Origin of the sequence: Herbaspirillum chlorophenolicum (genome assembly GCF_001189955.1) — a bacterium.
GTDB lineage: Bacteria > Pseudomonadota > Gammaproteobacteria > Burkholderiales > Burkholderiaceae_D > Herbaspirillum > Herbaspirillum chlorophenolicum.
The window spans coordinates 1-80,972 of record NZ_LFLT01000024.1 but is presented as its reverse complement, the minus strand read 5'-3'; the positions used below and the strand labels follow the sequence as shown (position 1 = coordinate 80,972).

The following is an 80,972-nucleotide window of genomic DNA, read 5'->3' as shown; positions in this document are numbered from 1 at the left end:
ACCTTTACATCCGTACCCGGCCATCAGCGCCAGGATAAAACCCTTGTGGCGCAGGATCATCTTGACCTTGAGTTGTTCCTGATTTGTCGCCAAGCAATGCCGTATTTTTGAGATTTTTCTCATATAAATTCGAGATATGAATTGGCAAACTGGCGTCACTGCATCAAGCAAATAAAGCCCGCCAATAGTGCGATGCACATGAATGCAGCCAAACAGGGAAACCATCATGCACAACGTCATCGTCCGCTCCGCCCTCATCGCAATCGCCACTCTGGTATCGGCTAGCGCCTTCGCCGGCCCTACGGCTGAACTGAAGGTGACGGGGGTGATCAAGCCGCCGGCCTGCCAGCCTGGCTTCAGCGGCGCTGGTGTGGTGGACTATGGCGTTATTCCCGCTGCATCGCTCAAGGCTGGCGAAAACAAGCGCCTGGATGTGCGTCAGGTGACGCTGAGCGTGACCTGCGACAGCGCCGCCAAGGTGGCCATGAAGTTTTCCGATAATCGGGCCGCTTCGCGGGTCGCTGGCGTCACCGGGCTGACGGTCCTGAATGCGCCGGAAGATTTCAACTATGGCCTGGGTACTGTGGCAGGCAAGAATGTCGGCGGCTATTACCTGACTCTGGACACCGGCACTACTGCCGATGGCGTTGCCGTGAGCAACATGTGGTCTAGCAATGGTACCAACTGGCACAACAATGCCGGTTTCCTGCAGCACGAAGGGCACCTGTATGCATTCGGTGACAGCAACAGGCAGCCGGTGGCGTTTCGCCAGCTGACGGTCAAGATCAATGTACATGCCTCGCTCAACAAGCCGGAAAACCTGCCCTTGACGCAGGAAGTGCCGCTTGATGGCCGGGCCACGGTCGAGTTGGTGTATCTCTGAGAAGAAGCACGGACGAAAAAAAGCCCGCCAAAGGCGGGCAAGTACCATGGGAAATTCTTCAGTTCATCACGGCCCGCATCGCAAGATGCGGGCCGTTTCCTTTGCGCCGCTTACAAGCCGAGATAATCCATCTTGCCCAGCTTGACGCCTTTGTGGCGCAGGATGCCGTAGGCGGTCACCACATGGAACATGAAGTTGGGCAGGCCGAACTGGGTGAGGTAGGTCTGTCTGCTCATGCCGTGTTCTTCGCCGCGCAGGATCATCTTGACCTTGCGTTCTTCCTGGCCGTTGATGGCGTCGGCAGGGATGCCTTCGAGGAAAACGATGGTCTTGTTGATACGTGCCTGGAGCTCGTCGAAACTGGGCTCTCTATTCGAGGAAATGTATGGTGCCGCGCCTGAGAGATATCTCGAGCCGGCGAGATACGTGTGGGGGGATTTATCTTAAGAAAAGACGGAGCGCCATATCGAGACTTTTCTCATATAAATGTTCTCCAGGGCTGGGTACCATTTCATAGAAATGTGCCTATGAGATTGAATGCTATGAATCGCTATTATCAAGTTCTGCCCAGAAAAATAGTTGCATCGATTTTTCTATTGTTTGGTTTCTCTTATGCAGGTGTGGCCGTTGCGCAAGACTGTAGTTATGCCGCTGGCGTCATGCGTCCGGTCAAATATCCTATTCCGCACATAGGGCATCCACCTAACACCCTGCCTTATAACCAAACGCAATTTACTGTTACCGGGAACGAGCAAGTTGGTAAGGTGTTGTGGATCAGTCAGCTGACAACGGGGGATGGTTCAAGCTCTGTTTCTTGTGGCGGCCATCTCATTCCGCCCAAGGCGATGGGGTTGAGCGTCAATACGGTCGCTATCGCTGGATATAACGTCATTCGAAGCAATATTCCAGGAATCGGAATTGTACTCGTCAGCTACAACGGCGTCCCCAGCGAAGGATATGCATCATATCCATCGTCCTCCAAGCCAGATTGGTACACTCATTCCACGAATTTTATGCTGTATGGAATAAAGCTCATCCGTATTCCCGGACAGCTTTCTCCGGGCACTATCACGATGTCGCCATCATCCTCTCTCTTGGCCACCTTTTTGGTCGGCGACAATCGGCTTCCATTTGCGGAGTTCTACTATGGACTTTCATCGTCCATGGAAGGTGGAGGCGGTGGCACTTGCCGTTTCTCGGTGTCTCCCAATCCCGTGGACATGGGGAGCGTGCCCTTGAACAGCCTTAGCGTCGGCGGCAGTTCTCCGGAGAAAATTATCAACATTACTGCCACAAACTGCTCAAAAACCAATGCCCGAATGAGCGTCAGGCCAATGGTTGCGACCATTGGCACCAATTGCTCCGGCCAGATGGAGAACACGGGCTCGGCCAGGGGAGTCGGGATCGCACTGTCCTATGATGGACCCGACACATACGTTCCCGTCTGCTGGAATCGGGACTTTACCCCTTGGGAGGATATTCGCTCTCCAACTATGCGTCGCTATAGGTTTTCCGTCGCCATGCGGCGTTTCCAGCAAAATGCAACCGGCGGCACGGTCCAGGGACGCATCATCGTTACGGTGAACTATCCGTAAGATTACGGTGGAAGAATGCAGTCAAGGACTCCATCTGCAATCGCTCGGCGGATGAGAAGACAACTTGACGACATACTAGTGGCGCCAACCAAGCTGGCGGTAAGTACTACGGGAAATTCTTCCGTTCATCACGGCCCGCATCGCAAGATGCGGGCCGTTTCCTTTGCGCCGCTTACAGGCCGAGATAATCCATCTTGCCCAGCTTGACGCCCTTGTGGCGCAGGATGCCGTAGGCGGTCACCACATGGAACATGAAGTTGGGCAGGCCGAACTGGGTGAGATAGGTCAGGCCGCTCATGCTGTGTTCTTCGCCGCGCAGAATCATCTTGACTTTGCGTTCTTCCTGGCCGTCGATGGCGTCGGCCGGGATGCCTTCGAGGAAGACGATGGTCTTGTTGATGCGCGCCTGCAGTTCGTCGAAGCTGGTTTCGTCATCGGGGAAGTTGGGGGCGGCCAGGCCGGAAAGGCGGCTGGCGGTAGCCTTGGCGGTGTCGCTGGCGCGCTGGATCTGGGCCGACAGCGGATACATGTCGTCGAACAGGCGAGCGCCGATCAGCTCGCTGGCTTCCAGCTTGTGTTCGTCGGTGTGCTGCTCGGCTTTGTCGAGCAGGGTGGAGAGGGTTTGCAGGCCACGGATCAGGAACGGGATGCTGGCTTGATGGAGGGTGATGGGCATGGCGTTTTCTCGTAAGTTGGTCTGATGTTCGGTGTTGCGTTGTCCTGAGCTGTCGTCCTGACGAAAGCCGGGGCCCGGCGTTGTGCAGCAAACGCCACCGGGTCCCAGCTTTGGCTGGGACGGCGGCGCTGTTGAATCACTGGGCCGATGACAATTTGGTTGCCACCGGTGTCCCCCAGCCGCCGCCCAGGGCGCGGATCAGGTTCACGGTCGAACGTGCGCGTTCGCCATCCAGCTGCACCGAGACGCGTTGCTGCTGCAGCACGGTGCGGTCGGCGTCGATCACGTCGAAGTAACTGACCGCGCCTTCCCTGTACTGCGTGTGCGACAGCTTGGCGGCACGCGCCGAGGCGGCTACGGCTTCGTCCTGCGCCTGGTTCTGGTCGCCCAGGATGCGCAGGTTGGCCAGGTTGTCTTCCACTTCGCGGAAGGCGTTCAGGACCGTGCCGCGGTAAGTGGCGACTTGTTCCTCGTAACTGGCGCGTGCACGGTCAACCCCGGCCTGGCGGCGGCCGCCGTCGAACAGCGGCATGCTCAGGGCGGTACCCACCAGCGGGCCCAGCAGGAAGGTGCGGCTGGACCAGTTGAACAGGTCGCCCAACTGCGCCGACTCGTAGCCGAGTCCGCCGGTCAGGTTCAGGCTGGGGAAGAAGGCCGACTTGGCCACGCCGACGCGGGCGTTGGCGGCAGCCATTGCACGTTCGGCGGCGGCGATATCCGGGCGGCGCTCAAGCAGCGTCGACGGCAGGCCGGATGGGATGCCGATCGAGATGCGCGTGAGCGGACGGGCCGGCAGCGAGAACTCGGCCGGTGTGCTGCCCAAGAGGATCGCCAGCGCGTGTTCTGCGGTGGCGCGCTGGCGTGCGATGCCGAATGCTTCCGATTGCGCCGAGGCCAGTTCGGACTTGGCACGCGCCACGTCGACCTCGCTGATGTCGCCTTCATCGAAGCGGCGTTGCACCAGTTTCAGCGACTGGCCGCGCAATTCCACGGTGCCGCGGTACAGCTCCAGCGCGGCATCCAGTTCGCGCACCAGGAAGTATTGCTGGGCGACGTCGGCCTGCAGCGCCAGCAGCACCGAATGGAACAGCGCTTCGCTGCGCTGGGCGTCGGCGGTGGCGGCATCGACGTTGGACGATACGCGGCCGAACAGGTCGACCTCATACGACACGCCGACCTGGGCGCGGTACAGCGTGAACGGTTGCGTGTTGGCGTCGGCCGGCAGGCTTTGCGAGGCGGGCGACTGACGCTGGCGGGTGGCGCCGATGCCGGCGTCCACCTGCGGGAAGTAGGCCGAGCGTGCATCCTTGGTCAGCGCACGCGCCTGGCCCAACCGGGCGGCGGCGGCCTTGAGGTCCTGGTTGGCTTGCTGGGCGCGGTCTTCCAGGGCGTTCAGGCTGTCGTCGCTGAAGATCTTCCACCATTCGCCGCGGGCGATGTCTTCGGACGGCTGGGCTGCCTTCCATTGGCTGCCGTTTTCACCGGCTACCGTGGTTTGTGGTGCGGCCTCCTTGAAGGCGGCCGGGGTATCGACCGAGGGCCGTTCGTAGATCGGCGCCACCGAGCAGCCGGCCAGCACCAGCAGTGCGGCCAGCAGCGCGGAACCGATACGCACGGGGCGCAGCAGGCGGCCGGCCAGGCCGTGGCCTGAAGTGAGGGAGTTCATGTTGATTGCATTCATTTTTCTACTCCAGAGAAATCAGCGGTCTTCCTGCGAACCGGGGGCAGCATGCGCGACTTGTTGCACATGCGAGCCGGCGGTCATTGGCGCCTCATGGTGCGAGGCCGAGTGCAGCTTGCGGCGATCGACGGTGCGCAGCAGGACATAGAACACCGGGGTCAGGAACAGGCCGAACAGCGTCACGCCCAGCATGCCGAAGAACACCGCGATACCCATTGCATAGCGCATTTCCGAACCGGCGCCGGTCGAGGTCACCAGCGGCACCACGCCCATGATGAAAGCGATCGAGGTCATCAGGATCGGACGCAGACGCAGGCGGCTGGCTTCGATCGCGGCTTGCACCGCGGTGCGGCCCTGCATTTCCAGTTCGCGGGCGAACTCGACGATCAGGATCGCGTTCTTGGCCGACAGCCCCACCAGCACCATCAAACCGATCTGGGTAAAGATGTTGTTGTCGCCCTTGGTCAGCCAGACGCCGGTCAAGGCGGCCAGGATGCTCATCGGCACAATCATGATCACCGCCAGCGGCAGGGTCAGGCTTTCGTACAGTGCAGCCAGCACCAGGAACACCAGCAGCACGCTGATCGGGAACACCCACACGCCGGCATTGCCTGCGAGGATCTTCTGGTAAGTCAGGTCGGTCCATTCGAACTTGATGCCGCGCGGCAGGGTCGCTGCTGCGACACGTTCGGCCGCGGCCTGGGCCTGGTCGGACGAGTAGCCCGGCGCCGGGCCGCCGTTGATGTCGGCAGCGGTGTAGCCGTTGTAGCGCACCACCATTTCAGGGCCGAAGGTCTGCTTGACCTTGACCACCGACGACAGTGGCACCATCTCGCCGGCTTCGTTGCGGGTCTTCAGCTGCAGGATGTCATCGGCCTTGGCGCGGAACGGTGCATCAGCCTGGGCCCGCACCTGGTACACGCGGCCGAAGCGATTGAAGTCGTTCACGTACAGCGAGCCGAGATAGATCTGCATGGTGTTGAACACATCGGTCACCGGGATGCCGAGCTGCTTGGCCTTGACGCGGTCGAGGTCGACGTCCAGTTGCGGCACGTTGATCTGATAGCTGGAGAACATCGGGCCCAGCGCCGGTTCCTTGGCGGCGGCCTTCATGAACTCTTGCGCGGCACGGTCCAGTTCGGCATAGCCCAGCGCGCCGTGGTCTTCGATCTGCATCTTGAAGCCGCCCAGCGTGCCCAGGCCCATCACAGGCGGCGGCGGGAACACGGCGGTGAAGGCTTCCTTGATGCCGCCGAATTTCTTGTTGAGCGATGCGGCGATGGCATTGCCCGACAGTTCCTTGGCCTTGCGTTCCTCGAAGGGTTTCAGGCCCACGAACACGATGCCGGCCGAAGAGCTGTTGGTGAAGCCGTTGATCGACAGGCCGGGGAAGGCGATGGCGCTGTCAACACCAGGTTCCTTGAGCATGATCTCGCTCATCTTGCGCATCACGTCTTCGCTGCGGTCGATCGAGGCGCCGTTGGGCAACTGGGCGAAGGCCACCAGGTATTGCTTGTCCTGTCCCGGTACGAAACCGCCCGGCACGATGTTGGCAATGCCCACGGTAGCTGCCAGCAGCACCGCGTACACGACCATGGTGGCGCCTTTGCGCTTGATCACGCCGGTCACGCCGCGGCCGTAGTTGTCGGAAGCGCGGTTGAAGAAGCGGTTGAAGCGGACGAAGAAGCCGCCCAGGAAACGGTCCATCACACGGGTCAGCCGGTCCGGCTTCTCACCGTGGCCCTTGAGCAGCATGGCGGCCAGCGCCGGCGACAGGGTCAGCGAGTTGAAGGCCGAGATCACCGTCGAGATGGCGATTGTCATGGCGAACTGCTTGTAGAACTGGCCGGTCAGGCCGGTCATGAAGGCCAGCGGCACGAACACCGCCACCAGGGTCAGGGCGATGGCGATGATCGGGCCCGAGACTTCCTGCATGGCGCGGTAGGTCGCTTCGCGCGGCGTCAGGCCGGCGGAGATGTTGCGCTCGACGTTTTCCACCACCACGATGGCGTCATCGACCACGATGCCGATGGCCAGCACCATGCCGAACAGCGACAGCGCGTTGATGGTGTAGCCGAAGCCCAGCATCAGCGAGAAGGTGCCGATGATGGAGACCGGAACCGCCAGCAGCGGAATGATCGAGGCGCGCCAGGTCTGCAGGAAGATGATCACCACGATCACCACCAGCAGGATGGCTTCCAGGAGCGTATGCACCACCGCTTCGATGGAAGCGCGCACGAACTGGGTCGGGTCGTACACGATGCGGTATTGGACCGAGCTGGGAAAGTCGGCCGAGAGTTCCTTCATCGCCGCGCGCACCTGCTTGGAGACATCCAGCGCATTGGCGCCGGGGGCCTGGAAGATGGGGATGGCGACGGCCGGCTTGTTGTCCAGCAGCGAGCGCAGGCCATATTCGGAGGCGGCCAGTTCCACCCGGGCGACGTCGCCCAGCTTGGTCACGGCGCCATCGGGCGAGCCTTTGAGGATGATGTCGCGGAACTCGGCTTCGGTCTTCAGGCGGCCTTGCGCGTTCACCGAAAGCTGCACCGGCACGTCGGGGGAACTCGGGGATGCGCCGATCACGCCGGCGGCGACTTGCACGTTCTGCTCGCGGATCGACTTGATGACATCGGACGCGGTCAGGCCGCGCTGCGCCACCTTGTTCGGGTCCAGCCACACGCGCATGGCGTAGTTGCCGGAGCCGAACAGGCCCACTTCACCCACGCCCTGGATACGCGCCAGGCGGTCCTTGACGTTCAGGACCGCGTAGTTGCGCAGGTAGGTGGTGTCGTAGCGGTTATCGGGCGAGATCAGGTGCACCACCATGGTCAGGGTCGGCGACGACTTGATGGTCGTCACGCCCAGGCGCTGCACATCTTCCGGCAGGCGCGGCAGCGCTTGCGCGACGCGGTTCTGCACCAGCTGCTGGGCCTTGTCGGGGTCGACGCCCAGGCGGAAGTTGACGGTGATGGTCAGGTTGCCGTCGCTATTGGCCTGCGACTGCATGTACAGCATGTTTTCCACGCCGTTGATCTGCTCTTCCAGCGGCGAGGCCACAGTCTCGGCGATCACCTTGGGGTTGGCGCCCGGATACTGCGCCTTCACCACCACCGATGGCGGCACCACTTCGGGATATTCCGAAATGGGCAGCTGGAACATGGCCAGCACGCCGCCCAGCAGGAGCAGTACCGACAGCACGCCCGCGAAGATCGGGCGGTCGATAAAGAATTTTGAGATATTCATGTTCAGGTTCCTTCAGCTTTTCTCGATGTCAAAGCTGCTGTTTTTCTTGAATGCGATTGGCCGGCTTGGGCTCAAGCCTTGCCGTCGGCCGGCTGGGCTTGCGCTTCGGCGGTCTTGGCTTGCGGCTGCATCGGCACCACGGTCGGCGCGATGGCGTCGCCCGGGCGGATGCGTTGCAGGCCGTTGACCACGATGTGCTCACCGGTCTTGAGGCCGCTCTCGACTACCACCAGGCCGTCCTGGTTGGCGCCGATGCGCACCTGGCGATAGGTCGCGTGGTTGTCCTTGCCGGCCACCATGACGAAGCGCTTGTCCTGGTCGGTGCCGAGCGCCTTTTCATCGATCAGCACGGCCTCGTGCGGTGCGCCGCCGCCCAACCGTACGCGGGCGTACAGGCCGGGGATCAGCTGGCCGTCGCCGTTATCGAACACGGCGCGCACGCGGATGGTGCCCGAGGCGGGGTCGAGGCGGTTGTCCACCGAGCCGACCTTGCCCTGGCGCGAGTAGCCGTCCTCATTGGCCAGGCCGAGGTAGACCGGCACCGTGGCGCCGGCGGCGCGCGCCGGGTTCACGTACTTGAGGAAGCTTTGCTCATCGACGTCGAACGAGGCATAGACCTTGGACACCGAGACCAGCGTGGTCAGCGGTGCGTTGGCCGAACCGGGGTTCACCACGTTGCCTACCGTGACCTCGGCGCGCGAGATGCGGCCGGAGACCGGCGCGGTGATTTGCGTGTATTCCAGGTTCAGGCGAGCGGCGCGCACGGCGGCCTTGGCGGCTTGCACGTTGGCGGCGGCTTCGCGTGCGGCATTCTGCTTTTCTTCAAAATCGCGCTTGGCGATGGCGTTGTCGCCCAGCAGGCGCTGGCCGCGCGCCACGTCCGACGAGGTATAGCCGGCGCGCGCTTCGGCGCCGGCCAGCTGCGCTTCGGTGCGGGCTACTTCAGCGGCGTAGGGGCGCGGGTCGATGGTGAACAGCACATCGCCCTTCTTGACCAGTGCGCCATCCTTGAAGTGCACCTGGGTCAGCGTGCCGCCGACCAGCGGGCGCACCTCGACGCGGTCGACCGCTTCGATGCGGCCGGAGTAAGCCTGCCAGTCGATGATCTGCTTGCTGACCACTTCGGCGACGTCAACCGGGGCAGCCGGTGGCGCTGCCGGGGCAGTGCTGGCGTTGGCCGAGAGGCCGACGGCGGAAATGGCGCCGCCGACCGTCAGGGCGATGACGGCCAGTACGGTGGCGGTGAGGGCGAAGCGGCGGCGCAGGGTAGTGGGAGTGTTCATGTTCTTGTCCTCAGAGAGTGGGAGATGGTTGAAGGTTGAACGGCGTGTAGTCGGTGTTGTTGTCATCGTCGCGGTGTGTGCGGGCAAAGCGGCAGCGCAGGAAATTCACGATTTCTTTCAGCAGTGGGATGTGGGTACGCAGCGCGCCATGCGTGATGCCGTTGAAGCGCGACACTTGCGTATGCACGCCGGCGCGGATCAGGCCGGAGGCGTATTTCTCCGCCTCGGGGCACAGCACGTCGCGTTCGGCAGTAGCGATGAAGGCCGCCGGCAGGCCTGCCAGCCGGCTCACTTCCAGCGGCGCCGCATACGGGTGCAGGCGCTGCATGGTCTGCGGCAGGTACTGGCGGTAGCGCGCGGCGCAGCTTTCGGCGGTCAGGTCCGACTGCAGCCGAGCGGCGTCTCCCACCAGGCGCATGCTGGGGTCGAGCATCGGGCTGATCAGTACCTGGGCCGCCAGCGGTTTGGCGCAGCGGTCGCGCACCATCAGCGTCAGGCTGACGGCCAGGCTGCCGCCGGCGTCGTCACCGGCGACGACCATGCGGTCGATGTCGGCGTTGAGCTCGGCAGCATGCTTGCAGGCCCATACTGCCGCCGCGTATGCGTCTTCCGGCGCGGCCGGGAAGGGCTTGGCCGGCGCCAGCGAATAGCCTACCGACAGCACCACGCTGTTGCTGTAGCGGGCGATGAAGCTGGCCGGCGCATCGGCGTCGTCCAGCGAACCGCCGACGAAGCCGCCGCCGTGGAAGTACATCACCAGCGGCAAGGGTTTTTGCTTGCCGGCGGCCGCATCCTTCACCGGCTGGTACAAGCGCACCGGAATGCGCCCGAGCGGGCCGGGAACGAAAAAATTACGGATGTTGAGGGAATGCGAGCCGTCCATGATGTGCGCCTGGGCCTGAGCCCTTTGTCCTAGAGTGAGGCGGATTGTGCGCCACAGCACGGTCTCAAATAAACTCATATAATCCAACAACACTGTTCGCCAAGTTCGAACAATCGAGGCATCGACATTCGTTATCATTCGGCCCAGGATGGCGCTGGCGACGAAGTCGAGCATGCCCGCCAGGGCGCAGGAAAGCCGCATCCGGACTGGGATGCGGGTTGCCGCCTTATCATTTTTTTGGTGAATTTTCTGGTTTGTTAATCGGTTTTCGCGGCGATCCGGCTGCAAGGCCGAAAGGAGAGAGCGATGGACCGTTTTCAGGCCATGCAGGTGTTTACCGCCGTGGTGGATGCCAACAGCTTCACGCGAGCGGCCGATAACCTGAACTTGCCGCGCACCACCGTCACCACCATCATCCAGGGGCTGGAAAGCCTGCTGCAGGTACGCCTGTTGAACCGCACCACGCGCCGCATCAGCCTGACGCCCGACGGCGCCGCCTACTACGAGCGCTGCGTGCGCATCCTGGCCGATGTCGACGAGACCGAACAATCCTTCCGCAATGTCACGCGCGGGCCGCAGGGCCGGCTGCGCATCGACGTGCCGGCCTCGGTCGGCCGCCTGCTGTTGTTGCCCAACCTGTGCGACTTCTATACCAAGTACCCGGACATCGAACTGGTCATGGGCATGGGCGACCGTCCGGTGGACATGGTGCAGGAGGCGGTCGACTGCGTGATCCGCATCGGCGAGCTGCAGGATTCGTCCATGGTGGCGCGCCGCATCGGCACCTTCCAGACCGTGACCTGCGCCGCGCCGGACTACCTTGAGCGCCACGGCGTGCCGCACACGATCGAAGACCTGCAGCACCACAACTCGGTACACTACTTTTCCAGCCGCACCGGCCGCACCATCGACTGGGACTTCGTGGTCGATGGCGTCACGCGCGAGGTCAAGATGGAGGGCAAGCTTTCCGTCAACGACGGCGACGCCTACGTCGCCTGCGCGCTGCAAGGTTTCGGCATGGTGCAGGCGCCGCTGTACATGGTGATGCCGCACATTGAGGAGGGCCGTCTGGTCGAGGTGCTGTCGCAATGGAAGCCCGCGCCGCTGCCGATCTCGGTGGTCTACCTGCACAACCGCCATCTGTCGCCCAAGGTGCGCGCCTTCGTCGACTGGGTCGCCGAACTGTTCTCCACCTGTCCGCTGCACAAGGCTTGCACCATGGGCATGGAGATGGTCGAGGGCGAATGCCGGTTCGTCAGCAAGGACGAAGCGACCACCGTGCGCAACGTGGTCGAGCAGCACAACATCGCTGAAAGCGTGTTCTGACGCGCATCCGCACGCCATCGGCGCGCCGTGGTGTGCGCCGTGTGCGGGGCGGTTCTCACTAGGGCTGGTGCGGTTCATCGCTGGCCTTTCTTCTGTCCTGCAGGTTTCTCGCGGCGGCACCGCTCCCCGCAGGCTGCACGAGGCGGCTTGCGCGAATCGGAAAGCGTCATCCCCGCCGGCGCGATGTCGGTGAAGATTCTTGAAAACTGGGTTGATGAAGAAGCGGCGCGCTGGTTTGCGCCGGGTTGCTGGTGCTACAGGTACTGCGTGGCGGCCCTGGGGCCGGTTCGTTTACGTGGCTGCGGCGCTCACCTCAGTGGCGAGCCCGGCACGATGTTCACATCGTGAATAAGGGTGTTCTTAGCGTGAGGAGGATTATGCTGGATCGCAGCAGATCTTTCGTGCCGAAAGCTGCCGATTTCCTGCCTGATTCTACAAAGTGGAGATGATTGGGCAGTTTTCTGGAAAAGCCGTATATTGAGCTTGGCCATATCCTGAATATGAAATAAAGGCATAGCCAGGCATGTTTTCCCTTGCTGGAGATCGCGAGCATACCTAATCCTGCTAATTTTTTGCCTATTCCTGCAATGTGTTGCGCGGAGAATCAGGCAAATCGGTGAATTGCGCTAAGCTGGATCTTCATCAGAAACCGGAGCCGCCATGGACCTGAACGAACACGCAGTCTTCGAACCTGCCGCCGGTGCGGCTGGTACGGAACATGCCGCCGTGCCGGCGCCCCTGGACGATTCCGCGCGCTTCGACACCATGCAGCGCGAACTGCTGCAACTGATCGGACGCTACACCGAAGGCATCGAAGGCACCCTGGAAACCGCCATCGAAGGCCTGGGCGTCCATCGCATCACCTGCCCGAGCGGGCCCAAGCACGCAGTGCAAAAGCCGGTCTTTGCGGTGATCGCGCAGGGTTCCAAGCGCCTGCTCGTCGGCGACGAGCTCTATGAATACGACCCCATGCATTACCTGGTGGCGTCGGTCGACCTGCCGGTGGTGGGCAAGGTGATGATTGCCAGTCCCGATGAGCCTTATCTTGGCCTGCGGCTGGAGCTGGACACGCGCGAGATCGGTGCGCTGATCGGCGACGAGGACTTGCCCCAGGCCGTGGTTGCAGATACCGCCGCGCGCGGGATGTACGTCAACCGTCTCGACGCCACGCTGCTGGACGCGGTGTTGCGTTTGCTGCGGCTGCATGAGACGCCGCGCGACATTCCCATCCTGGCGCCGATGATACGGCGCGAGATCCTGTACCGCCTGCTGATGAACGGCCAGGGCGCGCTGCTGCGCCAGACCGTGCTGCAGGACAGCCAGATGAACCGCATCGCCAAGGCCATCCGCCTGATGAGGGACGGCTACGCGCAGCCGTTGCGGGTGGAAGACATCGCGCGCGACGTGCACATGAGCGTGTCTTCGCTGCACCACCATTTCAAGCTGGTGACGGCGATGAGTCCGCTGCAATACCAGAAGAACCTGCGGTTGCAGGAGGCGCGCAAGCTGATCCTGACCGACGACATGAGCGTGGCGATGGCCGCGCACACGGTGGGCTATGAAAGCTCTTCGCAGTTCAGCCGCGAATACAGCCGCCTCTTCGGTGCGCCGCCGCTGCGCGACAAGCGCCGCTGGCAGGAAGAAGAGGCGGCAGTTCTTCAGTAGTCTTTACGCGGGCGCCTGCAGGCTCCGCCGTGCGGCGCTAGAATCCTCCCATGCGTTTGCACGGCGCCGGTGTGCCGTGCCGGCGTTCCTTATTCTTATTTCCCCTGATTGGAGACAGCATGCAATATCGTCGGCTCGGCAAGAGCAACCTCAAGGTGTCGGCACTATGCCTGGGATCCATGATGTTCGGCGACCAGACCGACATCGAAGAATCCGGCCGCATCGTCGCCTCGGCACGCGAACATGGCATCAACTTCATCGACACGGCCGACGTCTACACCAAGGGCCGTTCGGAAGAGCTCGTCGGCAAGCTGCTGATGGGACAGCGCCATCACTGGGTGCTGGCCAGCAAGCTGGGCAACCCGATGAGCGACGCGCCCAATGAGTCGCATTATTCGCGCAACTGGATCGTGCGCGAGACCGACAATATCCTGCGCCGGCTCGATACCGATTACCTCGACATCCTCTACATGCACCGCGACTACCAGGACGAGAACCTGGAAGAGGCGGTGCAGTCGCTGGGCGACCTGATCCGCGCCGGCAAGATCCGTGGTTTCGGCGTGTCCAACTTCCGCGGCTGGCGCATCGCCGAGATCGTGCGCCTGTGCGAGAAGAACAATGTGCCGTTGCCGCTGGTGTGCCAGCCCTACTACAACCTGCTGAACCGCCAGCCGGAAGTGGAAATCCTGCCGGCTTGCGCCAGCTACGGCCTGGGCGTGGTGCCTTACAGCCCGATCGCGCGCGGCGTGTTGACCGGCAAGTACGCGCCGGGCCAGAAGCCGGGCGAGGATACGCGCGCCGGGCGCGGCGACAAGCGCATCATGGAGACCGAGTTCCGCGAAGAGTCGCTGCTGATCGCGCAGAAGCTGCAGCAGCACTGCGAGGCGCGCGGCGTCAAGCTGGGACAGTTCGCCACCGCCTGGGTGCTGGCCAATGCGGCGATCAGCAGCGTGATCGCCGGGCCGCGCACGCTGGCGCAGATGGAGGACTATTACGATGCGGTCGACCTGAAGATCAGCACCGAAGAAGAGGCGCTGGTGGACGGCCTGGTGACGCCGGGCCATGCATCCACGCATGGCTACAACGATCCCAACTATCCGTTCTTTGGGCGTGTAGCGAGGGCGTGAGGAAGTGGCGCCGCGCCTGCGGCGTCCGGATGCGAAAAAGCCGCTGCAAGAAATGCAGCGGCTTTTTTATGCGTGCTTCAGGCGCTGTTTTCAGGCCGGCTTCAAGTCATGCGCCGCCTGATGGCGCGTTCCTTTCTTTTGGAGGACTCCGCCTGGAGGTCGTCGGTGCGGGATGGGCGTTCGACGGTGCACAGGTGCAGCAGCATGAAATGGCTTTGCAGCGCCGCGTCGCGCTGCGGATTGCAGGATGGTGCTGCGATGGTGTCGGCCAATTGCGGCGTCTCATCGGCGGCGATTTCCTGCTGCGTGTTGCGATCAGGCGGCACGGCTGTCGTCGCAAGCGCGACAGGCACCATGTCGGCGCTGGCCTTTTTCCCGAAGAAGGCCGTGTTGCCGGCGCCGGCGAGTTGCAGGCACAGCACCACGAGCATGATGCAACCCGCCAGCCAGGTGAAGTCCGTGTCCATGGCGTGCGAGATGTACGCGGCGCGTTGGCGCCAGGCGGTGATTGAGGCGGTATTGGAATGAATGTGTGATGTCGGCATGTTTTTTCCCTGGCGGGAACGGATGCGCATCACCCATCCCCCGCTTCCGAAAAATTATCCGGCGGCGGGATGATGTTTCATATAGGACTATTCTCAAATTAAATTTGTGAGGAAATCGTCATTCCCGTAGATGCCGATTCTGAATAAATTCCAGATTTCAGCGCAACGCCGCGATCCGGCGAGCGGCTTCCGCCTTGATCTGCTGGATATCGGTGCCTGGCGCCACCAGGTCCATGCCGAATTCCTTCATGCGCTGGGCCATGTCCATGGTGCCGGCGAAGATCCCGACATACTTGCCCAGCTGCCTGGCCAGCGCCACCAGCGAGCGGATCGCGTCGTTGAGTTGCGGAGCATCGTAGGCGTCGGGCGCCAGGCCCATCTCGATGTTGAGGTCGGCCGGGCCGATGAAGATGCCGTCCAGATCGGGCACGCGCAGGATGGCCTCGGCGTTGGCAAAGCCCTGGTTGGTCTCGATCATGGCTAGCGTGAGGATGGTGCGGTTGGCATGCGTGAAGTAGTCGCTGCCGCCGTACATGAAACCGCGCGCCGGGCCGTAGCTGCGGCCGCCGCGCGGCGAGTAGTGGCAGGCGCGCACGAAGCGCTCGGCATCTTCGGCGGTGTTGATCAGCGGGCAGATCACGCCGTAGGCGCCGGCATCGAGCAGCTTGTTGATTTCGCCCAGGCCGTTTTCGGAGCAGCGCACCAGCGGCACGGCATCGGTGGTGGAGATCGCCTGCAGCATGGGCACCGCCGACTCGACCGAGAACAGGCCATGCTGCAGGTCCACCGTCACCGCATCGTAGCCGCTGTTGGCCACCACTTCGGCCAGCAGCGAATTGCCCATCGATACCCAGCCGCTCAAGGCCATCGTCTTTTGCGCGAACAGGGTGCGCAGCCGGTTTTCCCGCATTTTCAGTCTCCGTTGGTGTGTTGTGGCCTTATGTTAGACGCAACGGTGGTTCCGTGCAGGGTGCTGATGCAAACGAAAATGGCGCGCCGCCAGTAGCGGTGCGCCATTGCGGGCCACGGTGAAAGCTTCTCAGGCGGGCGTGAAACTTCTTCAGCCTGCGAAGCGGAAGGGAGTGGCGTCGATGGCCGACCTGCGTCCGGCGATCTGGTCCGCCAGCAGCGTGGCGCTGCCGCAGGCCAGCGTCCAGCCCAGCGCGCCCTGGCCGATGTTGAGGTACAGGTTCTTGACCGGCGAGGGGCCGACTACCGGCACGCCGCTCGGGGTGGCGGGGCGGAAGCCTGCCCACGGCGACAGCGAGGCGTCTTCGCCCAGGGCGCAACCGGGGAACAGCTCATGCATGCCTTGCTTGAGTTCGTCGATGGCGCGCTGGGGGATGGAGCGTTCCAGGCCCACCAGCTCGACCCGGCCGGCCACGCGCAGGCGTTCGCCCAGGCGCGCGTAGACGATCTTGCGCGAGATGTCGGTGATCGAGACCTGTGGCGCGGCGTCGCGGCTGGCGGCATCCTGCAGCGGCACGGTGATGCTGTAGCCCTTCAACGGGTAAAGCGGCAGCGACAGGCCGACGCGGCGTGCGAACGCCGGGCTCTCAGGGCCGAAGGACAGCACGAAGCTGTCGGCCTCGATCCATTCGCTGCCGGCTTGCACCGCGCGCAATGCGCCGGCGCTGGTGCGGACATTGGCGACGCTGGCATTGCCGATGAAGCGGAAATTGGCGTTGGCCTGCATCGATGCCACCAGCCCGCGGCAGAACTGCGGGCAGTCGCCGGCTTCTTCGCTGGGGGTGTAGACGCCGCCGGCCCAGTCGCGCCCGGACTTGCCCAGCGCCGGTTCGATGGCGATGCAGCGCGCTGCGTCCAGCACTTCCTGTTCGCAGCCGAATTCCGACTGGAATTGCACTTGCTTGCGGGCGCTGTCCAGGCCGGCCTGATCGGTGTACATCACCAGCTTGCCGGAGGTCTTGTAATCGAATTGCAGGTCCAGCTGCGCATTCCATTGCTTGAGCTGGTCGCGGCTGAAGAAGGCCAGTTGCAGCAGTTCGATGGTGGTGCGGCGCACGCGGTCGGCGTTGCAATGGCGCAGGAACTCGAACAGCCAGCGGTACTGGGCCGGATCGAGCGTGGGTTTGAACGTCAGCGGGGATTCGCTGCTGAACATGTAGTAGGCCCACTTGGACCAGACCGACGGATCGGCCAGCGGCGCTACGTAGGAGTAGCTCAGTTGCGCGCCGTTGCCCAGGCTGGTGCCGTCGCCGGGATGTTCGCGGCCGTCGACCAGGGTGACCTGGTGGCCGTCCTGCAGCAGGCGGTAGGCAGTGGTGACGCCGATGACGCCGGCGCCCAATACGCAGATATGCATGGTGTTCTTATATTGTTCAGGGTTGGTTGCGGGTATCTCTTGCGGGATGAGCGCGTCTGCGGGGGCGGGCCGGAAATTCCGTGCTGCGGTGCATGGCATTTCCGGCGGCAAACCGTCGATACCCAACATCATGGTGAGCAACTATACGAAGATTCGATAGGAGTGTCATATGCATAATCGGCATGAACTGCCTGCCGTACAGGCAATGCAGACGGATCTTGTGCGCACGTGCAAAACCGTTTTGCGGACAGTGCCTGCGGGCCGGGGCCCATGCTGCGTTACAATAGCGGCCGATGCAGACCAGACAGCCGCTGGCCGTGTCCGCAAGGGCGCGGCGGGAGGAAGGTCCGGACTCCACAGAGCAGGGTGACGGTTAACGGCCGTCCGCCGAAAGCCGGCGCAAGCCGGTATAAGGCGAGGAACAGGGCCACAGAGACGAGCGTATTAAGTTACGGTGAAACGCGGTAACCTCCACTCGGAGCAATTTCAAATAGGCACGCGGTGATGCGGCTCGCGGAGCGTGCGGGTAGAAAGCTTGAGCGCCGGAGCAATCCGGCGCCTAGAGGAATGGCTGTCATAGCGGGCAACCGCCGTAACAGAATCCGGCCTACCGGTCTGCTTCATTGATTTCGGATACTCCCGGCGCAATGCCGGGAGGCATCTCAACGATAACAACACTGCGGCCCGTGAAGAGACTGCGGGTCCCGCGAGACACGTCAGGACTCCTCATGACCCAACCGGTTTTGTTTGAAGAACTGGCCACGCAGAACGGCCGCCGCATCGGCGTGGCCACGCTGGCTTCCGAAAAGACCTTGCACGCCATTTCGCTGGACATGGTGAACCTGCTGACGCCGCAGCTGCGCCAGTGGCAGGCCGACCCCGATGTGGCGCTGGTGATCCTGCAAGCGCAGGGCGAAAAAGCCTTCTGCGCCGGCGGCGACTTGCAGCAGCTGTACCGCACCATGCGCGAGCACCATGCCTCGCCCGAACGCGGCGATATCCGCGGCAACCCCTATGCCGCCGAATTCTTCGAGCATGAATACCGCCTGGATTACCTGATCCACACTTTCGGCAAGCCCATCCTGTGCTGGGGCCACGGTATCGTCATGGGCGGCGGCATTGGCCTGATGGCCGGCTGCAGCCATCGGGTGGCGACCGAGAAGTCGCGCCTGGCGATGCCGGAGATCACCATCGGCCTGTATCCGGACGTGGGCGGAAGCTGGTTCCTGTCGCGCATGCCGGGCAAGATCGGCGTGTTCCTGGCGCTGACCGGCGCCTTGCTCAACGCCAGCGATGCCGTGTTCGCCGGCCTGGCCGACTACCGTATCGCGCAGGCGGGCAAGCAGTCCGTGTTCGATGCGCTGCTGGCGCAGCCATGGGGCAGCGGCGACGACGCCGAGCTGCTGGACCGGACGCTGGCCGATGCGCAGGCCGCCTCATTGCGCGATGATGCCGTCACCTTCGCACCATCCAACCTGCGCAGCCATTTCGACCAGATCGAGGCGCTATGCCGCAAGCCTGTGCTGCCTGAAATCGTCGAAGCCATCCTGGCGATCCAGACCGACGATGCCTGGCTGCAAAAAGCCATCGCCACCTTGCGCGCAGGCGCGCCCGGCTCGGCCTGGCTGGGATACGCGCTGCAAAAGCGGGTACGCCATCTGTCGCTGGCCGAGGTATTCCGGCTGGAGTTCGTGGTCTCGCTGCATTGCGCGGCGCGGCCGGATTTCGTCGAAGGCGTGCGGGCGCTGATCATCGAGAAGGACCAGAAGCCGGTATGGCAACCGGCCACACTGGCCGAGGCGACGCCGGCGTGGGTCGAAGGGTTCTTCGACGATCCGTGGAAGAAGGAAGATCACCCGCTGGCCGACCTTGGCGCCTGAGTCGTTCAGGCGAAGGGAGTGAAAAGAAGAACGCCGCTGTGCTGACTCAGGTCAGCGCAGCGGCGTTTGTACTTGGGGATGCCGACTGTACTGCCGCCATCAGAGGCCCAGGTCGGACAGGCCCGGATGGCCGGCCGGGCGTGGGGCCGAACGGTCCCAGTGGAATTTGCGGTCGGAGACGGCGATCGGCAGATCGTTGATCGAGGCATGGCGGATACGCATCAGGCCGTGTTCATCGAATTCCCAGTTCTCATTGCCATACGAGCGGAACCAGTTGCCCGAGTCGTCATGCCATTCATAGGCGAAGCGTACGGCGATGCGGTTGCCTTCGTGGGCCCAGACTTCCTTGATCAGCCGGTATTCCTGTTCACGTGTCCATTTCTTTGTGAGGAAGGCGACGATCTCGGCCCGGCCGTTGATGAAGTCGGCGCGGTTGCGCCAGCGGCTGTCTGCGGTGTAGGCCAGCGATACCCGTTGCGGGTCGCAGGAATTCCAGGCGTCTTCGGCCGCACGCGCTTTCTGTATGGCGGTTTCACGCGTGAAAGGAGGTAATGGGGGGCGTTGTGCGGATGTGGTCATGCCTGGAGCTTCCTTGGATGGGGTGGTGCAGCGAGCAGTTGCCTGGATAACAGGAGGATTTGTGGCATCAGGTGAGAATTCATTCTAGAAGCCAGGCGAGGCCAAGGCAAACACAAGTGAGGGGAATGGCGGGGCGAATGTGCTGTATGCATTGGCAACCGGCCTGACTGTGTTGCTCTTCTGCTGGGGGAAGGGCGGTGGACTTCTGCATTATTTCGATTGAAATTTGATATTTTTTCTATTCGTTTTCGATCCGGCAATGACGAGAATTGGCTATTTGGGGATTCGCTGTTCCCTTCTCCCGTTCATCGAAGAAAGGCATCATGAAGCTTGGCCACCGCATCGTGTGTTCTTTATGCATTGCAGGCGCTGTCGTCCGGTCGTCGTCCGCAGAGACGGCGGCGGAATTGACGGTCGCAGGCACCATTCGTGCCGGCGCTTGCCAACTGTCGTTCTCAGAACCGGGGCCGGCCCATTTCGGCGTGATCTCGACGATGGCCTTCAAGGGCCGCAAGCGTCTCCATTTGGAAAGCAAGGATGTCGCTTTCCGTATCCTCTGCGATGCCCGTATCCGTGTTGGCGTAACGCCGCGCGACAACCAGAGGGGAAGTGCCGACCGCAGCATTGGGGAGGGAGTTGAAGGCGAGGATAGCCATGAGCCGGCGGACGTATTTGGCCTGGGCCGCCATGGCAACCGCAACCTGGGCGGCTTTGTCGCGCGTTTCGTGGAAAGTTCTTTGATTGCCGACGGCCGTCGCGTGGAGGTGATTTCGGCGCCTTCGGAAGCAGAAGGAAGTGTGCGCTGGGAGCGCCGCAATGCTCGTCAAATCCGGGGAGGCGTTACCAACGCCTGGGGAGCACAGGGGACGTTGACGCCGGGGACATATAGCAATATCTCGGGCGTGATGCGGATCCGGCCGGTGCTCAACAAGCAGGAAAACCTGACGCAGGATGCCAGTATCGATGGCTCGCTGACATTTGAGCTGGAGTATTTGTAGAGCGAAGAGGTATGGTCGGTTGAAGCAGGGCGACCGTGTGCCGGTATGCTGAGCGGATGCGTCGCAGGCGACGGCGGCTGGGGGATATCGAGGGGGGAACATTTGAATGCCATGAACCAGGTTCATGGCATTCAAATTCGGGAATTATTTCTTCTTCTTGTTCACGGCTTCTTTGAAAGCCTTGCCAGCCGAGAACTTGACCGTGGTCGCTGCAGCGATCTTGATCTCTTCGCCGGTTTGCGGATTACGGCCGGTGCGCGCTGCGCGCTTGCCAGTCGAGAAAGAACCAAAACCAACCAATTGCACTGTATCGCCCTTGGTAACGGCCTTGATGATGTTCTCGATGACGGAGTCCAGCGCGCGCTGGGCAGCAGCCTTGGAGATTTCGGTGTCGGCGGCGATAACGTCAACCAATTCAGATTTGTTCACTTTAAAATTCCTTTCACTGTTAAGGTGCCGAGATTTTAGCACTGTAATACGGCGAATCAGCAAGCCCTATCTGCGTTTTGAGCCGATTTGACTTGAGCGGATCGCCCACGATTGAAAAATATCGATGCATCTAAAACGGCTTTGTAAAAAACTGTCTTCGATCGATATCTCCAAAACCGTGGATAGTAAAAGTAGCGAAGCGCTTTAGTCAAAATAAAAAAGCAGCGATGGCTGAATTTCACGAACTAAAGTTGCGGCGCAAAATCAATTCCGATTTCTTCTGCCACTCGCAAAATCCATCCCGGCATTCGTCCATCGAAGCAGCGAGGCCCGGGTTCGCCTAAAGCGCTCCCGACGGCGTGGCCATCGCGCGCAAATCCGCGTCGTTACGCAATTTTGTCGATAAACACATGTGTATATCTCAGGTTGCACATTCAGTGTAAATCCTAAGTCCTTCATTTTTCTCGGAAAACTTCTTTAAACGGTGTTTTAAGGAAGTGCGCTAAGTCTTTGACTTTATTAGCAAAATCCCGGTTTTTTCCCTTGTATACCGCTTGACCTGTATTAGTGCATCCTCTAAAGTGGGCGGCAGTGTCAAAAAGTGTTTTTTTGTGGGAGATTTTGCGAATTTATTTGCATTCGCCTGCCACCTCAAAACACCCGATCAGCAATTTCACTCGCCACGGCGAACAGGATAAACACAGTGTTTCAGGGCGCGTCAGCACTCAATCTCGATGCCAAAGGACGGATGACCATTCCGGCCAAGCATCGTGACGCCCTGATTGTGCAGTGCGAAGGACGCGTCACGCTGACCCGCCACCCGCACGGCTGCCTGCTGTTCTTCCCGCGCCCGACCTGGGAAGCTCATCGCGAGCAGATCGCGGCCTGGCCGATGTCGGCACGCGCATGGCAGCGCATCTTCCTCGGCAATGCTTCCGATGTTGAGCTCGATACCGCCGGCCGCATCCTGGTCGCGCCGGAGTTGCGCGCCGCGGTCGGCCTGCAGCGCGACGTGATGCTGCTGGGCATGGGTAGCCATTTTGAAATCTGGGATGCCGCCAAGCTGGCCGAGAGCGAATCGGAAGCGGTCGCGGCGGGCATGCCCGATGTGTTGAATAATTTTTCCTTCTGACGGCCGGCGAGATGACATTGCAACCGGTGCCCGAGCTGCAGCACCGCACCGTGCTGTTGGAAGAAGCGGTCGAAGCGCTGGCGATCGAAGGTGAGCGCGCCGACGGCGTGTACCTGGACGGCACGTTCGGCCGCGGCGGCCACAGCCGCGCCATCCTGGCCAAGCTGGGGCCGCGCGGCAGGCTGATCGCATTTGACAAGGACCCGTTGGCCATCGCCACGGCGCAGCAGATCGCCGATCCGCGTTTCGAGATCGTGCACGACAGCTTCGCCACATTGGATGAGGCCCTGGCCGCGCGCGGCATTGCGCAGGTCGACGGGGTATTGATGGATTTAGGCATTTCGTCGCCGCAGGTGGATGACGCCGCACGCGGCTTCAGTTTTCGCTTGGATGGCCCGCTGGACATGCGCATGGATACCACGCGCGGCGTGTCGGCAGCGGATTGGCTGGCAACGGCGGACGAACAGCAGATTGCAAAGGTGATACGAGATTATGGGGAAGAACGGTTTGCTCTTCAGATTGCAAAGACGATTGTTGCTCGCCGGGCAGTCGAGCCAATTTCAAGCACACGACAGCTTGCCGCGCTCGTGGCACAAGCCGTCAAAACCCGCGAGAAAGGCAAAGACCCGGCCACTCGTACCTTTCAGGCTGTACGGATTTTCGTCAATCAAGAGCTTGAAGAACTCGAAATAGGGCTGGAAAAAGCGTTTCGGCAGATGGCGCAGCACGGGAGATTGGTTGTGATCAGCTTTCACTCGCTGGAAGATCGCATCGTCAAGCAGTTCATGGCATCCAAAGCCCATGCGCCGCAGCCTGACCGCCGCCTGCCGATCCGCGCGGTTGACCTGCCCCGCCCAGCCGGACGCCTCCTTGGGCGCGTCAAGCCGAGCGACGCCGAAGTCGCGGGCAATCCACGCGCCCGCTCGGCCGTGATGCGCAGCGTCGAGCGCCTTGAAGCCGCAGGAGCCCAGCCATGACCGGGCGCCTGTGCATTCTCCTGACCATCATGCTGGTAGGGTGCGCCCTGTCGGTGGTCAGCTCCCAATATAAGGCACGCAGTCTTTTCATCGAGCTGGAACGCGCGCAAACGGCGTCGCGCCAGCTCGACGTCGATTGGGCGCAGCTGCAGCTGGACCAGTCCACGCTGGGCAAGAATGCCCGCATCGAAGAGCTGGCCCGGCGCGACCTCGGCATGATGCCGCTGACGGCGGCCCGCACCCAATATCTCACCGTGGGGGGCAAATGACCCGCATGCCCCCGCGCCCCAATCTCTCCGGTGGCCGCGTCGCCGCCTCCAAGGGAGTGGCGTTTTCTTCCAACCCCATCCTGCAGGTGAAACTGCCGGCCTGGCGTTCGCGCTTCGTGCTGTTTGTGCTGTTCGTCGCCTTCGTGGCGCTGATCCTGCGCGCGCTGTGGCTGCAGGGCGTATCGACCGATTTCCTGCAAAAGCAGGGCGCTTCGCGCTACGCGCGTACGCTGGAACTGCCGGCCACGCGCGGCAAGATCACCGACCGTAACGGCCAGGTGCTGGCGTCTTCAGTGCCGGTCAAGGCGATCTGGGCCATCCCCGAAGACGTGCAGGCCGCGCCCAAGGACAAGCTGCGCGAACTGGCCAAGCTGCTGGAGATGAGCGACGCCGACCTGCGCAAGAAGCTCGATTCCGACCGCAGCTTCGTCTACCTCAAGCGCCAGGTGGAGCAGGATACGTCCGACAAGATCGTCAAGCTCGGCATTCCCGGCATCGAGACCCGCAAGGAATACAAGCGCTTCTACCCCGAGGGTGAGGTGATGGCGCACGTGGTCGGCTTCACCAATATCGAAGACGCCGGCCAGGACGGCATGGAGCTGGCCGCGCAGAAGACGCTGGCCGGCGTGACCGGCAGCCGCCGCGTCATCAAGGACCGCCTGGGCCGCATCGTGGAGGACATCGAGTCCATCCGCGATCCGCACGACGGCCGCGACCTGACCTTGTCCATCGACAGCAAGATCCAGTACATCGCCTTCACCCAGTTGAAAGAGGCGGTCGACAAGTTCAAGGCCAAGGCCGGCGGCATCATCGTGGTTGATGCCAAGACCGGCGAAGTGCTGGCATTGGCCAACATGCCGACCTACAATCCAAATGACCGTTCGGTGCTGACCGGCGCGCAGTTGCGCAACCGCGTCGTCACCGACACCTTCGAACCGGGTTCGACCCTGAAGCCGTTCACCGTGGCGCTGGCGCTGGATACCAAGCGCGTCACGCCTTCCACGGTGTTCCAGACCGCGCCCGGCAAGATGACCATCGGCACAGCGACCATCGGCGACTCGCATGCCCACGGTCCGCTGACGGTGGCGCAGATCATCGAGAAATCGTCCAACATCGGCACCGCCAAGATCGCGCTGCAAATGCCGCCGGAAGAGATGTGGGAAATGTTCACCACGGTCGGTTTCGGCCAGCAGCCCAAGTTCGGCTTCCCCGGCGCGGTGGCCGGCCGCGTGCGTCCCTACAAATCCTGGCGTCCGATCGAACAGGCCACGATGAGCTACGGCCACGGCATTTCGGTGTCGCTGATCCAGCTGGCCCACGCCTACCTGATCTTCGCCCGCAACGGCGACATCATCCCGCTGTCGTTCACCAAGGTGAACGATTCGCCGATCGGCCAGCGCGTGATCTCTGAAAACACCGCGCTGCAGATGCGCCGCATGCTGGAAACCGTGGTCGCCCCCGGCGGCACCGCGCCGCAAGCCCAGGTGCCGGGCTACCGCGTCGGCGGCAAGACCGGCACCGCCTACAAGATCGAAGGCGGCAAGTACGTGCGCAAGTACGTGGCCTCGTTCTCCGGCATCGCGCCGATGTCCGATCCGCGCCTGATCATCTCGGTCATGATCGACGAGCCCCAGGGCCAGCACTACGGCGGCCCGGTGGCTGGCCCGGTGTTCGCCAACGTGGCCGCCAATGCGCTGCGTGCGCTGAACGTGCCGCCGGACTCCAGCGTGACCAACATCATCATTCCCAAAGAACCGCTTGAGGAGAGCATGTAATGGCCCCGCGAGCGCTTAACGTCAAGGACATCGCCAACTGGCTGCGGTCGAACGCAGCCATTGCCGCCGGTGCGCAACTGACCGCCGATTCGCGCCGGGTGGAGCCGGGCGACGTGTTCTTCGCCTACGTGGGCGACGCCGATGGCCGCTCTTATATAGAGGATGCCGTCGAGCGCGGCGCCGCCGCCGTAGTTTATGAGGCGGCCGGCTTCGCCTGGCCGGAACATCTTGGCGTGCCGGGCCTGGCGGTTGATGACCTCAAGACATTGGCGGGCGACATCGCCGCCGACTGGTACGGCCAGCCGGACCAGGACATGTTTACCGTGGCCGTCACCGGCACCAACGGCAAGACTTCCTGCGCCTGGTGGCTGGGCTCCGCGCTGTCACGCTTGCCCGGCGCGGGCCTGGCGGGCGTGGTCGGCACCCTTGGCGTCGGCACCTTCCTTGGCGGCCGCGCCCAGGCGTTCGATGTCACCGGCTACACCACGCCGGACGCCGTGCTGCTGCAACGCAATCTCGCAATCCTGGCCAGGGCCAAGGTCGGCGCCCTGGCGATCGAGGCCTCCTCGATCGGGCTGGAGCAGGGGCGCATGAACGGCATGCATGTGGACGTGGCGTTGTTCACCAATTTCACGCGCGACCATCTCGATTATCACGGCGACATGGCGTCCTATGAAGCCGCCAAGCGCAAGCTGTTCGAATGGGACGGCCTCAAGCACGCAGTGGTCAACCTCGACGACCCGATGGGCGTGCGCCTGGTGCCGCTGGTGCAGGCGCGCCAGGTCCAACTGATCGGCTATGCGCTGGAAGACACTGTTTCCGAACAGGCAGCGGGCGTTCCCGTGCTGCGCGCCGGCAATATTCGCAGCAGCCATGCCGGTACCGTGTTCCAGGTCGATTCGCCGTTCGGCAGCGGCCAGGTCAAGACTCAATTGGTGGGCCGCTTCAATGTCAGCAATGTGCTGGGCATCATGGGCGTGTTGCTGGCCAAGGGCGTGGCCTGGGATGCCGTGGTCGCTGCCGCCGGTGCGCTGAGCGCCGCGCCGGGCCGCATGCAGCAGTTCGGTGGGCCGGATGTGCCGCTGATCGTGATCGATTATGCGCACACGCCCGATGCGCTCGACAAGACCCTGACCACCTTGCGCCAGGTCTCGACCCAGCGCGGCGGCGAGCTGTGGTGCGTGTTCGGTTGCGGCGGCGACCGCGATCCGGGCAAGCGCCCGCAGATGGGCCAGATTTCCGAACAGGCCGACCATGTGGTCCTGACCAGCGACAATCCGCGCAGCGAAGATCCCAAGGCCATCATCGCCCAGATCCGCGCCGGCATCAGCCGCATCGAGCCGGTGATCCTGGAAGACCGCGCCGGCGCCATTCTTTGGGCGATCCGCCATGCCACCAAGGCCGACGTGGTACTGCTGGCCGGCAAGGGCCACGAGGCTTATCAGGAAATCGCCGGCAAGAAGCTGCCCTTCCTCGATGCCGACCATGTCGCGCTGGCCTTGGCCGCGCGCTCGACCATGATGGGGGGCGCGTGATGCGGTTCGAATTCAAGCAGATGCTGGAATGGATCCGTGCCGCCGAGGCGGCCGCTTCCGCGCATCATGTACCGACCGTGGTCAATGCCCCGGCCGGCGTGCTGGAACTCAACGACGTGGTCACCGACAGCCGCGCGGTCAAGCCCGGCAACGTGTTCGTCGCGCTGCGCGGCGAGCGTTTCGACGCGCATGACTTCCTCGATGCCGTGGTCGCGCAAGGCGCCGCCGCCGTGGTGGTCGAACGCGTGCCGCAAGGGTTGGCCGTTCCCGCCATCGTCGTACCCGATACCCGCGCCGCATTGGGCCAGATCGCCCACGGCTGGCGTTCTCTCTATAAGGTGCCGGTGATCGGCGTGACCGGTAGCAACGGCAAGACCACGGTCAAGGAAATGATCGCCTCCATCCTTGCCGCTGCTTTCGGCGAGGACGGCTACCTGGGCACGCGCGGCAATTTCAACAACGAGATCGGCGTGCCGCTGACCTTGTTCCGTTTGCAGCCGTCGCACCGGGCGGCCGTGATCGAGATGGGAATGAACCATCCGGGCGAGATCGCTGTCTTGTCACGCATCGCGCAACCGACGCTGGGTTTGGTCAACAACGCCCAGCGCGAGCACCAGGAATTCATGGCCACGGTCGAGGCTGTCGCGCGCGAGAACGGTGCGGTGATCCGTCACTTGCCGGCCGATGGCGTGGCGGTGTTCCCGGCCGATGACGATTTCACGCCGCTGTGGCGCGAGGAAGCCGGCACGCGCCGCGTACTGACATTCGGCTTGAACGACTCTGCCGATGTCGGCGCCACCTACAAGCCCAGCGCTTTCGGCAGCACGCTGCAAGTGACGGTCAAGGACATCGCGGTGCCGCCGGCGCACTTCAAGGTGGAACTGGCCGCGGTCGGCGAACACAATGTGCGCAACGCGCTGGCGGCGGCGGCTTGCGCGCTGGGCGCGGGGATCCCGGTGGATGCCGTGGTGCGCGGGCTGGAAAGCTTCGCGCCCGTCAACGGCCGCCTGCAGCGCAAGACCGCAAAAAGCGGCGCGCTGGTGATCGACGACACCTACAACGCCAATCCGGATTCGGTGCGCGCCGCCATCGATGTGCTGGCCGGCATCGATGGGCCGCGTGTGCTGGTGCTGGGCGACATGGGCGAGGTCGGCGACCAGGGGCCGCAGTTCCACCGAGAGATTGGCATCTATGCCCGCCAGCGCGGCGTCTCCCGCCTGTTCGGTTTGGGCGAGCTGATGCGCCATGCAGTGCAGGCGTATGAAAAAACACCGGGCGAAGCGACGATGCCGGTTGGTATGGCCGTCCACTTCGCCGACATCGACGCGCTGAATACCGCAGTCGAGCAGGCCGCACCGCAAGGCGCGAGCATTTTGGTAAAAGGTTCACGCTTCATGAAGATGGAGCGAGTTGTACAGCATCTGGTCAACGTTGAATCCAACACGCAACATCAACAGGAGACCCATTAGCATGCTGGTCTGGCTCGCTCAGAATTTTCAACAGGACTTCGGCTTCTTGCGCCTGTTCAGCTTCATCACCTTCCGCGCGGTGTTCGCCACGCTGACCGCCTTGCTGATCGGCATGATTGCCGGCCCGGCGGTGATCCGCATGCTGACGCGCATGAAGGTCGGCCAGGCGGTGCGCACCGATGGTCCGCAGACCCACCTGATCAAGTCCGGCACCCCGACCATGGGCGGCGTGCTGATCCTGATCGGCATCGGCGTCTCGACCTTGCTGTGGGCCGACCTGTCCAACCGTTTCGTCTGGATCGTGCTGATCGTCACGCTCGGTTTCGGCGCGGTCGGCTGGGTCGACGACTACCGCAAGGTGGTGTACCGCGACCCGCAAGGCATGCGCTCGCGCGAAAAGTATTTCTGGCAATCGCTGATCGGCCTGGTGGCTGCGGTCTATCTGGCCTTCTCGGTGTCCGAGGTGAGCAACATGAAGGTGATCGACTTGTTCGTGGCCTGGGTGCAGTCCGGCTTCAGCCTCGACCTGCCGCCCAAGGCCGACCTGATCGTGCCGTTCTTCAAGAGCGTGAGCTATCCGCTGGGCGTGTGGGGCTTCATCGCGCTGACCTATTTCGTCATCGTCGGCACTAGCAACGCGGTCAACCTGACCGACGGCCTGGATGGCCTGGCCATCATGCCGACCGTGCTGGTAGGCGCCGCGCTGGGCCTGTTCGCTTACCTGACCGGCAGTGCCAACTACGCCAAATACCTGTTCATCCCGCATATCCCCGGCGCCGGCGAATTGCTGATCTTCTGCGGCGCCATGGGTGGCGCGGGCCTGGCTTTCCTTTGGTATAACGCCTACCCGGCGCAAGTGTTCATGGGCGATGTCGGCGCGCTGGCGCTGGGCGGCGCGCTGGGCACCATCGCCGTGATCGTGCGCCAGGAAATCGTGCTGTTCATCATGGGCGGCATCTTCGTGGTGGAGACACTGTCGGTGATGATCCAGGTGGCCTATTTCAAGTACACCAAGAAGCGCTTCGGCACCGGCCGCCGCGTGTTGCTGATGGCGCCGCTGCACCATCACTACGAGCAGAAGGGCTGGAAGGAAACCCAGGTGGTGGTGCGGTTCTGGATCATCACCATGATGCTGGTGCTGGTGGGCCTGTCGACGCTGAAGCTGCGTTGACCGGAGCGAAGATGGAGAACACGGCGCCCCTCGCAAGCGATGCAAGGCGGCGCCCTTGGCAGTTGATCGAATTGGAAGTGAGCTGGAAAGAAGAATGAATTACTCGGGCAAACACGTACTGGTGCTCGGACTCGGCGAGTCCGGCCTGGCAATGGCGCGGTGGCTGGTCTACTGCGGCGCCGGCGTGCGCGTGGCCGACACGCGCGGCGAGGCGGCACTGGCCGAGCGCCTGGCCGCCCTGCGTGCCGATGCGCCGGAGGCCGAAGCCGTGCTGGGTCGCCCGTTGTCGCCCGAATTGCTGGAAGGCGTGGATTTCGTCGCCGTCAGCCCAGGCCTGGCGCCGAACGGCGAGCTGGCACCGCTGATGCCGGCCATTGCCGAGCGCGGCTTGCCGCTGTGGGGCGAGATCGAGCTGTTCGCCCAGGCGCTGGCCGCCTTGCGCGAAGAAACCCTCTACAAGCCCAAGGTGCTGGCCGTGACCGGCACCAATGGCAAGACCACCGTGACCAGCCTGACCGGCATGCTGTGCCAGCGTGCCGGCCTGTCGGTGCGGGTGGCGGGCAACATCAGCCCGGCCGCGCTGGACGTGCTGCGCGAAGCGGTGATCAAGGACAAGGTATTCCTGGCCGAACTGGCCGTGCAGGATGCCATCGACGCTGCCCAGGCGGCCGCTGAAGCCGAGGCGGAAGCTGCGCGGCAGGCCGAACTGGCCGCACAGGAAGCCGCGGAGGTTGCCCAGCGCAAGAAGGCCGAGGCACGCATCGAGGGCGATGCGGCGATCGCAGTGCCGGCCCCGGAAGCGGAGTCGCCGGCCGCCAACGACATGCAATTGGACACGCTGCCGCAGGGCGAGCAAGCGGTCGAATCTGAACCTGCCGCCGTACACGCGCTGCACGAAGAACAGGCCACGGTCGCCACCGAAATCAGCGAAGGCGTCGAGCATCTGTCGTCCGAAGCCGCCAATGACGAAAAATCCGCAGACGCCGGCTTGCAAGCCGATGCTGCGGGCAATGAGGTCGAGGCGATGAACCTGGACGATTTCATGGCGGTCTCGCGCACGGCCGAAGAACATGCGCTGGCCGACGTGCCGCCGCCCCCGCCGCCGGAACCGACCTACCGCGGCTCGATGCCGCAGGCCTGGGTGCTGGAGTTGTCCAGCTTCCAGCTGCATACCACGCATAGCCTGCAGGCCGATGCCGCTACCGTGCTCAACGTCACGCAAGACCACCTCGACTGGCACGGCAGCATGCAAGCCTATGCCGGCGACAAGGCGCGCATCTTCGGCGAACGCACCGTGCGCGTGCTCAACCGCGACGATGCGGCAGTGATGCAGATGGCGTCGGCCACCGCACCGGTCTCCTCGTTCGGGCTGGACGAGCCGTCCACGCCGGACAGCTTCGGGCTGATCAACGACAACGGCATGCTGTGGCTGGCCAATGCTTTCGTGCATGAAGACGACGAGCAGCCGGAAGGCAAGCGGCGGCGCAAGCAGAAGGAGCTGGTGCCGCCACCGGTGACGCTCAAGCGCCTGATGCCGGCCGATGCGCTCAAGATCCGCGGTGCGCACAATGCGATGAATGCGCTGGCGGCTTTGGCCTTATGCCGTGCCATCGACTTGCCGATGGCGCCGCTGTTGCACGGCTTGCGCGACTACACCGGCGAACCGCATCGCGTGGAACTGGTGGCAGTGGTGCAGGAGGTCGAGTATTACGACGACAGCAAGGGCACCAACGTCGGCGCCACGGTGGCGGCGTTGAACGGGCTTGGTCTGGGCGGCCGTCCCAACCGCATCCTGCTGATCGCCGGCGGCGACGGCAAGGGCCAGGATTTTTCGCCGCTGGCGCTGCCGGTGGAGAAATACGGCCGTGCCGTGTTCCTGATCGGGCGCGACGGCCCGGCCGTGCGCGCGGCGCTGGCCGATACCGGCGTTGAATTGATCGATTGCGCGACCCTGGAAGAGGCCGTGCAGAAGGCGGGCGACATGGCGCGCGCGGGTGAAATCGTCCTGCTCTCGCCGGCTTGCGCCAGCCTCGACATGTTCCGCAACTACGCGCATCGGGCCGAAGTTTTCGTGGACTCGGTGCGTGAATTGGCGCTGTCGCGCGGCGAGGTGATCGCATGAAGTTCGGACTGTCATCACTGCGTGAATTGCTGGGCAGCGTGAAAGAAGCTGCGCCGGCCGCTGCCGGTCGCCTCAAAGGCGGCGCGGGCAGCCGCAGCGGCAGTGTCGGCTTCGAGCAGCGCTCGCGCATGATGGAGTACGACCAGCCGCTGATCTGGGTGGTGCTGCTCCTGATGCTGTTCGGCATGGTGATGGTGTATTCGGCGTCGGTGGCGCTGCCCGATTCACCCAAGTACGCCGCCTATTCGAATTACCACTTCCTGCTGCGCCAGGCGATCTTCATCGTGATCTCGCTGGTTGCCGGCGCGCTGGCGTTCCGCGTGCGCATCGAGACCTGGCAGAAATGGGCGCCTTACCTGTTCGCCGGTACCTTGATCCTGCTGGTGCTGGTGCTGGTGCCGGGCGTGGGCAAGGGCGTCAACGGCGCCAAGCGCTGGCTGTCGCTGAAGATCATCAACCTGCAGCCATCCGAACTGATGAAGCTGTTCATCGTGCTGTACGCAGCCGACTACACGGTGCGCAAGCAAGCGGTGATGCACAAGCTGGTCAAGGGCTTCGTGCCGATGGCCGCGGCCGTCGGTTTCGTCGGCCTGCTGCTGCTGCTGGAGCCCGACCTGGGCGCGTTCGGCGTGATCGTCTGCATCGCCATGGGCATCCTGTTCCTGGGCGGCATCAACGGCATTTGGTTCGGCGGCATCAGCGCCTTGCTGGGCGGCTTGTTTACCCTGGTGATCGTGATGTCGCCGTGGCGGCGCGAGCGTATCTTCGCTTACCTCAATCCGTGGGAAGAAGAAAACGCGCTGGGCAAGGCTTACCAGCTGTCGCACTCGCTGATCGCCTTCGGCCGCGGCGAGCTGTTCGGCGTGGGCCTGGGCAGCAGCGTGGAGAAATTGCACTACCTGCCCGAAGCGCATACCGACTTCCTGCTGGCGGTGATCGGCGAGGAGCTGGGTTTCGTCGGCGTGCTGGTGGTGGTGCTGCTGTTCTACTGGCTGGTCAAGCACGCCTTCGAGATCGGCCGCCAGGCCATCGCGCTGGACCTGACGTTCGCCGGCCTGGTGGCCAAGGGCATCGGCATCTGGCTGGGCGTGCAGGCCTTCATCAACATGGGCGTGAACCTGGGCCTGCTGCCGACCAAGGGCCTGACATTGCCGCTGATGAGCTATGGCGGTTCGGGCGTGCTGCTGAACTGCGTGGGTCTCGCGATCCTGTTGCGCATCGATTACGAGAACCGTGTGCTGATGCGGGGAGGGCGCTTATGAGTACGCCCCGCAAACTGCTGATCATGGCGGCCGGCACCGGCGGCCATATCTTCCCCGGCCTGGCGATCGCCGACACCATGCGCGCGCGCGGCTGGCAGGTGAGCTGGCTGGGCACTTCGCACGGCATGGAGCGCGACCTGGTGCCGCGCCACGGCGTCGAGATGGACACCATCGTGTTCGCCGGCCTGCGCGGCAAGGGATTGATGCATACGGTCAAGGGCGTGTGGCGCATGGCGGCCAGCTTCTTCAGCTGCTTCGCCATTCTCGGCCGCCGCCGTCCGGACGTGGTACTGGGCATGGGCGGTTATGTGACGGTGCCGGGCGGCGCCATGGCACGCCTGCGCGGCAAGCCGCTGGTGCTGGTCAATGCCGATGCGGCGCTGCTGCTGTCGAACAAGACCCTCACGCCGCTGGCCGACCGCGTGCTGTTCGGCTTCCCGGCCGATTTTGGCCGTGCCGCCGGCAAGGCTGAGGTCACCGGCAACCCGGTGCGCAAGGAAATCATTGCGTTGCCGCTGCCGGCCGAGCGTTACGCCAGCCACAGCGGCCCGCTGAAGATCCTGGTGGTGGGTGGCAGCCTGGGGGCCAAGGTGTTGAACGACAACGTCCCTGCGGCGCTGGCCAAGTTGCCGCCGGAGCAGCGTCCGTCGGTGACGCACCAGTCCGGCAAGCAGCATATCGAGGCCTTGCGCGCCGCTTACGACAAGGCGGGCGTGCAGGCCGAAGTGGTCGATTTCATCGACGACATGCCGCGCCGCTATGCCGAGGCCGACCTCGTGATCTGCCGTGCCGGCGCCATCACCGTATCGGAGCTGACGGCGGCGGGTGTGGCGAGCGTGCTGGTGCCGCTGGCGGTGTCGACCACCTCGCACCAGATCGACAACGCCAGATGGATGGCGCAACACAAGGCGGCGATACACCTGCCGCAACGCGAACTCACGGCCGAAGCGCTGGCGGGTTTGCTGCAGAAACTGGACCGCGCTGCATGCCATGAAATGGCGCAGGCGGCGTACGAACAAGGCCGGCGCGATGCCAACGAGGCGATCGCGCGCGTGCTGGAAGGGCTGGTAACACCATGAAGCATCGCGTCAAGAATATTCACTTTGTAGGCATCGGCGGCTCAGGGATGAGCGGCATTGCCGAAGTCATGCTCAATCTGGGCTACGGCGTGTCCGGTTCCGATCTGGGCAGCAATGCCGCGACCCAGCGCCTGGCGCAACTGGGTGCGTGCATCCGCTACGGCCACGCGGCCGAAAACATCGACGGCGCCGACGCCATCGTCACTTCCACCGCCGTCAAGGGCGACAACCCGGAAGTGCTGGCGGCGCGCAAGAAACATATCCCCATCGTGCCGCGCGCGGTGATGCTGGGCGAACTGATGCGCCTGAAGAAGGGCATCGCCATCGCCGGCACCCACGGCAAGACCACCACTACTTCGCTGGTGGCCAGCGTGCTGGCGCAAGGCGGGCTGGACCCGACCTTCGTCATCGGCGGCCGCCTGACTTCGGCCGGCGCCAATGCCAAGCTGGGTACCGGCGAATTCATCGTGGCCGAGGCCGATGAGTCGGATGCCTCCTTCCTGAACCTGACGCCGGTGATCGAGGTGATCACCAACATCGACGCCGACCACATGGAGACCTACAACCATGACTTCGCGCGCCTGAAGCAGGCTTTCGTCGAGTTCACCCAGCGCCTGCCGTTCTACGGTGTGGCGGTGCTGTGCCTGGATGACCCGCACGTGCGCGAGATCATGCCGATGGTGTCCAAGCCCATCGTCACTTACGGCTTCCATGAAGATGCCGACGTGCGCGCCATCGATGCCCAGGCCGTCGACGGCAAGATGGTGTTCACGGTGCTCCAGGATGGCTATGCGCCGATGCAGGTGAGCCTGAACCAGCCTGGCATGCACAACGTGCAGAACGCCTGCGCGGCCATCGCCATCGCGCGCGAGCTGGATGTCGACGACGCCGCCACGCAAAAGGCGCTGACCGAATTCAACGGCGTCGGGCGCCGCTTCACCCGCTACGGCGAGGTACCGCTGTTCGATGCCCAGGGCAAGCCGGCCGGCCATTTCACACTGGTCGACGATTACGGCCACCACCCGGTCGAGACTGCCGCCACCATCGCCGCCGCACGCGGCGCGTATCCCGGCCGCCGGCTGGTGCTGGCGTTCCAGCCGCACCGCTACACCCGCACGCGCGACCTGTTCGAGGATTTCGTCAAGGTGCTGTCGCAGTCCGATGTGCTGGTCTTGGCCGAGGTCTATTCGGCCGGTGAAGCGCCCATCGTGGCGGCCGACGGACGTTCGCTGGCGCATGCGCTGCGCGCAGCCGGCAAGGTCGAACCGGTATTCGTCGATGACATTGCCGACATGCCGGACACCATCAGGAACGTGGTGCGCGATGGCGACGTGGTGATGACCATGGGCGCCGGTTCGATTTCCGCAGTACCCGGCCGCCTGATGGCGGCGGCAACTGAAAAGAGTGAGGCAAGCGCATGATCGACCAGGCGACCATCAAGAGTTTCGGCCGCGTCGGCGTACTGTTCGGCGGCCGTTCGGCCGAGCGCGAAGTGTCGAAGATGTCCGGCAGCGGCGTGCTGCAGGCGCTGCGCAGCAAGGGCGTGGACGCGCATCCGTTCGATCCGGCCGAACGCAGTCTGGGCGAGCTGGAGGCGGAGAAGTTCGACCGCGTCTTCATCGCGCTGCACGGCCGCTATGGCGAGGACGGCACGATCCAGGGGGCGCTGGAACAGATCGGCTTGCCTTATACCGGCCCCGGCGTCATGGCGTCATCGATTGCCATGGACAAGGTGATGACCAAGCGCATCTGGCTGGGGCATGGTTTGCCGACGCCGCGCTTCGCCGTGCTGGACAAGAACACGCCGCGCGAAGTGTTGCGCACCGTGCCCGATGAGCTGGGTTTGCCGCTGATGCTGAAGGCGCCGCATGAGGGCTCGACCATCGGTATCGCCAAGGTGAACGGCTATTCCGACATGCAGTCGGGTTTCGAGATGTGCGCCAGATACGATGAAGTGGTGCTGGCCGAGGAGTTCATCCGCGGCCGCGAGCTGACGGTGCCCGTGATCGGCACCGGCCGCAATGCGCGCGCCCTGCCGGTGATCGAAATCCGCGCGCCGGACGGCAATTACGACTACCAGCACAAGTACTTCACCGACGACACCAAGTACCTGTGCCCGGCGCCGTTGGACGAAGCGCTGACCCATCGCCTGCAGGAGTTGGCGGTGCAGGCTTTCCATGCGCTGGGTTGCCGCGGCTGGAGCCGGGTCGACTTCATGCTGCGCGAGAAAGATGGCCAGACCGAGCCGTACCTGCTGGAGATCAACACCTCGCCGGGCATGACCGGCCATTCGCTGGTGCCGATGGCGGCCAAGGCGGTCGGCTTGAGCTATGAGGATTTGTGCTGCGAGATTTTGCAGCTGGCGGCGCTCGACATGACGCCTTCCAAGGACTGGACGCCGCAGGCGGACCAGTCGTGATGGTGGAGTACGCGCGGTAATGTGGCAAGACGTCAAGATGCTCAATGCGGCCAGCAGCGCGCTGCTGGCGCTGGTGGTGCTGGCCCTGGTGGCATCGGGCCTGTGGTGGGTGGCGCAGCGGCCGATGTTTACGCTGCATACCATCCGCATCGAGAGCGCCAGTGAGTTGCCGCTGGAGAAGGTGAATGCGTTGACGGTGCGCGCCACGGCGGTGCCGAGGATACACGGCAACTTCTTCACCACCGACCTGTCGGCGGTGCGCGCGGCGTTCGAGGCGGTGCCCTGGGTGCGCCGCGCGATGGTCCGGCGCGAATGGCCGGACCGGCTGGTGGTGAAGATCGAGGAACACAAGGCCCTGGGTACCTGGGGTGAAGATGGCAAGTTGCTGTCGCAGAAGGGCGATGTATTTACCGCCAACTTGGCGGAAGCCGAGGATGACGGCGACTTGATGGAATTTGAAGGGCCGGACGGCAGCGAGAAGCAAGTGGTGGCGCGGCTGGCGCAGTTCCGCCAGTGGTTTGCGCCGATCAAGCTGGAACCTGAGGCATTGCGCCTGTCCAACCGCTATGCGTGGACGGTGCGGATGGACAACGGCATGACGGTAGAACTGGGCCGGGACCAGGGTGAGGCGGTACTGAAGGAACGCATCGACCGGCTGGTGGCGGTGTACCCGCAGTTGATGGAACGGTTGCAAGGCAAGATCGAAAGCGTCGACATGCGCTATCCCAACGGGATGGCGCTCAAGGCGGATGGAATGGTGCTGGCGGGATTGAACGGAAAGAAAAAATAAGCGGAACGATATGACAAAAGACGCAAAGAACTTGATCGTCGGCCTCGACATCGGCACCTCGAAAGTGGTGGCGGTGGTGGCCGAGGTGCTGGCCGATGGCCGGCATGAGGTGATCGGCCTGGGCCAGTCCGAATCCAAGGGACTGAAGAAGGGCGTGGTCGTCAATATCGAAGCCACGGTCGAGTCGATCCAGCGCGCGCTCGAAGAGGCCGAACTAATGGCCGACTGCAAGATCAGAAACGTTTATACCGGCATCGCCGGCAGCCACATCCGCAGCTTCAATTCGAGCGGCATGGTGGCGATCAAGGACAAGGAAGTGACGGCGGCCGACGTTTCGCGCGTGATCGAAACCGCCAAGGCCGTCAACATCCCGACCGATCAGCAACTGCTGCACACGGTGCCGCAGGAGTTCATCGTCGACAACCAGGAAGACGTGCGCGAGCCGATCGGCATGAGCGGCATTCGCCTCGAGGTGAAGGTGCACATCGTGACCGGCGCGGTCTCGGCAGTGCAGAACATCGTCAAGTGCGTGCGCCGCTGCGGCCTGGAAGTGTCGGACCTGATCCTGCAGCCGATGGCCTCTGCCGATGCCGTGCTGACTACCGACGAGCGCGAGCTGGGCGTGGTGCTGGTCGACATCGGCGGCGGCACTACCGACGTGGCGGTATTTACCGAAGGCGCAATCCGCCATACCGCCGTGATCCCGATCGCCGGCGACCAGATCACCAACGACATCGCGATGGCGCTGCGCACGCCGACGCTGGAAGCCGAAGAAATCAAACTGCGCTACGGCGTGGCCAAGCAAATCCTGGTCGATCCGACCAATACGCTGGAAGTGCCCGGCCTGGGCGACCGCAATCCGCGCACGCTGTCGCACCAGGCACTGGCGGCGGTCATCGAACCACGGGTGGAAGAGCTGTTTGCGCTGGTGCACCAGGTGGTGCGCGAGTCGGGCTACGAAGAAGTGCTGTCCTCGGGCATCGTGCTCACCGGCGGTTCGGCGATGATGCCGGGCATGACCGAGCTGGCCGAAGACATTTTCCTGAAACCGGCGCGCCTGGGCACGCCGGAGTACAGCGGCCAACTGGCCGACGTGGTGCGCAGCCCGCGCTATTCGACCGTGCTGGGCCTGCTGCAGGAGGCCAAGAAGCAGTACCTGCGCGGCTACATCGTGACGCGTCAGGAGGGTTCGGTGAAAGCGGTTTGGCAGCGCATGAAGGAGTGGTTCCTCGGTAATTTCTGAGGCGGCTTTTCCAAGGTGATTCAGGATGTAAAAGGTTTGGCGGCAAATGAGTTTTGACAGCAAAGTCAACGGCAGTACGGTTCAGGGAGTTTAGGTCTTCATCGCAGTAGCAGGAGTTGGAAACAAACATTGCAGCATCAGTATTTTGGTTTTGGATTTTGGACGGACGTGCAGTTTTCAGTTGCTAGTCGTCACACCGCGTGATGCCTATCAACTGCCAGCTGCAGACACATATATTTAAAGGAGTCATCATGGAAATCGATATGGTCGACAATGCGACGCTCGGTACGATCATCAAGGTCGTCGGCGTCGGCGGCGCCGGCGGCAACGCTGTGCAGCATATGATCAACAAGGGGGTGTCGGGTGTCGAGTTCATCGCGGCCAACACCGATGCGCAAGCGCTCAAGCAATCCAAGGCGCACAACGTGATCCAGATCGGTGAAACCGGCCTGGGCGCCGGCATGCAGCCGGACGTCGGCCGTCGTTTGGCCGAAGACACCCGTTCGCGCATCGAAGATGCGCTGCGCGGTGCGCACATGGTCTTCATCGCGGCCGGCATGGGCGGCGGCACCGGCACCGGTGCTGCTCCTGTGGTGGCGCAGGTGGCCAAGCAGCAGGGCGCGCTGACGGTGGCGGTGGTCTCCAAGCCGTTCTCGTACGAAGGCCAGAAGTGCATGGACATCGCCGACGCCGGCCTGGAAGAGCTGTCCCAGCACGTCGATTCGCTGATCATCATCCTCAATGAAAAGCTGGAAGAGATCTACGAAGACGACAGCATGATCGAATGGCTGTCCCACGCCGACGACGTGCTGAACAACGCGGTGGCAGGCATTGCCGAAATCATCAATGTGCCAGGCCACATCAACGTCGACTTCAACGACGTCAAGACCATCATGGGCGAGCAGGGCAAGGCCATGATGGGCACCGCGACCGCTTCCGGCGTCGACCGTGCGCGCGTGGCGGCCGAGCAGGCAGTGGCGTCGCCGCTGCTGGACGGCATCGACCTGTCGGGTGCACGCGGCGTGCTGGTCAACGTGACCGCAAGCCGTAGCCTGAAGGGTAAGGAAATCAAGGAAGTGATGGCGACCGTGCGCGCTTTCGCCGCCCCCGACGCATCGATCGCCCAGGGCATTGCCTATGACGACACGATGGGCGACGAGATCCGCGTGACCGTGGTGGCGACCGGCCTGGGCCGTGCACGCAAGACGGTGCAACTGGTGCAGACCCCGGTGATGCGTACCGGTACCCACAACGAGCCGATGATGGCTGCCACCGGCATGATGCAAGGCGCCGCGCAACCTGCGGCAACGTTCGGCGGCCTGAAGGCGCCGGCAGTCTGGCGCCGCGAGTCGGCTTCCGACACCGTGCGCGCGCTGGAGAAGAACGGCATGGAAACCTACGACATTCCGGCTTTCCTGCGTAAGCAGGCGGACTGATCGTCGATTGACTTGCCTGGCCGGGCTGTCCGATTTTGAGCAGCCCGGCCGGTAACAAGGCATACTAACGCCGCGCCCCGAGCGCGGCGTTTTTTCGCCCGCACGGGCCATTCAGACTTACAACCAGACAAGGAAACATCATGACCATCAAGATCGGCGACCGCCTGCCCGAAGGCAACCTGGCTGAATTCATCGAAACCGAAACCGAAGGCTGTTCGCTCGGCCCCAACACCTTCAAGGTGTCGGACCTGGTCAAGGGCAAGAAGATCGCGCTGTTCGCGCTGCCCGGCGCATTCACCCCGACCTGTTCGGCCAAGCATGTGCCGGGCTATATCGCCCACGCCGCGCAGTTCAAGGCCAAAGGCGTCGACGAAATCTGGTGCCTGTCGGTCAACGATCCCTTCGTCATGGGCGCGTGGGGCCGCGAGCAAAAGGCTACCGGCATCGTGCGCATGCTGGGCGACGGCAGCGCCATCTTTACCAAGGCGCTGGGCATGGTGTTCGACCTGACCGAAAAGGGCATGGGCATCCGTTCGCAGCGCTACTCGATGCTGATCGACGACGGCGTGGTCAAGCAACTGAACCTGGAAGCGCCGGGCAAGTTCGAGGTGTCCAACGCCGAAACCCTGCTGGGCCAACTGTAAGCAAGCATCAAGGTGACGTGTCGTTCCTGTGAAAGCAGGAACGACAGGATCTTGCCGGCTAGCAAACAAGTCATTTCCCGCTGATCCGGATTTGCAACACCCTGCGGCCTTGGCGCCATAGCCTTGGCTATAATGACGGGATGTTGAAACAGCGCACAATCAAGAATCTGGTCCAGACCGTCGGCGTCGGACTCCACTCGGGCACCAAGGTCGAGCTGACCCTGCGTCCGGCCGCACCGGATACCGGTATCATCTTCCGCCGCATCGACCTCGATCCGGTGGTCGAGCTGCCGATGAGCGCAACCGGGGTGGGCGATACGCGCATGGCGTCTACCCTGACCAGGGACGGCGCCAAGGTGTCCACCGTCGAACATTTGCTGTCGGCCTGCGCCGGCCTGGGTATCGACAACCTCTATATCGACCTGACCGCGGAAGAAATCCCGATCATGGACGGTTCGGCCTCCTCTTTCGTGTTCCTGCTGCAGCAGGCCGGCTTGCAGGAACAGAACGCGGCCAAGAAATTCATCCGTGTGAAGAAGCCTGTCGAAGTGCGCGAAGGCACGGGCGACAAGGAGAAGTGGGCGCGCCTCGAACCCTACGACGGTTTCCGCCTGAAATTCTTCATCGAATTCAACCACCCTGCGGTGGACGGCACCGGCCAGGTGGCCGAGGTCGATTTCGGCATCGATTCCTATGTGAAAGAAATCGCCCGCGCACGTACCTTCGGCTTTATGCAGGACGTTGAAACCCTGCGCGGCATGGGCCTGGCCCGTGGCGGCTCGTTCGAGAACGCGATCGTGATGGATGAATACCGCATCCTCAACGCCGATGGTTTGCGTTATGACAATGAATTTGTGCGCCACAAGATCCTGGACGCCATCGGCGACCTCTATCTCATCGGCCATCCGCTCCTGGCCAGCTACGATGCCCACAAATCGGGCCACGGCCTGAACAACCAGTTGCTGCGCGAGCTGCTGAAGCACCCCGACGCCTATGAAGTGGTGACCTTCGATTCGCTGGAAGATGCGCCGCAGACCTATGTGATGCAGGCCCGGCAGGAGTGGGCGCTGAACTGATGTTGTGGGGTTGCGCCGCCTGCATGGGCGGCATCTCGGGGCCGCCGGAGGCTTCGAGGCACTTCTTGCAAGGCGTAAATTTTTTACAAGAAAAAGCGCCGGGCAGGGGTTTTAACTGGAAATAACCCCGCTTTCCCTTCCTTGTTTCTCCTATGCACGTGCCTTTCGGCGGCGTACCATGGCGTCGATGGCATCCTTTAGCCCTTGGCTGCGCGGGTCGTTGGACAGTGAATTGCTGAGTTCGGCGAAGGAAGACAGTGCGTTATCAGTCAGTTCGATGACCCGCTTGGGCGCGGGCGGCGGGGCGATCCTGCCAACTTGCACTTTGATACGGATTGAATTAACCTGCCATCCGTCCTTTTGCAAGCGGTCTTGCAGCGTGGGGAGCTGCTGTTTGAGCCGGGCCGCCAATGCTGCGTTGGGCGCGGTCATCACCAGTACACCTGCTTCGAAATTCAATATCTCGCACGCGGCAAACATCGTGGGCAGGGTGGCGGCACATGCCTTTTGCAGCGCATTCATGCGCGTGAGGGCTGGCAGCAGTGCCGCCATTGCCGAATTCGACCGCAAGAAATCTGAAGCGTCTTTCGTGCTCTTCGCCATGCGTTGGGCGCTCGAGAGGCTTGGCCGATAAGGGGTGAATGTAGATGGATACTTCATCTTTAAACCTTATCACATCCGGTTGTTAGCCGGCCGGAGTCCAAGGAGCAAAGATGCAAATTATCCTGCTGCACCCCCGTTTCACCAGGGCCCGTTCCGTCACGCTGGGGTCGAAACACCTGTTCATCATGCTGGTCCTGCTGATGGGCGTGATCGCCGGTTGCTCGGTACTGGGCTCCTATCTCTTGCTGCGCCATGCGTCCGACGCCGATGCCTCGCCCATGTTCCACAAGCTGGCCATATCGATGAACCAGCAGGAAGACGACCGCAAGGAAAAATACCTCAAGGAAAACCTGGCCATGATGGCCGTCAAGGTCGGCGAGATGCAGGCCCAGATGATGCGCCTGGACGCGCTGGGCGAGCGGGTGCAGGGCCTGGCCGGCATCCGCCCTGAGGAATTCAATTTCAAGGAATTGCCCGGCCGCGGCGGCGCCGAGATTTCCAGCATCGCCGGCGCGGGCCGTGATGTCGGCATGGATGAGCTGCGCCGGATGCTGGATGCGCTGGTGGTCGATGCCGGCCACCGCACCGACTACCTCAATGCGGTCGAATCGACGCTGATGAGCGACAAGATCAAGTCGCGCCTGCTGCCAACCAATCAGCCGGTCAATGTGGCCTACAACTCGTCGAGCTTCGGCTGGCGCCTGGATCCTTTCACCGGCCATAACGCTTTCCATGAAGGCCTGGACTTTCCTGCACCGGTCGGCACCAGGATCGTGGCGGCGGCGGCCGGCGTGGTGATTGCCTCCGAGTATCATTATCAGTTCGGCAACATGCTGGAGATCGATCACGGCAACAACATCATCACGCGCTATGCCCATGCCTCCCAGCTGTACGTGAAGGTCGGCGACATCGTCAAGCGCGGCCAGCATGTGGCCGATGTCGGCTCGACCGGCCGCTCGACCGGGGCCCACCTGCATTTCGAGGTGCGTATCCGCGGCATCGCCCAGGACCCGCGCAAGTTCCTGGCGCTGGGCGCGACCGGCGGCAACCAGCCCAAGCAGATGCCGGTATTCGTCGCGGGCCGCTGAATCCGGCCCGATTTGCGCCCCGATGGCCGTCCGGCTGCCTGCAAAACCCGCCCGTTGGCGGGTTTTTCTATTGAATCTTTGCAATCGGGCCCGATCTACAGGCGATGCAGCCGGTTGATGGCCCGGGAAAGCCATCGCCATGGGGCCTGCGTGCTAAAATCCACGGTTTATTATTGGGCGTTCTTTCGGCCGGGTGCCAAACGTCTGCCTGCCGGATCTTTCATCGGCGCTTTTATAGAATCCAAGCATGTCATTACTGACCAAGATTTTCGGTAGCCGTAACCAGCGGTTGCTCAAACAATATCAAAAAATCGTCCGCCAGATTAATGCGCTGGAACCGTCGGTCGAGAAGCTGACGGATGCCGAACTTCAAGCCAAGACGCCCGAATTCAAGCAACGCATCGCCAACGGCGAGACGCTCGACGCCATCCTGCCGGAAGCCTTTGCGGTTTGCCGCGAGGCCAGCCGCCGCGTACTCAAGATGCGCCACTTCGACGTCCAGCTGATGGGCGGCATGGCGCTGCACTTCGGCAAGATCGCTGAAATGCGCACCGGCGAGGGCAAGACCCTGATGGCGACCCTCCCGGCCTACCTGAATGCGCTGGGCGGCAAGGGCGTGCACGTGGTGACCGTCAACGATTACCTGGCACAGCGCGACGCCGACGACATGGGTCTCCTGTACGGCTGGCTCGGCCTCTCCACCGGCGTGAACCTGTCGCAGATGGAACACGACGTCAAGCAGCAGGCCTACGCCTCCGACATCACCTACGGCACCAACAACGAGTTCGGTTTCGACTATCTGCGCGACAACATGGTGTTCGACGCCGACGACCGCGTGCAGCGCAGCCTGAATTTCGCCATCGTCGATGAAGTCGACTCGATCCTGATCGACGAAGCGCGTACCCCGCTGATCATCTCCGGCCAGGCCGAGAACCACACCGAGCTGTACCACAAGATCAATGCGGTGCCGCCGCTGCTGACCCTGCAGATCGGCGAAGAGACGCCGGACGGCAAGGGCAAGGTCGAAGTCCCGGGCGACTACACCAAGGACGAAAAGAGCCACCAGGTGCTGCTGACCGAGGCCGGCCACGACAAGGCCGAAGAGATCCTGACCCAGATGGGCCTGCTGCCGGCCGGCGCTTCGCTGTACGACGCCGCCAATATCACGCTGATCCACCACTTGTACGCCGCCTTGCGTGCACACACGCTGTATCACAAGGATCAGCATTACGTGGTGCAGAACGGCGAAGTCACCATCGTCGACGAATTCACCGGCCGCCTGATGACAGGCCGCCGCTGGTCCGACGGCCTGCACCAGGCTGTCGAAGCGAAGGAAGGCGTGAAGATCCAGAACGAGAACCAGACCCTGGCCTCGATCACCTTCCAGAACTACTTCCGCATGTACGCCAAGCTGTCCGGCATGACCGGTACGGCCGACACCGAAGCCTACGAATTCCAGGAGATCTACCACCTGGAAACCGTGGTGATCCCGCCCAACCGCCCGAATGCGCGCAAGGACCGCCAGGACCAGGTCTACAAGACCGCGCAAGAGAAGTACATGGCGATGCTGAAGGACATCCAGGATTGCTACGAACGCGGCCAGCCGGTGCTGGTGGGTACCACCTCGATCGAGAATTCCGAGCTGCTGTCGGGCATCCTGAACAAGGCCAAGCTGCCGCACAACGTGTTGAACGCCAAGCAGCACGCGCGTGAAGCGGAGATCGTGGCCCAGGCCGGCCGTCCCAAGATGATCACCATCGCCACCAACATGGCCGGCCGCGGCACCGACATCGTGCTGGGCGGCAATGTGGGCAAGCAGATCCAGCTGATCGAAGCCGATGCTGCACTGTCGGACGCCGACAAGGCGGCCCGCGCCAAGCAACTGAGCGACGAATGGCAGTCGCTGCACGACCACGTGGTCAACGCCGGCGGCCTGCACATCATCGGCACCGAGCGCCACGAGTCGCGCCGCGTCGACAACCAGTTGCGCGGCCGTTCGGCGCGCCAGGGCGACCCGGGCTCCTCGCGCTTCTACCTGTCGCTGGACGACGCGCTCTTGCGCATCTTCGCCGGCGACCGCGTGCGCGCCATCATGGAGCGCCTGAAGATGCCGGAAGGCGAGCCGATCGAAGCGGGTATCGTCACGCGTTCGATCGAGTCGGCCCAGCGCAAGGTTGAAGCGCGCAACTTCGACATCCGCAAGCAACTGCTCGAATACGACGACGTCGCCAACGACCAACGCAAGGTGATCTACCAGCAACGCAACGAACTGCTGGAGTCGGCCGAAATGGGCGAGATGATCGCCTCGCTGCGCGAAGGCGTGTTCACCGACCTGTTCCGCCAATACGTGCCGGCCGAGTCGATGGAAGAGCAGTGGGACATTCCCGGCCTGCAAGCCGTGCTGAAGAACGAATGGCAGCTCGACGTGCCGCTCGACGCCATCCTGGAGGCCGAACCCGACCTGTCGGACGAGGACTTGCTGGAACGCGTGCTCAAGGCCGCCCGTGATACCTACGACGCCAAGGTCGCCGTGGTCAGCGCCGAAGCCTTCGCCGGCTTCGAGCGCAGCGTCATGCTGCAGAGCATCGACAACCACTGGCGCGAACACCTGGCCGCGCTGGACCACCTGCGCCAGGGCATCCACCTGCGCGGCTACGCGCAGAAGAACCCGAAGCAGGAGTACAAGCGCGAAGCCTTCGAACTGTTCGCCCAGATGCTGGATCTGATCAAGAACGAAGTGATCAAGGTCGTGATGACGGTGCGCATCCAGAGCCGCGAAGAGATCGAGGCTGCCGAGGAGAGCCTGGCCGAAGGCGTGGCGCTGGAGAACGTGCATTACCAGCATGCCGACTTCGACGCCAATGCCGCGCCGGAAGAATTGCTGGCGCCGACCGCAGCCAGCGAACCGCAGGACGGCGCCGATCTGCCCAAGGTCGGCCGCAACGATCCTTGCCCTTGCGGCAGCGGCAAGAAGTACAAGCAGTGCCACGGCAAGCTGGCCTGATCCAGCCGCGCTGGCCTTAGAACCTGTTCGGAATCTCGTCGGGGTTGTCCAAATGCCCTTTCAGGCGGTCTGCGGCGTTGCAAAGCCTCGCCGGGCCAACCGGCCCGGCTGCGTTTTGCGCCTTGCAGCCCATCCTGAAATGACATTTGCCCAACTCCCGCCGAGATCCCGAACAGGTTCTTAAAAAGAAGCCGTTCACCATCGATGTGGTGAACGGTTTTTTTTCGACTTCGTTTGTGGGAGAACAACAAAATGCAAACCGCCAAGCTTTCCCTGATATCGCCCGCGATCCTTGCCGCCGGGCTGTTGGCCGGCTGTGCCTCCAGTCCGATGCCGACATGGAAGGGCGCGGCCGATCCTGGCTATGTGCCGGTACGTCCGGCACAGGTTGAACCGGCTGTGACTGCGGTGCCGGCCGTGGCGATCAGCACCGCGCCACCCACGCGCGCCGCGCTGGTGGACGCGGCCAAGGCCGAATGGGATTTCTTCGGCAACCAGCAGATCGACATGCGTCACGAGCCCTTCAGTGCGCCGCGCCTGGGTTTGCTGGAAGATGAGGGCGAGGCGGTGCAGCGCGTTGCCGAATACTGGCATGCGGTCGGCAGGAACTATACCGGCGCCGATTGCCAGCAAGCCTGGTCGGCCGCCTTCATTTCCTGGCTGATGGTCAGCTCCAATGTGGCGCCGCAGGATTTCGCACCCAGCGAAACCCATTTCAACTACCTGAGCTTCCTCAAGCAGCGCGAGTCGCTTCCGTCGCCGCAGTTCGTGCTGCGCCCGGCCGCCAGCGAGCCTGTTGCGCCGGGCGACTTGCTCTGTGCGCCGCGCGGCAACAACACGGCGACCACGCTCGACGAGATCCAGCCCGGCCTGGCGGGACATTGCGACATGGTGGTGGAGGTGCACGCGGATGAAGGCTGGGCCGGCGTGATCGGCGGCAACGTGTTCAATTCGGTATCGGAATCGCTGATCCCGGTGGATGCGCAGGGCCGTGCGGTCCCGATTTCCCAGCGGCCGTGGCTGGCAGTGGTGAAGAACCTGTTGCCATGAGGAGAGGCGCTTGCTGACCTTCGCGAAGATCCTGCTCGGGCCTGTGTTGCTGGCCCAGGCCAAATGGCTGCGCAAGACCGCGCTGCGCCTGCCTGAAGCCGAAGGCCCGCGCACCGGAATGGAGGCGCCTGACATGCCGCCGGCAGCGCCGGCCGAGCCGCTTAGGCTGCTGGTGGTAGGCGATTCATCGGCTGCCGGTGTCGGCGTCGACCGCCAGGAACGCGCGCTGGCCTTGCCGCTGGCGCGCCATCTGGCGCAGCGCAGCGGGCGCACGGTGCAATGGCAACTGGTGGCCAAGAGCGGCGTCAACTCGCTGGAAGCGCTGGACTTGCTGGCGCAGCATGAGATCGGCCCGGCCGCCGTGCTGGTGGTGGCGCTGGGTACCAACGACGTCACCTCGCAGATGCCGCCGCAGCGTTATATCGCCAACCTCAGGCTGCTGGTGGAACGCCTGATGGCGCAGGCCGGAGTCGAACACATCGTGTTTGCCGGGTTGCCGCCACTGCACAACCTGCCGGCTGCGCCGCAGCCGCTGCGCTGGTACCTTGGCCGCTACGCGCGCAAGCTCGACCATGCGCTGCGGGCCTGGATCGCGCGGGAGCCGATGTTGCGTTATTGTTCACTGCAATGGGCGCTGCCGCATGAGATGGCGATCGACAAGTTCCATCCCGGCCTCGGCCAGTACGCACAATGGGCGCGCATGACGGCCGAGATCATCGAGGACGGCCTGGCGCCACAGCCAGGCTGATTTCATGCCGCTGTCATCGGTCCGCCGGTGAAAGTGTTTAAAATACGCGTTCCGAATTTTTCGCTGAAAGCACGCCATGGCCGTCAATTCCCCGATTCCCGTCTCTTCCGACCTGAAAGCCGTCGCCGGCATCGAACTCGGCCATGCCGAGGCGGGCGTGCGCAAGGCCAACCGTAAAGACTTGCTGGTGCTGAAGCTGGCGCCCACGGCCACGGTCGCCGGGGTGTTCACCAAGAACCGCTTCTGCGCGGCGCCGGTGCAGGTCTGCAAGACCCACCTCGAACAAGTCAAGGACGGCGCGCCGATCCGTGCACTGGTGATCAACACCGGCAATGCCAACGCCGGCACCGGCGAAGAGGGCCTGAAGCGTGCCAACGCTACCTGTGACGCCCTGGCCAAGCTGCTGGGCTGCGCGCCGTCGCAGATCCTGCCGTTCTCGACCGGCGTGATCCTGGAGCCGCTGCCGGTCGACCGCATCACCGCCGGCTTGCCGCAGGCCATCGGCAACCTGAAGGCCGACAACTGGTTCAACGCCGCCGAATCCATCATGACCACCGACACCCAGCCCAAGGCGGCATCGCGTACGGTCACTATCGGCGGCAAGCAGGTCGTAATGACCGGCATCAGCAAGGGCGCCGGCATGATCAAGCCCAACATGGCGACCATGCTGGGCTTCCTGGCTTTCGATGCGAAGGTTCCGCAGGCGCTCCTGAACCAACTGGTCAAGGATGCCGCCGACCATTCGTTCAACTGCATCACCATCGATGGCGACACCTCGACCAACGACTCCTTCATGCTGATCGCCACCGGCGCCGGCGAGCTGGACATCACCAGCGCCGACAGCGCCGAGTACAAGCAACTGGCCGCGGCCGTCACCGAACTGTCGCAGAACCTGGCGCACCAGATCGTGCGCGACGGCGAAGGCGCCACCAAGTTCATCGAAGTGGCCGTGGAAGACGGCAAGAGCGTCGAGGAATGCCGCCAGATCGCCTACTCGATCGGCCACTCGCCGCTGGTCAAGACCGCCTTCTTCGCCTCCGACCCGAACCTGGGCCGCATCCTGGCCGCCATCGGCTACGCCGGCGTGGACGACCTGGACGTGTCGAAGATCAACCTGTGGCTGGATGACGTCTGGGTCGCCAAGGACGGCGGCCGCAACCCCGACTACCGCGAGGAAGACGGCCAGCGCGTCATGAAGAAGGCCGAGATCGTGGTGCGCGTGAAGCTGGCGCGCGGCAATGCCAAGGCCTCGATCTGGACCTGCGACTTGTCGCATGACTACGTTTCCATCAACGCGGACTACCGCTCGTGAACGTCGTGCGGGCGCTATTGAGGCGATCTGCTGCGTTGCAAAGCCTCGCCAGACTCCAGTCTGGCTGCGTTTTGCGCCTTGCATCTCATCCTCAATAGCACCCGCACGACGTCCCCGAGGCGTGCGAATAGATTCTTTTGCTTTAAACATGGAGATCGACAGCGTTCAATCTACAAGTGGCGAACGCTGTACCGTGATGGTGGCGGCAACATGAATGCCCGGAGCCCTCGGAAGAATTTAATTCACTCAGGTGCTTGCCGCTTTGCGTCAAAATGGCGCTAACCATCATTCCCAGACTATTGATCATGACCCAGTTAGACCAATTCCTGCAGCGTGCCGAAGCCTTGCTGGCGCGCGTCGAATCGCTGTTGCCCGCGTCGTCCAAGGAGCCGGACTGGAATGCCGGCGTCGCTTTCCGCTGGCGCGGCCCCAGCGGCCAGCGGCCGGGCTATTTGCAGGCGGTCGGCCATATTTCGAAGATCGCGTTGTCGGACCTGCATAACATCGGCCCGCAAAAAGAGCAGATCGACCAGAACACCAAACAGTTCGTCGAAGGCCGTCCGGCGAACAACGTGCTGTTGACCGGCGCGCGCGGCACCGGCAAGTCCTCGCTGATCAAGGCCTGCCTGAACCAGTACGCCGACCGCGGCCTGCGCCTGATCGAAGTCGACAAGGACGACCTGCACGACCTGCAAGACATCGTCGAGATGGTCTCGGCGCGTCCGGAACGCTTCATCGTGTTCTGCGACGACCTGTCCTTCGAAGAGGGAGAGGGCGGCTACAAGGCGCTCAAGGTGGCGCTGGATGGCAGCATCGCCGCGCAGTCGGACAATGTGCTGATCTACGCCACCTCCAATCGCCGCCACCTGATGCCGGAACGCCTGTCCGACAACAGCACCTATACCCATACCGATGACGGCGACCTGCATCCCGGCGAGACGGTGGAAGAGAAGATTTCCCTGTCGGAGCGTTTCGGCCTGTGGGTGACTTTCTATCCGTTCAAGCAGGACGATTTCCTGGAGATCGTCGCGCACTGGCTGCGCCACTTCGGCTGCAACGACGCCCAGATCGAGGAAGCGCGCGGCGATGCGCTGCGTTGGGCGCTGCAGCGCAGCTCGCGCTCGGGCCGCGTGGCCTGGCAATTCGCGCGCGACTACGCCGGAAAGGCGCAGGGCTGATGAACGAGGCGGTCAAGCCTATCGACGTCGCCGTCGGCATCCTGATGCAGCCCAATGGCGACGTGCTGCTGGGCCAGCGTCCGGAGGGCAAGCCCTACGCCGGTTATTGGGAATTCCCGGGCGGCAAGGTCGAGCCCGGCGAAACCATCTTCGCCGCCTTGCAGCGCGAGTTCAAGGAAGAGCTGGGCATCGAGGTGCTGGACGGCGAAGGCTGGTGCGGCGTCGAGCATGTCTATCCGCATGCCCATGTGCGATTGCATTTCTATATCAGCCGCAGCTGGCGCGGCGAACCGCAAAGCCTGGAAGGCCAGGCTTTTGCCTGGCAGGGCAGCGTGGGGGTGGAGCCCCTGTTGCCGGCGACCGTCCCGTTGATCGAGTGGCTGGACCTGGTGCGGTATGGCGAAGCTGGGCAATCCTCTTGATGCTTCTGCTGGCGTTGTGAGGACGGACGTAGAACCATCGCAAAAGAAATAAAAAAGCCGCAATCAGCGGCTTTTTTGTCGATGCGGCAATGATCCCCCGCTTATTGCAACGTATCCTGGTCGTTTTCCTGCGGCAGGTTCACTGCCGGGATTGCATACTTTTCTTCGGCCCAGGCGCCCAGGTCGATCTGTTTGCAGCGTTCCGAACAAAAAGGGCGGTACTTGTTCTTTTCCGCCCATTCCACCTTGGCCCCACAGGTCGGGCAATCGACTATCGTCGCCATTGCTTGCTCCTTAAAACCCGCACAGCGCCAGTTCGAACGGCACTTCGCCTTCGAGGGGACGCGGTTTCTCATCGCCGTCCTGCTGGGTAAAGCGTACCCATAGCATGTACTTGTTGGCGGAGATTTCGGGGATGGCGCCCAGTTCGATGTCCAGCGACAGGCGCAGCATCTGGTAGATCTTGCCCTGCAGCATTTGCTGGTAGCTGCCGCCCGCGGCATTGATCTTCACGGCGTGGCCCGATTCGCGCAGCAGGCGCAGCACGATGGTGATGGCGTCGGCCAGCGGGATCAGCGGCGCGAACCAGTTCGAAATGTCATTGAAACGGCGCTCGAAGCTGTGCTGTTGCCAGGCGTAGTACGCGGGCAGGTCGAATTCGCAGGCGCCGCCGGGGATGATGGTGCGACCGCGGATGCTCATTAGCCATTCGTTGTCGCGGATGTTCTGCCCGGTCTTGCCCTGGGCTGCGGCCAGCGCGCTGCTGGCCTTGTCGACCTCGGCCAGGATGGCGTTGAGCATCTCCGGCTCGACATTGGGGTTGGACTGGTAGGCCAGCAGCATCTGCTTCTGGCGCTCGAGTTCTTGCAGCAGGTCCGACTTGAGGTCGGCGCGTCCGGCTACCTCCAGCATTTCGAAAATGGTGGCAAGGGCGATGTGATGCTGTTGCGGGCTTTCCTGGTGCAGGAAGAAGACGAACTTCTCGTACAGGTCTTCCAGTCGCAACAGCGTGCGAATACGCTCGTTGAAAGGGTATTCGTAGACGATCAAAGCATGATCCCTTTAGTGGTTGAACCGGATTCGATGATGGGCCGCTGGAAAACTGCTGTTAGCCGCATTGTGTGTGATTCTGACCCATGCAGAGGAAAATTACAAATGCATGGCGCAATGGAGAAGGGCCGCACGCGCCGTCTGGGCATGGGCGCGGCCACAAGTGGCAAGGAAGGGGCGGGATCGGCTGCCGGATGTAAAGAGTTTTGCCCTCGCAGCATCAGGCGGCGCGCGCCAATTCCAGATAGCTTGCATGCAGTTCGCGCACGCGCGGCAGCAGCCCGGCGGCGTCGCCATTGTTCTCGATGACGTCGTCGGCCACCGCCAGGCGGGCCGGGCGGCTGGCTTGCGCGGCCATGATGGCTTCCACCTCGTCGCACCGCAAGCCGTTGCGCTGCATGACGCGGGCGATCTGCACTTCTTCCTCGCAATCGACCACCAGGATGCGCGAGGCGCGGCCCACCCAGGTGCCGGACTCCACCAGCAGCGGGACGACGAAGATGACATAGTCGCCGGTTGCCGCCTCGGCGGCGCGGGCGGTCTCGCTGCGGATGAGCGGGTGCAGGATGGCTTCCAGCGCATGGCGGGCGGTTGCATTGCCGAATACATGGCTGCGCATGCGCGCGCGGTCCATGGCGCCGTGCTCGTCGATGAAGGCGGCGCCGAAGTGGTCACGGATGCTGGCGATGGCCAGGCCGCCGGGCGCGGTCAATTGATGGGCGATGGCATCCGTGTCGACCAGCGAGGCGCCCAGTTCGCCGAACATATTGGCGACCGTGGTCTTGCCGCTGCCGATGCCGCCGGTGAGGCCGATGGAAAAACGCTGCGCCGTGGATGTCATGTTTAATAATCGTAAATGCCGAAGGACAGCCAGTTGCCGCCATAGAGAAGCGCCAGCATACCTGCAATCGCCAGGTAGGGGCCGAACGGGATCGCCTGTCCGCGCTCATGGCGCCTGGCCAGCACCAGCGCGATGCCGGCGATGGCGCCCAGCGCCGAAGCCGAGAGCAGCACGAAGGGCAGCGCCTGCCAGCCCAGCCATGCGCCGAGCGCGGCCATCAGCTTGAAGTCGCCGTAGCCCAGGCCTTCCTTGCCGGTGGCCAGTTTGAAGATCCAGAAGATCAGCCACAAGGCGATATAGCCGAGCGCGGCGCCCAGCACCGCATCTTGCAAGGGCACGATGCGGTGGTTCAGGTTGACCAGCAGGCCCAGCCATAACAGCGGCAGGGTCAGGTCGTCGGGCAGCAGCATGGTTTCGGCATCGATGAAGCCGAGTGCGATGAGGAAGGCGCAGCAGGCCATCGCAGCCAGCCCGGTCAGGCCGGCGCCGAATTGCCAGGCAGCCAGCGCGAATACTATGGCGGTCAGTAGTTCGACCGCGAGGTAGCGCACGCCGATGGGCGCCTTGCATTCTCCACAACGGCCGCGCAGCAGCAGCCAGCTCAGTACCGGCACATTGTGGTGCGCCGGCAGTGCGGCGCCGCAGTGAGGGCAGGCCGAACGCGGCAGCAGCAGGTCGTAGCGAGCGGCATGGGGCAGAGCCTCGCCGCGTTCATTGGCGACGAAGTTGGCCGTTTCGCGCATCATCATCTTCGGCACGCGATGGATCACCACGTTCAGGAAGCTGCCCACGATCAGGCCAAACAGGGCCGCCATCAGGCTGATGGCGGCGTTGTTCGGTTCGCTGTAAGCGTCGAGAAATGGCATCGGAGCGAATTTGCGTGTTTTTAACAGGATCTATACAACGGAGCCCATGCGGAAGATCGGCAAGTACATCGCGATCACCAGGCCGCCGATCAGAATGCCCAGAACCACCATGATAATCGGTTCCATCAGGCTGGTGAGCGCGGCGACGGCGTCGTCGACTTCGCGTTCGTTCATGTCGGCGATCTTGCCCAGCATGGCGTCGAGCGCGCCGGCTTCTTCGCCCACCGCAGCCATTTGCACCGCCAGGTCGGGGAAGACGCCGGTTTGTTCCATCGCCGCATGTAGCGAGGCGCCGTTGCGCACGGCGTCGCGAATGGCCAGGCTGGCATCGGCATAGGCAATGTTGCCGGCCGCGCCAGCCACCGTTTCCAGCGCATCGACCAGCGCAATGCCGGCGCTGAACAGGGTGCCGAAAGTGCGGCTCCAGCGCGCGATGGCCGCCTTGCGCAGCAATTGGCCGAACACCGGCAGGCGCAGGCTGGCGCGCTGGGTTGCCGCCCGCATGCCGGGCGAGCGGCGCCAGGCATGGAGGCCGGCTGCGCCCAGCATGCCGATGGCCGCCAGCAGCCAGGGCCACCATTGGGCGAGCAGGCGCGAGACCTGCATGACGATGCGCGTCAGCAGGGGCAGTTCGGCACCGAAATTGTGGAACATCTGTTCGAAGGCCGGCACCACCCACAGCATGATCACCAGCGTGACCACCACCGCCACCAGCATCACTGCACAGGGATAGGCCAGCGCCGAGCGCACCTTGCCCTTCAGGGCTAGCGACTTCTCGCGATAGCCGGCGATGCGCTCCAGCATGGTATCGAGCATGCCAGCTTCTTCGGCGGCGCGCACCAGGTTGCAGAACAGCGCATCGAAATGGCGCGGATGGTGGCCCAGGGCGGCATGCAGGCTTTCACCTTGCGACACGTCGTTGCGGATGGCGCGCAGCAGCGCTGCCATGGCCGTGGCGCCGGCGCCGCGGATGGCGATATCCAGCGCCTGCAGCAACGGCAGGCCGGCTTGCAGCATGGTCGCCAGTTGCCGTGTGAACAGCACGACCTGTTTTTCCGGGATACGGCCGTGTGCCGCACCGGGGGAAAGCCCTTGCGCTGATCGGGGCCTGCGCCCGGATGCACCATCGCCCGCCATCGATGCAAGGCCATCGGCCGCACGGATCCGCGCCACGCGGATGCCCTGGCGGCGCAACAGGGCGCGCGCCAGCGCGGCATCGCCGGCAGCCAGTACGCCGCTTTGCGGACGGCCATGACGATCCAGGCCCTGCCAATGGAAGGCGGTGCGGGAGGCGGCGGAGGCGTCAGGTGCAGGCAAGGACTTCCCTCAGGCTGGTCTCGCCGCGCAGCGTTTTCATGAGCCCGGCGCGGCGCAGGTCGGCAATGCCTTCGCTGCGTGCCTGGCGGGCGATGTCCTGGGTGTTGCCCTGGTTCAGGATCAGGCTCTCCATGGCCGCGCTGATCGGCATCACCTGATAGATTCCGGTGCGGCCGCGATACCCGCTCTGGTTGCATTTGTCGCAGCCACGGGGTTTGAACAGGCTGGTGCAGTGCTCGATATCGGCTTCGCTGAAGCCGGCGCGTTTGAGGCTGTCGGGAGCGGCGTGCACTTCCTCGCGGCAGCTGCACAGCCGCCGCACCAGGCGCTGCGCCACGATCAGGCTGACCGACGAGGCCACGTTGAAGGCCGGCACGCCCATGTTGAGCAGCCGCATCAGCGTGGCCGGGGCGTCGTTGGTGTGCAAGGTGGAAAAGACCAGATGGCCGGTCTGCGATGCCTTGACGGCGATGTCGGCGGTTTCCAGGTCGCGGATCTCGCCCACCATCAGCACGTCGGGATCCTGGCGCAGGAAAGCGCGCAAGGCGACGGCGAAGCTCAGGCCGGCGCGTTCGTTGATGCCGACCTGGTTCACGCCGGGCAGGTTGATTTCGACCGGGTCTTCGGCGGTGGCGATATTCACCCCAGGGCGGTTGAGCAGTTGCAGGCAGGCGTACAGCGACACGGTCTTGCCCGAACCGGTCGGCCCGGTCATCAGCACCATGCCGTGCGGCTTGCCGATGGCGCGCAGCAGCGCCTGTTGCTGCCGCGGTTCGTAACCCAACTGGTCGATGCCCAGGCTGGTTTGCCCGCCATGGAGGATACGCAGCACGATCTTTTCGCCGAACTGGGTCGGCAGCGTCGAGACGCGCAAATCCACTTCGCGGCCGCCGCCCAGTTCCAGCCGCATCTTGCCGTCCTGCGGCAGGCGCTTCTCGGCGATGTCCAGGCGCGAGAGGATCTTGATGCGGGTCGAGAGCTTGTCTTTGAGCGACAGCGGCGGCTGCGCCATTTCATGCAGCACGCCATCGATGCGAAAGCGCACCCGGCAGAAATGCTCGAAGGGTTCGAAATGCAGGTCGGACGCGCCCATGCCGACGGCATCGGCCAGCATTTTGTGCAGCAGCCGCACTATCGGGGCGTCGTCGATATGGGCGGCGGACGGCAACGGGTGTTTTTCCATGATGATCGCCTCGCGATGAGGGACCGCTATAAGAACCTGTTCCCAACTCCGTGGAGATCGTGGACAGGTTCCTGGGAAGGCGGCGAATGAGGGAGAAAAAAGTCTCCCACATTCGCAGCGGTGCGCGAGGAAGCTCCCCGCGCTTTGGCTTGAATTTTCGAGCGAGTTCGAAAGACCGGCGATGACCTGCAGGGGAGATTAGCGGGAGGGCGTACCGTTCGCCCCGCTGTTTCCGGCAGTGGCTTGCCTCGGGGCGATCAGCTTGACCATGCGGATCGCCTGGTTCTGCACTTGTACGATCTCGATCACGCAGCCGGCGATCTTCAGGGAGACGTTGGCTTCAGGGATGTCCCGCAGGTATTCCAGCAGCAGGCCGTTGATGGTCTTGGGGCCGTCCAGCGGCAGCTGCAGGCCCAGGCGCTTGTTGATATCGCGCAGGGTGGTGCTGCCTTCGAGCAGGCAAGCGCCGTCCTTGCCCCAGCCGAAACCTTCTGCCGAAGAGCCGGGAGACGAAGTGGTGAATTCGCCGATCATCTCTTCGATGATGTCTTCCAGCGTCACCAGGCCCTGCACTTCGCCGTATTCGTCGACCACGATGCCCAGGCGCTCGTGGTTTTCCTGGAAGTACTGCAACTGGGTGAAGACATCGGTTTCCACCGGCACGTAATAGGGGGCAGACAGCAGTTCGCGGATGGCCTCGTGCGTGATCTCGTCTTCATGGTTGAACAGCGACACCGCCTTGCGCACGTGCAGGATGCCGACGATGTGGTTGATCTCGCCCTCGAACACCGGCAGCTTGTTGTGGTAGCAGGTGGCCAGCTGGCTCAGGATGTCTTCGATAGGCGCGGCCAGGTTCAGCGCCTCGACCTGGGCGCGCGGCGTCATCACGTCTTCCACCGAGATCTTTTCCAGGTCGAACAGGTTCAGCAGGATGCTCTTGTGCTTTTGCGGAATGAAGCTGCCGCCCTCCAGCACGATGGAGCGCAATTCCTCGGGTGAGATGCGCTGCTCCCTGGCGCGCGCGCCGACCTTGATGCGCAGCAGCTTCAGTACGGCCGAGACGAACAGGTTGACGAACCAGATCAGTGGCTTGGCTACCCGCATCAACGGCTTCAGGATGAAGCTGGTGAATAGCGAAATGCGTTCCGGATACGTCGCGCCGATCACCTTGGGTACGATCTCGGCGAAGATGATCAAGAGGCCCGCCACGCAGGCGGTGGCGATGGTGATGACGCGCTGGTGGTTGCCGAAGGCGGAAATCGCGATGGCAGTCACCAGCGCAGTGGCCAGCGCGTTGATCGCAGTGTTGGCGATCAGCACCAGTGAAAGCAGGCGTTCAGTGCGGTCGAGCAGCCACAGGATGGTGATGGCGCGGCGGTTGCCCTGCTTGGCGAGGTGCCGCAGGCGATGGCGGTTGGCGGCCATCAGCGCCGTCTCGGTCATGGAAAAGAAGGCCGAGAGCAAGATCAGGACGAAGAGTGCAAGCAGTTGCACCCATATGGGTACGGATTCCAAACATCACCGTGAGGTTGGTTGCCCTTGTGGAAGGGAGGCGGCGGGCCTGCGGCGTTGCTTTTGTTGCAATATGGGCAGGGCGGTCAGTGAGCGCCAAAGTCTAGACGATGGCCTGTATTACCGCAAGACAGCCGCTCTTCCCGGGGCGGCCGCTTGCCGATGTTTCATTGCCGCAGTTATTGCACTATGCAGCGGAAATTGCCCGCATCGTCGAGGCTGCCGCTGCCCTTGTATTGCGGCCAGCCCGGGTACGCGCACAATGGCCGGGTCCGGCCGGGTACGCCGGCGGTGTCGGTGACGACCGGGTGTGCGGGTGCCGCGTTACGCTCAACCCAATTCTCAAGCAAGGTCAGCGAATCCCAGGCGGCATTGAAGGCGGTGCCGAAGACATGGCCGTAGCCGGGAATCTCATAGTAGCGGACAAAGCCGTCGAGCCGGTCTTGGCCCATGGCCGTACGCAGCCGCTCCATGTATTGCCGCGTGGCCTGCGTGCTGACCAGCGCGTCCGCAGTGCCGTGAGCGATGAGGATCTTGCCGCCCCTGGCCTGGAAGGCGGACAGGTCGGTGCGGTTGGCGTCCTGTAAGCCGTTGAGCTGCACGATGCGCGCCTGCCAGGCGCCGGGATGCTGGCCGTCCAGCTTGGCCCAGTCGTAGCCGGCGTCGCGCGTCACGAAATACCTCACCCACTGGTCCCAGAAAGTACTGTGATAGGGCGGGCTGCCGTTGGCGGTCACCGCCGGCATGGGACTGGCCGGCTGCACGGTGCCCAGGCCCAGCGTCAGGATAGTGGGTTGAACGCCCGTGCCGCCGGTGCCCCAGTTCGTCCCCCAGGTATTGAAGCCGGGATAAGTGGTTTCGCCGCTGGCCAACGTGTAGCCGAGTTGCAGCGGGGTGCTGATCACCTTGAAGGCGGCGATCTGGGCGTCGGACAGGCAGTGGTCGCCGCCATTGCCGCCGTCCGGGCAGCGCAGGGGCGTGCCATTGAGCGCTGCCGTGGCGGGATCGAAGGCGGCGTTGCAGGCGTCGACGTTGCTGATCACGCCGTCGACCGCGCCGTCCAGGCCGTCGCAGGTGGCCATGGCGGCGTCATACAGCAGCTTGCGCTGCGCCGGGGACGGATAGGCGCCGGGACGCGCCAGCGCCTGGGTGATGCGGCCGAACTGCAGGTTCAGCGCCACCGCATTCCAGGCCGGATACAGGGCGATCACGCCATCGAAGTCGCCGGGCCAGTTGCCCGCCGCCAGCAAGGCCTCGCGGCCGCCCGTGGAGCCGCCGGCGAAATAGGTCTTGCCCGGTTTCGCGCCATAGCGGGCGGCGATGAGATGAAGGGCGGCATCGTGGGTTTTCTTGATGGCGTCGCCGGCGAAGTTGCGCAGCGCCTCGTCGTTGAGGCCGAACGAGCCGTCGCGCGAGGTCGTGGCATTGGCCTGGTGCCCGCTGTCGCTGCTGAAGGTGGCGTAGCCGCGGCCCAGCGGCGTGGGCTGGTCGACCGGGCCGGCGGGGACATTGCCGGCGGGATCGGGAATGGTGCCGTTGTAACCGCCGCCGCCCAGCATCAGGGCACGGCCGTTCCATTGCGCGGGCAGGTCGAGCTGGAAGCGGATGGCAGGTGCGGCCGGGTCTACCGGCGCAATTTCACCCAGCACCTTGCAATAGGCGCCGATGGCCTTGGCGCCGTCGCCTGCCGCTGCGACCATCTCGGCGCGGATAACGCGCGCACCGCCGGTCGGCAGCCCGATGGCCGGGGCTGGAACCGTGATGGCATTGAGGTCGGCGCAGGTCTTCTGGTTGGCGCCGGTGTAGGGCTGGCCGGGCGCGGCAGTGGTGCCGCAGCCGGCGAGTGCGCCAAGGAAGGCCAGACTCAGGGCGATGGTGGCGAACTGTCCAAGATGAGGGCGTTGCCGATATGAATGCTGGTCAGGCATTGCTTGTCTCCTGTTTTTGCACTATTTGAAGAATGTTGGTGTGCGGAAGGCGACGTTTTGTTATTGGTTTTATCGGACGTCCGGCCGATGAGCGGGTCATCATAGCGCAGTCGCCGGTATTGAGGACAGGCGGGAGGAGCGAGCCGAAAACGAAAAAGCCGGATCATTCAAGAGAATGATCCGGCTTCGTATTCTGGTCGGGGTGAGAGGATTCGAACCTCCGGCCTCTACGTCCCGAACGTAGCGCTCTACCAGGCTAAGCTACACCCCGTCGAGTGGATGCGTATCAGTGATTACGATCTACCGCGAAAGCCGATAATTCTAGCAGGGATTTTTTGAATTGGCTATCCGGGAGCGGCGCGATGGCCTGCGCTGAACGCCGTGCTGCGATTTCCGCCTGCTCGCGGGTATACGCCAGCGCACCGGAGTGGGTGATGGCCGCCAGCACCTGGTCGAAATGCTGTTCGTCGCCATTCTCGATACAGGTGCGCACCAGTTCCCGTTCGGTCGGGGAGCCATGCTGCATCAGCCAGATCAGCGGCAGGGTGGGTTTGCCTTCGCGCAGGTCGTCGCCGACGTTCTTGCCGATTTCCTCGCTGTTGCCGGAATAGTCCAGCACATCGTCGATCAGTTGGAACGCGGTGCCGATGGAGCGGCCGTATTCGCCGGCCGCTTCGATGCCGGCTTCATCGGCGCCGGCGATCAGGGCGCCGATCTGGCTGGCCGCTTCGAACAGTTTGGCGGTTTTGGAGCGGATCACCTGCAGGTAGCCGGCTTCATCCACGTCCGGATTGTGCATGTTGAGCAACTGCAGCACTTCGCCTTCGGCGATGACGTTGGTGGCGTCGGCCACGATTTCCATCACGCGCGGGTTGCCGACGGCGACCATCATCTGGAATGCGCGCGAGTACAGGAAGTCGCCCACCAGCACCGAAGCAGCGTTGCCGAACAGGGCATTGGCGGTCTGCTTGCCGCGGCGCAGCGACGATTCGTCGACCACGTCGTCATGCAGCAGGGTGGCGGTGTGGATGAATTCGATGACCGCCGCCAGCGAATGGTGGTGTTCGCCCTTGTAGCCGAAGGCATTGGCGATGAGCAATACCAGTACCGGGCGCAGGCGCTTGCCGCCGGCGCTGATGATGTATTCGGCGACCTGGTTGACCAGCGGCACCTCGGAATACAGTTGCCGGCGGATAACGGCATTGACTGCCTCCATGTCGGCGACGATCGGTTGCAGGATGGTTTGTTGCGAGGCGGTATGTACGGCGGCGGACAAGGGGAAACCTGTGGGAAATGGTTATTCGCGAGATTATACGATGACAACGGCCCCCGACGCCAAAGCCGGTTGGACAACGGCGGGCAGCATTTCTGCCCGGCGCGGATGCGGCATCTTGCCGGAATGGGAATTGTCCTGCCGGAAACTGTGTTGCGTGCCGGTCGCGCAAAGCGCCTGGCCTTTTGACCGAGCAGCTAAGTCTATGTATAATTGGAGGTTTTCCTGATTGTCCGGCTATTTGGCGCAGGGGAAAATCGTTCATTAATCATTCGATGAGGTTTCACATGTACGCGGTCATAAAAACCGGCGGCAAACAATACAAAGTTGCCGCTGGTGAAAAACTTAAAGTAGAACAGATACCGGCAGACATTGGCTCCCAAATCACTTTGGATCAAGTGCTCGCAGTGGGCGCAGGCGATACCGTTAAATTCGGTGCGCCTTTGGTCGAGGGTGCAACGGTGCTGGTTACTGTTATAGCGCAAGGTCGCCACGATAAGGTCAAGATCTTCAAAATGCGTCGTCGTAAGCATTACCAGAAGCGTCAAGGCCATCGTCAGAACTACACCGAACTGCAAATCGTCTCGATCAACGCTTAATAGCGTAGGTCAAACTAGATACAAGGAGTCATATAAATGGCACACAAAAAAGGCGGCGGCACTACGCGCAACGGCCGTGATTCAGAGTCGAAACGTCTTGGCGTGAAGGTCTACGGCGGCCAGGTCATCAACGCTGGCGGCATCATCGTGCGTCAACGCGGCACCCGCGTCCACGCTGGTGAAAACGTCGGTATCGGCAAGGACCACACCCTGTTCGCCCTGAAGGACGGCAAGGTGAAGTTCGTTGTGAAGGGCCTGCAACAGCGCCAATACGCTACCGTCGTTACGGCGTAAGCGTAATCAGCCATCCGGCTCTGCCGGAGTCAGGCACAAGAAAGGCTCTGCCGGTGGTGGAGCCTTTTTAGTTTTTTGAGCCGTCAACAAAGCGCCGAGTCTTTCGTGAAAGCGGATGGCATCGACGTTTTGTTCACGGCTCCATAGGGGTTGTAGAACCATGAAATTCATTGACGAAGCCAAAATTGAAGTTGTCGCCGGCGACGGCGGCAACGGCGTGGCCAGTTTCTGCCGCGAAAAATTCCGCCCCTTCGGCGGACCTGACGGCGGCGACGGCGGCAAGGGCGGCAGCATCTGGGCCGTGGCCGACCGTAACGTCAACACGCTGATCGACTACCGCTACGCCAAGCTGCACCGCGCCGGCCGCGGCGAGAACGGCCGCGGCTCGGATTGCTACGGCAAGGGCGCCGACGACGTGTTCCTGCGCATGCCGGTAGGTACGCTGATCGTGGACAAGAATACCGGCGAGCATATCGCCGACCTGACCCACCACGAGCAGACCGTGCTGCTGGCCAAGGGTGGCGAGGGCGGCTGGGGCAACATCCACTTCAAGACATCGACCAACCGCGCGCCGCGCCAGAAGACCGAAGGCAAGGAAGGCGAACATCGCGAACTGCGCCTGGAGCTGAAGGTGCTGGCCGACGTCGGTCTCCTGGGCATGCCCAATGCCGGCAAGTCGACCTTCATCACCGCGGTGTCCAACGCCCGTCCCAAGATCGCCGACTATCCGTTCACCACGCTGCACCCCAACCTGGGTGTGGTGCGCGTGAGCCACGAGAAGAGCTTCGTGATCGCCGACATTCCCGGCCTGATCGAAGGCGCGGCAGACGGCGCCGGCTTGGGCGTGCAGTTCCTGCGCCACCTGCAGCGCACCGGTTTGCTGCTGCACATCGTCGACCTGGCGCCGTTCAACGACGAAGTCGATCCGGTCAAGGAAGCCAAGGCCATCGTCAAGGAACTCAAGAAATACGACCAGTCGCTGTTCGACAAGCCGCGCTGGCTGGTCCTGAACAAGCTGGACGTGGTACCTGAGGCCGAACGCGCCAAGCGCGTGAAGGATTTCGTCAAGCGTTTCGGCTGGAAGGGCCCGGTGTTCGAGATTTCGGCGCTGAACCGCGACGGCTGTGAAGACCTGGTCAACGAGATCTACAGCTACCTGGAAATCAAGCGCGCCGAGGAACATCGCGCCGAAGAGACGCAGATGACCGAGGAAGCGCGCGGCATTTCCAGCATCGATCCGGACGACCCGCGCTTCAAGGTCCTGGACTGACCCTGGCCGTTGTACGGGCGGCTGCGCGGCCGGAGCGTTCCGGCTATCATCTTCGCTTTCGGATTTTGCGTCTTAGAAGAATATGCAATCGGTCATTCAGAACGCCAAGCGGCTGATCATCAAGGTAGGCTCATCGCTGGTCACCAACGACGGCAAGGGGCTGGACGCCAACGCCATCGCCCGCTGGGCCGAGCAGATCGCGCAATTGCGCGGCCTTGGCAAGGAAGTGGTGCTGGTCAGTTCGGGCGCGGTGGCCGAAGGCATGCAGCGCCTCGGCTTCGACAAGCGTCCGACCGGCATCCATCACCTGCAAGCTTGTGCCGCCGTCGGCCAGATGGGTCTGGCGCAGATCTATGAAACCAGTTTCCGCAAGCACGACCTGCACACCGCCCAGGTGCTGCTGACGCACGCCGACCTAGCCGATCGCGAACGCTACCTGAACGCCCGCTCCACCTTGTTCGCCCTGTTGCAACTGGGCGTGGTGCCGGTCATCAACGAGAATGACACGGTGGTCACCGACGAAATCAAGTTCGGCGACAACGACACACTGGGCGCCTTGGTGGCCAACCTGATCGAGGCCGATGCGCTGATCATCCTGACCGACCAGCCTGGCCTGTTCACGGCAGATCCGCGCAAGGATCCGGCCGCTACCCTGATTGCCGAAGCGCGCGCCGGCGACCCGTCGCTGGAGCTGATCGCAGGCGGCACCGGTACCGGCATTGGCCGCGGCGGCATGCTGACCAAGATCCTGGCTGCCAAGCGCGCGGCGACTTCAGGCGCGCATACCGTGATCGCCTGGGGCCGCGAAGACAAGGTGCTTACGCGCCTGGCCGCCGGTGAAGCCATCGGCACCCAGCTCAATGCCGAGACCGCGCAGCTTACGGCACGCAAGCAATGGATGGCCGATCACCTGCAAACCGCAGGCCGCGTGGTGCTGGATGCGGGCGCGGTGCAGAAATTGACCTCGGAAGGCAAGTCGCTGTTGCCGATCGGCGTGGTGGAAGTGTCGGGAGAATTCGGTCGCGGCGATGTCATCACTTGCGTCGACGGGAGCGGCCGGGCCATTGCGCGCGGCATGAGCAATTACGCCAGCTCGGATGCGCGCCGCATCATTCGCCATCCGTCGTCCGAAATCCAGGCCATCCTGGGCTTCGTCGAAGAGCCGGAGCTGGTGCACCGGGACAACATGGTGCTGCTGTAAGCAGGTTTGCTTTTATTGTGTAAATAATAAAAAAGCGCGGTCATGCCGCGCTTTTTGCGTTCCGAAGCCGGTTGGCGCGGTCAGCGGCGCACCGGATCGATATAGCGCTGCGTCTTCAAGCGCTCGATGATGCTCTTGACCCTGCCATTGTCGGCTACCATCTTGCCTTCGCAGAAATAATCGCGGAACAAGGCGCCATCCACGCGGTTGGCGCCTACGTCCCTGATCGGTTGCCATTTGTCGCGGCGCGAGCGCGACCATTTGCCATCCGGGTGGCCGAAGGCATAGCTCTTCTTTTCCCAGGTTTCGCAGCGCATGCCTTCGTAGATGATGTTGACGGCCCCGCCCTCGGTTTTGGTCACCACGGTATAGCGCACCACATTGTCCGTGCCGACGGAGACCGAGTTGAGGTCAACATAGGCTTTCATGGTGGCGTTCGGGCTCAGGTAAAACTCGGCAAGGTTTTGTTCCTGCGGCGTAGGCGGGAGCTGCACGGCGATTTCCTGCCAAGGCTTTTCTTCATCGTCGAAATCTTCATCGAGGTTTTGTGCCAGCGTGCCGGCGCAGGCCGCCAGCAGGGAGCAGGCCAATACGGCGCGGCGCAGGTGGCGGACGGAGGGCAATGCAAAGGAAAATGGCATAAGGGTCATTTGGTATTGGGGACGGGCGCGGCATCCTGCGGCAACGCTTGTTGGGGCTGCTGTTTCTGAGGGTTGGCGGGATGGCTGCCGCTTTGCTCGCTACGGCGCTGGCCGTGCGAAGGGCGCGCCAGGAAGCGCGACAGCTCTTGCAGCGCCTGCTGGTAGACCTCGCGCTTGAATTCGATCACGACATCCAGCGGAACCCAATAGTCATGCCAGCGCCAGGCATCGAACTCGGGATGCGAGGTGCCGCGCAGGTTGACGTCGCAGTCGCGGCCGACCATGCGCAGCAGAAACCAGATCTGTTTCTGGCCGCGATAATGGCCGCGTACTTCGCGTTTGATGAAATGGTCGGGGACTTCATAGCGCAGCCAGTCGCGCGTGCGGCCGATGATCTTGACGTGTTCCGCGCGCAGGCCGATTTCCTCTTCCAGTTCGCGGAACATGGCCTGCTCGGGCGTTTCGCCATGCTTGATGCCGCCTTGCGGGAACTGCCACGAATGCTCGCGCACACGTTTGCCCCACCACACTTCGTTCTGGGCGTTAAGCAGAATGATGCCGACGTTCGGGCGAAAGCCTTCTCGATCCAGCATGGTGTACCTCAAAACTTTCTGCGACTGGACGACCCTCTCAGGCGGACTCGTGCGACTGGGCGCGCGGCCGTAAATACCGACGCGGCAGGCGCGTCAGGAACAATTACCTCGGCACGCGGATGTCATCGAAACAAGGACCAATTCTGCAAAGAGTGGGTGCATCAGCCAGCTAATCCTTTAAAATTACATCGATTATAACCCTCCTCTTTTTAAAAAGAACCGACCGTCATGCGCGCCTCACGTTTTTTTATTTCCACCTTGAAAGAAGCCCCTTCCGACGCTGAAATCGTCAGCCACAAGCTGATGATGCGGGCAGGGATGATCAAGCGACTCGGCGCCGGCATCTACACCTACATGCCGATGGGGCTGCGCGTGATCCGCAAGGTCGAGGCCATCGTGCGCGAAGAAATGAACCGCGCCGGCGGCATCGAGCTGCTGATGCCGGTGGTGCAGCCGGCTGAGCTGTGGCAGGAAACGGGGCGCTGGAACAAGATGGGGGCCGAGCTGATGCGCGTGAAGGACCGGCATGGCCGCGACTTCGCCATCCAGCCGACCTCGGAAGAGGTGGTGACCGACGTTGCGCGCACCGAGCTGCGCAGCTACAAGCAGTTGCCGGTCAACTTCTACCATATCCAGACCAAGTTCCGCGACGAGCGCCGCCCGCGCTTCGGCCTGATGCGCGGGCGCGAATTCACGATGAAGGATGCCTATTCCTTCGACCGCGACATAGACGGCCTGAGGAAGTCCTACCAGGCCATGTACGACGCCTACGTGCGCATCTTCACGCGTTTCGGCCTGGAGTTCCGGGCGGTGGCGGCCGACAACGGCGCCATCGGCGGCTCCGGCTCGCATGAGTTCCACGTCATCGCCGCCACCGGCGAGGATGCGCTGGTGTATTGCCCGACGTCCGATTACGCCGCCAACATGGAAGCGGCCGAGGCGCTGCCCGTTGACAGCGCGCGCGCCGCTGCCAGGGAGGAACTGAAAAAGACCCCGACGCCGGGCAAGTCCAAGTGCGAAGCCGTGGCCGAATTGCTGGGCCTGCCGCTGTCGCGCACCGTCAAGTCCATCGTGCTGGCAGTGGACAACGAAGATCCGGCCAAGAAGGAAATCTGGCTGCTGCTGCTGCGCGGCGATCACGAGCTGAACGAAGTCAAGGCCAGCAAGATTCCCGGCCTGGGCACCTATCGTTTCGCCAATGAGGGCGAGATCGTCGAATGGTTCGGCACCACGCCGGGTTACCTGGGCCCGATCGGCACCAAGAAGCCGGTCAAGGTGGTGGCCGACCGCACCGTGGCCAACATGGCCGATTTCGTGTGCGGCGCCAACGATGTGGACTTCCACTACACCGGCGCCAACTGGGGCCGCGACCTGCCGGAGCCGCAGGTGGCCGACATCCGCAACGTGGTCGAAGGCGATGCCTCGCCGGACGGCAAGGGCGTGCTGGCGATCCAGCGCGGCATCGAGGTGGGCCACGTGTTCCAGCTTGGCACGACCTATTCGGAATCGATGAAGGCAACCTATCTGGATGAAGCCGGCAAGCCGCAACCGCTGGTAATGGGCTGCTACGGCATCGGCGTGACCCGTATCCTGGGCGCGGCCATCGAACAGAACTTCGATGAACGCGGCATCATCTGGCCGACCGCCATCGCGCCGTTCCAAGTGGTGCTGTGCCCGATGGGCTACGACCGCAGCGAAGCGGTCAAGGCCGAGATCGACAAGCTCTACGCGCAACTCAGCGAGGCTGGTGTTGACGTCGTGCTGGACGACCGCGGCGAGCGCCCGGGCGCCATGTTTGCAGATTGGGAGCTGATCGGCGTACCGCACCGCATCGTGGTGGGTGACCGCGGCTTGAAGGATGGCAATGTCGAATACCAGGGCCGTCGCGATACCGAAGCGACCCAAGTGCCGCTGGCCGATGCGCTGGCCTTCATCAAGGGCAAGCTGGCGTCCTGATCCATACGGTGCGCCAATGAAAAAAGCGGATGCCATTGGCATCCGCTTTTTTGTGTGCAGCGCCGCCGTTTATCGCTACTGGCTGCCGGCCGGCTTGCCCGGGATGATGGTGACGGTCTCGCGGAAGATGCCGCCTTCGCGCACACTGCCGTCGGCGATGCCGCCGCCATTCATGCGCTTTTCACAATCGACGCGGTTGATTTGAGGCAATCCTTCGCAGCGCTTCATGGCGTTTTCCTTCAGTTGCGCCGAGCCTGGATCGGTGAGGCTACCGCGCAAGGCAGCCTCTTTTGCGGCGCCGGCTTCGCGCAGGCATGTGGCCTTGCCCTCATTGGATGTGCCGTTGTTGCAGGCCGCTCTTTCTGCCTGGTACTGCGCTTCTATTTGCGCACGGCCCTTATCGGCGGCCAGGCTGCTGCCTGCCAGCAAGAGGCCGCAAGCGGCCAAGCCGATGCAGGCGATGTTGCGGATGCTTGAAACGGGTTGTGTGGATGTCATGTTATCGCCCCTTGAAGTGGTGACTGATGTTTTCTAGACAGGGATGAAAATAGCAAAGTTCAGTACAGATCGGCAAATCGTTTCGCGATAGTCCTGTGCTGTCAGTGCTTGTGGCGTTCTGGCGTGTCCGCTGTCAGAAAAATGCTTGAAGAGATTCGCAGGGAGCATCAATAAAACAATGGGGACTCTGCGATTTCATCGCTTTTCCCCGCTGAGTTTCGGATTGGCGATCATGGCCATGTTGCCGTGAAACACCGCAGTGGCATATGCCGAAGTCGACTGTGGAGACTGGCTGGATTGGGAGACGTTGAGCAGATTCCGACGGCTGGCGGAAACAAAAACGCCCGCTGGGATGCGGGCGTTTTTGTTTGCAATTGCCTTGCAAACTGGTGTTGCCAGGCCAGGGATCAGCTCAGGTGCGCCGAAATCAGCTTGGTCATCTCGAACATGGTGACCTGCTTCTTGCCGCCGAAGATGGCCTTGAGCTTGTCATCGGCATCGATGTTGCGCTTGTTCTCGGGGTTCTGCAGCTTGTGCTTCTTGATGTATTCCCACACCTTCTTGGTGACCTCGGTGCGCGGCAGCGGCTTGGCGCCAACCACTTCGCCCAGTGCGGCCGACGGTGTCAGCGGCTTCATGAAAGCGGCGTTGGGAGTGCGCTTTGCTGCGGGTTTCTTGGCCGCTGGCTTGGCTGCCGGTTTTGCTGCTGCCTTCTTGGGTGCTGCTTTCGGAGCTGCCTTTGCTGCCGGTTTGGCGGCTGCCTTGGGTGCAGCCTTAGGCGCTGCCGCCTTTGCGGCTGGCTTCTTGGCTGCTGGTTTGGCTGCGGCTTTCGCTGCTGGCTTCTTTACTGCGGCTGCTGGTTTTTTTGCTGTGGCCATCTGAAAGACTCCTCGACAAGGAATGAGTTGGATGCGTCAATTACGCACCGCTAATAGTGGTGCGGTTTGAACGGCCATGCAAGTATTTTTTACGGGTTTTCCCCGTAAAACGGCGGGGAAACAACGGGTGCGCGCGATTCGCCGTCAAGCCGCACCGGTAAAGGGCTTGCGGCGGATCGCCGCGGGCCGCGAAAGACTGTTCTTTGCACAATGGGCAAGCAGCATGGCGTGATGCAGAACGGAGCATTTCCGTTCCGCTTTTCGATGGCGGGGAAAACGGGTTTGTTGCGGGAGGAGGCAGAAAGCGGGGCGCGGGGAGGGAGGTAGCCTGGCGGCGCTGAAAGCCGCCAAGGGAACGAAACCGGCGAGATCAGCGCATGCCGGGCAGCATGCCCTTCATGTTGCGCATCATCTTCATCATGCCGCCGCCCTTGAGCTTCTTCATCATCGATTGCATCTGTTCGAATTGTGACAGCATGCGGTTGACCTCTTGCACCTGGACGCCGGCGCCGGTGGCGATGCGGCGTTTGCGCGCAGCCTTGATCAGCTCGGGCTTGGCGCGCTCGGCCGGCGTCATCGAGTTAATGATGCCTTCCATGCGGCGCACGTTCTTTTCCGCCTGGTCCATGTTGGCGTTGCCGGCGGCCTGTTGCATCTGGGCCGGCAGCTTGTCGAGCAGGCCGGACAGGCCACCCATCTTTTTCATCTGCGAGAGCTGCGCCTTGAAGTCGTTCAGGTCGAACTTGCCGCCGCCCTTGATCTTGTTGGCCAGGCCTTCGGCCGCGGCCACGTCCACGCCTTTGCGCGCTTCTTCGACCAGCGCCAGGATGTCGCCCATGCCGAGGATGCGGTTGGCCATGCGCGCCGGATCGAAGGCTTCCAGGCCGTCCAGCTTCTCGGCCACGCCGGCGAACTTGATCGGTTTGCCCGTGATGTGACGCACCGACAGCGCAGCGCCGCCGCGCGAATCGCCGTCCAGCTTGGTCAGCACGATGCCTGTCAGCGGCAGGGCATCGCTGAATGCCTTGGCGGTGTTGATGGCGTCCTGGCCGAGCATGGCGTCGACCACGAACAGGGTTTCGATGGGGTTGAGGGCGGCGTGCACGGCGCGGATTTCATCCATCATGGCCTGGTCGATGCCCAGGCGGCCGGCGGTGTCGACGATCAGGACTTCATGGTGATGCTTCTTGGCGTAGTCCAGCGCAGCCAGTGCGATGTCGACCGGCTTGTCGGTGGTCTGGGTCGGGAAGAAGTCGGCGCCGGCCTGGCCGGTCACGGTTTCCAGCTGGCCGATCGCGGCCGGGCGATAGACGTCGGCGGAGACGGTCAGGACTTTTTTCTTCTTGTTCTCGCGCAGGTACTTGGCCAGCTTGCCGACGGTAGTGGTTTTACCGGCGCCTTGCAGGCCGGCCATCAGGATGATGGCCGGCGGCTGGGTGGCGAAGCTGAGCTGCGAGGCTTCCGGACCGAGGTCGGCGCCCATCAGGCTGGCCAATTCGCGCTGCACCACGCCGACCAGGGCCTGGCCGGGCGTGAGCGAACCGATCACTTCCTCGCCCAGCGCTTTCTCTTTCACCTTGGCGATGAATTCGCGCACGGCGGGCAAGGCGACGTCGGCTTCCAGCAAGGCCAGGCGCACTTCGCGCAGCATCTCGGTGGTGTTCGATTCGGTCAGGCGCGCCTCGCCGCGCATGGTTTTGACGACTTTGGCGAGGCGTTGGGTCAGGTTGTCTAGCATGGTGGTATCTGCAAAAAAGTGGGGCCGCCGCGGTTGGCGGGGACGGGCGGCAGGAGGCAATCGGGCATTGCGCCGCGCCCAGTCCGGGCAATCTTGCATTTTAACCGATTGGCCCGGCCGCGCGCCCCGGCGCCTGCGCGGAGGATGAATCGTTTGGCGGGAGGCGCAGGTAAGGAAACGCAGGTAAGTAAAATTAACAACTTGTACTGAGGGCGGACTTTGTGTATACATTTGGCCTGAATTTCCAAGCGCGATAAAAATCAAGCCGCTGAATAGCGGCAAAGCATCGAGACCGCCGGAGCGCGCCGGCCAACGGAACAATAAACAAACATAACGAGGAGAGTGGAAATGCAAAAGAAACTGATCGCAATGGCCCTGTTGGCAACCGCCGGTTTTGCGGCCTCCAGCCAGGCCGCCGACGACGTGGTCCGCCTGGGCAACCTGAAGTTTGCCCACTACGGCGCGGTGTCCTATATCAAGGAAATTGCCCCAAAATGTGGCATCAAGGTCGATGAAAAAGTCTTTCCCAAAGGACCGGACGTGATGCAAGGCATCCTGGCTGGTGAACTGGATGTGGGGACCACCGCCTCTGAAGCCGCCATTTCGGGCCGCGCCAATGGCGCCCCGATCTATGTGGTGGCCGGTTTCGCCAAGGGCGGCGCGCGCCTGGTGGCGGGCAAGGATTCCGGCATCAAGTCGGTCAAGGATCTGAAGGGCAAGAAGGTCGGCGTGACCCGCGGCGGTATCCATGAAGTGCTGCTGGATGCCGAACTGGGCCAGAACGGCCTGACCGCCAAGGATGTGACTATTGTTTACCTGGCCTTCGCCGACCTCAACCAGGCGCTGCTGGGCAAGAACATCGACGCCATGATGCAGAGCGAGCCGCAATCGTCGCAGGCGATCAACAAGGGCTTCGGCGTGGAAGTCATGAAACCCTACGACACCCCGATCGGCGAACCGTACCGAACCATGGTGATGACCGAGAAGTTCTACAAGGAAAAGCGCCCGCTGGCCGAGAAGTTCATGCGCTGCTTCCTGGAAGCCACCAAGACCTTCATCGACAAGCCCGAAGTGGCCGAGAAATACGTGCGTGAAGTGATCTTCAAGAACCAGATCAGCAAGGAAGATTTCTACGACGCCATCGGCAACTCGCCTTACGCCTACGACATCACTGCCGAGCACATCCAGATCACCACCGACACCATGGCCAAGTACGGCACTGGCAAGATGGCCAAGCCGCCGGTAGCCACGGATTGGGTGAAAACCGATCTGCTGGAGCAGGCCAAGAAGAGCATGAACCTCAAGTAATAAGGAAGGCGCGATGGCAAAACAGAAGAACGGGAGCGTCCTCCAGGGGTTGCTGGTGCCGCTGATTGTGGTGGCGATCTGGGAGGGGGCGTCCCGGGCAGGATGGATCAATCCGCAGATCCTGCCTTCGCCCTGGGCGGTGCTGCATAAGTGGTACGAGTATGCCACGCCGTCCAAGCCGTATGACTCGGCCGACGGCAGTTGGCTGGCCTGGGCTTTCTCCGGCGAACTGATCATGGATGCCATCGGCAGCCTGTACCGTGTGGTGGCCGGCTTCCTGATCGGGGCCGGGCTGGCGCTGCCGTTGGGTCTCCTGATGGGATCCAGCCAGCGCATTTACGGCCTGATGAACCTGACCGTGCAGGTGATCCGCCCGATTCCGCCGATTGCCTACATTCCGCTGGCGATCCTGTGGTTCGGGCTGGGTAACCCGCCGGCGCTGTTCCTGATCTCGCTGGGAGCGTTCTTCCCGGTGCTGATGAACACCATCGCCGGCGTGCGCCAGGTCGACAGCATCTACCTGCGCGCGGCGCGCAACCTCGGCGCCAGCCAGACCACGATGTTCATGCGGGTGATGCTGCCTGCGGCCGTGCCCTACATCCTGTCGGGCGTGCGTATTGGCATCGGCACCGCCTTCATCGTGGTGATCGTGGCCGAGATGATCGCGGTCAGCAACGGCCTGGGTTTCCGTATCATGGAAGCGCGCGAGTATTTCTGGTCCGACAAGATCATTGCCGGCATGATCACCATCGGCCTCTTGGGCCTGGCGATCGACCTTGGCATGAGCCGCCTGAACAATTACATGCTGCGCTGGCACCGCGGGCTGGAGAACTGAACCATGAGCATGAACCCTTCTTCGCCCCAGATCAGGATCTCCGGCGTACACAAGGTATTCAAGACCGACGACCGTGAAGTCGTGGCCTTGAAGGACATCAATCTCGAGATCCCCGATGGCCAGTTCGTCTGCCTGTTGGGGCCTTCGGGCTGCGGCAAGTCGACGCTGTTGAACGCCATCGCCGGCTTTGCGCTGCCATCTTCCGGCACCATCACCACCGGTGACAAGCTGGTGACCGAACCCGGCCCGGATCGCGGCATGGTGTTCCAGGAATACGCGCTGTTCCCGTGGATGACGGTGGAGCAGAACGTCGCTTTCGGCCTGGAGATCAAAGGGACGCCCAAGGCGGAAATCACTGCGCGCGTGACCCAGTTGCTGGACAAGCTGGGCCTGATCGATTTCCGCAGCCGCTTCCCCAAGGACTTGTCCGGCGGCATGCGTCAGCGGGTGGCGATCGCCCGCGTGCTGGCGCTGGATTCGCCCATCATGCTGATGGATGAGCCGTTCGGCGCGCTGGATGCGCTCACTCGCCGCAATCTGCAGGACGAGCTGCTGCGGATCTGGGACGAGTTCAAGAAGACCATCGTGTTCGTCACCCACAGTATCGAAGAGGCGATCTACCTGGCCGACCGCATCGTGGTCATGACCTATCGCCCCGGCACCATCAAGCGCGATATGGTGGTTACGCTGCCGCGCCTGCGCGATCCGGCTGATCCCGAGTTCAACGCCTTGAAGCGCGAACTCGGCCAGTTGGTCATGGAGGAGCAGCAGCGCCACCACAATGCGGAAATGAAGGCGGCGGCGGTCGACTGAGGCTGCACGGCTTGTTTGGTTTTGTCTCGACTTAAGGCACGGCAGGATCTCCTGCCGTGTTTCTTTTGTGCGTGTAGAATGCGCGCCCGGCACTCGGCACGGAAACCTTGGACTTTGTTTGCGCGGATTCGCCTCTATATATAGAGAATCTGGACGGCATATTGGCCGCCGCCAGGAAACGTCGCCATGACAAGACTCTTGCCGGGTGGGAAGAGGCAGGCGAGGAAGGCCGGCCTTCGCTGATGCGCCGTAACGCCGGTCTGGATGCGGGACGGCGGCGATAGGGCCGGGGCCGACATGGTGTAAACTTAGCCGATGCAAACTTATTTTTTCATCCTCGCCGCATTGCTGTATCTGGCATGTGCTTTCCTGCCTTCGGAGCGGCGCCTGCCGATTTCGCTGGGGATCGTAGTCGGCTGGATCCTGCATGGCGGTGCGTTGCTGTCGGACATGTTCGCGGCTGAGGCCATCCGGGTCGGGTTTGCCGTGATGCTGTCGGCCACGCTGTGGATTTCGGTGGCCGCTTACTGGCTGGAAAACCGCAACTTCACGCTCGACAGCATGCGGGTGCTGGTGCTGCCGGTGGCCGCGGTATCGGTGGTGCTGCCCAGTATTTTCCCGGGCAACATGATCGTATTGGCCGGCAAGTCGGATTGGTTCCTGGCGCATATCGCCGTCTCCATCCTGGCCTACAGCACGCTGACCATCGCCGCTTTCCATGCGGTGCTGATGGTGCTGCAGGAGTCGCGCCTGCATACGCGGCCGGGCCCTGCCGCCAAAAACGGCTGGTTCGCGATAGCGCTGGACCGCCTGCCGGCGCTGTTGACGATGGAAAGATTGCTGTTTCGCCTGATCGGCTTCGGTTTCGTGCTGCTGACGCTGACCGTGCTGTCGGGCGTGGTATTTTCCGAGCAGTTGTTCGGGACACCGTTCCGGTGGGACCATAAGACGATCTTCACCATGCTGTCCTGGCTGCTGTTCGGCCTGCTTCTGGCCGGCCGCCGCTGGCAGGGTTGGCGGGGGCGTACCGCGCTTTCTTTTACGCTGGCCGGTTTCGCCATCCTTTTATTGGCTTATGTGGGCAGCCGATTCGTACTTGAAGTCGTGCTGCATCGGGTACTGACATGAAATATCTGATCTGGCTGGTGGTCTTGCTGGCCGTAGTGGTGTGGTTCCAGCGCGCCAAGAAGTCGATGCTGGCCGGCAGCGATGCCGCGGGTGAACCTGCAGGCGAATCCGAAGCGCCAGCCCCCAAGGCCAAGCGTTTTCGCCGTGGCGCCGACAGCGGCGCCGAAACCATGGTGCAGTGCGCGCACTGCGGCATCCATTTTCCCATTTCCGAAGCGGTCACGCATGCCTCCGGCGCGCATTACTGCTCCGAAGAACACCGCCGCCTGGCCTCGTTCTGATCCATGGCGACCTCTCCTTCCGACGTCGGCGCATGGTTCATCGACGGCGACGGCTGGTGCAATATGTCGCGCCGCGAAGCTTCCCCGAATTGCGACGAACGGCCTGACGGTTGCATTGCCGACCTGCTGGTGGTCCACAACATCAGCTTGCCGCCCGGGGAATTCGGCGGACCTTACATCGCCGACCTGTTCTGCAACCGGCTCGACTACGAGGCCGATCCCTATTTCGACCAGTTGCGGCCGCTGCGGGTGTCGGCGCACTTCCTGATCCGGCGTGATGGCGAGGTGGTCCAGTTCGTTTCCGCCAATCGCCGGGCCTGGCATGCCGGGGTGTCGGTGTTCGACGGGCGCGAGCGCTGCAACGACTTTTCGATCGGCATCGAGCTCGAAGGCACCGATACCGAACCCTTTGCCGAGACCCAGTATCCGGCATTGGCCAAGCTTACTGCTGCACTGCAGGAGCGTTATGCGCTCACCGATGTGGCCGGGCACGAACATATCGCCCCGGTGCGCAAGACCGACCCCGGTCCGTTTTTCGATTGGGGGCGCTATCGGAATGCGCTTGAGGAAATAATTAACGGCGCGCAATTGCGCTTCCCTGCTGGCCCTCTCAAAAGTCAAGCTGCCGGGCCAGAAAAATTCGAGAAATAGCGGTTGCAACATCGAGATGCCGCCACTAGAATTAGTCTCAATCGTTCTTTTGGTACTAGATGTAGTGTTTTGGTAATCCCCAGTTGTATCCGGATTTGTCATTCGAAAATGGCCGTGCTTCAGAAGGTGAAAGGTTCGTGAGGCAGTAATAAAGTCCTACAACGTCTCGCGGTTCCTTCTTTTCCAGCATCGGTCTACTCATTAATTCAGTTTCAAGCAGGTTTTGCGTCAGCATGAATATCCGCGCAAAGGGATATTTATTGTGGGGCGCTTCTGTCGTTCGCGAACCCCCAGGCTGGTAGGGGTTCTAATTTAGCAATTCGGGGCAATCTCCACGTGGTTGTCTGTCTTAAGTATCTAGGAGGCTAAGTGCGCTCAACTCAAGAAATTTCCGTCAAATCTCCTGCCGCGTTCGGCGTGACCGCCGCTGACCTGGAGGTGTCTTCTGACGCTTCCCAGGCATCCGCCGTGAAAGCTGCGGCCGGTCTGGGCGAATACCGCATCATCCGCCGTAACGGCGCCGTGGTCGGTTTCGAACCGTCGAAGATCTCCATTGCCGTGACCAAGGCCTTCCTGGCCGTCAACGGCGGCCAGGGCGCGGCTTCGGCCCGCGTGCGCGAGATGGTCGAGCAATTGACCACCAATGTGGTCTCGGCGCTGGTGCGCCGCCAGCCCACCGGCGGAACGTTCCATATCGAAGATATCCAGGACCAGGTCGAACTGGCCCTGATGCGCTCGGGCGAGCACGACGTCGCCCGAGCCTACGTGCTGTACCGCGCCAAGCGCATGGAAGAGCGCGCCCAACAGGGCAGCGCCGCCAAGGCGGATGTCGCCGCGCCGCAACTGCACGTGGTCGAAGACGGCCGCAGCCGTCCGCTGGACATCGCTGAAGTGCGCGCGCTGATCAATGCCGCTTGCGAAGGCCTGGAAAAACATGTCGATGCCCAGGCGATCCTGGCTGAGACCATGAAGAACCTGTACGACGGCGTGCCCGTCGAGGAACTGTACAAGTCCGCCATCCTGGCTGCCCGCGCGCTGATGGAAAAGGATCCTGCCTACAGCCAGGTCACCTCGCGCCTCTTGATGCACACCATCCGCAAGGAAGTGTTCGGCAAGGAAGTGGCGCAAGCCGATGCACCGGCTGAGTACCTCGAATACTTCACCAAATACATCAAGAAGGGTATCGCCGCCGAGCTGCTCGACACCAAGCTGGCCCAGTTCGACCTGGAGAAGCTGGCTGCCGCGATCAAGCCCGAGCGCGACCTGCAATTCGGCTACATCGGCCTGCAGACCCTGTACGACCGTTATTTCCTGCACATCCAGGGCACCCGCATCGAAATGCCGCAGGCGTTCTACATGCGTGTGGCGATGGGCCTGGCCCTGAACGAGATCGACCGCGAAGCGCGCGCCATCGAGTTCTACGACCTGCTGTCGTCGTTCGACTTCATGAGCTCGACCCCGACCCTGTTCAACTCGGGCACCCTGCGCTCGCAGCTGTCCTCGTGCTACCTGACCACGGTGGCCGACGACCTCGACGGCATCTACGAAGCCATCAAGGAAAACGCCCTGCTGGCCAAGTTCGCCGGCGGCCTGGGCAACGACTGGACCCCGGTGCGCGCCCTGGGCGCCCACATCAAGGGCACCAACGGCAAGTCGCAAGGCGTGGTGCCGTTCCTGAAGGTGGTCAACGACACCGCCGTGGCGGTCAACCAGGGCGGCAAGCGCAAGGGCGCGGTCTGCGCCTACCTGGAAACCTGGCACATGGACATCGAGGAATTCCTCGAACTGCGCAAGAACACCGGCGACGACCGCCGCCGCACCCACGACATGAACACCGCGAACTGGATTCCCGACCTGTTCATGAAGCGCGTGATGGAAAAGGGCGAATGGACCCTGTTCTCGCCGTCCGATACCCCGGACCTGCACGACAAGTTCGGCAAAGCCTTCGAGGAAGCCTACACCGGCTACGAAGCCCGTGCCGCCCGCGGCGAGCTGAAGCTGTTCAAGAAGGTGCAAGCCAACGACCTGTGGCGCAAGATGCTGTCGATGCTGTTCGAAACCGGCCACCCATGGATCACCTTCAAGGATCCGTGCAACATCCGTTCGCCGCAGCAGCACGTGGGCGTGGTGCACAGCTCCAACCTGTGCACCGAGATCACCCTGAACACCAACGATTCCGAAATCGCGGTGTGCAACCTGGGTTCGGTCAACCTGCCGGCGCACCTGGTCAATGGCGAGCTGGACCATGCCAAGCTGCAAAAGACCGTCCGCACCGCCATGCGCATGCTGGACAACGTCATCGACATCAACTACTACGCGGTCAAGAAGGCGCGTGATTCCAACCTGCGCCACCGTCCGGTGGGCATGGGCATCATGGGCTTCCAGGACTGCCTGCACATGAAGCGCATCCCGTACGCGTCGATGGACGCCGTCGAGTTCGCCGACCGTTCGATGGAAGCCGTCTGCTACTACGCTTACTGGGCATCGACCGAGCTGGCGGAAGAGCGCGGCCGTTACAACTCCTACCGCGGTTCGCTGTGGGATCGCGGCATCCTGCCGCAGGACTCCCTGAAGCTGCTGGCGCAAGAGCGCGGCGGCTACCTGGAAGCCGATAGCACCGAAAGCATGGACTGGAGCGCCCTGCGCGCACGCATCAGCGAGCACGGCATGCGCAACTCGAATTGCGTGGCGATCGCCCCGACCGCGACCATTTCGAACATCATCGGCGTGTCGGCTTGCATCGAACCGACCTACCAGAACCTGTACGTGAAGTCGAACCTGTCGGGCGAATTCACCGAAATCAACGAGTACCTGGTGCGCGACCTGAAGGCGCGCGGCCTGTGGGACGAAGTGATGATCGCCGACCTGAAGTACTTCGACGGCAGCCTGGCCAAGATTGACCGCATCCCGCAAGACCTGCGCGACATCTACGCCACCGCTTTCGAAGTGGATCCGTCGTGGCTGGTGGAAGCCGCCTCGCGTCGCCAGAAGTGGATCGACCAGGCCCAGTCGCTCAACATCTACATGGCCGGCGCCTCGGGCAAGCGCCTGGATGAGACCTACAAGCTGGCGTGGCTGCGCGGCTTGAAGACCACTTATTACCTGCGCACCATTGGCGCGACCCACACCGAGAAGTCGACTTCCCGCACCGGCGCCCTGAATGCCGTGTCGGTGGATGGCGGCATGAGCAGTTCGGCAGCGGCTGCTGCGGCTGCAGCATCGGCTCCGGCAGTCGCCGCAGCGTCGATCGCCTCGGCTACCGCCGCATCGACCGCCTACGTGATGCCGAATCCGGGTGCTTCCATCGATGCCGACGGTCCGGTTTGCACCATGCGTCCGGGCGACGCGGGCTTCGAAGAGTGCGAGGCCTGCCAGTAATACCAGCAAGAAGCCAGAAGTCCGGCCGGAATCGCCAGCTCATGAGGATGCCCAACACCATCCTCGATCGTAGCCAGCCAGATTTCCGCGCCGGTTTTCACCGCCGGCGCATCTCGGTGAACTTCACCGGATGCGCCGTTGTCACCTTAAATAGATGCATGGATGAATGGCCAGTCCGTTCCCGGCATCGCCGCAACACACACAGTTAAAGAGGAATAACCATGCTTTCTTGGGATGACGAAGCAAGCGCAAAGTCGGCGCAACCCCAACTGCAGCCGGCCGTGGGCGGCCACCCGCAATTCAATGACTCGGCGCTGAACCCGGCGCTGGTCACCCGCGATGCTCCGGTGGACGTGACCAGCCGCGTCAATGCCGCCGACAAGCGCATCATCAACGGCCACACCGACGTCAACCAACTGGTGCCGTTCAAGTACAAATGGGCCTGGGACAAGTACCTGGCCGGCTGCGCCAACCACTGGATGCCGCAGGAAATCAACATGCAGCGCGACATCGAGCTGTGGAAGAATCCGAACGGACTGACCGAAGACGAACGCCGCCTGGTCAAGCGCAACCTCGGCTTCTTCGTGACCGCAGACTCGCTGGCCGCCAACAATATCGTGCTGGGCACCTATCGCCACATCACCGCGCCGGAATGCCGCCAGTACCTGCTGCGCCAGGCGTTCGAAGAAGCGATCCACACCCACGCCTACCAGTACATCGTCGAGTCGCTGGGCCTGGACGAAGCCGAGATCTTCAACGCCTATCACGAAGTCAAATCGATTCGCGACAAGGACGAATTCCTGATCCCGTTCATCAACACGCTGACCGATCCCGAGTTCAAGACCGGCACGACAGAGAACGACCAGAAGCTGCTGAAGTCGCTGATCGTTTTTGCCTGCATCATGGAAGGCCTGTTCTTCTACGTCGGCTTCACGCAGATCCTCGCACTGGGCCGCCAGAACAAGATGATGGGCGCCGCCGAACAGTATCAATACATCCTGCGCGACGAGTCGATGCACTGCAATTTCGGGATCGATCTGATCAACACGGTGAAGATGGAGAACCCGCATCTGTGGACTCCGGAATTCCGCGAAGAGATCAAATCGTTGTTTTTAAGCGCGGTGGAGTTGGAATATCGTTACGCAGAGGATACAATGCCGCGAGGCGTGCTCGGGTTGAACGCTACCATGTTCAAGGGCTACCTCCGATTCATCGCTAATCGTCGCGCACAGCAAATCGGATTGGACCCGCTGTTCGCACAAGAAGAAAATCCGTTCCCTTGGATGAGCGAGATGATCGACTTGAAGAAGGAGCGCAACTTCTTTGAGACCCGCGTCATCGAATACCAAACCGGGGGTGCGTTGAGTTGGGAATGATGTGCAGTCTCGTCAGTGCTCTTCAGCGAGACACATTGCACAGCAGCAGTCGGGTAGCTTGCAAGATACCCGGCTGTTGAAACTGAAAGGCAATCGCCAAATTAATGAACAGTCAGAGACCGAACCGTTCTTCTCTGTTATCGCCGCTCAACCCCATCGTGTCGGGTAAGGCGGCTTTTCCTTTGAAAAACCTGATGGTTTTTCAAAAGTGCTATTCCGACGCTGGCGTTTGAACACGCTGGCGTTTTTTTTGGCCTCGCGCCTGCTCCCGTAGTCGATCGTAGCCCGCCTGATGTGCGGGACTGCCGGGAGAGGTCCAGCCAAGATAGCTGAAGCGCTGCATAGGTGAGGGGATGCAGCAGTTCAGCTGGTGCCGAATTCATTAGCGCAAGCAGAGGCATGCTTGTGCCGATGAATAATCCGCCTGCGTACATCGCGATGTCGCAGGAGGGTTTCTTATATCAAGCTTGATTTTTTCCATCACGTGAAGAAGGAGAAACAAAATGGCAACAGCAGCAAAGAAGCCAGCAGCCAAGAAGCCTGCTGCAAAGAAGCCGGCAGCCGCCAAGGCAGCCGCAGCACCGAAGAAGGCCGTCGCAGCCAAGAAGCCAGTAGCTAAGGCAGCGGCTAAGCCGGCAGTG

The 80,972-nt window shown here is 62.6% G+C and carries 73 protein-coding genes, 1 tRNA gene, 1 other RNA gene and 1 pseudogene; 47 read left to right on the top strand and 29 right to left on the bottom strand.

Features of this window, described 5'->3' with window-relative positions; all coding sequences use genetic code 11:
* On the bottom strand, positions 1-228 hold a 228-nt coding region (locus AKL28_RS25070), incomplete at its 3' end, for a hypothetical protein (protein WP_231602447.1).
* On the opposite strand from AKL28_RS25070, the gene AKL28_RS15265 reads away from it, so the two are divergent.
* A complete protein-coding gene (locus AKL28_RS15265) occupies positions 227-883 on the top strand; it encodes a DUF1120 domain-containing protein (protein ID WP_169801853.1) in 657 nt (218 codons plus the stop codon). The genes AKL28_RS25070 and AKL28_RS15265 overlap by 2 nt on opposite strands.
* A gap of 110 nt (positions 884-993) precedes the next feature.
* Here AKL28_RS15265 and AKL28_RS15260 read toward each other — a convergent pair.
* Positions 994-1,275: pseudogene (locus AKL28_RS15260) on the bottom strand (DUF1993 family protein); the annotation flags it as partial.
* A 150-nt stretch (positions 1,276-1,425) separates the two neighbouring features.
* Here AKL28_RS15260 and AKL28_RS23955 point away from each other — a divergent pair.
* Positions 1,426-2,478 carry a fimbrial protein gene (locus AKL28_RS23955; RefSeq protein WP_169801852.1) on the top strand — a complete coding sequence of 351 codons (1,053 nt, stop codon included), beginning with the start codon at positions 1,426-1,428 and terminating at the stop codon, positions 2,476-2,478.
* Between the two features lie 172 nt (positions 2,479-2,650).
* On the opposite strand, the gene AKL28_RS15250 is transcribed toward AKL28_RS23955, so the two are convergent.
* The 5 genes from AKL28_RS15250 to AKL28_RS15230 all read right to left on the bottom strand — a co-directional run bounded on the left by AKL28_RS15250 (position 2,651) and on the right by AKL28_RS15230 (position 10,244).
* Complete coding sequence (locus AKL28_RS15250; protein ID WP_050469022.1) at positions 2,651-3,154, bottom strand: DUF1993 domain-containing protein; 504 nt, start codon at positions 3,152-3,154, stop codon at positions 2,651-2,653.
* A gap of 136 nt (positions 3,155-3,290) precedes the next feature.
* Entirely contained in the window at positions 3,291-4,820 is a 1,530-nt protein-coding gene (locus AKL28_RS15245; RefSeq protein WP_050469026.1) for an efflux transporter outer membrane subunit, read from the bottom strand.
* A 33-nt stretch (positions 4,821-4,853) separates the two neighbouring features.
* Positions 4,854-8,078, bottom strand: coding sequence for an efflux RND transporter permease subunit (locus AKL28_RS15240; RefSeq protein ID WP_050469021.1), 3,225 nt, complete (start codon positions 8,076-8,078; stop codon positions 4,854-4,856).
* A 71-nt stretch (positions 8,079-8,149) separates the two neighbouring features.
* Positions 8,150-9,361 carry an efflux RND transporter periplasmic adaptor subunit gene (locus AKL28_RS15235; RefSeq protein ID WP_050469020.1) on the bottom strand — a complete coding sequence of 404 codons (1,212 nt, stop codon included), beginning with the start codon at positions 9,359-9,361 and terminating at the stop codon, positions 8,150-8,152.
* Between the two features lie 10 nt (positions 9,362-9,371).
* Positions 9,372-10,244, bottom strand: coding sequence for an alpha/beta hydrolase (locus tag AKL28_RS15230; protein ID WP_231602446.1), 873 nt, complete (start codon positions 10,242-10,244; stop codon positions 9,372-9,374).
* 306 nt (positions 10,245-10,550) lie between these two features.
* Here AKL28_RS15230 and AKL28_RS15225 point away from each other — a divergent pair, with 306 nt between their 5' ends.
* The 4 genes from AKL28_RS15225 (at position 10,551) to AKL28_RS15215 (ending at position 14,362) form a co-directional block, all read left to right on the top strand.
* Positions 10,551-11,570: a LysR family transcriptional regulator gene (locus AKL28_RS15225; RefSeq protein WP_050469019.1), complete on the top strand. Its 1,020-nt coding sequence runs from the start codon at positions 10,551-10,553 to the stop codon at positions 11,568-11,570.
* 147 nt (positions 11,571-11,717) lie between these two features.
* Positions 11,718-11,918: a hypothetical protein gene (locus AKL28_RS24510; protein ID WP_156226359.1), complete on the top strand. Its 201-nt coding sequence runs from the start codon at positions 11,718-11,720 to the stop codon at positions 11,916-11,918.
* Between the two features lie 312 nt (positions 11,919-12,230).
* Positions 12,231-13,235: an AraC family transcriptional regulator gene (locus AKL28_RS15220; RefSeq protein WP_050469018.1), complete on the top strand. Its 1,005-nt coding sequence runs from the start codon at positions 12,231-12,233 to the stop codon at positions 13,233-13,235.
* A 119-nt stretch (positions 13,236-13,354) separates the two neighbouring features.
* Complete coding sequence (locus AKL28_RS15215; RefSeq protein WP_050469017.1) at positions 13,355-14,362, top strand: aldo/keto reductase; 1,008 nt, start codon at positions 13,355-13,357, stop codon at positions 14,360-14,362.
* A gap of 101 nt (positions 14,363-14,463) precedes the next feature.
* On the opposite strand, the gene AKL28_RS15210 is transcribed toward AKL28_RS15215, so the two are convergent.
* The 3 genes from AKL28_RS15210 to AKL28_RS15200 form a co-directional block, all read right to left on the bottom strand.
* On the bottom strand, positions 14,464-14,907 hold the full coding sequence (locus tag AKL28_RS15210) for a hypothetical protein (protein WP_156226358.1): 444 nt from the start codon (positions 14,905-14,907) through the stop codon (positions 14,464-14,466).
* Positions 14,908-15,064: 157 nt separating this feature from the next.
* Positions 15,065-15,817: an HpcH/HpaI aldolase family protein gene (locus AKL28_RS15205; protein ID WP_050469015.1), complete on the bottom strand. Its 753-nt coding sequence runs from the start codon at positions 15,815-15,817 to the stop codon at positions 15,065-15,067.
* Between the two features lie 150 nt (positions 15,818-15,967).
* The gene (locus AKL28_RS15200; RefSeq protein WP_050469014.1) at positions 15,968-17,233 is read right to left on the bottom strand and encodes a D-amino acid dehydrogenase; all 1,266 of its coding nucleotides are present in this window, start codon (positions 17,231-17,233) and stop codon (positions 15,968-15,970) included.
* Positions 17,234-17,525: 292 nt separating this feature from the next.
* Between AKL28_RS15200 and rnpB the strand changes: the two genes are divergently transcribed.
* Both rnpB and AKL28_RS15195 read left to right on the top strand, forming a co-directional pair.
* Positions 17,526-17,859: RNase P RNA component class A (gene rnpB, locus AKL28_RS15270), an RNA gene on the top strand.
* Positions 17,860-17,961: 102 nt separating this feature from the next.
* The gene (locus tag AKL28_RS15195) at positions 17,962-19,113 is read left to right on the top strand and encodes an enoyl-CoA hydratase/isomerase family protein (RefSeq protein WP_050469013.1); all 1,152 of its coding nucleotides are present in this window, start codon (positions 17,962-17,964) and stop codon (positions 19,111-19,113) included.
* Between the two features lie 99 nt (positions 19,114-19,212).
* Here AKL28_RS15195 and AKL28_RS15190 read toward each other — a convergent pair whose 3' ends face one another.
* On the bottom strand, positions 19,213-19,692 hold the full coding sequence (locus AKL28_RS15190) for a nuclear transport factor 2 family protein (protein ID WP_050469012.1): 480 nt from the start codon (positions 19,690-19,692) through the stop codon (positions 19,213-19,215).
* A 323-nt stretch (positions 19,693-20,015) separates the two neighbouring features.
* Here AKL28_RS15190 and AKL28_RS15185 point away from each other — a divergent pair, with 323 nt between their 5' ends.
* Positions 20,016-20,690, top strand: coding sequence for a DUF1120 domain-containing protein (locus AKL28_RS15185; RefSeq protein WP_082221508.1), 675 nt, complete (start codon positions 20,016-20,018; stop codon positions 20,688-20,690).
* Positions 20,691-20,834: 144 nt separating this feature from the next.
* On the opposite strand, the gene AKL28_RS15180 is transcribed toward AKL28_RS15185, so the two are convergent.
* Positions 20,835-21,119 carry an HU family DNA-binding protein gene (locus tag AKL28_RS15180; protein ID WP_006465510.1) on the bottom strand — a complete coding sequence of 95 codons (285 nt, stop codon included), beginning with the start codon at positions 21,117-21,119 and terminating at the stop codon, positions 20,835-20,837.
* Positions 21,120-21,822: 703 nt separating this feature from the next.
* Here AKL28_RS15180 and mraZ point away from each other — a divergent pair.
* From mraZ to lpxC, 17 genes are all read left to right on the top strand, one after another.
* Positions 21,823-22,251, top strand: coding sequence for a division/cell wall cluster transcriptional repressor MraZ (mraZ, locus tag AKL28_RS15175; RefSeq protein WP_050469010.1), 429 nt, complete (start codon positions 21,823-21,825; stop codon positions 22,249-22,251).
* Between the two features lie 11 nt (positions 22,252-22,262).
* Positions 22,263-23,228, top strand: a complete 966-nt coding sequence (gene rsmH, locus AKL28_RS15170) for a 16S rRNA (cytosine(1402)-N(4))-methyltransferase RsmH (RefSeq protein ID WP_050469009.1) — start codon at positions 22,263-22,265, stop codon at positions 23,226-23,228.
* Positions 23,225-23,497, top strand: coding sequence for a cell division protein FtsL (gene ftsL, locus AKL28_RS15165; RefSeq protein ID WP_050469008.1), 273 nt, complete (start codon positions 23,225-23,227; stop codon positions 23,495-23,497). The genes rsmH and ftsL overlap by 4 nt, the downstream gene beginning before the upstream one ends.
* Positions 23,494-25,272, top strand: coding sequence for a peptidoglycan D,D-transpeptidase FtsI family protein (locus tag AKL28_RS15160; RefSeq protein WP_050469007.1), 1,779 nt, complete (start codon positions 23,494-23,496; stop codon positions 25,270-25,272). Before ftsL ends, AKL28_RS15160 begins: the two co-directional genes overlap by 4 nt.
* A complete protein-coding gene (locus AKL28_RS15155; protein ID WP_050469006.1) occupies positions 25,272-26,807 on the top strand; it encodes a UDP-N-acetylmuramoyl-L-alanyl-D-glutamate--2,6-diaminopimelate ligase in 1,536 nt (511 codons plus the stop codon). Before AKL28_RS15160 ends, AKL28_RS15155 begins: the two co-directional genes overlap by 1 nt.
* Positions 26,804-28,276, top strand: a complete 1,473-nt coding sequence (locus tag AKL28_RS15150; RefSeq protein WP_050469005.1) for a UDP-N-acetylmuramoyl-tripeptide--D-alanyl-D-alanine ligase — start codon at positions 26,804-26,806, stop codon at positions 28,274-28,276. The genes AKL28_RS15155 and AKL28_RS15150 overlap by 4 nt, the downstream gene beginning before the upstream one ends.
* 1 nt (position 28,277) lies before the next feature.
* The gene (mraY, locus tag AKL28_RS15145; protein ID WP_050469004.1) at positions 28,278-29,447 is read left to right on the top strand and encodes a phospho-N-acetylmuramoyl-pentapeptide-transferase; all 1,170 of its coding nucleotides are present in this window, start codon (positions 28,278-28,280) and stop codon (positions 29,445-29,447) included.
* A 94-nt stretch (positions 29,448-29,541) separates the two neighbouring features.
* On the top strand, positions 29,542-31,569 hold the full coding sequence (gene murD / locus AKL28_RS15140; protein WP_050469003.1) for a UDP-N-acetylmuramoyl-L-alanine--D-glutamate ligase: 2,028 nt from the start codon (positions 29,542-29,544) through the stop codon (positions 31,567-31,569).
* A complete protein-coding gene (gene ftsW / locus AKL28_RS15135) occupies positions 31,566-32,831 on the top strand; it encodes a putative lipid II flippase FtsW (RefSeq protein ID WP_050469002.1) in 1,266 nt (421 codons plus the stop codon). Before murD ends, ftsW begins: the two co-directional genes overlap by 4 nt.
* Positions 32,828-33,910 carry an undecaprenyldiphospho-muramoylpentapeptide beta-N-acetylglucosaminyltransferase gene (murG, locus tag AKL28_RS15130; RefSeq protein WP_050469001.1) on the top strand — a complete coding sequence of 361 codons (1,083 nt, stop codon included), beginning with the start codon at positions 32,828-32,830 and terminating at the stop codon, positions 33,908-33,910. Before ftsW ends, murG begins: the two co-directional genes overlap by 4 nt.
* A complete protein-coding gene (gene murC, locus AKL28_RS15125; RefSeq protein WP_050469000.1) occupies positions 33,907-35,331 on the top strand; it encodes a UDP-N-acetylmuramate--L-alanine ligase in 1,425 nt (474 codons plus the stop codon). The genes murG and murC overlap by 4 nt, the downstream gene beginning before the upstream one ends.
* Positions 35,328-36,329 (top strand): D-alanine--D-alanine ligase, encoded by a 1,002-nt coding sequence (locus tag AKL28_RS15120; protein WP_050468999.1) that lies wholly within the window; start codon positions 35,328-35,330, stop codon positions 36,327-36,329. Before murC ends, AKL28_RS15120 begins: the two co-directional genes overlap by 4 nt.
* A 19-nt stretch (positions 36,330-36,348) precedes the next feature.
* The gene (locus AKL28_RS15115) at positions 36,349-37,119 is read left to right on the top strand and encodes a cell division protein FtsQ/DivIB (protein WP_050468998.1); all 771 of its coding nucleotides are present in this window, start codon (positions 36,349-36,351) and stop codon (positions 37,117-37,119) included.
* A gap of 10 nt (positions 37,120-37,129) precedes the next feature.
* Positions 37,130-38,362: a cell division protein FtsA gene (gene ftsA / locus AKL28_RS15110; protein WP_050468997.1), complete on the top strand. Its 1,233-nt coding sequence runs from the start codon at positions 37,130-37,132 to the stop codon at positions 38,360-38,362.
* Positions 38,363-38,613: 251 nt separating this feature from the next.
* Positions 38,614-39,798: a cell division protein FtsZ gene (gene ftsZ, locus AKL28_RS15105; protein WP_050468996.1), complete on the top strand. Its 1,185-nt coding sequence runs from the start codon at positions 38,614-38,616 to the stop codon at positions 39,796-39,798.
* 140 nt (positions 39,799-39,938) lie between these two features.
* Positions 39,939-40,442: a peroxiredoxin gene (locus AKL28_RS15100; protein WP_050468995.1), complete on the top strand. Its 504-nt coding sequence runs from the start codon at positions 39,939-39,941 to the stop codon at positions 40,440-40,442.
* Between the two features lie 140 nt (positions 40,443-40,582).
* Complete coding sequence (gene lpxC / locus AKL28_RS15095; protein WP_050468994.1) at positions 40,583-41,518, top strand: UDP-3-O-acyl-N-acetylglucosamine deacetylase; 936 nt, start codon at positions 40,583-40,585, stop codon at positions 41,516-41,518.
* A 150-nt stretch (positions 41,519-41,668) separates the two neighbouring features.
* Here lpxC and AKL28_RS15090 read toward each other — a convergent pair whose 3' ends face one another.
* Positions 41,669-42,178 carry a DciA family protein gene (locus tag AKL28_RS15090; RefSeq protein WP_050468993.1) on the bottom strand — a complete coding sequence of 170 codons (510 nt, stop codon included), beginning with the start codon at positions 42,176-42,178 and terminating at the stop codon, positions 41,669-41,671.
* Between the two features lie 53 nt (positions 42,179-42,231).
* On the opposite strand from AKL28_RS15090, the gene AKL28_RS15085 reads away from it, so the two are divergent.
* From AKL28_RS15085 to mutT, 7 genes are all read left to right on the top strand, one after another.
* Complete coding sequence (locus AKL28_RS15085) at positions 42,232-43,209, top strand: M23 family metallopeptidase (protein WP_050468992.1); 978 nt, start codon at positions 42,232-42,234, stop codon at positions 43,207-43,209.
* A 247-nt stretch (positions 43,210-43,456) separates the two neighbouring features.
* Positions 43,457-46,213 (top strand): preprotein translocase subunit SecA, encoded by a 2,757-nt coding sequence (gene secA / locus AKL28_RS15080; protein ID WP_050468991.1) that lies wholly within the window; start codon positions 43,457-43,459, stop codon positions 46,211-46,213.
* Positions 46,214-46,465: 252 nt separating this feature from the next.
* Positions 46,466-47,263 carry a DUF2272 domain-containing protein gene (locus AKL28_RS15075; RefSeq protein WP_050468990.1) on the top strand — a complete coding sequence of 266 codons (798 nt, stop codon included), beginning with the start codon at positions 46,466-46,468 and terminating at the stop codon, positions 47,261-47,263.
* A gap of 10 nt (positions 47,264-47,273) precedes the next feature.
* Positions 47,274-48,011 carry an SGNH/GDSL hydrolase family protein gene (locus AKL28_RS15070; protein WP_050468989.1) on the top strand — a complete coding sequence of 246 codons (738 nt, stop codon included), beginning with the start codon at positions 47,274-47,276 and terminating at the stop codon, positions 48,009-48,011.
* Positions 48,012-48,087: 76 nt separating this feature from the next.
* On the top strand, positions 48,088-49,323 hold the full coding sequence (gene argJ / locus AKL28_RS15065; RefSeq protein ID WP_050468988.1) for a bifunctional glutamate N-acetyltransferase/amino-acid acetyltransferase ArgJ: 1,236 nt from the start codon (positions 48,088-48,090) through the stop codon (positions 49,321-49,323).
* A gap of 305 nt (positions 49,324-49,628) precedes the next feature.
* Positions 49,629-50,501 (top strand): ATP-binding protein, encoded by an 873-nt coding sequence (locus tag AKL28_RS15060; protein ID WP_050468987.1) that lies wholly within the window; start codon positions 49,629-49,631, stop codon positions 50,499-50,501.
* On the top strand, positions 50,501-50,923 hold the full coding sequence (gene mutT, locus AKL28_RS15055) for an 8-oxo-dGTP diphosphatase MutT (RefSeq protein ID WP_050468986.1): 423 nt from the start codon (positions 50,501-50,503) through the stop codon (positions 50,921-50,923). The genes AKL28_RS15060 and mutT overlap by 1 nt, the downstream gene beginning before the upstream one ends.
* Before the next feature lie 101 nt (positions 50,924-51,024).
* On the opposite strand, the gene yacG is transcribed toward mutT, so the two are convergent.
* The 10 genes from yacG to ispB form a co-directional block, all read right to left on the bottom strand.
* A complete protein-coding gene (gene yacG, locus AKL28_RS15050; RefSeq protein WP_050468985.1) occupies positions 51,025-51,207 on the bottom strand; it encodes a DNA gyrase inhibitor YacG in 183 nt (60 codons plus the stop codon).
* Between the two features lie 10 nt (positions 51,208-51,217).
* On the bottom strand, positions 51,218-51,973 hold the full coding sequence (zapD, locus tag AKL28_RS15045; RefSeq protein ID WP_050468984.1) for a cell division protein ZapD: 756 nt from the start codon (positions 51,971-51,973) through the stop codon (positions 51,218-51,220).
* Between the two features lie 220 nt (positions 51,974-52,193).
* Positions 52,194-52,814, bottom strand: a complete 621-nt coding sequence (coaE, locus tag AKL28_RS15040; RefSeq protein ID WP_050468983.1) for a dephospho-CoA kinase — start codon at positions 52,812-52,814, stop codon at positions 52,194-52,196.
* A gap of 2 nt (positions 52,815-52,816) precedes the next feature.
* Positions 52,817-53,680 carry a prepilin peptidase gene (locus AKL28_RS15035; RefSeq protein WP_050468982.1) on the bottom strand — a complete coding sequence of 288 codons (864 nt, stop codon included), beginning with the start codon at positions 53,678-53,680 and terminating at the stop codon, positions 52,817-52,819.
* A 30-nt stretch (positions 53,681-53,710) separates the two neighbouring features.
* A complete protein-coding gene (locus AKL28_RS15030; RefSeq protein ID WP_050468981.1) occupies positions 53,711-54,997 on the bottom strand; it encodes a type II secretion system F family protein in 1,287 nt (428 codons plus the stop codon).
* Positions 54,984-56,180 (bottom strand): ATPase, T2SS/T4P/T4SS family, encoded by a 1,197-nt coding sequence (locus AKL28_RS15025; protein ID WP_050468980.1) that lies wholly within the window; start codon positions 56,178-56,180, stop codon positions 54,984-54,986. The genes AKL28_RS15030 and AKL28_RS15025 overlap by 14 nt, the downstream gene beginning before the upstream one ends.
* A gap of 198 nt (positions 56,181-56,378) precedes the next feature.
* Positions 56,379-57,695 carry an HlyC/CorC family transporter gene (locus tag AKL28_RS15020; protein ID WP_050468979.1) on the bottom strand — a complete coding sequence of 439 codons (1,317 nt, stop codon included), beginning with the start codon at positions 57,693-57,695 and terminating at the stop codon, positions 56,379-56,381.
* A gap of 176 nt (positions 57,696-57,871) precedes the next feature.
* Entirely contained in the window at positions 57,872-59,620 is a 1,749-nt protein-coding gene (locus tag AKL28_RS15015) for a tannase/feruloyl esterase family alpha/beta hydrolase (protein WP_050468978.1), read from the bottom strand.
* Positions 59,621-59,814: 194 nt separating this feature from the next.
* Positions 59,815-59,891: transfer RNA gene (locus AKL28_RS15010), tRNA-Pro, on the bottom strand.
* A 15-nt stretch (positions 59,892-59,906) separates the two neighbouring features.
* Positions 59,907-60,896, bottom strand: a complete 990-nt coding sequence (gene ispB / locus AKL28_RS15005) for an octaprenyl diphosphate synthase (RefSeq protein ID WP_050468977.1) — start codon at positions 60,894-60,896, stop codon at positions 59,907-59,909.
* A gap of 284 nt (positions 60,897-61,180) precedes the next feature.
* Between ispB and rplU the strand changes: the two genes are divergently transcribed.
* The 4 genes from rplU (at position 61,181) to proB (ending at position 64,257) form a co-directional block, all read left to right on the top strand.
* Positions 61,181-61,492: a 50S ribosomal protein L21 gene (rplU, locus tag AKL28_RS15000; RefSeq protein WP_007878066.1), complete on the top strand. Its 312-nt coding sequence runs from the start codon at positions 61,181-61,183 to the stop codon at positions 61,490-61,492.
* A 36-nt stretch (positions 61,493-61,528) separates the two neighbouring features.
* The gene (gene rpmA, locus AKL28_RS14995; RefSeq protein ID WP_050468976.1) at positions 61,529-61,786 is read left to right on the top strand and encodes a 50S ribosomal protein L27; all 258 of its coding nucleotides are present in this window, start codon (positions 61,529-61,531) and stop codon (positions 61,784-61,786) included.
* Positions 61,787-61,946: 160 nt separating this feature from the next.
* Positions 61,947-63,056 (top strand): Obg family GTPase CgtA, encoded by a 1,110-nt coding sequence (gene cgtA, locus AKL28_RS14990; RefSeq protein WP_050468975.1) that lies wholly within the window; start codon positions 61,947-61,949, stop codon positions 63,054-63,056.
* A gap of 82 nt (positions 63,057-63,138) precedes the next feature.
* Positions 63,139-64,257: a glutamate 5-kinase gene (gene proB, locus AKL28_RS14985; protein ID WP_050468974.1), complete on the top strand. Its 1,119-nt coding sequence runs from the start codon at positions 63,139-63,141 to the stop codon at positions 64,255-64,257.
* 80 nt (positions 64,258-64,337) lie between these two features.
* Here the strand turns inward: proB and AKL28_RS14980 are convergent, their stop codons facing one another.
* Together AKL28_RS14980 and AKL28_RS14975 are read right to left on the bottom strand one after the other, a co-directional pair.
* On the bottom strand, positions 64,338-64,898 hold the full coding sequence (locus tag AKL28_RS14980) for a CNP1-like family protein (protein WP_050468973.1): 561 nt from the start codon (positions 64,896-64,898) through the stop codon (positions 64,338-64,340).
* Positions 64,899-64,903: 5 nt separating this feature from the next.
* Positions 64,904-65,491 (bottom strand): RNA pyrophosphohydrolase, encoded by a 588-nt coding sequence (locus AKL28_RS14975; protein WP_050468972.1) that lies wholly within the window; start codon positions 65,489-65,491, stop codon positions 64,904-64,906.
* 228 nt (positions 65,492-65,719) lie between these two features.
* Between AKL28_RS14975 and AKL28_RS14970 the strand changes: the two genes are divergently transcribed.
* Complete coding sequence (locus AKL28_RS14970) at positions 65,720-67,447, top strand: proline--tRNA ligase (protein ID WP_050468971.1); 1,728 nt, start codon at positions 65,720-65,722, stop codon at positions 67,445-67,447.
* A gap of 75 nt (positions 67,448-67,522) precedes the next feature.
* Here the strand turns inward: AKL28_RS14970 and AKL28_RS14965 are convergent, their stop codons facing one another.
* Positions 67,523-67,945, bottom strand: a complete 423-nt coding sequence (locus AKL28_RS14965; protein ID WP_050468970.1) for a hypothetical protein — start codon at positions 67,943-67,945, stop codon at positions 67,523-67,525.
* Positions 67,946-68,352: 407 nt separating this feature from the next.
* Positions 68,353-68,823: an SWIB/MDM2 domain-containing protein gene (locus AKL28_RS23950; protein ID WP_082221507.1), complete on the bottom strand. Its 471-nt coding sequence runs from the start codon at positions 68,821-68,823 to the stop codon at positions 68,353-68,355.
* A 76-nt stretch (positions 68,824-68,899) separates the two neighbouring features.
* Between AKL28_RS23950 and AKL28_RS24855 the strand changes: the two genes are divergently transcribed.
* Positions 68,900-69,055, top strand: coding sequence for a hypothetical protein (locus tag AKL28_RS24855; protein ID WP_169801861.1), 156 nt, complete (start codon positions 68,900-68,902; stop codon positions 69,053-69,055).
* A gap of 138 nt (positions 69,056-69,193) precedes the next feature.
* Here the strand turns inward: AKL28_RS24855 and ffh are convergent, their stop codons facing one another.
* Positions 69,194-70,561 carry a signal recognition particle protein gene (gene ffh, locus AKL28_RS14950; RefSeq protein ID WP_050468967.1) on the bottom strand — a complete coding sequence of 456 codons (1,368 nt, stop codon included), beginning with the start codon at positions 70,559-70,561 and terminating at the stop codon, positions 69,194-69,196.
* A gap of 348 nt (positions 70,562-70,909) precedes the next feature.
* Here ffh and AKL28_RS14945 point away from each other — a divergent pair, with 348 nt between their 5' ends.
* The 8 genes from AKL28_RS14945 (at position 70,910) to AKL28_RS14910 (ending at position 80,331) form a co-directional block, all read left to right on the top strand.
* On the top strand, positions 70,910-71,869 hold the full coding sequence (locus AKL28_RS14945) for an ABC transporter substrate-binding protein (protein WP_050468966.1): 960 nt from the start codon (positions 70,910-70,912) through the stop codon (positions 71,867-71,869).
* A gap of 13 nt (positions 71,870-71,882) precedes the next feature.
* The gene (locus AKL28_RS14940) at positions 71,883-72,704 is read left to right on the top strand and encodes an ABC transporter permease (protein WP_050468965.1); all 822 of its coding nucleotides are present in this window, start codon (positions 71,883-71,885) and stop codon (positions 72,702-72,704) included.
* 9 nt (positions 72,705-72,713) lie between these two features.
* On the top strand, positions 72,714-73,517 hold the full coding sequence (locus AKL28_RS14935; RefSeq protein ID WP_402703360.1) for an ABC transporter ATP-binding protein: 804 nt from the start codon (positions 72,714-72,716) through the stop codon (positions 73,515-73,517).
* A 315-nt stretch (positions 73,518-73,832) separates the two neighbouring features.
* Positions 73,833-74,645 (top strand): cytochrome C assembly family protein, encoded by an 813-nt coding sequence (locus tag AKL28_RS14930; protein WP_050468963.1) that lies wholly within the window; start codon positions 73,833-73,835, stop codon positions 74,643-74,645.
* Positions 74,642-74,926 (top strand): PP0621 family protein, encoded by a 285-nt coding sequence (locus tag AKL28_RS14925; protein ID WP_050468962.1) that lies wholly within the window; start codon positions 74,642-74,644, stop codon positions 74,924-74,926. Before AKL28_RS14930 ends, AKL28_RS14925 begins: the two co-directional genes overlap by 4 nt.
* A gap of 3 nt (positions 74,927-74,929) precedes the next feature.
* On the top strand, positions 74,930-75,577 hold the full coding sequence (gene ampD / locus AKL28_RS14920; protein WP_050468961.1) for a 1,6-anhydro-N-acetylmuramyl-L-alanine amidase AmpD: 648 nt from the start codon (positions 74,930-74,932) through the stop codon (positions 75,575-75,577).
* A 369-nt stretch (positions 75,578-75,946) separates the two neighbouring features.
* On the top strand, positions 75,947-78,955 hold the full coding sequence (locus AKL28_RS14915; protein ID WP_050468960.1) for a ribonucleoside-diphosphate reductase subunit alpha: 3,009 nt from the start codon (positions 75,947-75,949) through the stop codon (positions 78,953-78,955).
* Positions 78,956-79,176: 221 nt separating this feature from the next.
* Positions 79,177-80,331, top strand: coding sequence for a ribonucleotide-diphosphate reductase subunit beta (locus AKL28_RS14910; protein WP_050468959.1), 1,155 nt, complete (start codon positions 79,177-79,179; stop codon positions 80,329-80,331).
* 382 nt (positions 80,332-80,713) lie between these two features.
* Here AKL28_RS14910 and AKL28_RS24850 read toward each other — a convergent pair.
* The coding region (locus AKL28_RS24850) for a hypothetical protein (RefSeq protein ID WP_197091061.1) at positions 80,714-80,972 on the bottom strand (259 nt) is incomplete at its 5' end.

What these genes read in the sequence shown, in the direction of transcription:
- AKL28_RS14910 (WP_050468959.1), top strand. Translation starts at nt 79,177, where the DNA reads ATGCTTTCTTGGGATGACGAAGCAAGCGCAAAGTCGGCGCAACCCCAA.
- AKL28_RS14935 (WP_402703360.1), top strand. Translation starts at nt 72,714, where the DNA reads ATGAACCCTTCTTCGCCCCAGATCAGGATCTCCGGCGTACACAAGGTA.
- AKL28_RS15015 (WP_050468978.1), bottom strand. Translation starts at nt 59,620, where the DNA reads ATGCCTGACCAGCATTCATATCGGCAACGCCCTCATCTTGGACAGTTC.
- argJ (WP_050468988.1), top strand. Translation starts at nt 48,088, where the DNA reads ATGGCCGTCAATTCCCCGATTCCCGTCTCTTCCGACCTGAAAGCCGTC.
- coaE (WP_050468983.1), bottom strand. Translation starts at nt 52,814, where the DNA reads ATGACATCCACGGCGCAGCGTTTTTCCATCGGCCTCACCGGCGGCATC.
- AKL28_RS15185 (WP_082221508.1), top strand. Translation starts at nt 20,016, where the DNA reads ATGAAGCTTGGCCACCGCATCGTGTGTTCTTTATGCATTGCAGGCGCT.
- mraY (WP_050469004.1), top strand. Translation starts at nt 28,278, where the DNA reads ATGCTGGTCTGGCTCGCTCAGAATTTTCAACAGGACTTCGGCTTCTTG.
- AKL28_RS14965 (WP_050468970.1), bottom strand. Translation starts at nt 67,945, where the DNA reads ATGACATCCACACAACCCGTTTCAAGCATCCGCAACATCGCCTGCATC.
- AKL28_RS15220 (WP_050469018.1), top strand. Translation starts at nt 12,231, where the DNA reads ATGGACCTGAACGAACACGCAGTCTTCGAACCTGCCGCCGGTGCGGCT.
- cgtA (WP_050468975.1), top strand. Translation starts at nt 61,947, where the DNA reads ATGAAATTCATTGACGAAGCCAAAATTGAAGTTGTCGCCGGCGACGGC.
- rpmA (WP_050468976.1), top strand. Translation starts at nt 61,529, where the DNA reads ATGGCACACAAAAAAGGCGGCGGCACTACGCGCAACGGCCGTGATTCA.
- AKL28_RS15265 (WP_169801853.1), top strand. Translation starts at nt 227, where the DNA reads ATGCACAACGTCATCGTCCGCTCCGCCCTCATCGCAATCGCCACTCTG.
- AKL28_RS15205 (WP_050469015.1), bottom strand. Translation starts at nt 15,817, where the DNA reads ATGCGGGAAAACCGGCTGCGCACCCTGTTCGCGCAAAAGACGATGGCC.
- murD (WP_050469003.1), top strand. Translation starts at nt 29,542, where the DNA reads ATGAATTACTCGGGCAAACACGTACTGGTGCTCGGACTCGGCGAGTCC.
- AKL28_RS15200 (WP_050469014.1), bottom strand. Translation starts at nt 17,233, where the DNA reads ATGCATATCTGCGTATTGGGCGCCGGCGTCATCGGCGTCACCACTGCC.
- proB (WP_050468974.1), top strand. Translation starts at nt 63,139, where the DNA reads ATGCAATCGGTCATTCAGAACGCCAAGCGGCTGATCATCAAGGTAGGC.
- AKL28_RS15240 (WP_050469021.1), bottom strand. Translation starts at nt 8,078, where the DNA reads ATGAATATCTCAAAATTCTTTATCGACCGCCCGATCTTCGCGGGCGTG.
- AKL28_RS15235 (WP_050469020.1), bottom strand. Translation starts at nt 9,361, where the DNA reads ATGAACACTCCCACTACCCTGCGCCGCCGCTTCGCCCTCACCGCCACC.
- AKL28_RS14975 (WP_050468972.1), bottom strand. Translation starts at nt 65,491, where the DNA reads ATGCTGGATCGAGAAGGCTTTCGCCCGAACGTCGGCATCATTCTGCTT.
- AKL28_RS15025 (WP_050468980.1), bottom strand. Translation starts at nt 56,180, where the DNA reads ATGGAAAAACACCCGTTGCCGTCCGCCGCCCATATCGACGACGCCCCG.
- AKL28_RS14970 (WP_050468971.1), top strand. Translation starts at nt 65,720, where the DNA reads ATGCGCGCCTCACGTTTTTTTATTTCCACCTTGAAAGAAGCCCCTTCC.
- AKL28_RS15100 (WP_050468995.1), top strand. Translation starts at nt 39,939, where the DNA reads ATGACCATCAAGATCGGCGACCGCCTGCCCGAAGGCAACCTGGCTGAA.
- AKL28_RS15195 (WP_050469013.1), top strand. Translation starts at nt 17,962, where the DNA reads ATGACCCAACCGGTTTTGTTTGAAGAACTGGCCACGCAGAACGGCCGC.
- AKL28_RS15225 (WP_050469019.1), top strand. Translation starts at nt 10,551, where the DNA reads ATGGACCGTTTTCAGGCCATGCAGGTGTTTACCGCCGTGGTGGATGCC.
- ftsW (WP_050469002.1), top strand. Translation starts at nt 31,566, where the DNA reads ATGAAGTTCGGACTGTCATCACTGCGTGAATTGCTGGGCAGCGTGAAA.
- rsmH (WP_050469009.1), top strand. Translation starts at nt 22,263, where the DNA reads ATGACATTGCAACCGGTGCCCGAGCTGCAGCACCGCACCGTGCTGTTG.
- AKL28_RS14925 (WP_050468962.1), top strand. Translation starts at nt 74,642, where the DNA reads ATGAAATATCTGATCTGGCTGGTGGTCTTGCTGGCCGTAGTGGTGTGG.
- AKL28_RS15250 (WP_050469022.1), bottom strand. Translation starts at nt 3,154, where the DNA reads ATGCCCATCACCCTCCATCAAGCCAGCATCCCGTTCCTGATCCGTGGC.
- AKL28_RS15035 (WP_050468982.1), bottom strand. Translation starts at nt 53,680, where the DNA reads ATGCCATTTCTCGACGCTTACAGCGAACCGAACAACGCCGCCATCAGC.
- murC (WP_050469000.1), top strand. Translation starts at nt 33,907, where the DNA reads ATGAAGCATCGCGTCAAGAATATTCACTTTGTAGGCATCGGCGGCTCA.
- AKL28_RS15245 (WP_050469026.1), bottom strand. Translation starts at nt 4,820, where the DNA reads ATGAACTCCCTCACTTCAGGCCACGGCCTGGCCGGCCGCCTGCTGCGC.
- AKL28_RS14945 (WP_050468966.1), top strand. Translation starts at nt 70,910, where the DNA reads ATGCAAAAGAAACTGATCGCAATGGCCCTGTTGGCAACCGCCGGTTTT.
- AKL28_RS15115 (WP_050468998.1), top strand. Translation starts at nt 36,349, where the DNA reads ATGTGGCAAGACGTCAAGATGCTCAATGCGGCCAGCAGCGCGCTGCTG.
- ftsZ (WP_050468996.1), top strand. Translation starts at nt 38,614, where the DNA reads ATGGAAATCGATATGGTCGACAATGCGACGCTCGGTACGATCATCAAG.
- yacG (WP_050468985.1), bottom strand. Translation starts at nt 51,207, where the DNA reads ATGGCGACGATAGTCGATTGCCCGACCTGTGGGGCCAAGGTGGAATGG.
- AKL28_RS14980 (WP_050468973.1), bottom strand. Translation starts at nt 64,898, where the DNA reads ATGCCATTTTCCTTTGCATTGCCCTCCGTCCGCCACCTGCGCCGCGCC.
- AKL28_RS14930 (WP_050468963.1), top strand. Translation starts at nt 73,833, where the DNA reads ATGCAAACTTATTTTTTCATCCTCGCCGCATTGCTGTATCTGGCATGT.
- AKL28_RS15210 (WP_156226358.1), bottom strand. Translation starts at nt 14,907, where the DNA reads ATGCCGACATCACACATTCATTCCAATACCGCCTCAATCACCGCCTGG.
- AKL28_RS15215 (WP_050469017.1), top strand. Translation starts at nt 13,355, where the DNA reads ATGCAATATCGTCGGCTCGGCAAGAGCAACCTCAAGGTGTCGGCACTA.
- ffh (WP_050468967.1), bottom strand. Translation starts at nt 70,561, where the DNA reads ATGCTAGACAACCTGACCCAACGCCTCGCCAAAGTCGTCAAAACCATG.
- ftsL (WP_050469008.1), top strand. Translation starts at nt 23,225, where the DNA reads ATGACCGGGCGCCTGTGCATTCTCCTGACCATCATGCTGGTAGGGTGC.
- AKL28_RS15090 (WP_050468993.1), bottom strand. Translation starts at nt 42,178, where the DNA reads ATGAAGTATCCATCTACATTCACCCCTTATCGGCCAAGCCTCTCGAGC.
- AKL28_RS24855 (WP_169801861.1), top strand. Translation starts at nt 68,900, where the DNA reads ATGCAAGTATTTTTTACGGGTTTTCCCCGTAAAACGGCGGGGAAACAA.
- ftsA (WP_050468997.1), top strand. Translation starts at nt 37,130, where the DNA reads ATGACAAAAGACGCAAAGAACTTGATCGTCGGCCTCGACATCGGCACC.
- murG (WP_050469001.1), top strand. Translation starts at nt 32,828, where the DNA reads ATGAGTACGCCCCGCAAACTGCTGATCATGGCGGCCGGCACCGGCGGC.
- AKL28_RS15230 (WP_231602446.1), bottom strand. Translation starts at nt 10,244, where the DNA reads ATGGACGGCTCGCATTCCCTCAACATCCGTAATTTTTTCGTTCCCGGC.
- AKL28_RS15085 (WP_050468992.1), top strand. Translation starts at nt 42,232, where the DNA reads ATGCAAATTATCCTGCTGCACCCCCGTTTCACCAGGGCCCGTTCCGTC.
- AKL28_RS23950 (WP_082221507.1), bottom strand. Translation starts at nt 68,823, where the DNA reads ATGGCCACAGCAAAAAAACCAGCAGCCGCAGTAAAGAAGCCAGCAGCG.
- AKL28_RS15075 (WP_050468990.1), top strand. Translation starts at nt 46,466, where the DNA reads ATGCAAACCGCCAAGCTTTCCCTGATATCGCCCGCGATCCTTGCCGCC.
- rplU (WP_007878066.1), top strand. Translation starts at nt 61,181, where the DNA reads ATGTACGCGGTCATAAAAACCGGCGGCAAACAATACAAAGTTGCCGCT.
- ampD (WP_050468961.1), top strand. Translation starts at nt 74,930, where the DNA reads ATGGCGACCTCTCCTTCCGACGTCGGCGCATGGTTCATCGACGGCGAC.
- AKL28_RS15120 (WP_050468999.1), top strand. Translation starts at nt 35,328, where the DNA reads ATGATCGACCAGGCGACCATCAAGAGTTTCGGCCGCGTCGGCGTACTG.
- AKL28_RS23955 (WP_169801852.1), top strand. Translation starts at nt 1,426, where the DNA reads ATGAATCGCTATTATCAAGTTCTGCCCAGAAAAATAGTTGCATCGATT.
- AKL28_RS15190 (WP_050469012.1), bottom strand. Translation starts at nt 19,692, where the DNA reads ATGACCACATCCGCACAACGCCCCCCATTACCTCCTTTCACGCGTGAA.
- AKL28_RS14940 (WP_050468965.1), top strand. Translation starts at nt 71,883, where the DNA reads ATGGCAAAACAGAAGAACGGGAGCGTCCTCCAGGGGTTGCTGGTGCCG.
- mutT (WP_050468986.1), top strand. Translation starts at nt 50,501, where the DNA reads ATGAACGAGGCGGTCAAGCCTATCGACGTCGCCGTCGGCATCCTGATG.
- secA (WP_050468991.1), top strand. Translation starts at nt 43,457, where the DNA reads ATGTCATTACTGACCAAGATTTTCGGTAGCCGTAACCAGCGGTTGCTC.
- AKL28_RS15060 (WP_050468987.1), top strand. Translation starts at nt 49,629, where the DNA reads ATGACCCAGTTAGACCAATTCCTGCAGCGTGCCGAAGCCTTGCTGGCG.
- AKL28_RS15160 (WP_050469007.1), top strand. Translation starts at nt 23,494, where the DNA reads ATGACCCGCATGCCCCCGCGCCCCAATCTCTCCGGTGGCCGCGTCGCC.
- lpxC (WP_050468994.1), top strand. Translation starts at nt 40,583, where the DNA reads ATGTTGAAACAGCGCACAATCAAGAATCTGGTCCAGACCGTCGGCGTC.
- AKL28_RS15155 (WP_050469006.1), top strand. Translation starts at nt 25,272, where the DNA reads ATGGCCCCGCGAGCGCTTAACGTCAAGGACATCGCCAACTGGCTGCGG.